General features: G+C 39.5%; 84 protein-coding genes, 1 tRNA gene, 1 pseudogene and 1 CRISPR repeat array (2 of these 87 cut by a window edge). Of the genes and pseudogenes, 47 read left to right on the forward strand and 39 right to left on the reverse strand.

Translation table 11 applies throughout. The annotated features are described in order from the left end of the window. On the reverse strand, positions 1-255 hold the beginning of the coding sequence (locus AACU25_RS25585) for an N-6 DNA methylase (RefSeq protein WP_096580477.1). 1,245 nt of this gene lie to the left of the window's left edge; the window shows 255 of its 1,500 coding nt (coding positions 1-255); the start codon lies at positions 253-255; the stop codon falls past the left edge of the window. Positions 256-653: 398 nt separating this feature from the next. On the opposite strand from AACU25_RS25585, the gene AACU25_RS25590 reads away from it, so the two are divergent. Further along, complete coding sequence (locus AACU25_RS25590) at positions 654-1,634, forward strand: hypothetical protein (RefSeq protein WP_096580479.1); 981 nt, start codon at positions 654-656, stop codon at positions 1,632-1,634. A gap of 256 nt (positions 1,635-1,890) precedes the next feature. Then, positions 1,891-3,465, forward strand: coding sequence for a fdxN element excision recombinase XisF (gene xisF / locus AACU25_RS25595; protein WP_096580481.1), 1,575 nt, complete (start codon positions 1,891-1,893; stop codon positions 3,463-3,465). Positions 3,466-3,728: 263 nt separating this feature from the next. Here xisF and AACU25_RS25600 read toward each other — a convergent pair whose 3' ends face one another. From AACU25_RS25600 to AACU25_RS25650, 11 genes are all read right to left on the reverse strand, one after another. Further along, positions 3,729-3,923 carry a hypothetical protein gene (locus AACU25_RS25600; RefSeq protein ID WP_339382069.1) on the reverse strand — a complete coding sequence of 65 codons (195 nt, stop codon included), beginning with the start codon at positions 3,921-3,923 and terminating at the stop codon, positions 3,729-3,731. A gap of 62 nt (positions 3,924-3,985) precedes the next feature. Next, positions 3,986-4,240, reverse strand: a complete 255-nt coding sequence (locus tag AACU25_RS25605; protein WP_096580485.1) for a hypothetical protein — start codon at positions 4,238-4,240, stop codon at positions 3,986-3,988. Positions 4,241-4,327: 87 nt separating this feature from the next. Next, a complete protein-coding gene (locus AACU25_RS25610; protein WP_199347391.1) occupies positions 4,328-4,657 on the reverse strand; it encodes a hypothetical protein in 330 nt (109 codons plus the stop codon). A gap of 253 nt (positions 4,658-4,910) precedes the next feature. After that, the gene (locus AACU25_RS25615; protein ID WP_096580487.1) at positions 4,911-5,756 is read right to left on the reverse strand and encodes a hypothetical protein; all 846 of its coding nucleotides are present in this window, start codon (positions 5,754-5,756) and stop codon (positions 4,911-4,913) included. A 13-nt stretch (positions 5,757-5,769) separates the two neighbouring features. Continuing rightward, on the reverse strand, positions 5,770-7,389 hold the full coding sequence (locus tag AACU25_RS25620; protein WP_096580489.1) for an AAA family ATPase: 1,620 nt from the start codon (positions 7,387-7,389) through the stop codon (positions 5,770-5,772). A gap of 303 nt (positions 7,390-7,692) precedes the next feature. Further along, positions 7,693-7,875: a hypothetical protein gene (locus AACU25_RS25625; RefSeq protein WP_190445853.1), complete on the reverse strand. Its 183-nt coding sequence runs from the start codon at positions 7,873-7,875 to the stop codon at positions 7,693-7,695. Positions 7,876-8,001: 126 nt separating this feature from the next. Further along, positions 8,002-9,156, reverse strand: coding sequence for a site-specific integrase (locus AACU25_RS25630; protein ID WP_096580491.1), 1,155 nt, complete (start codon positions 9,154-9,156; stop codon positions 8,002-8,004). A gap of 287 nt (positions 9,157-9,443) precedes the next feature. Continuing rightward, positions 9,444-9,516: transfer RNA gene (locus AACU25_RS25635), tRNA-Phe, on the reverse strand. 76 nt (positions 9,517-9,592) lie between these two features. Continuing rightward, positions 9,593-10,462, reverse strand: coding sequence for a metal ABC transporter permease (locus AACU25_RS25640; RefSeq protein WP_096580493.1), 870 nt, complete (start codon positions 10,460-10,462; stop codon positions 9,593-9,595). Between the two features lie 80 nt (positions 10,463-10,542). After that, the gene (locus tag AACU25_RS25645; protein ID WP_096584058.1) at positions 10,543-11,322 is read right to left on the reverse strand and encodes an ATP-binding cassette domain-containing protein; all 780 of its coding nucleotides are present in this window, start codon (positions 11,320-11,322) and stop codon (positions 10,543-10,545) included. A gap of 152 nt (positions 11,323-11,474) precedes the next feature. Beyond that, on the reverse strand, positions 11,475-12,389 hold the full coding sequence (locus AACU25_RS25650) for a metal ABC transporter substrate-binding protein (protein WP_096584061.1): 915 nt from the start codon (positions 12,387-12,389) through the stop codon (positions 11,475-11,477). Positions 12,390-12,875: 486 nt separating this feature from the next. On the opposite strand from AACU25_RS25650, the gene AACU25_RS25655 reads away from it, so the two are divergent. The 4 genes from AACU25_RS25655 (at position 12,876) to AACU25_RS25670 (ending at position 19,297) form a co-directional block, all read left to right on the forward strand. Continuing rightward, a complete protein-coding gene (locus AACU25_RS25655; RefSeq protein WP_096580495.1) occupies positions 12,876-14,504 on the forward strand; it encodes an iron uptake porin in 1,629 nt (542 codons plus the stop codon). A gap of 27 nt (positions 14,505-14,531) precedes the next feature. Beyond that, entirely contained in the window at positions 14,532-14,663 is a 132-nt protein-coding gene (locus AACU25_RS25660) for a hypothetical protein (RefSeq protein ID WP_321206772.1), read from the forward strand. A 518-nt stretch (positions 14,664-15,181) separates the two neighbouring features. Next, positions 15,182-17,935: an ATP-binding protein gene (locus tag AACU25_RS25665; RefSeq protein ID WP_096580497.1), complete on the forward strand. Its 2,754-nt coding sequence runs from the start codon at positions 15,182-15,184 to the stop codon at positions 17,933-17,935. A 75-nt stretch (positions 17,936-18,010) separates the two neighbouring features. Next, on the forward strand, positions 18,011-19,297 hold the full coding sequence (locus AACU25_RS25670; protein WP_096580499.1) for a sensor histidine kinase: 1,287 nt from the start codon (positions 18,011-18,013) through the stop codon (positions 19,295-19,297). A 53-nt stretch (positions 19,298-19,350) separates the two neighbouring features. Here the strand turns inward: AACU25_RS25670 and AACU25_RS25675 are convergent, their stop codons facing one another. Next, positions 19,351-19,734: a hypothetical protein gene (locus AACU25_RS25675; RefSeq protein WP_199347393.1), complete on the reverse strand. Its 384-nt coding sequence runs from the start codon at positions 19,732-19,734 to the stop codon at positions 19,351-19,353. Between the two features lie 259 nt (positions 19,735-19,993). Between AACU25_RS25675 and AACU25_RS25680 the strand changes: the two genes are divergently transcribed. Beyond that, complete coding sequence (locus AACU25_RS25680; RefSeq protein WP_096580501.1) at positions 19,994-21,502, forward strand: UbiD family decarboxylase; 1,509 nt, start codon at positions 19,994-19,996, stop codon at positions 21,500-21,502. 177 nt (positions 21,503-21,679) lie between these two features. On the opposite strand, the gene AACU25_RS25685 is transcribed toward AACU25_RS25680, so the two are convergent. Beyond that, on the reverse strand, positions 21,680-22,342 hold the full coding sequence (locus AACU25_RS25685; RefSeq protein ID WP_096580503.1) for a CAP domain-containing protein: 663 nt from the start codon (positions 22,340-22,342) through the stop codon (positions 21,680-21,682). Positions 22,343-22,555: 213 nt separating this feature from the next. On the opposite strand from AACU25_RS25685, the gene AACU25_RS25690 reads away from it, so the two are divergent. Beyond that, entirely contained in the window at positions 22,556-23,224 is a 669-nt protein-coding gene (locus tag AACU25_RS25690; protein WP_096580505.1) for a ribonuclease T2 family protein, read from the forward strand. Between the two features lie 322 nt (positions 23,225-23,546). Continuing rightward, a complete protein-coding gene (locus AACU25_RS25695; protein ID WP_096580507.1) occupies positions 23,547-25,157 on the forward strand; it encodes a long-chain-fatty-acid--CoA ligase in 1,611 nt (536 codons plus the stop codon). 12 nt (positions 25,158-25,169) lie between these two features. Here AACU25_RS25695 and AACU25_RS25700 read toward each other — a convergent pair whose 3' ends face one another. Continuing rightward, complete coding sequence (locus AACU25_RS25700; RefSeq protein ID WP_096580509.1) at positions 25,170-25,652, reverse strand: DUF2243 domain-containing protein; 483 nt, start codon at positions 25,650-25,652, stop codon at positions 25,170-25,172. Positions 25,653-25,833: 181 nt separating this feature from the next. Here AACU25_RS25700 and AACU25_RS25705 point away from each other — a divergent pair, with 181 nt between their 5' ends. From AACU25_RS25705 to AACU25_RS25715, 3 genes are all read left to right on the forward strand, one after another. After that, complete coding sequence (locus AACU25_RS25705) at positions 25,834-26,313, forward strand: NADAR family protein (protein WP_096580511.1); 480 nt, start codon at positions 25,834-25,836, stop codon at positions 26,311-26,313. 493 nt (positions 26,314-26,806) lie between these two features. Next, entirely contained in the window at positions 26,807-29,608 is a 2,802-nt protein-coding gene (locus AACU25_RS25710) for a GAF domain-containing protein (protein WP_096580513.1), read from the forward strand. Positions 29,609-30,427: 819 nt separating this feature from the next. Then, on the forward strand, positions 30,428-31,357 hold the full coding sequence (locus AACU25_RS25715; RefSeq protein WP_096580515.1) for a hypothetical protein: 930 nt from the start codon (positions 30,428-30,430) through the stop codon (positions 31,355-31,357). 286 nt (positions 31,358-31,643) lie between these two features. On the opposite strand, the gene AACU25_RS25720 is transcribed toward AACU25_RS25715, so the two are convergent. Beyond that, entirely contained in the window at positions 31,644-32,093 is a 450-nt protein-coding gene (locus AACU25_RS25720) for an orange carotenoid protein N-terminal domain-containing protein (protein ID WP_096580517.1), read from the reverse strand. A 338-nt stretch (positions 32,094-32,431) separates the two neighbouring features. On the opposite strand from AACU25_RS25720, the gene AACU25_RS25725 reads away from it, so the two are divergent. Continuing rightward, positions 32,432-33,157 carry an ABC transporter ATP-binding protein gene (locus AACU25_RS25725; protein WP_096580519.1) on the forward strand — a complete coding sequence of 242 codons (726 nt, stop codon included), beginning with the start codon at positions 32,432-32,434 and terminating at the stop codon, positions 33,155-33,157. 291 nt (positions 33,158-33,448) lie between these two features. Here AACU25_RS25725 and AACU25_RS25730 read toward each other — a convergent pair whose 3' ends face one another. Further along, positions 33,449-33,979 (reverse strand): orange carotenoid protein N-terminal domain-containing protein, encoded by a 531-nt coding sequence (locus AACU25_RS25730; protein ID WP_096580521.1) that lies wholly within the window; start codon positions 33,977-33,979, stop codon positions 33,449-33,451. 215 nt (positions 33,980-34,194) lie between these two features. Here AACU25_RS25730 and AACU25_RS25735 point away from each other — a divergent pair, with 215 nt between their 5' ends. Further along, positions 34,195-34,569 (forward strand): hypothetical protein, encoded by a 375-nt coding sequence (locus AACU25_RS25735; protein WP_096580524.1) that lies wholly within the window; start codon positions 34,195-34,197, stop codon positions 34,567-34,569. 364 nt (positions 34,570-34,933) lie between these two features. Here AACU25_RS25735 and AACU25_RS25740 read toward each other — a convergent pair whose 3' ends face one another. Continuing rightward, on the reverse strand, positions 34,934-35,575 hold the full coding sequence (locus AACU25_RS25740; RefSeq protein ID WP_096580526.1) for an HAD-IA family hydrolase: 642 nt from the start codon (positions 35,573-35,575) through the stop codon (positions 34,934-34,936). Continuing rightward, the gene (queG, locus tag AACU25_RS25745) at positions 35,550-36,524 is read right to left on the reverse strand and encodes a tRNA epoxyqueuosine(34) reductase QueG (RefSeq protein ID WP_096580528.1); all 975 of its coding nucleotides are present in this window, start codon (positions 36,522-36,524) and stop codon (positions 35,550-35,552) included. The genes AACU25_RS25740 and queG overlap by 26 nt, the downstream gene beginning before the upstream one ends. 134 nt (positions 36,525-36,658) lie before the next feature. Here queG and AACU25_RS25750 point away from each other — a divergent pair, with 134 nt between their 5' ends. Beyond that, the gene (locus tag AACU25_RS25750; protein ID WP_096580530.1) at positions 36,659-37,084 is read left to right on the forward strand and encodes a nuclear transport factor 2 family protein; all 426 of its coding nucleotides are present in this window, start codon (positions 36,659-36,661) and stop codon (positions 37,082-37,084) included. A 434-nt stretch (positions 37,085-37,518) separates the two neighbouring features. On the opposite strand, the gene AACU25_RS25755 is transcribed toward AACU25_RS25750, so the two are convergent. Further along, positions 37,519-37,941, reverse strand: a complete 423-nt coding sequence (locus AACU25_RS25755) for a hypothetical protein (RefSeq protein ID WP_096580532.1) — start codon at positions 37,939-37,941, stop codon at positions 37,519-37,521. A 251-nt stretch (positions 37,942-38,192) separates the two neighbouring features. On the opposite strand from AACU25_RS25755, the gene AACU25_RS25760 reads away from it, so the two are divergent. The 7 genes from AACU25_RS25760 (at position 38,193) to AACU25_RS25790 (ending at position 42,945) form a co-directional block, all read left to right on the forward strand. Continuing rightward, a complete protein-coding gene (locus tag AACU25_RS25760) occupies positions 38,193-38,405 on the forward strand; it encodes a hypothetical protein (RefSeq protein WP_339382071.1) in 213 nt (70 codons plus the stop codon). A 368-nt stretch (positions 38,406-38,773) separates the two neighbouring features. After that, positions 38,774-39,529: direct repeats of the CRISPR family, unit length 36 nt; unit sequence GTTTTCAATCAATTACCCCTCCCGGGGATGGAAACA. A gap of 485 nt (positions 39,530-40,014) precedes the next feature. After that, complete coding sequence (locus tag AACU25_RS25765) at positions 40,015-40,212, forward strand: hypothetical protein (RefSeq protein WP_096580534.1); 198 nt, start codon at positions 40,015-40,017, stop codon at positions 40,210-40,212. Positions 40,213-40,517: 305 nt separating this feature from the next. Next, complete coding sequence (locus AACU25_RS25770) at positions 40,518-40,772, forward strand: RNA recognition motif domain-containing protein (RefSeq protein WP_096580536.1); 255 nt, start codon at positions 40,518-40,520, stop codon at positions 40,770-40,772. Between the two features lie 147 nt (positions 40,773-40,919). Further along, entirely contained in the window at positions 40,920-41,129 is a 210-nt protein-coding gene (locus AACU25_RS25775) for a hypothetical protein (protein ID WP_096580538.1), read from the forward strand. 174 nt (positions 41,130-41,303) lie between these two features. Beyond that, entirely contained in the window at positions 41,304-41,615 is a 312-nt protein-coding gene (locus tag AACU25_RS25780) for an RNA recognition motif domain-containing protein (protein ID WP_045868444.1), read from the forward strand. A 363-nt stretch (positions 41,616-41,978) separates the two neighbouring features. Then, a complete protein-coding gene (gene trxA / locus AACU25_RS25785; protein ID WP_096580540.1) occupies positions 41,979-42,311 on the forward strand; it encodes a thioredoxin in 333 nt (110 codons plus the stop codon). Between the two features lie 199 nt (positions 42,312-42,510). Then, positions 42,511-42,945, forward strand: coding sequence for a hypothetical protein (locus AACU25_RS25790; protein ID WP_321206773.1), 435 nt, complete (start codon positions 42,511-42,513; stop codon positions 42,943-42,945). 33 nt (positions 42,946-42,978) lie between these two features. On the opposite strand, the gene AACU25_RS25795 is transcribed toward AACU25_RS25790, so the two are convergent. Beyond that, the gene (locus AACU25_RS25795) at positions 42,979-43,389 is read right to left on the reverse strand and encodes a hypothetical protein (protein ID WP_096580544.1); all 411 of its coding nucleotides are present in this window, start codon (positions 43,387-43,389) and stop codon (positions 42,979-42,981) included. Positions 43,390-44,920: 1,531 nt separating this feature from the next. Between AACU25_RS25795 and nifH the strand changes: the two genes are divergently transcribed. The 3 genes from nifH to ychF all read left to right on the forward strand — a co-directional run bounded on the left by nifH (position 44,921) and on the right by ychF (position 47,597). Then, on the forward strand, positions 44,921-45,814 hold the full coding sequence (gene nifH / locus AACU25_RS25800) for a nitrogenase iron protein (RefSeq protein ID WP_096580546.1): 894 nt from the start codon (positions 44,921-44,923) through the stop codon (positions 45,812-45,814). Between the two features lie 430 nt (positions 45,815-46,244). Next, positions 46,245-46,466 (forward strand): hypothetical protein, encoded by a 222-nt coding sequence (locus AACU25_RS25805; protein WP_096580548.1) that lies wholly within the window; start codon positions 46,245-46,247, stop codon positions 46,464-46,466. Between the two features lie 39 nt (positions 46,467-46,505). Further along, entirely contained in the window at positions 46,506-47,597 is a 1,092-nt protein-coding gene (gene ychF / locus AACU25_RS25810; RefSeq protein WP_096580550.1) for a redox-regulated ATPase YchF, read from the forward strand. A 243-nt stretch (positions 47,598-47,840) separates the two neighbouring features. Here the strand turns inward: ychF and AACU25_RS25815 are convergent, their stop codons facing one another. After that, positions 47,841-48,770, reverse strand: a complete 930-nt coding sequence (locus AACU25_RS25815) for a hypothetical protein (protein ID WP_096580552.1) — start codon at positions 48,768-48,770, stop codon at positions 47,841-47,843. Positions 48,771-49,057: 287 nt separating this feature from the next. Here AACU25_RS25815 and AACU25_RS25820 point away from each other — a divergent pair, with 287 nt between their 5' ends. Then, complete coding sequence (locus AACU25_RS25820) at positions 49,058-50,245, forward strand: AAA family ATPase (RefSeq protein ID WP_096580554.1); 1,188 nt, start codon at positions 49,058-49,060, stop codon at positions 50,243-50,245. A gap of 1 nt (position 50,246) precedes the next feature. Beyond that, positions 50,247-50,975, forward strand: coding sequence for a hypothetical protein (locus AACU25_RS25825; RefSeq protein WP_096580556.1), 729 nt, complete (start codon positions 50,247-50,249; stop codon positions 50,973-50,975). Positions 50,976-51,053: 78 nt separating this feature from the next. Here AACU25_RS25825 and AACU25_RS25830 read toward each other — a convergent pair whose 3' ends face one another. After that, positions 51,054-53,801: a cation-translocating P-type ATPase gene (locus AACU25_RS25830; RefSeq protein ID WP_096580558.1), complete on the reverse strand. Its 2,748-nt coding sequence runs from the start codon at positions 53,799-53,801 to the stop codon at positions 51,054-51,056. Positions 53,802-54,073: 272 nt separating this feature from the next. Between AACU25_RS25830 and AACU25_RS25835 the strand changes: the two genes are divergently transcribed. Both AACU25_RS25835 and AACU25_RS25840 read left to right on the forward strand, forming a co-directional pair. Next, positions 54,074-55,192, forward strand: coding sequence for an ATP-binding protein (locus AACU25_RS25835; protein ID WP_096580560.1), 1,119 nt, complete (start codon positions 54,074-54,076; stop codon positions 55,190-55,192). 207 nt (positions 55,193-55,399) lie between these two features. Continuing rightward, complete coding sequence (locus AACU25_RS25840) at positions 55,400-58,000, forward strand: hybrid sensor histidine kinase/response regulator (RefSeq protein WP_321206775.1); 2,601 nt, start codon at positions 55,400-55,402, stop codon at positions 57,998-58,000. A 145-nt stretch (positions 58,001-58,145) separates the two neighbouring features. Here the strand turns inward: AACU25_RS25840 and AACU25_RS25845 are convergent, their stop codons facing one another. Next, positions 58,146-60,449, reverse strand: a complete 2,304-nt coding sequence (locus tag AACU25_RS25845) for a hypothetical protein (RefSeq protein WP_096580565.1) — start codon at positions 60,447-60,449, stop codon at positions 58,146-58,148. Between the two features lie 84 nt (positions 60,450-60,533). Between AACU25_RS25845 and AACU25_RS25850 the strand changes: the two genes are divergently transcribed. The 3 genes from AACU25_RS25850 to AACU25_RS25860 all read left to right on the forward strand — a co-directional run bounded on the left by AACU25_RS25850 (position 60,534) and on the right by AACU25_RS25860 (position 63,781). Continuing rightward, positions 60,534-61,547, forward strand: a complete 1,014-nt coding sequence (locus AACU25_RS25850) for a zinc-dependent alcohol dehydrogenase family protein (protein ID WP_096580567.1) — start codon at positions 60,534-60,536, stop codon at positions 61,545-61,547. A 911-nt stretch (positions 61,548-62,458) separates the two neighbouring features. Next, the gene (locus tag AACU25_RS25855; protein WP_096580569.1) at positions 62,459-63,184 is read left to right on the forward strand and encodes a Crp/Fnr family transcriptional regulator; all 726 of its coding nucleotides are present in this window, start codon (positions 62,459-62,461) and stop codon (positions 63,182-63,184) included. A 186-nt stretch (positions 63,185-63,370) separates the two neighbouring features. Continuing rightward, positions 63,371-63,781: a response regulator gene (locus tag AACU25_RS25860; RefSeq protein WP_096580571.1), complete on the forward strand. Its 411-nt coding sequence runs from the start codon at positions 63,371-63,373 to the stop codon at positions 63,779-63,781. A gap of 139 nt (positions 63,782-63,920) precedes the next feature. Here AACU25_RS25860 and AACU25_RS25865 read toward each other — a convergent pair whose 3' ends face one another. The 4 genes from AACU25_RS25865 to AACU25_RS25880 all read right to left on the reverse strand — a co-directional run bounded on the left by AACU25_RS25865 (position 63,921) and on the right by AACU25_RS25880 (position 67,650). After that, positions 63,921-65,069: an ARPP-2 domain-containing protein gene (locus tag AACU25_RS25865; protein WP_321206778.1), complete on the reverse strand. Its 1,149-nt coding sequence runs from the start codon at positions 65,067-65,069 to the stop codon at positions 63,921-63,923. After that, positions 64,960-65,547 carry a hypothetical protein gene (locus AACU25_RS25870; protein WP_321206776.1) on the reverse strand — a complete coding sequence of 196 codons (588 nt, stop codon included), beginning with the start codon at positions 65,545-65,547 and terminating at the stop codon, positions 64,960-64,962. Before AACU25_RS25870 ends, AACU25_RS25865 begins: the two co-directional genes overlap by 110 nt. Positions 65,548-65,564: 17 nt before the next feature. After that, a complete protein-coding gene (locus AACU25_RS25875) occupies positions 65,565-66,992 on the reverse strand; it encodes a hypothetical protein (protein WP_190445854.1) in 1,428 nt (475 codons plus the stop codon). Between the two features lie 289 nt (positions 66,993-67,281). Further along, on the reverse strand, positions 67,282-67,650 hold the full coding sequence (locus AACU25_RS25880; protein WP_096580575.1) for an alr0857 family protein: 369 nt from the start codon (positions 67,648-67,650) through the stop codon (positions 67,282-67,284). A gap of 470 nt (positions 67,651-68,120) precedes the next feature. On the opposite strand from AACU25_RS25880, the gene AACU25_RS25885 reads away from it, so the two are divergent. Beyond that, a complete protein-coding gene (locus tag AACU25_RS25885; protein WP_096580577.1) occupies positions 68,121-69,722 on the forward strand; it encodes an alkaline phosphatase D family protein in 1,602 nt (533 codons plus the stop codon). A 169-nt stretch (positions 69,723-69,891) separates the two neighbouring features. After that, the gene (locus AACU25_RS25890; protein WP_096580579.1) at positions 69,892-72,909 is read left to right on the forward strand and encodes an NACHT domain-containing protein; all 3,018 of its coding nucleotides are present in this window, start codon (positions 69,892-69,894) and stop codon (positions 72,907-72,909) included. Positions 72,910-74,681: 1,772 nt separating this feature from the next. Here the strand turns inward: AACU25_RS25890 and AACU25_RS25895 are convergent. Further along, a complete protein-coding gene (locus AACU25_RS25895) occupies positions 74,682-75,440 on the reverse strand; it encodes a circadian clock KaiB family protein (RefSeq protein WP_096584070.1) in 759 nt (252 codons plus the stop codon). Positions 75,441-75,536: 96 nt separating this feature from the next. Then, positions 75,537-76,850, reverse strand: coding sequence for a type IV pilus twitching motility protein PilT (locus tag AACU25_RS25900; protein ID WP_096580583.1), 1,314 nt, complete (start codon positions 76,848-76,850; stop codon positions 75,537-75,539). Positions 76,851-77,568: 718 nt separating this feature from the next. On the opposite strand from AACU25_RS25900, the gene AACU25_RS25905 reads away from it, so the two are divergent. Beyond that, the gene (locus AACU25_RS25905; protein ID WP_045868419.1) at positions 77,569-77,940 is read left to right on the forward strand and encodes a hypothetical protein; all 372 of its coding nucleotides are present in this window, start codon (positions 77,569-77,571) and stop codon (positions 77,938-77,940) included. A gap of 429 nt (positions 77,941-78,369) precedes the next feature. Next, positions 78,370-79,485, forward strand: coding sequence for a non-hydrolyzing UDP-N-acetylglucosamine 2-epimerase (wecB, locus tag AACU25_RS25910; RefSeq protein WP_096580585.1), 1,116 nt, complete (start codon positions 78,370-78,372; stop codon positions 79,483-79,485). Between the two features lie 248 nt (positions 79,486-79,733). On the opposite strand, the gene AACU25_RS25915 is transcribed toward wecB, so the two are convergent. Continuing rightward, a complete protein-coding gene (locus AACU25_RS25915; protein ID WP_096580587.1) occupies positions 79,734-80,915 on the reverse strand; it encodes a response regulator in 1,182 nt (393 codons plus the stop codon). Between the two features lie 1,416 nt (positions 80,916-82,331). On the opposite strand from AACU25_RS25915, the gene AACU25_RS25920 reads away from it, so the two are divergent. From AACU25_RS25920 to AACU25_RS25930, 3 genes are all read left to right on the forward strand, one after another. Further along, positions 82,332-86,372 carry a non-ribosomal peptide synthetase gene (locus AACU25_RS25920; protein WP_096580589.1) on the forward strand — a complete coding sequence of 1,347 codons (4,041 nt, stop codon included), beginning with the start codon at positions 82,332-82,334 and terminating at the stop codon, positions 86,370-86,372. Between the two features lie 287 nt (positions 86,373-86,659). Next, positions 86,660-92,683, forward strand: coding sequence for a hybrid sensor histidine kinase/response regulator (locus tag AACU25_RS25925; protein ID WP_096580591.1), 6,024 nt, complete (start codon positions 86,660-86,662; stop codon positions 92,681-92,683). A gap of 73 nt (positions 92,684-92,756) precedes the next feature. Beyond that, positions 92,757-94,760, forward strand: coding sequence for an ATP-binding response regulator (locus AACU25_RS25930; RefSeq protein WP_096580593.1), 2,004 nt, complete (start codon positions 92,757-92,759; stop codon positions 94,758-94,760). A gap of 722 nt (positions 94,761-95,482) precedes the next feature. Here the strand turns inward: AACU25_RS25930 and glgA are convergent. From glgA to AACU25_RS25945, 3 genes are all read right to left on the reverse strand, one after another. Next, positions 95,483-96,907 carry a glycogen synthase GlgA gene (glgA, locus tag AACU25_RS25935; RefSeq protein ID WP_096580595.1) on the reverse strand — a complete coding sequence of 475 codons (1,425 nt, stop codon included), beginning with the start codon at positions 96,905-96,907 and terminating at the stop codon, positions 95,483-95,485. Positions 96,908-97,022: 115 nt separating this feature from the next. Further along, positions 97,023-97,994 carry a hydroxymethylbilane synthase gene (gene hemC, locus AACU25_RS25940; RefSeq protein ID WP_096580597.1) on the reverse strand — a complete coding sequence of 324 codons (972 nt, stop codon included), beginning with the start codon at positions 97,992-97,994 and terminating at the stop codon, positions 97,023-97,025. Positions 97,995-98,487: 493 nt separating this feature from the next. After that, positions 98,488-98,910 carry a lysozyme inhibitor LprI family protein gene (locus tag AACU25_RS25945; protein ID WP_096580599.1) on the reverse strand — a complete coding sequence of 141 codons (423 nt, stop codon included), beginning with the start codon at positions 98,908-98,910 and terminating at the stop codon, positions 98,488-98,490. An 85-nt stretch (positions 98,911-98,995) separates the two neighbouring features. On the opposite strand from AACU25_RS25945, the gene AACU25_RS25950 reads away from it, so the two are divergent. Together AACU25_RS25950 and AACU25_RS25955 are read left to right on the forward strand one after the other, a co-directional pair. After that, on the forward strand, positions 98,996-99,232 hold the full coding sequence (locus tag AACU25_RS25950) for a type II toxin-antitoxin system Phd/YefM family antitoxin (protein ID WP_096580601.1): 237 nt from the start codon (positions 98,996-98,998) through the stop codon (positions 99,230-99,232). Positions 99,233-99,329: 97 nt separating this feature from the next. Then, positions 99,330-99,554 carry a DUF2281 domain-containing protein gene (locus AACU25_RS25955; protein WP_096580603.1) on the forward strand — a complete coding sequence of 75 codons (225 nt, stop codon included), beginning with the start codon at positions 99,330-99,332 and terminating at the stop codon, positions 99,552-99,554. Here AACU25_RS25955 and AACU25_RS25960 read toward each other — a convergent pair. Then, positions 99,538-99,750: a type II toxin-antitoxin system HicB family antitoxin gene (locus AACU25_RS25960; protein ID WP_096580605.1), complete on the reverse strand. Its 213-nt coding sequence runs from the start codon at positions 99,748-99,750 to the stop codon at positions 99,538-99,540. The genes AACU25_RS25955 and AACU25_RS25960 overlap by 17 nt on opposite strands. Positions 99,751-99,940: 190 nt before the next feature. Between AACU25_RS25960 and AACU25_RS25965 the strand changes: the two genes are divergently transcribed. Together AACU25_RS25965 and AACU25_RS25970 are read left to right on the forward strand one after the other, a co-directional pair. After that, positions 99,941-100,177, forward strand: a complete 237-nt coding sequence (locus AACU25_RS25965; RefSeq protein ID WP_339382072.1) for a hypothetical protein — start codon at positions 99,941-99,943, stop codon at positions 100,175-100,177. 329 nt (positions 100,178-100,506) lie between these two features. Beyond that, positions 100,507-100,746, forward strand: a complete 240-nt coding sequence (locus AACU25_RS25970) for a hypothetical protein (RefSeq protein ID WP_321206704.1) — start codon at positions 100,507-100,509, stop codon at positions 100,744-100,746. 88 nt (positions 100,747-100,834) lie between these two features. On the opposite strand, the gene AACU25_RS25975 is transcribed toward AACU25_RS25970, so the two are convergent. Then, positions 100,835-103,321, reverse strand: coding sequence for an AAA-like domain-containing protein (locus AACU25_RS25975; RefSeq protein WP_096580609.1), 2,487 nt, complete (start codon positions 103,319-103,321; stop codon positions 100,835-100,837). Positions 103,322-103,684: 363 nt separating this feature from the next. Beyond that, positions 103,685-105,286: an AAA-like domain-containing protein gene (locus tag AACU25_RS25980; protein WP_190445776.1), complete on the reverse strand. Its 1,602-nt coding sequence runs from the start codon at positions 105,284-105,286 to the stop codon at positions 103,685-103,687. 352 nt (positions 105,287-105,638) lie between these two features. On the opposite strand from AACU25_RS25980, the gene AACU25_RS25985 reads away from it, so the two are divergent. Together AACU25_RS25985 and AACU25_RS25990 are read left to right on the forward strand one after the other, a co-directional pair. Then, positions 105,639-106,607: a YegS/Rv2252/BmrU family lipid kinase gene (locus tag AACU25_RS25985; protein WP_096580613.1), complete on the forward strand. Its 969-nt coding sequence runs from the start codon at positions 105,639-105,641 to the stop codon at positions 106,605-106,607. A 218-nt stretch (positions 106,608-106,825) separates the two neighbouring features. Further along, positions 106,826-108,388, forward strand: coding sequence for a metallophosphoesterase (locus tag AACU25_RS25990; RefSeq protein WP_096580615.1), 1,563 nt, complete (start codon positions 106,826-106,828; stop codon positions 108,386-108,388). A 14-nt stretch (positions 108,389-108,402) separates the two neighbouring features. On the opposite strand, the gene AACU25_RS25995 is transcribed toward AACU25_RS25990, so the two are convergent. Next, positions 108,403-109,212, reverse strand: coding sequence for a metallophosphoesterase family protein (locus AACU25_RS25995; RefSeq protein ID WP_096580617.1), 810 nt, complete (start codon positions 109,210-109,212; stop codon positions 108,403-108,405). Positions 109,213-109,238: 26 nt separating this feature from the next. Between AACU25_RS25995 and AACU25_RS26000 the strand changes: the two are divergent. After that, a pseudogene (locus AACU25_RS26000) lies at positions 109,239-109,415 on the forward strand (metallophosphoesterase); the annotation flags it as partial. On the opposite strand, the gene AACU25_RS26005 reads toward AACU25_RS26000, so the two are convergent. Next, complete coding sequence (locus AACU25_RS26005; protein ID WP_190445777.1) at positions 109,412-110,254, reverse strand: SGNH/GDSL hydrolase family protein; 843 nt, start codon at positions 110,252-110,254, stop codon at positions 109,412-109,414. The pseudogene AACU25_RS26000 and the gene AACU25_RS26005 overlap by 4 nt on opposite strands. A gap of 371 nt (positions 110,255-110,625) precedes the next feature. Here AACU25_RS26005 and AACU25_RS26010 point away from each other — a divergent pair, with 371 nt between their 5' ends. Continuing rightward, positions 110,626-115,343, forward strand: partial view of a trifunctional serine/threonine-protein kinase/ATP-binding protein/sensor histidine kinase gene (locus tag AACU25_RS26010; protein WP_321206705.1) — the 5' portion only. Its footprint extends 673 nt past the window's final position; 4,718 of the gene's 5,391 nt are visible here — the first part of the coding sequence; the start codon lies at positions 110,626-110,628; the stop codon falls past the right edge of the window.

Raw genomic sequence — 115,343 nt, forward strand, 5'->3', positions numbered from 1 at the left:
GTCTTGCCAGTGGCTACCTTCAGGAATTTGAAAGCGATGTTCGTCGGGGAAGTGTTCTCCATAGTCGTCAATCATTGTTTGACGTTCTTCGTCCCAGACATCGCAAATGCGCTTGAAGAACAGCAATGGCAGAATGTAACTCTTCCAATCGGTGCGATCCACGGGACTTCCACGCAGAATATTCGCTGCTTCCCATAAATGGGATGACAACTCAGGCAAGGTGATGGAAGTTTCAAATAATGTTCCCTGGATCATGTTGCTCTGTACTAAAATGGGCAGGAGTTTCCTGGGCTTGGTTTTATCAGCACAAACTCTTACCAAGATTTTTCCTGGCGATAACAACTTTAACTTGTTTTTACCTCCAATAATCTGCTGTTTACTCTTACCACAACCATGCAGATTTGTTGATTTTGGTGATATTCAATAATTAAATAAATACTAAAAAAACGTTGCCACCTTGAAAGGTGTAGTATTTTAAATCCTATTTTGCCTTAAATTTTATTTAATTACTTAAGCTCATAGGTCAAATAATACGTGTCTGTGGTCTAGAAAATGAAATCATTGCTAGAGTGTATCTACCCAAAGAATATGGTTTATGCGATCGCCACACCCAAAAGCAGCAATGATGTTTATTCAATAAAATTAGGTGAAATATGAAACAGCTATATGATGTAATTCTAGACGAAACTATCTATGAAATATTTGATAATAATGGTTTATCTAGAGAAGTGCCATTGAGAGAATTTATAGCCCTATCATCAGCGAAAGCATTTGCTGATGATAAATTATTGGGTATCAAACGTCAACACATACCTTTTAAATTAATTAATTTACCTGATAAACCTCAAACTGCTGATTTTTGTAATTTAGCTAACGCTATTAGCAATATTGCTGCCTTTGATTTTGCTCCTGAAAATCGTAACCAGGGAATTTGGATGCGATGTGTTCAACTATATTGGCAAGCTAAAGCCATATTGTTATCAAATAAAATATTTCCTCTCATCCCAGATCCAACTCATCCTGGCGGTTCAATTGAACAAATATTACCACCAGATGCACTCAAAAACCTAAAATCAGAGACTGACGCTGAAAAAGCTATGTATGACCTGTTTAAGGCAGGAGAATCTGAAATTATTTCTTGGGCAGAAAGCAAAAACATTAAATATCCCTTTGCAAATTTTCAAGAACTATTCATTCATATACTTAAAGCTAGATTTACAAGAGATGTACAAGAAGAGGCATTCAGACTAAAACCATCTTGGACTAACCAGAGAGACAAAAAACAACACTATCGTAAGTGGCTAAAATACCTTAGCAATCACGATATAGCTCAAAATCTTGAACAAAAATATTACCAGATACTCATGGATATGAATTGGGAAGGTTACCCACTGATAGCATTGAGATCTCAACAATCAAACATACAATTTAAAAAGCTTTGGCAAGTTTATCTCAAAACACACAGAGCGTTAATAGGGATAATTGACACTAATCTCTACTGGAAAAATAGTATTCCTTACCAAGCCAAAAATACCAATCAAAGAGTTACAATTCATGGAATTGTCAACTCATCAGGCTATTTTGAATGGAAGTGTGAGCAAAAGGAAATATTCTCTTTTAAAGACTTTGCTTAATATTACTTAAACAAATTAGACACAAACTCAATTTCTATTATTACCCTGATATAAAAATATTAGGGTATTTTTTTGCAAAATAATTTCTTGAATAAATAAAGGATTAATTTGAATAATTTCACCATTCAATAATCTTTAAGTTTATTGTTAGGAAATAAGGAGCTTTGTGCATAATCAACTCAAGTGGATTACGCACAAAAAAGCTGGTAGAATTAGCTATTAAACCCCTAATCTTAGAATTAACAATGAAAAAGATATGGAACTATTAGACATTGGATATGCTCGTGTTTCTTCTCGTGAACAAGCTGAAGATACAAATGCTTTAGAACAACAAATAGCTAGATTGAAAGATGCTGGAGCAAAGCACATTCTTACTGATGTTGAGAAAGGCAAGAAGGATGACCGTACCCAGTATCAAGAATTGATGCGACTTGTTGAAGCAGGTAAAATCAGGACAGTTATTATTACTAGAATTGATCGCATTACTCGTTCTTTACCTACTCTGAGAAAAATTGTTGACATCCTTCAAAAGCATGATGTTAACCTAGTGATTCTTGATCAAAAAATGGATTTAAGTACCCCACAAGGGAAACTCATGCTTAATATGTTAGGGGTACTAGCTGAATGGGAAGTCGATTTACTGTCAGAAAGAATTAAGCGAGGTAAAGAACACCAGCGAAAACAAATCTGGGCTAATGGCTCTTGTCCTTTCGGTTTAGTTGTCATTGATCACCAATATTTTTTGGATCTCACCCCTTTTCTGTGTCTATTGACAGATCGACCAGAAAACTATCGAGATTTTTACAGTGATACGATCAACGAAAAAGAAATCCAACATTTGCCGCACCGAACAATAGCTGAAGTTGCCAGAGATTGTATTGAGATTTTTCTTGAGGTAAGAGGTATCACCTCTGCGATCAAGAAAATTTTTGATAAGTATGGTGTTTGTAAAACTAAAGCTAAGTCTAATGGAACAGACAAAGTTCTTCATTGGACTAAACGAGGTTTGTCACTCTGGCTTCAGAATCCAGTTTTGGATGGGCATACTTGCTATGGTAGGGATGAACGAACTGCTGATGGTAAAAGAAAGAGCAAGCCTCGTGAAGAGTGGCAAATAACATACAATACTCATCCTGAACAGCGACTTCTCAGAGATGGGGAAGCTGAAGAAATTCAGCGAATCATTGCAGCAAACATTAAAATGTGCGGTGGGGCATTTGGAACTAAGCACCGTAAAGAAGAATATCGTCCTTATGCTTATCAAATTGGTTTAGTTTACTGCGGGGAGTGTGGTTCTCGCTGTATTCACAAAGGAGTTTACACTGCATCTAAGCAGTATAGGTACTATGCTTGTCGGCATTCTGGGGTAGGTTGTAATAATTCCAAAAATGTTAAACAAACTGACATTGAAGAAGCTATGATTACAGCATTACTGGAGAAATCTCATCATCTGAGTCAGGATCATCACAAGACAACTGATGTAGTTCCCTTTAAAACTGAGCGTTTGCAGAAGCTAGAAGCACAACTCGCTTTCTTAGAGCAGTTTCCTGGATTTAACCCTAGTGCAGAGGATCTTAAAGCAGAACTACAACGCCAGATTGAAGAAGAAACTAATTTCTTTCAGTCCAAGCAGCTTGAGGACAAGACTGTTGAGGAAATTATTCAAGTAGGCAATAACTTAGGAATTTGGCGATCGCTGTCTAACAATGAGAAGGTTCAGATATATCGTCGCATAGTACATAGAATTTTCATTCGTGATGGTCAAATCGAATCCATTATTTTTCAAAACACCTCTTCTGGCAAAGTGGAGAACCATGATGAATGTGCTTGAACTTCTGCGACTAAAACAGTTAAGGTTTGAAGTTGCGAAGCAACTAGTTTTGCAGGAGTGGCAACCTGAAGATTTGAGTATACCTAAATGCCCTAAATGCGATCGCAAAGGTTCTGCCACTTCTTACCAGAGTCAGGGAAACAGCGTTTGCTATTGTATCCGGTGTAATTACTACTTCAAAGAAATTTCTCCTTCTCGCACTTGCCAATGTACTGTTCCTGGTCATGATAAAGGATGTCATGGTTGTCCAAACTTCGAGCAATTTATGGAACATATTGGCAAGCAACTTCTAGAACTTGAGCATTTGAGTCTTGCACAGCTACAGGGTTTGTTACCTCACAAGCACTAACTATAAAAGAACTGATGGGAGTGAGCAATACAAACAGCGATCGCACATTGTAGCGATACTCTAAAATTCCTCTATCCTGCGATCGCACAACGCACACAAAATAATTCACAAACTAAAAAAATGACCCTTTGGTAGGGTCATCAATTCTTAAGTTGCACGAAGTAACGATGCCTATTGCACCACAATCGGTCTGTTCAAAATGCTCATGACTTCACCAGGATTAGGACTGGGTAGTAAAGGACTCCAATCCCCAACATCCGCATAACCAATAACCTGCAAGTAGTGAATTGTGCTAATTACAGCTTTAGAAGAACCAATCAACAAATGTTTGAGTGGTTCTTTACCTTGCACAGTCTGAATCTCACTTGGGCTATTGGTTGCTGCATTTGATTCTTCGACGCTGGACAAAAAGCTTTGGGTAATCATAATTCACCTATGTGAGGTGGGAATAGCTATGACACACAATAAAACTCATGTTGTCACCATGACAACTAAATAATGCACTGGTGACAACTAATCATTACAGTTTGTGTTGTGTTTGCGCCGTCGTTTTCTTGCCCATATCTCTCGGAGGTGGGCAGGTTCATTTTCAAATTGAATCCATAGAGCATGAATTTCCGCTAATCGCCGTTTGTCGGATTCCGAGGGTTCCCTACGATGCTCTCCTTGGGAAAACCAATGAGCCACCGTGCTTTTAGAACGACCACATAATTCGGCAAGTTCTTCGTAGTTGACTGCCCAATGCTTTAGGAACTCTTCAGGCTCCATTTTGATAGCAACCTTAGCTTTGTAAACCTCAAACAGTTCCCAGTGTCTTCTAGTAGGCGTTTTGGCTGCAATCATAGCAACGTTTTTAATAATGCACGGGTGACAACATATTCAGTTATCATAGCGGAAATAAGCGATCGCAAATCCATCCCCTAAAAACTGGACAATGTATTGAACCTGTGGTGAAAACTGGCAATATTTCCTAGAAATACTGGACATTTAGTTCCTAACAGGGAAACGGCGATCGTCCATGAGGTGTGATCGCCTACCAGCACAAATGGAAATCTATTTCTAAGTCAGTATACGTATCTTAGTTCAACCCCAACAATTACTGACTTAACATTTTTAATTTTAAGCATTTTTGAGGAAGAGAACCGCTTGTAAGAGCAGTTTTAATTACTTCTACAGGATAAGATGTTATGTCAACTAATTCCCTTATATAACTTTCTGGGACTGGATTATCATTAATACTAAAACTCCAAGATCTTTTTCCTTGAAACTTGACTTTAAAATGGCTATCGCGATTTGGTTTTTCTAAGGACATCCCACCTATTACTCTATAATTCTTCTTTATGTTTTCAATAGTTATTGACTTTTGGTGTATGTCTGTAGGAATAACCCATTCGTAGGCATCAGCTAAGTTTTCTACATTATCCGGACTTACAAGTGGAAAAGCTCGATGATTGTTAGGGTTATTATATTCATCAACACATTCGCCAGCAAAACCATATGCACAAGCTACTCCTATAAAAAAATTATTACTGTTGCAGCTTTTGTCATGTACATATAAAATTTTTCCTAATTCATCTGACCAAAACTCTATGTATCCTTGACTTTGACATTTTTTTGGTACGGGATGTGCATAGTAATCTTTTATACTATAATCATCAATATACTTAATATACTTGTCAATATCAATTAAACTACCGTCTTGTCTCAGAAATAGTTGGCTAAGAAAACGATAAACTTCCCATAATAAACTTTGATTAATGGCAGTACCGTCGATATTCTCAAGAAATTCACGAAGTATATTAGTTGAAACTAGATGTGCTTTATCTATATGAATAAAATTTTCAAGCTCACCCAGAGCCTCTGCTACAATCCGTAACTCCTCTTCATTTCGCGGAAAGGTTTGATCTAAGATGATTGGGGATAGACATAATAAATAAGGCATGTAAATTATTATACTATATATCTACCTTAGTTCTAAATCTTTTTTGCGCTCTGAGCAATCTGCCACTCAAAGATATTGCCTCTCCAAAGAAATGTCTTGGCAAATCAGGAATTGTACCATCCGATTTTATAGATAATTCGTGTACAATAGGTTGCTCCGACTGTGTATCAATGAATGAAATACTACACTTACCTGCTAATTCTCCAGATTCATCTTCAGCAGTTAAGACTCGTATCGCATTAACGATATGTTCACTATGAGTCTCTATAAGTATTTGTTTACCAGCAATAATCATTGCAATAAAGAAATCTGCAAGTCTTACTTGGAGAGCAGGGTTTAAGTGTAATTCTGGTTGTTCAATAATTAGCACACTTCCTCTATCTGCTAATAGTCCTTTTACCACTATAGGCAATACTTGAGAGTAACCAAAACCTGAATCTGCTAGTGAGTATGACTTTCCGCTAGTTGCTGACCTTATTTTAAGTTCTACAACTAAATCACCCGTAGTATGTATTTCAATTTCTGTATCTTCAATGTTCTTTGGCGGTTTTTCACCTACTCTAAGGTAGTATAACCATGAATTTAAAGCTTTAGACAAGGGTTCTTTTTTTGCAGGTGATTTCTGACATGGAGCAACATTCCACACAGAAGATTTATATATTTCTTTCTCTCTCAATATGTAAGGAAGAGAGGCTCCTGTTGGATCTATATTTGAGGCAGATTCAAGATAAGATAAATAATATCGTTGCGGAGATGAACGTAAAGGTCCAATATAATGAATATCTGATAATGCCTTATTTAAATCATATATAGCTTCTCTTATAATTGGTGGCATACTAACAAATAACCATCGGCTTTTCTCTTCAATATTTGATTCTCCTTCTTTTTTTTGTTGTCGTTCTTTTGCAATCATAGTAGATGGTAAAATGCCTGGATGAGCAGTTTCAAATATGACATTACTCTTATTACGTCTTTTAGGATGTAATCTTTGCGCTCCTATAGTATCTTTGAAAAATTTTTGAGGTATTATAATTTCGTAGCTTGGGTTATCACTTTCCTTATTGACATACTCTACATACCAAGAAAGCAAATTTTCTTCTTGTACAATTATTTCAAAACAAGCTTTTTTTAGTATGGCTTGTGGAGTAAAAGAAGCTGAAACATCATTATTCTCTATCACTTGTAACGTAGAAATTTTCGATTTCTTTCTCCTCCTATTAACAATACCAAAAGTAAAATGAGACTTTAATTGATAATCTATTTCTTTTGATTCTTCCAAGGAATTACCATCAATATCTTTTGCATTAATTTTTAAAAGCCGTTGATAATAATCTATCGGCATTTCATCTTTTATAGTTAATGCAATTCCTACATCATTTCTAGTTTCATTATTAGAAACAAAAGAAGAATAACTTCCCAAATCTACTTGATTGCCAACTAATCTTAATTTACCTTCTATAACTCCATAGCTTTCACGAACACTTTGGCTTTGTCGTAATAGAAGAATCGTCTTGAGAATTGTAGATTTACCTGCACTATTTGTTCCACAAATTACACTCAGAGGAAGCAAAGGAAATTTCCACCCTGAACCTTCAAAAATTCTAACATTTTGTAACTCAATTTCTGTGATCATTAATTTTTTACCTGCAAAAGTTCTAGTAAACTTAATTATAGTGATGTTGTTTCTCAGAAGTCAGCAGTTATTGGGGTTAAGCCGAGATATGTGGAATTTTAGGCAAGATAGTCTGAAAAATACTGCCCTGTATAGCTTTCATCTTTAGTGGCACGATTAAGAGAAGCGATCGCAGAAACCACAACATACAGAGACGGAAAAACTCAAAACAGCGAGCACGCAAAAACTCCAGCAGATGATTGCAGACTAAAATGCTGACTCACACAACGTGCAGATGTTCTTTAATGATTTGATTAACTTTGCTCAGGAATTCGGTGTTGAAGATAAAAGAGCGATCGCAAAATCTATTCCCTGAAAACTGGACGATCTATTGACATTGTGGTAGAGACGAGCAATATCCCCTGGAAATGCTTGACATTTACTTATTAACAGGAAAACTGCGATCGCATTAATACTCTGGCATTTCTCGTTAGTGCGATCGCACACAACCTAATTCTGCTTGAAATCAAAAAAGGCGATCAATGATGCCATGCGTGCCATTAAAGTCGAGAATGAAGAACTAAAGGATATTTTCCCCAAAAATTACAATCGCCTCGAAAATGATCTGTTACTTTAGGAAAGTTCAGGTGGTCTGAGATTTGTAAAGTTGGTTGCACCATAGTGGTTGTCGATCATTTTGGCTGAAGTTCCAGTCCATCTACCAATCGCAGTGCTATTAATATGTGCTTCCACACATAAACTAATAAAGGTATGTCGTGTCTGGTAACTTTTACGATAAGGGACATTACACTTATCTAAGATAGACTTCCATGCACGGTTAGCAAAGTTGTGATGGTCAATAAATTTTCCTTTCGGACTTATAAACACTAGAGATTCAGAGTTATCTCCCTCAGGTCTAATTTCATCTAAAATTGCTTTTACCTCTGCATTGATTGGAAAATCCCGTTTTCTTTGGGTTTTCAGTCCTTCTTTGAGCACTAAGCCATCTTCGGAGACAACAACAGATTCCCGAAACTGAATCACACTATTAGTAATGTTCCTCCATTTCAAGGCAACTGCTTCCGATGGTCTGCACCCCGTGAAGAAAAGGAAGCGCACATAGTTCGTGTAATGGCTATAGTAGCGATCGCTAGCGAAAGTACGAATAATTAAATCTCTCTCTTCCTTAGTAAAAGGATTAACGTCCTGTTCCTCTGAAGTACCCTTAGGGACTTTGATTTTCATAGAGGCAAAAGGATTAGTGTCGATTAATCCCTCATCCATTGCCCAATTACAACAAGCTTTCAGTTGGGTTAAGCAGCGCTTTGCTGCATCTGGAGTGAGATTCGATAACAGATGATCTCGAATAGCAGATGCCTCATCTAGCGATCGCGTAGGTAACTTAGCAATGTGGTTTCGATGTTTAGCAAAGTCTTTTGCATAAGTACTAGGGCTGATTTGAGGTTTTTTGAATTCGCTATATTTGTCCCAAAGTTCATCTAAATGTGGTTTTGGTTTTTGAATTGGTGTAACTGGTGTAACCGTACTTAGAGATGATGCAGGTTTGTACTTCGCTAAAGTCTCGTCCAACTGCTCATATAAGATATCCTTCTCAATCTCCGCTGCTTTAAGTTTTGCCAGTTTCCGACTAGCAGGAGTATCTAGCCATCCTGTGGACAAGTAATGGCGCTTACCAGCATAGTGAAATCTCAACTGTATTCGACCATTAGAGTTAATGATTGATACAGATCCTTTATATCCTCGTTCCCTAGAAGAATCTTGGTACATAAGTATTAATGGTGTAATTGTCCTCTACTCTACACCATTTACACCATCTGTACACCACTTTTGTAGCTAGAGATATCCAAAAACCCACAAAAATAGTACATGAGCATTAATGGTGTAATTGTCCTCCACTCTACACCATTTACACCACTTTTACACCACTTTTGTATCTAAAGGTATCCAAAAACGTCCAAAAATGGCATAAAGACTAGAACGATTGTCCTCTATATTTTCATGAGTAGAAACCAAAAAACCCTTGAAATCCAATGATTTCAAGGGTTTTTTGAATATGCCAGGAACCAGACTTGAACTGGTGACACGAGGATTTTCAGTCCTCTGCTCTACCGACTGAGCTATCCCGGCGGGCGCGTTTGTTAGCCACGATTAATAAATGTAGCAAACTTATAACGATTGTGCAAGGGCAAAACGGAAAAAAGTTTTATGCTGCTTTCATCGTCAACTTGATCCAGGCGAAAACAGCTACAAATACGAGAAACTGAACTAGAACGATACTGGGGCCAGAGGCTAGGTTAAATAGTCCTGAAACTATCATGCCTGCAACGCTGCTACTAGAACCGATAATCACTGATAAGATGAGGAAGCGGCTAAAATGGTGACTCATTAATTTAGCAGTAGCAGCAGGAATTACCAAAAAGGCGTTTACTAGCAATACACCAACAGCTTTGATGGCTACAGCCACAGCTAATGACAGCAATATCACAAATCCATAGCGATACAACTGGACGGGAACACCTTGTACTTGAGCTACATCTGCGTTGAGAGTCAATAAAATTTGCTGTTGCAGGGTTGATAGTAAGAAAACACTGCTGCCTAGGAGCAAAAGCAGGGTTAACATTAAATCTGTGGCATCAATTGCCAGAATATCGCCAAATAACACGCTCATCAAATTACCGCGATAGCCTTTGATGAGGCTGGTGAGAATGACACCGATCGCTAATGCTCCTGAGAGAACTATACTGAGTACGCTATCGCTAGCTAAATCGGTTTTGTCGATTAAGTAAAGGACAATCACGCCAAAAACTAAGGTAAATGGCAGCAACATCCATGTAGGATTTAACTGTAGCAATACTCCCAAAGCTACACCAACTAATGCTGCATGACCAACCGCATGGCTAAAAAAGGAAAGCTGACGTAAGGTAACAAAACAGCCTAATAAACCGCCAAGTATCCCCATCATCACAGCACCTGCGATCGCACGCTGCATAAAGGGAAACTGTAACAGTTTCACCAAGTCCTGAGCATCGCTGACAGCTAGCCAAGTTATCTGGCAATCTGTGAATAAATTCATTTGTAAGCTTTTTAACTGATTAGCCTTTTATTTATCACAGATTGCTCAGTAATTTTATTATTTTTGAATTTTGAATTAATTTAGTGGTGATGTTGATAACGACTAAAACCAGGCCCATAGGTTGCTAATAGGTTTTGCGGTGAAAGGGCAATTTCTGGTTTACCAGTACAAACTACAGTTTGGTTCAGACAAAGAATGCGATCGCAATGGCGGCTAACCATATCAATATCATGAGAAACCTGCAATATTGTCCAACCTTCCTGTTGCTTTAACTCATTTAGCAAAATATAAAAATCTGCAGCACCTTGTATATCAACTCCAGCGAAGGCTTCATCTAGTACCAACAGTTTACGAGGTGTGACTAAACAATAAGCTAATAATACTCGCTTGAGTTGACCACCGCTCAAAGTTCCAATAGCTTGATTGCGTAGGTGATAAGCATCTGTTCGCTTTAAAGCCTGCGCGATCGCTGCTGATTTATCTGGTTCTTTTCTCCATAATTTTTTGAATAATGAACCTTGCTTTTGTTTTTGTTTAAAAGTTTTCATCCACCCCAGCCCTACCAATTCGCTAACGGAAATGGGAAAGCTACGATCAAAAATAAAATTTTGCGGCATATAGCCTAATAACTGACGTAAATTCCCTAAATTTTTGATTGGTTGACCAAATATTTCTACATAGCCATTACTGTGAGGAATTAAATCTAAAATAGCTTTTACTAAAGTACTTTTACCTGCACCATTTGGGCCTACTATGGCTGTATCTGTGCCAGGAAATAATTCAAAATAAACGTCTCTTAAGGCTAAGTAACTGCCTTGATATACAGTTAATCCTTCTACTTTTAAAATTGGAGATGTTATTGCTTGTTGGTCATTTAGCATAGATGAGTGGGGGCTGGGGACTGGGGATTAGGGATTGGGGACTGGGGACTAGGGATTGGGGACTGAGGTAAATTGTTAATTCCAATTACCAATTACCAATTACCAATTACCCAATAACAAATGACAAACCACTATTTACAGGCTGTTGCTAAGTTTTGCAAGTTAGCTTTCATAGCTTGGAAATAATGCTGCGGATCTGTTTCGCCATTTTCTAAAGAATCTAGGGTTTGCAAATTTAATTTCAAGTCTTGAGATAGACTTTTCAATAATTTGTTATCGATTCCTGGCTCGCTGAATAAAGCTTTAACTTTATATTTTTTTACTGCATTAACTGCATTTTGTACATCGCTTGGCGAAAGTTGGTCTTCGGGGATTTCTACTACTGCAAGTTGCTTAAGATTATAGCGTTGGGCTAAATATGGAAAGGCATCATGAAAGGTAACAAAGGTGCAGTTAGGATTTTTCTGCAAAGTTTGTTGAAATTCGCTATTTAAGCTGTCTAATTTTTGGATATAAGCTGTGGCGTTCGCTTCATAGATAGCTTTATTTTGTGGATCGGCTGCAATCAATCCATCCCGAATATTTGTTACTTGCTGTTTTGCCAAAACTGGATCTAGCCAAACGTGAGGATTACCCTCAGTATGTTCGTGATCGTGGTCTTTTTCCTCTTTCGCAGTGCTGACGATGGGAGAAATCTCTGCTAGAGGTTTAATCCCTTTACTGGCATCAATTTCAGTTAATTTGGGATTTTGGGCATTTTTGACAGTTTCTTCCAGAAATTCTTCTAAACCCAAACCATTTTTGACTAGTACATTAGCAGTGGCGATCGCTCTCACATTTTCTGGTTTGGCTTGATACTCATGTACCTCTGTACCTGGTGGTACTAAAATCTCTACTTCTGCTGCATCCCCAGCAACAGCTTTTGTAAACCAATATATAGGTAAAAATGTCGTTACTACTTTAGTTTTTTTAGCAGGTGGCGATACATTAGATGCTGCTTGCTGATTTGCAGGTGATTGGTTACAACCAGAAGCAATGGATAGCATTAGCAGAGCAATTAAAGGCAGAATACCATTTCTTTTTCTGCCTGTTTTAGGTTCTATATGATTGCGAACCACAGTGTTTTCCCCTCCGGAAAGTAGCTGATGCTGCTTTCGTGAAAATTTTTATCGACAAAGTTCAGTAATGAGTACTGAAAAATACTTTTTCAGTACTCATGTACTTAATGCCAGACACCCTTGCTAGACACAGCATGGGCTAAACACCCCGCTACCAGGGCTTTTAATTCACTACTCTTGCTAATGAGTTGAATCTAAATCAATATTATAATAATTCTCATTCTCAAGCAATTAAGGTGTCAGCAATTACTTGCACGTCAATTTAAACCGCAAATGATTCATGATGATTCTCTGACGCAATCTTATATAAAAAAAATGTCGGCTCCTGGTAAGATACTGACAATAGTTTTTAATAAACCTGGTGAAACAGCAGGGTAGTAAAGCTATTTACTATCAATAGGTGTGAGGAAAAAAATGCGGAAAGTATGGAAGTCTCTGCTGGCTGGTTCAGCAGTTGGCGGTGCAATGCTATTTTTAGGTGCAGCAGCCGTTGCGGGTGAAATTAGTGAGCCGCTTGTTGCAGCTGACCAAAAACAAGAGATTGAGAATTCCCCGCAACAACAGGTAATGTCCCAAGTTACCTCAGTATCTCAACTATCAGATGTGCAGCCTACCGATTGGGCATTTCAAGCATTGCAATCGTTGGTAGAACGTTATGGTTGTATTGCAGGATATCCCAACGGCACATTTCGGGGTAATCGCGCACTCACAAGATATGAGTTTGCTGCTGGTTTAAATGCTTGTCTCAATCGTGTGAATGAACTGATTGCGACTAGCACTGCGGAGTTAGTCACAAAAGAAGATTTAGCCACACTGCAAAGATTGCAAGAAAATTTCTCCGCAGAACTAGCGACATTACGGGGAAGAGTAGATGCTTTAGAGACGAAAACTGCAGAGTTAGAAGCGAACCAATTTTCCACTACTTCCAAACTCCAAGGTGAAGTTGTGGCTGTAGTTAGCGATGTTTTCTCTGGTAGCCAAGTCAACGGCGCAGAAATTACAGATCAGAATACAACTTTAGGGGCGCGAGCAAGAATCGAATTTGTCACTAGCTTCACAGGAAAAGATACACTCTTCACAAGAATTCAAGTAAATAATATTCTCAGCCCTAATATTGGCACACCAGAGGGTAGCTTGTTCTTTGCTGGGGAAGATGGTAATACGAATGCATTTATCGATGCGCTATATTACCAATTTCCTATTGGTGAAAAATTACAAGTAATTGCCTTGGCTAATGCTGGGGCAGCAGATGACATTACTGATACAATTAACCTCTTTGATGGGGATGGTAGCTTTGGAGCCTTGTCTACTTTTGGTACTCGTAACCCCATTTATTATCAAATGGATGGTGCTGGCTTAGGTATCAACTACGATTTTAGCGAGCAATTAGCACTGAGTTTGGGGTATTTGAGCAGTGCAGCAAATGACCCAACTCCAGGAAATGGTTTATTTAATGGTGCATATGGTGCTTTAGCCCAACTAACATTTAAACCAAGCGATCGCTTAAAAGTTGGCTTCACCTACATCAATGCTTACAATCAACAACTGGGAACAGGTAGCAACCGCGCCAATGTTACTTCTTTCCTGAATGATATTGTCCTCAATTTAGGCGGAGCTGAACCGGTATCAACGATTAGTAATTCTTACGGGTTAGAAGCCTCTTTTGCTCTTAGTGAAAAATTTGTACTTGGTGGTTGGGTTGGATATACCAACACGCGGAACTTATCGACAGGTGGAGACTTAATCAACCGTGGAAGTGTTGATATCTGGAACTGGGCTGTGACTTTAGGCTTACCAGACCTGGGTAAAAAAGGCAACTTAGCAGGTTTCATCTTCGGTATGGAACCAAAAGTTACGAGTTCCACCATTGATGGATTGCCGGAAGACCCGAATACTTCTTATCATATTGAAGCTTTCTACCAGTACAAGGTCAGCGACAATATCACCATTACCCCTGGAGTAATTTGGCTGACGGCACCAGATCATAACGAGCAAAACGATAATGTTGTGATTGGTGCGCTCAGAACTACATTCAGTTTCTAGCTGTTCACAAAAGACGCAGAAATTAATATGAAAAACTCCACCCACAAGGGGATGGAGTTTTTGGGCATGGGGCATGGAGCATGGGGCATGGGCATGGGCATGGGCATGGGCATGGAAATTCACCCACAAGGGGATGGAGTTTCCCTCCGCTTTCAATAGATAAACCCGGTAGGGGCTAAGATAATCAGACCACCTACCGGGGTTTTTAGTATTTTCTGGCCATGTTTGATCAGGTTAGCGCTTATTTGTCATAAATAATGCTTTATCCTTATTTACGTTAACTAAATTGTGGATCATTAGTCTTTAAGAAGAGTAAAGAAATAGGTTAAGTTGTCGTTAACAGAAAATTATCGCCTATCAACAACTGCGTGAGTTGTGTAGATAAAAACTCATACAGAAACCAACTTGCAGATAGTTAAGGATGAATTTTGTTCAAATTAGATATTTTTGGGGAATCCTCATTAATGAGGGCAAAACTTTTTGCTTGTGCCAGCCAGTGAAGTTCAAGCCGTGCCAATAAGCCCTCACCATCAAAAACTCCATCGACAAGGGGATAGAGTTTTGGGCATGGCAGAGAGTCCAATGCCCAAAACCCCAAGTCGGTAGTGAGCAACCTCAATTAGTAATCAGGGTAGAGAATTTGGCACCGACTGTTGATGAACTAAAATTTCTAACTTATGAAAACCCATCCATTATCCAGTAAATTCCGGGTATTGCCACTACAACTTGTACTCATTGTTCCTTTTGTGATGCAAGTATTTGCTGCAGTCGGATTGGTGGGATATTTGTCATTTAAAAACGGTGAAAAAGCGGTTCAGGAGCTAGCAGAACAGTTAATGAAGCGAACTACCAGTGAGGTAGATAACCATTTAGATGCTTACCTATCGATTCCGCATAAAGTAAATCAGATCAATGCTAATGCAATTCGGATGGGATTGCTGGATGTACGCGATCGCAAAACTATTGGTAAGTTCTTCTGGCACGAAATGCAAGCTTATGACTTAACCTATATCAGCTTAAATCTTCCTAGCGGAGAAGGGGCTGGAGCAGGCCGTTACGATGGCAAGACGGTGACTATTGACGATAACGTCGCCAAAACACCTAGCCAACCACAAAATATGACAACTTACTTGGCAGATAATGATGGTAACCGGACTCAAATCTTGGCGACGGCTACCTGGGATACCCTTAACGAGATTAATTACACTGAACCCGCCAAAGCCGGAAAACCTATTTGGACTCGCATCTATACTTACTACGATCCTGCTTTTCCTCCTTATATTGCAGCATCAGCAGGTAGACCAATTTATGATGCCAACAAAAACTTGATTGCTGTAGTCGGGGTTGACATCCATTTATTGAAACTCAGCGAATTTTTACGCAAATTAGATATCAGTCGTGCTGGGCAAGTGTTAATTATAGAGCGCGATGGTATGTTGGTTGCCAATTCTGCACCAGAGCAACCTTTTAAGGTAGTCAATAACGAAATTCAGCGCCTCAAAGCAACAGAGAGTCCTAATCCTGTAGTGCAAGGTCTTGCTAAGGAACTGCAAAAAAGCATTCCTAACTTACAATCCATCACCAATACACAAAAACTGAATGTCAATTTTCAGGGAGAACATTACCATGTGCATATTGATCCCTGGCGCGATGAATATGGCTTGAATTGGTTGGTTGTGACTAGCGTGCCAGAAAGTAGTTTTATGGCACAGATAAACGCTAACACCCAGACGACTATCTTACTTTGTATTGGCGCGCTGGGGGTGGCAACGGTGCTTGGATTTTTGACTTCTCGCTGGATTGCACGTCCCATCCTGCGCCTGAATCAAGCTAGCCAGGCAATGGCACTGGGCGATTTAGATCAGACTGTAAAAGATGGCAACATCCAAGAATTCAATATTCTCGCCCATTCTTTTAACCACATGGCAGGGCAATTGCATGACTCATTCACTGCTTTAGAAAAAAGTAATGCAGAGTTAGAAGCACGGGTAGAAGAACGCACTGCCCAACTGCAACAGGCAAAGCAAGCCGCTGAAGCCGCTAACCACAGCAAGAGTAAATTTCTTGCTAATATGAACCACGAACTACGAACCCCCCTCAACGGTATCCTTGGCTATGCCCAGATTCTTCAACGCGATCCAGCGACTACCGAAAAGCAACAAAAGGGATTAGGCGTAATTCATCAGTGCGGTTCCCATCTGTTGACGCTGATCAATGACATTCTGGATCTATCTAAATTGGAAGTGCAGAAGATGGATCTCTATCCTCAAGATTTCCATTTAGCTAACTTCCTCATCTCTACAGTAGAAATTTGCCGCATCAAAGCCGAGCAAAAAGGGGTAGCTTTTAATTACCACCCCGCTGCTAATCTACCAATCGCTGTTTATGCCGATGATAAACGCCTACGGCAAGTTTTGCTTAACCTCCTCAGCAATGCGGTGAAATTTACCGATTTTGGCAGCGTGAATTTTAGCGTTGAGGCTTTAGAGAAGAAGGAAGATCACCTCTCCACTAGAATCCGCTTCCAGGTATCTGATACTGGTATTGGCATAGCAGCAGAAAAACTAGCAGCTATCTTTTTACCCTTTGAACAAGCCGGGAAACGCGATCGCAATAGTGAAGGTACTGGCTTAGGGTTGGCGATCAGTCAGCAAATTGTGGAGATGATGGGTGGCACAATTCAGGTAAAAAGCATTCTCGGTAAAGGTAGCAGCTTCTGGTTTGAAATAGATTTACCCACGGCTACCGATTGGCTGTCTCAAAATGGGAATAACCAGCAAAAGGTAATTGGCTATCAAGGTGAACGGCGCAAAATTTTAGTGATTGACGATCACCGAGAGAATCGTGCTGTGGTAATTGGAATGCTGGAACCCCTGGGTTTCAAGATGATGGAGGCAGACAATGGTCAGACGGGATTGGATAAAGCAATCCAGATGCATCCCGATTTGATTATTACCGATGTCATGATGTCAAAGATGAATGGGCTGGAAATGACTCGCCGCCTGCGCCAACTGTCAGATTTTACCAAACTACCAATTATCGCTTCTCCTGCTAGTCTGTCTCAGGTGGATATGCAAGAAACGATGGACGCAGGTTGTAATAGCTTTTTCCCCAAGCCAATTGAATTCACTGGATTATTACGTGAGTTACAGCAGCACTTGGATTTGCATTGGATTTATGAAACTCCACCGCAGACAGATGAAGCCTGTGCTGCAGAAGACAATCCCACAGATTGGCTTGTACCAGCACCAGCCGAATTGGCAGCCCTGTATCAAGCGGCACAGGATGGATTTATGGCTGACATTCAATTGGAAGCCAACCGATTGAAGCAACTCAATCCCCAATATGCACCTTTTGCGAACAAGCTACTAGATTTGAGTCAGAAGTTTGATGACGAAGGCATAATAAATTTACTACAAGCAAATATGTAGTTATACGTAGTAAAATTGGCTGTTAAAAATGTCCGTTTTTATTTTCTATTTTTAATTATTCTAAGGAGTTCATCCATGATTGTTGAAACCACTGCCCGCACCGGAACAATTTTAGTAGTGGATGATAACCCTACCAATATTCAAGTTTTGTTTGATATTTTAAGTGAAATTGGCTACCGAGTAGCGATCGCAAAAAGTGGGGAAGCAGCTTTACAACGTCTCCAGTCTTACCATCCCGATCTGATTTTGCTAGATGTGATGATGCCGGGAATTGATGGGTTTGAAACTTGCCAACGGCTCAAATCTCAAGCAGAATTCAGCGATATTCCGGTAATTTTTATGACTGCCCTTTCGGATACAGTGGATAAGGTCAAAGGGTTAAGTTTAGGTGCAGTGGATTATATTACCAAACCCATTCAACACGAAGAAGCACTGGCTAGAATTCGAGTACATTTGCAACTGCACAATTCCCAACAAGTTCTTGAACAACGCACCACCGAACTTTCGCAAGCGCTGGAAGACTTAAAACAGGCACAGGTGCATTTAGTGCAAAGTGAGAAGATGTCTTCCCTTGGGCAATTAGTTGCAGGTTTAGCTCACGAAATTAACAACCCCGTCAACTTCATTTATGGCAATCTCAAACCTGCTGAAGAACATATCCGAGATTTAATTACTTTTGTTTCCTTATACCGAGAATGTCATCCCGAACCCCATCCGGAAATTCAAGCTTGGATGGAAGAAGTAGATGTGGATTATCTCACAGAAGACTTGCCCAAGTTGCTCAATTCTCTCAAATTGGGGAGCGATCGCATCCGTCAACTTGTTGTTTCTCTACGCAACTTCTCGCGTTTAGATGAAAGCGAACTCAAACCCGCCGATATTCACACAGGTATTGATAGTACTTTGCTGATTTTGCAACATCGCCTCAAAGGTAGCCCCGATCATCCCACAATTCAAGTCATCAAAGACTACGGACAAGTGCCAATGGTGGAATGTTACCCCAGCCAACTCAATCAAGTAGTAATGAATCTGCTGAGTAATGCTATTGATGCGCTGGAAGAGTCCAAAGTTAACACCACACCGCAAATTACCATTCGTACCTTCGTTAACAATGATCACTGGATGACGATTGCGATCGCCGATAACGGTATCGGTATCAGAGAGGAAATTCGTTCTCAACTTTTCGACCCCTTCTTCACTACCAAACCTATAGGCAAAGGTACTGGATTAGGATTGTCTATCAGCTATCAAATTATCACTCAAAAACATAACGGCAAAATTTACTGTAATTCTACTCCTGGGCAAGGAACAGAATTTATCGTGCAAATTCCACTGCAGAAAGTAATATGTTCAATTGCTTAATTTAGTGTTTAGTGTTTGGTGGTGTCTTCTATTACCAATTAAACGTTTATATTTTATCTGCCAATAACTTCTTCTAAATTGTATTTATCTCCTCTATAAGCCTGTTCTTCAGATAAATTTCTGCCTACATTCTTATTTCGATTTTGAAATTCATCTAACAACTTGTAAAAAGTGTTAAAACATTCTTGCTCATTGGCACAGTGGAGCATAATTATTTTTGCCCAAGAATTTGATGTTGATACATGATATTTCTTTTGTACCCAAGGCTGAAACTCTCGATAAAAATCCATTTCTTCTTTAGTAGCAGCAATTCCTAATTCTCTCAAAGCTGTTTTGAAGCCTACTAAAAAATGAAACAAATCGCTAACTGAAGTACTGCCAATATACATACCAGGTTTATTTCTAATTTTTTGCAAAATTTCAAATAACTTGCTCATCGCATCACAGCATCAGCACATTCATGACATTGATATAAGCCAAAATTTGCTATTATTTTACCGATTGCCTGGTATATTTCCTCATCAGATAACGCACTCACCCACGCACCCGACCTTACATAATCAATTCTTTTACCTTAATTCAGCGTAAAGTGCTTAGGCATCTTTTGCGATCGCCTGCGGTGTGAAAGGGCGAAGAATTAGCTAATAATATAAGAGAGCGCTTCACAGTTCTTAATTATTCAGCTTTACTAAAACAATGGCGAGAGATTTGCGGGGATTTATCAAACTTCTGGAAGAAAGGGGACAATTACAGCGAATTTCTGCTTTAGTTGACCCAGAGTTAGAGATTGCGGAGATTTCTAACCGAATGCTGCAAAAAGGCGGGCCGGGGTTACTGTTTGAAAATGTTAAAGGTGCATCCTTCCCGGTGGCGGTGAATTTGATGGGAACTGTGGAAAGGATCTGCTGGGCGATGAATATGCAGCATCCAGAAGAGTTGGAAACTCTGGGTAAAAAGCTGAGTATGCTGCAACAACCCAAGCCGCCAAAGAAGATTTCCCAAGCAATAGATTTTGGTAAGGTGCTGTTTGATGTCCTGAAAGCTAAACCAGGACGCGACTTCTTCCCCGCCTGTCAGCAAGTGGTAATTCAAGGCGAGGACTTGGATTTAAATAAGTTGCCTTTGATACGTCCTTATGTGGGTGATGCTGGCAAGATTATTACTCTAGGATTAGTAATTACCAAGGATTGTGAGACAGGTACACCAAATGTAGGTGTGTATCGCTTGCAACTACAGTCTAAAAATACGATGACCGTGCATTGGTTATCGGTGCGGGGTGGGGCGAGACATTTACGCAAAGCCGCAGAACAAGGTAAAAAATTAGAAATTGCGATCGCATTGGGTGTAGACCCTTTGATTATCATGGCTGCGGCGACACCCATTCCTGTAGATTTATCAGAATGGCTGTTTGCTGGGCTGTATGGTGGTTCTGGGGTGCAGTTAGCTAAGTGCAAAACTGTAGATTTGGAAGTTCCCGCAGATTCAGAGTTTGTGTTAGAAGGAACGATTACGCCAGGGGAAGTATTACCAGATGGGCCTTTTGGCGATCACATGGGTTATTACGGCGGTGTTGAAGATTCGCCATTAATCCGCTTTCAGTGTATGACACACCGCAAAGATCCGATTTACTTAACAACATTTAGCGGTCGTCCGCCCAAAGAAGAAGCGATGATGGCGATCGCACTCAATCGGATTTACACCCCAATTTTACGACAACAAGTCTCGGAAATTGTCGATTTCTTCTTACCAATGGAAGCTTTGAGTTACAAAGCGGCGATTATTTCCATTGATAAAGCATATCCCGGACAAGCAAGGCGGGCAGCTTTGGCGTTTTGGAGTGCTTTACCACAATTTACTTACACCAAATTTGTGATTGTGGTGGATAAAGATATCAATATTCGCGATCCGCGCCAAGTTGTCTGGGCGATTAGTTCTAAAGTTGACCCCACCAGGGACGTGTTTATTTTACCGAATACACCCTTTGATACTTTAGATTTCGCCAGCGAGAAAATTGGTTTAGGTGGACGCATGGGAATTGATGCTACCACCAAAATTCCCCCAGAAACCGAACATGAATGGGGCGCGCCACTAGAATCAGATCCCGATGTAGCAGCAATGGTTGATCGACGCTGGGCTGAGTATGGTTTAGCAGATTTGCAATTAGGCGAAGTTGACCCCAATCTCTTTGGCTACGATATGAGATGAGTCAATTTTAGCCTTAATATCAAATCCGGCTAATTACTAACGATATGGTTGGTCTTGTTGGTAATTGGTAATTGGTAATTGTTAAACTCTATTTTTCTTACCTATGACCCATTACCCATTACCCATTACCGACCTTCACAGATATGATAAGTCCTTAAACGGACATGATATAACCAATTATTCTGCAAACATTTGCACTGCATAAATCCGCCCGTCTACACCAGTTGCAATTCCATAGCCAAATTTGGTGTATTGAACCGCGAGAAGATTTTCTCGATGTCCATTGCTGTACATCCAACCGCGTTGAAATTTTTCGGCTTCGCCGTAGGTGAAGCCGAAACCCTGTGTATTGCTTTGCAGAATGTTTTCAGCCACCCCTTTACCGGGAGTACCGCCCAATGAAAGATAGCGATCGCGCGGACTTTTACCTTCAAGAGAAATATGACTAAAATAATTGCGCGCCAGCATATCTTCTGCATGACGTTGGGCTGCTAGGGAAAGTATGGTATCTTGCCGCAAATTAGGTAGATAATTCAAACTGCGATCGCGATTGACTAGTTCCAGGGCGAATTCTCTGATTTCTGGTAGAGAACGCAACTGTTCAGCATTCCAGATTGTAGCTTTTGGCTTACCGATGTTCCAGTCTGCGCCACCATCACCATTGTAAAGACCAGCAGCCAAAATTTTTTCTAATGAAAGTTCACTCCAGAAATAGTTAAAATCTAGCGGGTGTCCTCGTAAAGCCTGGTTAACAAAATGGAAAGTTGGTCTAGAAATGATTAGCGCTGTAAATAAGAAAAAATATCGCCACCAAATATCAACTTTGCTTTTTGTCCTCATTTTTACTTTTCCACGCTTTAGGGATGCACAAATTACTGCATAACTATATCTACATACTGACTAACTTCACCGCAGCATAGTCAGCAGTATTACTGATATTTTGCCAGAAAAGCTTGTCATAGGGAATGCCTGCGATCGCTATTGACTATTTTTTACTGCTCTGAGTTAAGGTATAGGCTGTCACTTTCATTACTGAAAAATCTCGCTCTGAATATGCAGTTCAAGAACATTCTGGTAGCATCTTCCCTGTTGATCACTAGCTTTGCTATCCCTAACGCCGTTAGCGCCCAAAATCGCGGAAATCCCGGCCAGTTTGATTTTTACGTACTGACCTTATCATGGTCACCAGATTACTGCGCCAACAATGGCGATCGCGATCCACAGCAGTGCAAAGCAGGTAAAAAACTTGGTTTTGTATTACATGGTTTGTGGCCCCAATACCAAAAGGGTTATCCAGCTAATTGTTCCTCTGAAAAATTACCGAAAAAATTAAAGCAAGAGTTTGCAGGTTTGTTTCCTAGCCCGAAACTTTATGACCATGAATGGGAAAAACATGGTACTTGTTCGGGTAAAACTCCTAAAGAATATTTAAAATTATCCAAGCAGTTAAAAGATTCTGTAGCGATTCCCACAGCTTATAATCGTCCAAGTAAACCTTTCCGCACTACTATTAATGGATTACAAAATGCATTTACTAGCGCTAATTCAGAATTAAATCCTAATGCTATAGCGCCTTATTGTTCCGGTTCTGGAAGGTTTTTGCAAGAAGTATTCTTTTGCTACTCTAAAGACGGTCAACCTGGTGTTTGTAGTGAAGAAATTATCAAACGGTCTCGCACAAGTTGCGGACAAGCAGATTTTTTGGTGAGAAATGTTAGGTAGTCAAGGGTTGGAGAGACGTGATTAATCCCATCTGTACTGCAGGGTCAAATGTAAACTAATTTTACATGAGGCTCGACTATCAGGATAGAAGTTATCTTGATTGAAAATCCTTATGCATAGATGTTTCAAGTAAATAATTTATATGGGTGGGGACACAACATATTGTGCCCCTACAATTATTGGTAACTCCTGTGTGATATGCTCCTGAGTGGGGATCTTAAATTTTTTACACTCCATTCGCATTTCTGAATTCTTAGTTATAAAAAACGACAATTCCTAATAAATTTTTGACTCTTGACCTTTGACCCTTGACTCTTTAGCCATGAACCCTGAAGCAGTTTACCGCAGCATTCTCACTCCTTTAACATTTATTAAACGAAATGCTAAAGTATATAGTCATAAAGTTGCGATTATATATAAACAAAAACGCTTCACTTACGCTGAATTTGCAGAACGGATAAATTGTCTAGCTTCAGCTTTGCGTCATGCGGGACTAGAAAAAGGCGATCGCGTCGCCTTTTTTTGTTTCAATACTCCCCCCATGCTAGAAGCCCATTTTGCTGTACCTTTAGCTGGCGGTATTTTGGTATCTATTAATACGCGTTTAGCACCACAAGAAGTTGCCTATATATTAAATGATTGTGGTGCTAAGTTTTTATTTGTTGATACAGAATTAGCAAATATTATTCGACCGATTCAAGATAGTTTAGAAACTGTCAAACAGATTATCAATATCCGTGAGATAGAAGAATTTGAGCCTTTAGCAGGTGAAGATTATGAAGCTTTTATCCAAACGGGTAGTGATGCGGAATTACCTTGGCTAATTGCTGATGAAATGGAGACAATTTCTATTAATTACACAAGTGGAACTTCTGGCAAACCCAAAGGTGTAATGTACTCCCACCGAGGCGCGTATCTGAATTCTTTAGGCGAAATTATTGAAACCACATTAACGCCTAGCTCAGTTTACCTCTGGACTTTGCCCATGTTTCACTGCAATGGTTGGTGTTTTACTTGGGCGGTAACTGCTATAGCTGGTACTCATATTTGTTTGCGTAAATTTCACCCTGGTACTGTCTGGAATTTAATTGCACAAGAGAAAGTCACACACTTCAATGCTGCGCCTGTAGTTCTAATTTCACTCCTAAATCATCCTAACTGTCCGCAAGTTTTAGCAGCACCACTCACAATCACAACAGCCGGCGCACCACCGTCACCAACTTTGATTGCCAAAATTAGCGAAATAGGCGCGAAAATTATTCACGTTTATGGTTTGACGGAAGTATATGGCCCTTATACAGCTTGTGAATATCAATCAGATTGGGAAGATTTAGATATTGCAGAAAAAGCTAAACTCATGGCGCGTCAAGGCGTACCTTATATAGGTGCAGATGGTTTGCGGGTTGTAGATAAAAATATGCATGATGTCCCTGCAGATGGTCGAACAATGGGCGAAGTGGTGATGCAAGGAAATATGGTGATGACAGGTTATTATAACGACACCAAAGCTACAGAACGTGCATTTCATGGGGGATGGTTTCACAGTGGCGATTTAGCAGTAATGCACCCAGATGGTTATATTGAAGTGCGCGATCGCATGAAAGATATCATCATTACTAGTGGTGAAAATGTCTCTAGTATTGAAGTTGAACAATGTCTTTACCGTCATGAAGCAGTATTAGAATGTGCTGTGATTTCCATCCCTCATGCTAAACGCGGTGAAGTTCCTAAAGCCTTCGTTACCCTCAAAGAAGGAATGCAAGTTACAGAACAAGAATTAATGCAATTTTGTCGCAGTCAAATTGCGGCTTTTAAATGTCCTAGTACGATTGAATTTACTTCCCTACCAAAAACTAGTACTGGCAAAATTCAAAAATATCTTTTACGGGAAAAAGAATGGGTAGGTCACGATAAAAAGATTTTTGGGGCTTAGGTTGACCTTTGATTATTCTGCTACTTTTCTAGTTTTAATCATCAACCACCCAACAACAATAAGTAGCGCTCCAAATATTAAAAATCCTATATCCCAAGCTAACTGATTTGTCCCTGGTTTCACATGATGAATGCCGAGAATTTGATGGTCAATTAGCCCTTCTACTACATTAAATAATCCAAAACCAAAAAGTATAGATCCCAGAAAAGTTTGGGATGACCAAGGAACATCTTTACGCCCACCTGCACGCCATAACAAAGCTACCCCAACTACTGTGAGTAACCAATCCAAGGCATGAAATAATCCATCCCAGACCATGTTCAAATCTATATTTGAGTCATTAGTCAGTGGTCTCACATTACTTAACATATGATGCCATTGGAGGATTTGATGCAGTACGATACCATCCACAAATCCACCTAAACCTAAACCCAGGAAAATACCAGCAGCAATTAGCGGTGTCGGTTGCTTGAGTTTCTCACTATTCGCCTCCATGCTCAACCTCGCAGATTAGCATTTTTACTACCTTAGAACTTTCACCAAAGGAATATCTTCTATCTAGAGGCAAATGCTAGCGTTGATTTGAAAGTAGAAAATTTCCTGTTAGGGAGTTTTTGCAGACTCTAATTACCATCTCCAGGCATGATATAAATTGATATTCAAGAGCAATTTTCAAATGACTATTTACTTTTACAAGGTTTGGCAGCCTTATGGCTGTTTTTCTAACTTTTCTCCGCATGGAATTCAAATCCAGGGTACTTACTGGGCAACTGTTGAGCATTATTATCAAGCACAAAAATTTGTTGGCAGTATTGATGCGGTAATTATACCCGCGATCCATAATGCCCCAACTCCAGAAGAAGCTGCTGCTTTAGGGCGATGTAGTAGTCGCCAACTCCGTTGTGATTGGGATATTGTGAAAACTCAGGTAATGCGAGAAGCTGTATTGAAAAAGTTCCTCACTCATACTGAGATTCGAGACATACTTTTAAACACGGGGAATGAAATCATAGTAGAGGATTCACCTAACGATTACTTTTGGGGTTGTGGAAAAAATAAAACTGGTCAAAACCAACTTGGTAAAGTTCTTATGAGTGTACGTGAAGAAATCCGCAAGTTAGTCTCTGTGACTGCACTTACTGAAAAATACCTGTAATATTAATTACCAAAACACACGAAAAAAATAATTTAAGGGGAATTTAGTAAATTCCCCTTAAATTGTCTTTAAACAAATATTTTTAGTGATAAGAAATTCTTTTTTATTGCAAAATCAATTTAAATATCTGTATTTTTTTATACGATATATAGATAAAAAATTAACATTTTCTAATTTGCATAGTATTACCGTATGCATCTATAAGAGCAAAGAGATAAAATAAATTACTTAATAATTAACTTTTTCTTAATCTTTCACCCTCGAGACTTCAGATTTCTCTAGAGAAATCAAAGTAAGCGTGAGTTAGCTAGACTTTTTTGATGCTGCTTTCCCTGCTTCTCGCAAGAGTGTTAAGCCGTCTCCAATCTGGTCTAAAAATTTCTTCTTTGACATGGAAGCAATTCCATAAAAGTTCCACTCACCTGCCGCTAACCAAATTTAATTAATATCAGGGTTTAAGAGTTTTATACAATTCTTTGAGTGTATATAACTAATGGTATTTACTAAGAACACTGGTGGGGTGCAGCAAACTTTTGATCCAGAAAGTTTACTACACCGAATGACTAATCAGATTAGGCGATCGCTTGAACTTCCAGACATATTAACAGCTACCGTTGCCGAGGTGCGGTCATTTTTAGGTACAGACCGGGTAATGGTCTATCGCTTTGATGCAGATGAGAGTGGCGAAGTGATTGCGGAAGCGATCCACGAACAGCGTTTACCATCTCTTTTAGGACTACACTTCCCTGCTAATGATATCCCACGGTACGCCAGAGAGATGTTTATAGCCGTGCGACAACGGGCTATTGTGGATGTATCTACAGGACAAGTCGGCTTATCGCCCTTATATTTATCAACCAGCGACCCATACCAACAAACAGAGGATATCTACTATCGACAGGTAGACCCATGTCATATTCAATACTTAACCGCTATGGGTGTACAGGCTTCGTTGGTAGTGCCAATATTACATCGCAATCTTACAGAGAAATCAGCAAAGCCAGAACTATGGGGATTGTTGGTATCACACCACAGCCAACCACGAACTATTTCCGAGTGGGAACTGAAAGTCATACAACAGGTTAGCGATCAAGTAGAAATTGCGATCGCTCAAAGCAATCTACTTAGCGAAACCCGTTTTCAGCGACAACAAGAAGGGATTATTAACCAAATCAGTATCCTGTTACATCAACTACCGACAATTCAATTGCAACAGGCTCTCAAGGCAACTATTAATGCTTTTGGTGGTATCGGTGGTAGGCTTTACATCGAACAGAGTGGAGAACTTTACACCTGGGGCGAACAACCGAAATTACCTTACGAGTTAGAAAATAGTGTCATTGAGCAGCATCCCGTATGGCAAAACTGGATAGCTCAATCCAAACCCAGTCAGGTGTGGGCAATTTCCGACCTTTATAAAGAACCCAATTTCCGAGTTTTAGCCTTAGCCTTCAAAGCTACTCCAATTCGCGGATTATTGGTAATTCCTCTACATTACCGGCTAAATTTTATTGGTGTGTTAACCATTTTTCGCCCAGAATTTGATACTGAAATCTTGTGGGCGGGACGCTGCGAGCAAAATCAGCGTCAACAACTACCCCAACTGTCCTTTGAGGTTTGGCGAGAAGAAAGGAAAGGACAAGCGCCAGAATGGAAACCAGGAGATATATTTCTCGGACAAGCCTTGTCTTATCACTTCTCAATGGCTATTCACCAGCAGCAAATGTATCAAGAAGTGCAAGGCCTCAATAGTAACTTAGAACAGCGGGTAAAAGAACAAACTGCTGAAATCAAGAAATCCCTGCATTTTACCAAAATCATCAAGCAAATCACCGAGCAAATACGCAGTTCATTAGATTTAAATATTACCCTGCAAACCATTGTCAGGGAAGTGCGATCGCTACTCAATTCCGATCGGGCGTTAATTTACAAAATATTCAGTGAGTCTGATGGTTATGTGATTGTAGAAGAGATTCATGGTAACTACGCATCAGCTTTGGGAACCACAGCCCCTCAAGAATGTTTTCCTGATGAGTATGCTCGTCTTTACAATCAGGGAAGAGTACGGGCAATTAATGATGTTGCAACCGCAGGTTTGAGTGATTGTCATCGGGAGTTCTTGGAGAATCTGCAAGTACAAGCCAACTTAATTATTCCCATCAAAATGGGTACGCAACTATGGGGTTTACTAATTGCTCATCAATGTAATGCACCCCGAAATTGGCAAGATGCAGAAATTCAGTTAATCCTACAACTAGCAGATCAGGCTGCGATCGCAATTCAGCAAGCACAACTCTACGAACAAAGTCATGCTGCTGAAAACCAGGCTAAGGCTAAAGCAGAACAGTTAGAGCGGACTCTACAACAACTGCAACATACACAAACACAATTGATTCAAACCGAAAAAATGTCTAGTTTGGGACAGTTAGTTGCAGGGGTAGCCCATGAAATTAACAACCCTGTTAACTTTATTTACGGTAACCTCACTTACGCCAATGACTACACCCAACAATTACTACAGCTTTTATATCTCTATCAATCACATTATCCCCAACCAGATAGTGAAATTCGTTTAGCAGAAAAAACGATTGATGTCGGGTTTGTGGCAGAGGATTTGCCCAAAATTATCTCCTCTATGCAAGTAGGAGCTGAGAGAATCTACTCTATAGTGCTGTCTTTACGCAATTTCTCTCGTTTAGATGAAGCAGAATTTAAGCCTGTTGATTTACACGAAGGAATTGACAACACTTTATTGATACTCCAACATCGGCTCAAATCCAATATCAATTTCCCAGGCGTGAAGTTGATGAAAGACTATGGCGAATTACCATTAGTGAAATGTTATGCCGGACAAATGAACCAGGTATTCATGAATTTGTTCACTAATGCTATTGATGCTTTAGAAACACAAGTTAAACACGATCAATCTCTCATCCCCTCAATTTGTATTTCCACTAGAGTTTCCGCCGATCAATCCTTTATCTTGATTCGGATTGCCGATAATGGTACAGGTATGACAGAAGAGGTTAAAAAGCGGATTTATGACCCATTTTTCACAACTAAGCCTGTAGGCAAAGGTACAGGTTTAGGACTCGCTATCAGTTACCAAATTATTGTAGAAAAACATGGTGGCATTATAGAGTGTGTATCAGAAGAAGGTAAAGGTACAGAGTTGTGGATAGAGTTACCTCTTAATCCCTTATGCAAAGTTAACAATCATAGCGCCAATTCTATAAAACTCAACTGTGAAAGATGGCAAATTAAACCTATTTTTTATAACTTAAACAATTCATGAGTTATTACTCATTCAGCTAAAACAATGAAGACTTTACTATTAGAGGTTTCCCCAAAACACTTAATATTTCGTTAATATCTATGAGTGTTACAAGTAAACTTTAATGACCAAAAATTATCTAGCACTTTCCAGGTGGTAATCTAATAAATGAAGCTACTAAGCTTCCCTGGCAGATATAACAGCTGCATTTGAAGTTAAATTAAGAGGTAAAAACGCTGTTTAATTTACATCTGTCTCGTCAAAAAAATAGCAACACCCAACAAAAAACCTGATATTTCCTCAAATATTTGAATTCAGGGGGCGCTGTCACTGGTTATCATAACTTTTTCACTAAAGTGATGAAATCGTAGTACATCCCTGGCTATGTTACATAATTAGAGGAAAGTGTTCAGTTAGTAGGAGTTTGGGTGTTGTTGTTTTTAAAGGGATATTTCCAGCTAGCTAATCACGATTAAATTTCAATACGCTTGGGTTAAGCTCATTAGTGATTGATTTGTCACTTAATTAAAAAAGCCAGATCAATTGGGGGATTCTCCCCCAAACCCCCGATTGGGTGACGGTTGCGTCCCCCAAACCCCCTCCAAAATTATTGTTCGGTTTTTTTGTTGAGTAAGTAGTTTTTTGGTTTTGTGATCAATTAATTTTCTTAACTGAACTGTATTGGATGAAATCTCTCTTATCTATGCACTAGCGGAAACACCCCTATTTTCAAGCCAGTGGATTGCGTCTTTTCAAGTTTTGTGATCGTTTGCGATCGCATCCGAATTATTGCGTTTACACTTTGGATTTGAGATATGAAGTCATTGAGAGGCCACTAAGATGCCTACAGATTATGTTCTCTTCGTCCACGGTGTCAAAACTCATGAAAGACCAACATTTGAGAAATTATGCAATATCTTGCTGAATCGCATTCAAAATTCTATCAACGATAAGTCTAGAGTTGTGAAGCCGATTTATTTTTTCTGGGGAGATCTGAATTTGGCTGCACAAAGGGAATTAGTCACTAATATCAAAGATTCTCCCAAATGGAACGACTTTTGGTTTAGAGATTTTCGCACAGAACAGATTCTTGAATTTGTTGGTGATGCTGCACTTTACTTAAGCCGCCATGTTGGTACCCAGGTAGTACAAAGATTCAAGTCAGAGGCTTTTAGTGTACTACAAGGTGCTAATACTAGCGATCGCCTCCATGTCATCACTCATAGTTGGGGAACAGTAATTTTATTTGACATCCTCTTTGCTCGTCGGTGGGAATCTCACGACCTAGAAGATGAGACAATCAAACTGGTTAAGGATCTGCGTAATGTCCTGTTTGGTTTAGATCCCAATCCTCAAACTGGAATCCCCCTAGCTAGTATCCATACAATGGGTTCACCATTAGCACTGTTCAGTCTGTTGAATATTAGTGGTAATGTTAACGGAGTCAGCACCCACGATTTAACACCCGATCTGCGAAGATTTTTACAAAATCTCTATAATTTGCGAAAAAAGCCGCTAAATTGGCGTAATTTTTCTCATCCTGGCGATCCCATTGCTTACCCATTAGAAGGCGTGATGTCAATGCTTTTAGACGGTAGCACTGATTATGTGAATACTCAGGATGTAATTACAGACAAGGGTAATATTTTTAACCGTCCTTTTAGCCAAAGATTAATCCCACTCATTTGGGGTGGTGAAGCTCATGGAAGCTACTGGGATAATGCATTAGTTGGTAAAACTATTAGCGAAGTTATTCAAGCAGCAATTTAAGTCAAGTAAACGGAGTGAGGGAACCGGAAAGAAAGGTCGGTTAAGGGAAAAAAGGGGAATGGGAAAAGGGAAAGAAACTTTTAACCCTTAACATTTTCCTAAAACTGTAAGGGCATGACAGTAGCGTGCCCTTAAGAATAATATACTGTCGCCAAGATGATTTAAATTGCGATCGCAATGCCAACTTCTTAGTGTTGTTTTAATCCCGTTGCCAGGTTTCATTAATTCAGAATTTAGGTACGTTCTCTTCGTAATAACGCACCTAAATTCCTAATTAAGAAATAGATTAACCCATTGCTTGCACAGCAGTAAGCATAAAATTCAATCTTTGATCAAACTCTAGCTTTTTAACTTGTGCTGTAAATTCCTCTGTGCCATTAGGAAGCTGATAATCAGAAGGCATTGGGATGATGGTTCCATTTTCCATTCCTTGTGCTAACAGCAACCAAACCTCTAGTTTGGCATTAGGACTGAGCGCGTTGTAACCACGGTTAATTTCACCACTACCACCCTTAATTAGGTCGCGTTGTGCTTGCAATTGCTCTTGTTGAGACAAGTCTTGTATGTGATCGAAAACAGCTCTTGCAGGAGTATCAACGCTGTTAGGAGGCGCTGGGTTGAGCTGAGGTTTCAAATCTAGGTAACCGTACCAAAGTAAAGCGAGTTGAGTATCTACATCAAAGCGTTGAAATCTTTCTAAAGCTGGTCTTGTGGTTTCGTCAACTGTGTAGGTCATAAAAACTCCAAATTAGGCGAATTTTCTTAGCTTTTGCAATTACTAAGAAAAATTTCTTGCAGTTACTCCACATAACTTAACGAATGATTCTAGAGGCATAATCCTACAAAAGATAGAAACAATACTTACACTGTCAGACAGATGTAGATACATTAATCACCGTTTAAGTTGTCTCATCTGGGCGGGCAAGATTCTCACCCCACAAAAGATTGAGAAAGTTTAATATGTAATTAGATGTGTTTGGTATTACCCTCTGAATAACAACAGAGCAAGTTACTCAACTTGCTGAATAAAGAGGTTATAAAAAATCAAAATTAGAGAAAAATAACAAATAAGAAATGACAAATAACAAATTCCCAATTATTAGATTAGAAAATATCTTTAAAGTTTACGGTAGCGGTGAAACAGAAGTCAAAGCACTTAATAATGTGAATTTGGCTATCGATGAAGGTGAATATTGTTCAATTATGGGGCCTTCTGGTTCCGGTAAATCTACAGCTATGAATATCATCGGCTGTCTGGATTGCCCTACTTCTGGGAGCTACTATTTAGATAACGTCGATGTGGCGCAAATGAATGATAAAGCATTGGCGCATATTCGCAATATTAAACTAGGGTTTGTCTTCCAACAATTTCATTTATTACCCCAACTAACAGCCTTAGAAAATGTGATGTTACCAATGGCTTATGCGGGAGTTGATGCGAAAGAAAGACGCGATCGCGCTACGGAAGCTTTGATTAGAGTTGGCTTAGAAAAGCGTCTTTCTAACAAGCCCACGCAACTATCAGGCGGACAACAACAAAGAGTAGCGATCGCCCGTGCTATTGTCAACCGTCCTGTGGTGCTGTTAGCGGATGAACCCACTGGCGCACTCGATTCTCGCACTACCCAAGAAGTTATGGATATCTTTAGCGAGTTAAACGCCAGTGGAATTACAGTTGTTATGGTTACCCACGAACCAGAGGTAGCGCGTCAAACTGCGCGCATAGTTTGGTTTCGTGATGGTGAGGTTATTCACTCTCACCTCACCCCAGCAGATTTAAACCAGATGGCGGTGTCTTAGAGGTTGTTTGAAAAGTTTTTCCCTGTGATTTTAATTGCACTGTTACCCCCCTTAATCCCCCCTTGTCAAGGGGGGAGACCGGAAAATCCAGTTCCCTCCCCTTTCTAAGGGGAGGGCTAGGGTGGGGTAAAAAATATTTGATACACTACTACAGACTTTTCAAACATCCTCTTAGCAACTCAATACTTGTCGGTTAAGGGGAAAAGGGAAAGCAAAAAAGGGGAAGGGGAAAAGGGGTAAGAAAAACCTTTAACCCTTACCCTTTCACCTTTTCCCCAAATTAAATGAAGCTTATAAACTTGGGGTTTTTCCAGTTTGTGCTTGGGTTTCTACAGGTTTGACATCACTGTAGCCCATGTTTCCTACAATGGTTCGCATCACAGACATTTGTTGCTCAAACTCTAATCCTTCGATTTGAGAAAGTAAATTGTCCATTGTATCTGTAGTTTCGTAATTATCTGGTAGATCAACTACTTTATCTCCCATTGCTACAGCCCAAGCATACCAAACTAATAGCTGATTATTTTCTTTTAAAGCACCATAGGCACGAGAATAATCGCTATCTTCGCAATTAACAATTTGGCGCATAATTGTTAATTGTTCTTCATCAGATAAATCTAAATAATCTCCTAATAAAATTGGTGCTAAATTGGGTTCTGCAGCAGCAGGTGCGGCTGGAGTAATTGAATCTCCCATCTTTTCATAAACAAAATAAAACCATGCTAATTTTGCATCGGTATCCAATTTATTAAAAGCTTCTACAACTTTTTGAGTTTCATTAGTTAAAGCTTGAGGAACGCTGTGATTTTGGCTAGCAGTCATTATTTATCTCCAAGGCAATTTAACATATCAAATTAAGGGTTAACAGAATTTAATAATCAGAATCGACTTCCACAAGAAAGAGATTTATTTATAGCAATTTGCAGTTTTTATCTATCTTCTAATAGAGGTAAAAATATCTCCTAAGGTGCCAATGATTTTATAGATTGCTTTGATAGGATGACCACAGCAAGCGAAAAAATACCTAGGAGTCAATTATGCCTGATGAAATCAAGCCCAATGTCAGCGAAGCACCTACCCATGACGCACAGTTAGCAGCAGAAAACATAGCGGCTGGTGAAGAAAAAGCGCCTCAAGTAGATTTTGAAGCTGATTACGCTGCTGCACAAAAACTGAGTGTCAGTGAGATTGATCGCACAGGTGAAGGTGCGAAAGCCGCTGAAGCAGCAACAGCGCCTAAATATGAAGTTTCCAAACCAGAAGAAACTAGACTCGAAACCCAAGCAACTGGTAATCCTGATGATTTTGCAGACATGGCTAAGGATGTTGCAGGTTCTAGAAATGAAGGTGTAGCTAGTATTGATGATGATTTAGTAAAAAAAGCTTTGGAAAAGGGTGAAGCAAAAAGTTGATAATTCGTAATTCGTAATTCGTAGTTAGTAATTCGTAATTACAAATATTAGAACACTCGATCTATGAGGGCAATACTTGTCGGTTAAGGGGGAAAAGGTTAAGGGGAAAGGGACAAGAAAAGACCTTTAACCCTTACCCTTTCACCTTTTCCCCCAACCAAATTAAGAGTTGACAATCCTTAACCGAGCAGTATTGTCTATGAGGGTGGCACTATGATGGTTAGTGTAATTTACAGAATGTAATTACGAATATACAGTGTATTTCGTTAGGGTACAGCCATGTTACCTAAAATTACATGAACATCACACTTTGCAATCTGCTGTGTGATGTTTTCAATGAGGTGGTAACAGCTGTAACTACGAATTACGAATTTTTCCTATTTACTACCGTCAACAATTCACTAGGATGGTGAATTAAAAAATCTGGTTTTTGTTTTGCTAATATTTCTGGGGAATTAAAACCCCAAGTTACGGCAATTACTTGAATATTTGCTTTCTTTGAAGCTTCTATATCTCTAGTTTCGTCACCAACATAAATCACTTGTTGCGGTTTTAGTTGCCTTTGCTTTAAGACATTATTGATAATCGTCTTTTTGCCAAAAATTGTGACCCCTGAGTAGATAAAATCGAATAAATTATCTAACTCATTAATTTTGAGAAATTCATTGACATTATCTTTAGAGTTAGAAGTAATAATTCCCAAACTATAACCTTCAGCCTTGAGTTCTATTAAGGCTTCTTTGATTCCGGGAATTGGTTGAAACTCGTGAATTTTGTCTTTTAACTCTCCTTTAACTTTCTTTACTAAAAAAGGGATTTTAAATACAGAGATACCTGAGTATTTAATAATTTCCCTTGATGTTAAATTTTTCAGGAGTGCTAGCTCCTGCTGGGTAATTGGGACATAGCCAAATTCTACAGCCAAACGATTAGCAATGCTGACAAGAGCGTCTACTGTATCTGCAATCGTGCCATCAAAATCAAAAATAATCACTGTCTGCGTCATTCTGTTGCCTAGATGCGTCTAGATTAGCACGGGCATTACGTCTCAACATTTCTGGTTTAATCCGTCGCAAGGCTGAGGCTGTAAATTGTCGCTCCCACTCCTCTTCTGAGATTTCTGCTAATTCTAGCAGCTTCGGTGCCAGATTCCCAGGATAAGGATTAAATTGTTCCACATCTGTGCTTTTTGCAAAACGTTGATTCCACGGACATACATCTTGGCAGATATCACACCCTGCAACCCAGCCTTGTAAGTGGGGTTTAACGTTTGGGGGTAATTGTTCTGCCCGATTTTCAATTGTATGATACGCAATGCAGCGATTAGCATCTACTACATAGGGTTGTGTGATTGCACTAGTAGGGCAAGCTTCTAAACAGCGCGTACAGGTACCACAATGTTCTGTAGCTGGGCGATCGCACTCTAGTTCCAAATTGGTGATAATCTCTCCTAAAAAGACCCAAGAACCATATTCCCTGGTAATTACATTGCCGTTTTTGGCAATCCAGCCAATACCAGATTTTTGCGCCCATAATTTGTCTTGTACGGGGCCTGTATCTGCATAATAACGCGCCTGGATATTTTCACTCAGTGATTGTACCCAATTATTTAGTGCTTTAAGTTTCTTATGCATCACCTTGTGATAATCTCGTCCCCAGCCGTAACGAGAAATATTACCGTATTCCTTACCTTCGGGACGTTGATGTGGTGTGTAGTAATTGAGCGCTACACAAATTAGCGATCGCGCTTCTGGCATTATCAAGTGGATATCCTGACGCTTGGGGTTAGCCATCCATGCCATTTCGGCGTTATAACCCAGTGCTAGCCATGCTTGCAAACGCTGTGCTGCTGTTTCATCTACCCCATCCACAGCCGCAATTCCGACTTTGTGAAATCCCAACTCCTGCGCTTTTTTCTTTACTACATCACTGGTGGTTATGCTAGAGCTATTCATTTCTCTTATTTAAATTTTGCCTCTATCCAGAGAACGACTTAATCATAACAAAGCAATATATACCGATAGCAGCTTTTATTTGACTGTGTTTGCCATGAATATTGATGTTTAGCTAGCCTCAAAAAAGTAATTTTATGACTACTGCTGAATTTAACAGGAAAACAGACACAAGAGAATTATCGATTGAGGGAATTACAGAACCGACTATTCTACGTTACTTTGAAGCTTTGAATGCTGGAGATTTTGCGGCAACATCTGCCTTATTTGCTGAGGATGGTATTATGTATCCACCCTTTGAATCTGGTTTTGTGGGGACAGATGCGATCGCAACTTATTTAAAACAAGAAGCTCAAGGTATTAAAGCCCAACCGCACCAAGGAATTATTGAGAGTTTGCCAAACGAGCAAATTCAAGTTCAGGTAGCAGGAAAAGCCTTTACATCCTGGTGTGGTGTTAACGTTACTTGGTTATTTATTCTCAACCAACAACGCCAAATTATTGAAGCCAAAATTAAACTCTTAGCTTCTCCCCAAGAATTACTCGCTATGCGTCGTGATTAAGTATTTTGTATTCGGTTAAAGGGGAAGGGGGAAAGGGAAAGGGTAAGGGAAAGAAAAAACCTTTAATCCTTCACCTTTTCCCCAAAAAACTTATACCAATTCAAATAATGTTGGCGACAGATAAATTCTTTATAAGGGCACGGCATCCTCAATCTTTTGGCATATCAAATATCTTACTGGTGCCCATTGGTGTCAACTTAAGCTAAAAGCTATATACGGCGAGTGTTGTACAAATACCTCGCGCCCTCATCCCCTAACCCCTTCTCCCGCAGGAGAAGGGGAACTAAATCTCTTGCTCCCCTCTCCTGGTGGGAGAGGGGCTGGGGGTGAGGGCGAAACCTTGCAACTAAGCGGATTTCACGTTAAGTTGACACCAATGCCTTGCTATTGCCCAGATCCCCGACTTTTTGAAAAATTCGGGGATCTAAATCTCGCTAAACTGAGTGACTTTTAACCTTGCCATTGCCATTCACACTGGCTATGATTGCTTCTTCCCCAGTAGGCTCAATTGAAGATTCGCCTCGCAGTCCCTTGCGGCGTTGGTTTTTCGGAACTCCTCCCGCCATACCATACTCTACACTGCTTTTGCCATATTTAGTTGCAACACCCATCAGCATATGTTCTGTCATATCTGCTAGCTGACGCTCGGTTGCCAGCATTTCAGTATACAACCTATCCAAATTAGCAAGCGCACTGTTGTAGGCATTTTCTTGATCTCGCATTGTCTCAATGTGGTTGGAATAGGCAAATAAAGTCAATCCATTACCTGCATCTAAATGTGGATCAATTGATTTAATGCCAGCCGCACGACGCACTGCTTTAATTAACACATCGGAAGTTCTTTGTCTTCTAGCCATATTTAAGATGCACCTTCTAATTTTGTTCTCAGTTAACAATTAAGTAAAAATACAGGCTTGATTGCAGAATTACTTCATCGGGTTTTTGACCGTTTACCGTGGAATTATTAACTGATTTAATCTTATTTACCTTAAAAAATTTCCTATCGATCAGCCTGAGAGAATTTTGGCAAATCTCAAATAAATTTAGCTACATAGTAATACTACGATTTTTCAAAGAAATTACCCAAATTAATCAACCAAAGTAACTTTTGAGAAAACAATATTTGCTTTGGCTTGCTAAATACACCGAAATGAGAAAGCAAAAGCAGCTTTTGAGAAAGCAATATCTGCTTTGGCTTGCTAAATACACTGAAATGAGAAAGCAAAAGCAGCTTTTGAGAAAGCAATATCTGCTTTGGCTTGCTAAATACACTGAAATGAGAAAACCAAAGCAGCTTTTGAGAAAGCAAAAGGAGATTTGAAGAAAGCAATACTTGCTTTTGCTGATTAAATTGCTGTGAGGCAGAGATTGCCTTGCAGAATTGGCTATGCTACTATTTATACCAATCGCTGCACCTTGAAAATTCAATAAATATATATCTTTGGCTTGTAACCTCATGGTTAGTTTCCTTCAGCCATTGTGTTAAAAAATGTAACCTGAGGGGGTCGTGCAAAAGCTCAAATGCTGATTCTTGCGTAGACCCCCTCAGATGACTTACTCTATAAGGGTTTGAGTTACTTGAAGGCTGTCCATATTGTCAATAAATGTGGCTTGTTGACAGGTGAAACATACCCCTCTCAGTTTTACGGTTCTGTAAGCCTTATTCAGTAAGCTCTCTACAAGGTTAGGGTTTTCAATCAATTACCCCTCCCGGGGATGGAAACATTTCCTTACCAGTTTGCAGATTGGCTGAATTAACTGTTTTCAATCAATTACCCCTCCCGGGGATGGAAACTAGTTCCTACGGAACCTATAAGAGTGTAAAGGATTTTTGTTTTCAATCAATTACCCCTCCCGGGGATGGAAACAATCCGAAAAGCAAAAATAGAATTAGCCATATAAGGTTTTCAATCAATTACCCCTCCCGGGGATGGAAACATTATTGCTTTTGCAGTAAACAATACTCTACTTAAATGTTTTCAATCAATTACCCCTCCCGGGGATGGAAACATAAACGTAAACTCCTCTGCAAATTTTTCAAAGAGTTTTCAATCAATTACCCCTCCCGGGGATGGAAACAATTCTACACTGCTTAGGAAAGCGAAATAGAATATTCCGTTTTCAATCAATTACCCCTCACGGGGATGGAAACAAAGTTGAATTGCTGCTCCACGCTTGTGCATATGCAGTTTTCAATCAATTACCCCTCACGGGGATGGAAACTGTTGTTCGATAGCAGCTTTCTGGGCCTCAAGGTCTTTTTGTTTTCAATCAATTACCCCTCACGGGGATGGAAACTCAAAGCTTGCAAAGGCGTTAAAGCCTTTAACACTCACAGTTTTCAATCAATTACCCCTCACGGGGATGGAAACAGTTTCAACTGCGTATACCACCGCTCCGAAAATTTGTGTTTTCAATCAATTACCCCTCACGGGGATGAAAAAGCAGAGAGTTTTAGGGGAAGTAGTGCGATCGCATTTTGCAGCATGACTTGAACTAAGGGGAAGAGAAAATGTGAGAGTGTGGGGATGCGATCGCATTCTTTATAGATGTAAATAAACTGTCAAATCTCAAGAAATATATAAAGAAATACAAAGATATATCAAGAAGAAACTTTTTAGTATTATCTGTAGTACACCCTCAAACCAAATAATACCGTTAAATTTGTATTACCTTCTATGGCTATGATTGAAACTACTCCAGATAATAATTAAATTTTTTAGGTTAAATCAAAAGCCATAATCACTTAGCTGTATAGCTTACAAAGATATTTACTTGTGGTGATCAGCACTTGTAAAGTTTCATCAATCTCATCACAGATGCAAGTGTTATGTTTAGAGCAACGAGAAATATTTTCGGCTATGTGAATCAGCCCATAACACCTTTCCGGAACTAACTCTCTACACAGTATTTAATTCGGAAAGATAACAATGAATGTACAAATACCTACATTTATCTCACCCAGCTTTGCTCGGTTTGTAGCTTCAGAACTAGACCCAAACTCATTAAGCAAAAAAGATATCACTAATTGCTTAAAAGCCTTGGGCATTAACGACCCAGAAATTTTAACTTTGAAGTGGAAACAAGAATTGTGGTTTCAACTACAAATTGCTGCTGTTTATAGTTAAACTTCCACCTCAAAAATACATAATTACGCAACAATTGCATAAGTTGTACATTTCACTCACTAATTGCCTTATCAGTTGCATTTTCTTACAAAAAATATTTATTATTTTGGTCAATTACCCTAGTTTAGGCTCTTGATGAAATTTTAAGCTAAAAATCAAGCTGCTCAAGCTTGTACTGATTTGAATGTGTTTAAAATTTAAAACCATGTTACTATTAAATTATTGAGAAATATTTTTGGTCAAGTGACTATAGAGATACCTCTCCAAATCTAAATCTCTACATTCTGTTAGTTCGGAGATATTCTATGTCAGTTTATATTGGTAATCTATCCCATGAAATTGAAGATGAGGATATCAGACAAGTCTTTTTAATGTATGGGTCTGTAAAAAGAATACTAGTATCTACCAAGCAAAAATCAGGCGAGAAGCGAGGTTTTGCCATTGTTCAAATGGACAAAGACAGCGACGAAGTAGCAGCGATTAATGGATTACAAGGTACTGAATGGATGGGTTATAGCCTGAAAGTTAATAGAGCTAAGACTGTCGTAGACGCAGCTTAAGCTTGTCTGAGTGTATATATTACGCTGAAATATTTTAATTATTGTTGTGCTTACATAGAAACCAAAAGAAAGTCCCACCAAAATCGGGTCAAAAACATCCCCATAAATACTATGGTTGAGATGAAAATTTGTATAAGCGAGTAGAAATTGAAAATTAAAGCATTGGATGTCAAAGCAGGCGATCGCATATTTGCATACTGTAAAAACAAACGGCAAATGTGTAAGGTGAAAGAAATATTAGATCAAGGTCAGACTAATGTCACACTCTCAGTATTTACCAGTGGACATTATCGCGGCTGCTTAGTCTCATGCGTAGTCAGGTTTCAGCGAGAAGCTTTAGTGGAATTAGTTAGCTAATATTATTTTTTCCATCTTTCACCTAAAAGGAAATTTCTATGCCATAATAGGAGATGAGAATTAATTCGGTTAACAGCTTTTGTTTTTAGTATTGACAGGCTTTTTGTTTTTGGTATTTACAAACTTTTCTCCGAAATTTAAATCTCTACATATTTACAATTTCGGAGACAATCTATGTCAGTTTATGTAGGCAATCTTTCTTACGAAGTTACTGAAGCTACCCTAAATGCAGTGTTTGCAGAATATGGTTCTGTAAAGCGCGTTCAGCTACCTACAGATAGAGAAACAGGCCGTTTACGCGGCTTTGGCTTTGTTGAAATGGGTACAGATGCAGAAGAAAATGCTGCTATTGAAGCTCTTGATGGCGCTGAGTGGATGGGAAGAGACTTAAAAGTCAATAAGGCTAAACCCAGAGAAGAAAGAGGCGGCTCATTTGGTGGTGGCGGTGGTAACCGTGGTAATTACGGTGGACGTAACCGTTACTAAGCCTCACTAATTTAGCTACTTGACCTAACTCGTTAGATCAATTAATTCACTTGATGTATTAGTGGCTCAAGCAGAAATGCCTGAGCCTTTTTTTATACAATTTTGACTTTGAAATCAAACAAGAAGTCATTAAACTTCTTGCAAAAGTCAGGAAAAGGAGGAAGAAGGACAGATTTTGTATCTACCCTTTCCCCTTTCCCCTTTAACCTTTTCCCAGCAGTCTATTACCTTGTGCAATAAATTATTAGCCTTTTATAAAGAAAATTTTTGTATCGCTTTGTAGGTAAAATATTAAATATTCATTGACATAATGTCGCTAAAAACTGTTTTTGAACTTTTAGTTTAATATTGAGGAATTCCAAAATGTCTACAGATACTGATTTAGTTGCTTATATCCAAGAAAGTGAATTTGAAACTCTTTTAAGTGAAGAAAACATTCTTGTAGTTGACTTTACTGCTACTTGGTGTGGCCCTTGTCGTCTGGTTGCCCCCTTAATGGAGCAACTTGCCCAAGAATACAAAGATAGTGCAAAAGTCGTTAAGGTAGATGTGGATAACAACAAACCATTGTTAAAAAAATTTGGTCTTCGCAGTATTCCAGCAGTTTTAATTTTCAAAAACGGTGAATTATTAGAAACTATTGTTGGAGTTTCTCCTTACGAGAAATTTAGCAGTGCTGTCTCTCAGCTTCTCTAGCTTGTTTTGCAGGTAATTTTTAGTTCTCCCATCCTTTTGGGAGTTACTAAGCATAATTTTCTTACCCCTAAAAATTCTTCTAGATATCCCATCTACACAATAATTAAGTGTAGTAACTATGAACCCAGAAGCCAAACACATTGTTAGCGAACTTAGGAGTGAATTCTACTCTCTTTTCGCTGCTGCTATGAAAACTCCAGTGAAAATAAGTAGTACATCTTATAGTAGTAACTCTCCCATCGCATCTTGGATAGATAACAGAGAACAACTAAATTATGTAAACATCTACGCTTATACAGCACCAGATGAAATTAACCCATTACGCCCATTCATTCTGCGGTTGGCTATTAATAAAAGCGCTCTTCAATTTATGATGGCTAAAAAATGGCAAAAATCTCGAGGGCTAAATCTCCTATGGGAATTTGAGTTAACTATCTTACCCACAGAAATTTTAGATTTTCTTCCTTGGATAGTTAGCTTAGTTGAAGCCCAGAATCAAGTTGCACCTTCGCTATTACAACCGCCACCCCATCCATTTGAATTAAAAGTGCCAAATTTTGCGTTATGTAATAACTTATGGACTTTAGAAGCTTGTCTTCTCACAAAAGGAAAGGTGATGGAGCCAGCATTTTAGTGGCTACCTTCCAACACAACCATAATTGATTAACTACTGCAAGTTTTCTGCACTTGCATCTCTATTAATATCTACTGAGCTATTAGTATCAATACCTGTAGATTCCTTGGTAAAAGACTTTAGCGTTGAAGCTAAAGCAAGTTGAGAAGCTACTTGATAAGCTACCTCTTTCGATATTTCTTGTTGGTTGAGCAATTCCACAAAACTTTCAAAATCACGCATTACACAATATCTGTGCAATGCAGCTTTATTTTCTATAAGATGAAATTTTTCGTCAATCTTTGCTTTTGCTTCCTTTTCAGCCTCAGCAATGGAATTGACGAATCCGCCATTATGACATAATTCTCCAAAAATTTTATAGTAATAAGCTTTTCTGCTTAATGATTCCTCTTCAATGTGAATGGAATGAAACTTGTATTCAATTTTGTATTTTTTAGATTCCATAAATATATGACACTAAAGGATGCAGGAAGAATAATCTTGAATTTCTTTCTCTTCCAGATTGGAGGGATAGCAAATTTATGACTATGGCAATCTAATCTAATTATTGAAATCGCTGGCGCAGTGAACTAACAGACAAACCTGTCAATAACCAAGAGTAAAAGCTTGCGATTAATAAAAACAAAATTTTTGTACCATTTTATTCTCATCTTCAAGATTAACACGATATTCCATTAATCTATAGAATATATCTCTAAAGTCTGAGTTATATATTTTACAAATGTCAGTTTTTGTCTTCTAGCTTGATTTTAAATGAAATATCGCGAAACAGCACTATATAGGCTCTGTATAGATGATGTATTTTATATAACTCATCTCTCATCTAACTCTCAATTTAAGCGCGCGCGATACTAAACCCTTTCCCTAATAAAAATTGCTAGAATTAATACCTTATATCTAGAAATAAAGTTAATAAACTATAAATTAGTTAGACATGAGCAATAATTGAAAAATTGGAAAATAATTTGACTTATGAAAAATAAATTAGTAAATCTATGCTAATGTAAAAACAGGAATCAAAAAGTAAGAATGCAAAAAGACTTCAAGACAATATTGAGGTAACTCGATAAAGTCCTTTTGCTCTGGTAAGTCCGCTTCAATATCGTTATGTTTTTTAGTAACGATTATAAAAGCCAGAACATCAAGATAATCACCTTAGTAATGGCTTGAAGTCAATCATAGCTTGCTTAGGTAATAGCCAAGTAATCTTTGGCTATGCTAGTTAGTTAAATAGCCAGAACCAATTCCTCTTAGAGTCTAGGGAGAAAGACTCTTTGTACATCCTGGCAATCCCAAAGAATTTAGAATGGTTACTTAACTTGAGAAACTATGTTCTCAGATTTGCTTACTAGGAAAATTAAAATTCCCAGCAGAGTAGATACCGTTCCAAGAAATTTAGGAATTTAACTAAATTGTCAAAATTCACCAATATACTGCCTAAACCATAGTGTTAAAGGTTGTGAATGCAGAAACTTACCTTGTAATTGGGGAGTTATTTTCCTGCATTAATAGCAATAGCATGAAGTGATTTTTTAGGAATAATTGCAAGAAATACTAAAAAGCGATCGCTCGTTATTTTAGGATATAAAATCAGGCAATTATGGCATAAGCAAAATAGATAACTTGTAACAAACATTAAAAGTAAACTGCAATTTTGGTGGGTTGGGTATAGGACAAAAATCCTGCAAAGGTTGAAATTGCTAAACTCAAAACTCTTAATGTCTGAACCAGTGATGACGGTTTAGTTACAACAATCTAGAATGCTCATGCCCAGATTTTTCTGATAGAAACTCCTCACACGCAAGAGCCATCTTTGCAATAGTCCTTAAACACACATCAAATCTTCGTCTATGCAACCTTTTACTATTATTTGCCTGGTGTGTTGCTTGGCAAAAACTATATGCAACTACCAAGAGTTTAGTCTCAGTTAGCCTTTCACTCCCATCGACCCATTAATTCTAGGAAAACACCAACCATGTCTATCGATAGCAAAATCAGACAAATAGCTTTCTACGGTAAAGGCGGTATTGGTAAGTCTACTACCTCTCAAAACACTCTGGCAGCAATGGCAGAAATGGGTCAACGCATCCTGATTGTAGGTTGCGACCCTAAAGCAGACTCGACTCGTTTGATGTTGCACTCTAAAGCACAAACCACCGTTCTTCACTTGGCTGCTGAACGTGGTGCAGTTGAAGACTTGGAACTTGAAGAAGTCATGCTGACTGGCTTTCGTGGTGTAAAATGCGTAGAGTCAGGCGGCCCAGAACCTGGTGTAGGTTGTGCTGGTCGTGGTATCATCACCGCTATTAACTTCTTGGAAGAAAACGGTGCTTACCAAGATGTTGACTTTGTATCTTACGACGTATTAGGCGACGTTGTTTGCGGTGGTTTTGCTATGCCTATCCGTGAAAACAAAGCACAAGAAATCTACATCGTTACCTCCGGTGAAATGATGGCGATGTATGCGGCTAACAACATCGCTCGTGGTATTTTGAAATATGCACACACTGGTGGTGTGCGTTTGGGTGGTTTGATTTGTAACAGCCGGAACGTTGACAGAGAAATCGAATTGATTGAAACTCTGGCAAAACGTTTGAATACCCAAATGATTCACTACGTACCTCGCGACAATATTGTTCAACACGCTGAGTTGCGTCGGATGACTGTTAACGAGTACGCTCCAGACAGCAACCAGTCTAACGAATACCGCACATTAGCTAACAAAATCATCAACAACCAGAATCTTCAAATTCCTACACCAATTGAAATGGAAGAACTAGAAGAATTGTTGATTGAATTCGGTATTCTCGAAAGCGAAGAAAATGCTGCAAAATTAATTGGTGCGCCAGCTGAAAGCACTGCAAAGTAAATAATCTTTAGGGTGGGTTATTTCTCACCCTTATACTGCTTGCATACATAGACTATTAAACAACGGTGACTATCTGTAAAACGATACAGTTACCGTTTTTACGTTTTTTACACCTTTTGACTTCCGCATAGTTCACGTAGGATGCGTTAGCGATAGCGTAACGCATCAGCGTCAAACTTTTCGTACGTTACAGCTTACTGAAATTTTTCAGAAATCAAATCGGATTCCTATATTTAACAACGGTGACTATCTGTAAAACGATACAGTTGCCATTTTTACGTTTTTTACACAATCTTTCTGCTTGAATTTTTAATTCCGCGCAGTAGTACTAGTTACTTTTGATGACGCTGAGTTAGCTATTTAGAGAGATGTCAGTGCCTGATATTGTCATTTAGCTTGGGAAAGTCGGATAAATTAATTGAGACTTTTCATGATTAAACCTCAAGCTATTTCTATACCCGAACCCGGAATTCCCAATCCAGTCCCCAATCCCTTACCCAGTCCTGAACCTTCACCAGGGCCAACCATTCCTCAGCCTGTACCAGGGCCAGTACCTGAACCTGTACCTGCGCCAATTCCTCAGCCTGTACCAGCACCCATTCCGCAAACAGTTCCCGAACCAATTCCCCAAACAATTCCTGAACCGGTTTAAATTATCCTTGGTAATGTAAGCCAAAATCTAAAATCTAAAATGCTACGAGCCGGAATTGTCGGACTACCCAACGTCGGAAAATCTACTTTATTTAATGCTGTAGTTGCTAACGCCAAAGCCGAAGCCGCTAACTTCCCCTTTTGCACCATTGAACCCAATGTCGGCGTTGTCGCAGTACCGGATGAGCGCTTAAATGTTCTCTCTAACATATCCGGTTCAGCACAAATTATCCCAGCGCGTATTGAGTTTGTGGATATTGCCGGTTTGGTAAAAGGTGCAAGCCAGGGTGAGGGACTAGGTAATCAATTTCTCTCCCACATCCGGGAAGTAGATGCAATTGTCCATGTAGTGCGTTGTTTTGAAAATGATGATATCATTCACGTCGCGGGTTCTGTTGACCCAGCACGGGATATTGAAATCATTAATTTAGAGCTTGGTTTATCAGATTTAGCACAAATTGAGCGTCGCATTGACCGCACCCGCAAGCAAGCAAGGACTAGCAAAGATGCACAATTTGAAATCACAGTTCTAGAAAAATTAGCTGCGGCTTTAAATGAAGGTAAATCAGTCAGACAAGTTAGTTTAACTGAAGAAGAAGCGGAAATTATTAAAGGACTAGGATTGCTGACGAATAAACCAATTATTTACGCGGCTAATGTCTCTGAAGATGACTTAGCAACGGGGAATGAATTTGTAGAAAAAGTACGGCAAATAGCAGCCCAAGAAAATGCCCAAGTCGTCATAGTTTCTGCTCAAGTAGAAGCTGAACTAGTTGAATTACCAGAAGAAGATAAAGCCGATTTCTTGGCATCTTTAGGAGTAGAAGAAGGCGGTTTAAAATCTTTAATTCGCGCTACTTACACTTTGTTAGGCTTGCGGACATATTTCACCAGTGGCCCTAAAGAAACTCGTGCTTGGACAATTCACGCCGGAATGTCTGCACCCCAAGCGGCTGGTGTTATTCACTCCGATTTTGAACGGGGATTTATTCGCGCTGAAACAGTTGCTTATGATGATTTAGTAACAACTGGTTCGATGAATGGTGCGAAAGAAAAAGGTTTAGTGAGAAGTGAAGGCAAAGAATATATCGTTAAAGAAGGCGATGTGATGTTGTTCCGATTTAACGTTTAGATAATTCGTAATTCGTAATTCGTAATTCGTAATTCGTAATTACAAGATGGATTATTTTAACCGCCGATGCACGCAGAGGAAAAGAGATAAATTATCTGCTGCATCGGCAGTTTTTATTCCAATGCAATTCAGTTAAAAAAATAAATTGACAACAAAAACAATAATTTTGGAGGGGGTTTGGGGGAGAATCCCCCAATTGAGCTAACTGTTTCCACAAGTATCTTATCTGAACTGTATTGGTTTTTATTCTCCACCAACAACATACACAGCAGAACCGAAATTTTCATCATCAGTACCAACAACTACACCACCATTCCCACCAGAAACAAGTTCTATCCCTTCAATTTTGTGGTAATTAGTACGATAAAGCGGTACAAGTTGTGAGTTTTGTCTAAATATCAATTTGTTATTACGATATCCCAACGAACCTGCAACATATACAGCCGATTGAAATGGCCCATCATCTCCAGCATCACTAGCTGCGCTAATGAAGACAACTCCCGCCGAATCAACTTTGATATCAGAAACATGGCGAACATTTCCAGATGGAAATGGAACTGTAAAATTGCTATAACCTGCGGGAATCATTTGATATTTAGTTAAATCCAGCAATCCCCAATAAATAGTTGCTGCTTGTTCAGCTTCTCCCCGATGCGCCCAAACCGCAACTAATTTACCATCTATATCTTGTAGAGAAAAAGCCTCAAAATTACTGCCTTTTGGGAATGCTGGCAAATTAAATTCTTTAATAACAGAGATAGTTTTTTTATCAGCATCTAATTTAATATAATAAGCTTTACCAGCACTGGCTAAAGCGATAAATGAAGTATTATTAGTACCCGGAATAGATGTTAAAGCTTCTAAATCTTCTGGTAATACTTTACTTGGCCAATTCAACGCTAAATATTCCGGTTGATTTTTACCTTTAATATTAATAATTGCTAGACGACCTTGGTTAGGCTTTTTGTTGTCATGGACAATCAGAAAATCTAGGGAATTGCTTTGTTGCTGAATGAGCGCGATTCCACTGATACCAAAAGGGATACCACCCCGAACAGGTCGCCACTCTTGCGCCCAAACTCGCTGACAGATGAATAACAGCGTGGCTAAGACTACTAAATTAATGATTAATTTCAGAAATCGATGGAGATTAAGTACTGCTGATAGACGCATAGATGAGCATTGCTAAGACAGAGTGCGTTAACGGATGACCCATCATATCAAATCCAAGCGATCGCGCCATATAATTAGGTAACTTTTAGTAATTGGATAAATTCTCAATGTTTCTGATCAAGCTTTGGTCAGTTCAAGAAATGATACAAATATAAAAGTATATTATGCAAAATCCAAATATAGTATTATTTTGATTTAATCTTATAGAAGAGATTACACATTAACCTTGATAAGCTATATGTTAAATAATTTACATTTTAATAACTAAATTAAGGATTGATACAGTTATGAATATGCAACTTAGAACTGCCAAAATAAATAATTTCAAAAGTTTAGGAAATGTTGAGCTTGATTTTAGAGATTTAACAATTCTAGTTGGGGCTAACTCTAGTGGAAAATCAAATTCTTTGGAAGCATTACGTTTTCTAAGGAGTCTTCTACTCGCCCAATCACCACCACCTATAGATTTTATGGATAAAATATTAAGATTAGATACCGAACAGATTAGTTATGAAATTGTAGTAGAAGATGATACAAATAATAAAGTTAAATATAACATAGCTATTAAATTAGAGGAAAATCATCCTTTAATTAGTAGAGAATATCTTATAGTTAATGGAATTGAAGTTATAGATATTATCAATGGAGAAGGAACAGTTAATGATGAAGATGGTGAAAATAGCCAAAAATATATATCAGATTCTGATGGTGATGGTTTAGCTTTAAGAACTGCGGGTAATTATGGTAATAAACCACTCACGAAAAAATTGGCAAGCTATATTAAAGATTGGAAATTTTATGATATTGATCCTGATAGTGTAAGAGCATACCCTGATCTCATCGTATCATTATCTAAAAATATTTCTAAACCCAGACAAGTCAAGAATATTACCCCAAGTCTTAATCCTAGTGCAAGCAAAGCTCAGGAGATTCTTGAATATTGGGCTATTAATGAAAAAGATAAGTTTCATGAAATCAGTCAGGAACTTCAAAACTGTCTGAAAATTAGTCTAAACTTAGTTGAAGAAAGAGAACCTATGATTACAGTTCTCGAAGAAGATGGCAAAGAAATACCTTTATCAAATATGTCAGATGGTACTCTAAGAACAATAGCATATTTTATACTATTATACCAATCTGATATTCCTACACTTATTGGTATTGAAGAACCAGAAAGAAATTTTCATCCTGGTCTTTTGAAAGATGTTGCTACTATTATAAAAAGACTTTCTAAGAAAACACAAGTAATTTTTACAACTCATAGTTCTCAGCTACTTGATTGCTTTTCACCTGAAGAAATATCTTCAGAGATATCAGTGATACTTTTAAGCAAGAAAGGGCAATTAGGAACTAAGGCTTGTTTACTAGATAAATTAGTTGAAAGTCGAGATGATCTTTTAGATTGGATGACTGATTTTGGACTAGGTAGCGCAATTTATCATAGTCACTTAATAGAAGAAATTTTAGCTGCTTAATATGCCTAGTGTTCGGATTTGGACTCCAGAGTCTGACTATGATAGAGATGCAGTCTGCTGTATTGCTAAAAAAATAGTCGAATATTATGAATGTGATGTAAAAGTTGAATATGCAACTAAGCAAGCCTACAATGATGCTGCACGTCAACCAAATGGATTGAAAAAAGCAGTTGATATTTATCTTAAAAAAGATGATTTAATAATTTTCCTGCTCGATGCTGATGGTATACAATCTCAAGCTCAAAGACGGAAGGAAAGCAATTCTCTATTTAATAGAATTCAAGAAGTAGTTAATTCATCTGGAGGTAAAGTCAAATTAATTCTCATATTGCAAGAAGTTGAAGCCTGGCTTTTAGTTGATTGTCTGGGTATATGCTGCTACTTTACCAAAAACCCTGAAAATAGATCTAACCGACAATGGGTAGATTTTGCTAATCGCAAACAAATGGGTAAAACTAATTTAATAGCAGAAGCTACACCAGGCGGTAAAAATGCCAAAGAGTACCTTGAAGAACTTTCTAAGGAAATATTAATTAAGAAAAATCCTAACCTCAAAGATAAACCTCGAAATTTAAAAGAACTGCAATATAATGAAACACAATCACCAGAAATCGCTAAAATAATAGAAGTTACTAATCAAACAATTAAAAGAAACGATTCTTTAGCAGAATTTGCCGATTGTTTAAGGAAATTAGCTATAGATAAATCTCTCAATACAGATAGTAGCTAATAAATTGACAATTGAAGCTTTTTCTCTGCGCCTCTGTGGTTCAATTAAAAAACTAGGTGGGCATTGCCCACCCTACTATTAATTGGGCGGATCGATACGATTGACAACTGCTGCCCAAAGAATCATCGGTGAACCTACACCCAAGCAGAATAACCACTGCTGCCAACTTAAGGGCGCTGTTTCAAATACATAATTAATCAATGGCACATGGGCAAAGATAATCTGCAAAATAATCGCCCCTAAAATCCCGAAGGCAATAGCAGGAATATCAACATTCTCTTGAATTGTGCCGTCCATTTTGGCAATCAAATTCGGGATTAATTGGCTAATGCTCAATAGGTAAAACATCCGCCCTGCAATCAAAGCGTTAATCGCCATTGTACGCGCTAAATTTAAATCACCTGTGGTTTGGCGGATATATTCAAATACGCCAAATATCACAATCCAGTTAAACAGAGAAATTGCCAAAATTCGCTTTAAGCGACTAGCTGATAATAATGGTTCGTTGGGATGGCGCGGTGATTGTTGCATGACATTTTGCGCTTTGGGTTCAAAGGCTAAGGGTACTGTCATGGTGATGGAGTTGAGCATATTTAGCCAGAGAACTTGTAAGGATAAAATCGGTAAATCTCTAGCTAATAATGTACTAATCAAAATTGTCATTGATTCCCCACCGTTGACAGGCAAAATAAAGCAAATCGCCTTGATCAGGTTTTTATAAACTGCACGCCCTTCTTCTACAGCCGCTTCTATGGAAGCAAAGTTATCATCGGTAAGCAGCATATCTGCGGCTTCTTTAGCCACTTCTGTACCTGCGCCTCCCATTGCAATCCCAATATCTGCTTGTTTTAAGGCGGGTGCATCGTTGACACCATCTCCTGTCATGGCGACGATTTCGCCTTTGGATTGCAAGGCTTCGACTAAACGCAGCTTTTGTTCAGGGGCGACACGGGCAAAGACTACCCCTTCTTCGGCTACTTGGGCGAGTTCTGCTGGTTCCATCTGTGCGAGTTCTGCACCTGTGAAGGCGAGAACTGAACCATTGTTGTTAATTCCCATGCGACGAGCGATCGCCCCAGCTGTGATAGCATGATCTCCGGTAATCATCTTCACTTGAATTCCGGCTGATTGGCAGGCTTGCACCGCTTTAATTGCACTCTCACGGGGTGGATCGATCATTCCCTGTAAGCCTAAGAATATCAAGCCATCGGCAATATCTGGATGATCTAGGGTATTTTGCTTATCGCTAACGGGCTTTTTCGCTAACGCCAACACCCGCAAGCCTTGGCGTGCCATAATATTCACTTCCCGTTCAATGGAAGTTTGTTTTAATGTTTCTACACAATCAATAGGGCGGGGTTGTCCATTGGTATTTAACATCAAAGTGCAGCGTTGCAGAATCGCCTCCACTGAACCCTTGACATATATAGTTTTTCCCTGGGATGTGGCGTGCAAAGTCGCCATGTATTGAAAGTCTGATTCAAAGGGTATGCCATCCAGCTTAGGCATTTGCTGGGCTAAGGTAGATTGATGAAAACCAGCTTTATTTGCAGCTGCAATTAATGCGCCTTCGGTGGGATCTCCCATCACTACCCACCGATCATTTTTATATTTAATGTGCGAATCGTTGCACAATAAGCCAGCAATTAAGCATTCTTGCAAACCCTTATCGCGGTTCAAATTTACTGGTTGTTCGTCGTTGAGAATTTCTCCATCGGGTGCGTAACCTACACCAGTGACAGTATATTGATGTCCTCCTGCATAGATGGCTTGTACTGTCATTTGGTTTTCTGTTAAAGTCCCGGTTTTATCGGAACAAATGACAGTTGCACTACCTAATGTTTCAACTGCGGGTAATTTGCGGATAATTGCATTGCGTCGCGCCATGCGGGAAACACCAATAGCAAGTGTAACTGTAACTACTGCTGGTAAGCCTTCAGGAATGGCGCTGACTGTTAACGCTACCGCCGCTTCCAAAGCATCTTGAAAGCTGCGAGAACCTAATCCCACAACAAAGCAGAGGGTAGCTAGCCCTAGCACCATATACAACCAATTTTGGCTGAATTTGTCGAATTTTCTAGTTAAAGGTGTAGAAAGATTGGTATGCTGCTCCATTAGTTGGGAAATACGCCCAGTTTCCGTAGCATTCCCTGTAGCTACAACAATTCCCGTACCTTGCCCAAAGGTCACAAAACCACCCGCATAAGCCATGTTTTTCCGTTCGGCTAAGGCGGTATCTGGCTTGAGAATTGCAGTATCTTTTTCTACTGCAACTGATTCCCCTGTTAAAGCAGATTCATCAATTTGGAGATTTTTTACTTGAATTAACCGTAAATCTGCTGGTACTTTATCGCCGGAAGTAAGTAAGACAATATCCCCAGGTACTAACTCACTGGATGGTATGCGAATTTTTTGACCATCACGGATAACTATCGCCTCCGTAGTAATAGCTTTGGCTAAAGCTGCGATCGCACTCTCAGCTTTTGACTCTTGGATAAACCCAATGATGGCGTTAGTAGTCGTCACACCCCAAATCACCCCAGCGTTGACAAAACTACCAGTTACCGCCTTCACCAAACCCGCACACAACAAAATAATCAGTAACGGTTGGTTAAATTGCAGCAAAAATTTTAACCACCAAGGTTTACCAGGCTTCGCCGCCAGTTCATTTGCACCCACTTCAAGTAACAAACGTTGTGCTGTAGCCTTACTCAACCCATACTCAGCATCACTTTGCAAACGCGCGATCGCCTCCGAAATATCCAAGCCATGCCAAATAGTCAGCTGCTTATCTTCTGGAGCGATGGTAGATACAGCTGGAGCCATAACTATTTCCTTTTTTAAAGTGTTATATATTTTATAGCACGATATTTTAGTGTTAAATTTAGATAAACACTAGAAAAATTCGATAATAATCATAGTTAGCTTCAATTTATTGTTTGTCATTTGTCATTTGTCATTTGTCATTTGTCATTTGGTAATGGGTAATTGGAATCAACTATTTCCTTTCTGTTTCCTCTGCGCCCTAATCCCCAGTCCCCAATCCCCACGCCCCAATCCCCACGCTCTACGCTTGCCCACTACCAACACAACTTAGTATGCTGGGCGTTACAGGTGGGAACTTAGAAGGCGGGTACATTTTGGATTTGTCTACTCCTTTGCAATTAATTGGACGTTCGGCGGAATTTCAGCACATAGTAGAAGTGCTGGCGCGGGATGGTGATTTGCTGATTACAGGCGTACCGGGGAGTGGAAGACGAACCTTGGTGCGAGGTGCAGCGCAAGAAGTGGGTGCGATCGTGCTGGAAATAGATTGTATCCGCGCTATAGATGGGCAGCGATTTATACAATTGTTAGCTGAGGCGATTAGCCAAGCTTGGCAAGCAGAAAAAGTCCAAGCTTGGGTTGCTGAGAATGCTAGTGAGTTTTTTGTCTGGAATCCTGAAGGTAAACTCAAATTATTGCCTTCTCTGGGACAAAAGCAGCTATGGCAAGCATTTGAAATTTTACTAGCATTGCCACAAATCATTGCTTTGGATGTAAAGCAACGGGTAATGCTAATTTTGCACAGTTTTCCCCATATCCGTTCTTGGGATAGAAATAATTTATGGGAAACTACTTTCCGTGGCGAAATTAGGGCGCAATCTGAAGTTAGTTACGTTCTCATCGCGACGATCGCAGAGACAAGCCAACAAACAGATGAGGCTGATTACCCTATAGAAACTGTACAGTTACCGCCCTTAGCTAAAGATGTTTTGGCAGTGTGGGCGAGGGAAATTTTACATACTCAAGGACTCAAATTTGATTCGCGTTCTCAAGCATTACAACTTTTCCTAGATGCGGTGCAAGGGCATATAGGCGATGCAATGGCGTTAATTCGCCGCCTACAAACTTTGTGCAGTTCTGATGGATTAATTACTGAAGAAGAGGTACAGCAAGCTATTGAAGCATTGCTCAAAGATTTATCGATCATTTTTGAATCTTTACTGATGCTACTGCCAGCAAATCAGGTACACTTACTGGAATGTTTAGCTTTAGATCCCACAGAAAAACCGCAAAGTAAAGAATATATACAAAAACATGGACTTTCCAGAGGTGGTAGCCTTCAAGGTGCTTTAACTGGTCTACAGCACAAGGGTTTGATCTACAATGCAGAACAGGGTTATAGGCTGGCTTTACCGTTACTGGCTTTATGGTTGCAGCGACGGTTGAGATAAGAGGTAAAAAATTCAAGATAAAGGAGGAAAGGAAAATTCCTAATGTTCGCTATGGGTTTTCAAACAAGCACCATAGATTTAAATTTTTCTTTCTTTTCCATATATTTTATAGATATAAAACTTCTTATCTAAAGATTCTAGATTATCCCGCTTTTTTCATAAAAATCAGGAAATTTGTGGCTTAAGCCTATGTTTAGAAGGCTTGTAATGACATTTGTAGGGTTATTAGCCTTAGTGTTGGCTCATAAAATGGCCCTCATCTACCAAATTCAGCCAGGGATATCCTTGTGGTTTCCGCCATCAGGTGTGGCGATCGCGCTCACTTTTTGGTTCGGCCCCTATGGTATCTTGCTCACAGGGGTGGCATCTTTATTGATGTCAAGATTTTGGGGCTTGCATGGTTGGGAACAGCTAATTAGTTTGGTTGATGTGATCGAACCTTTGGTTGCTTGGTTACTTTATCGGCGTTTCAATCAAGGTTCGCTGAAATTTAATAGTCTCAAAGATGCAGCAATTTTTACATTTAGCGTACCAATAGCCGCCTCTGCTGCCTTAGCTGTGGTTGGTAATTTCGCTTGGGTAGCTGTAGGAAAACTGTCGGTGACTACCCTAGCTCAAAATATTCCTCATTGGTGGTTGGGTAATGCTATTGGAATCATGGCTATTACACCGACTGCTTTATTAGTGCTAACTCCATACCTGCAATCTCGGGGGTGGCTACCCCATGCTGAACCCTCAGATCCGATGTTGAATGCGCTTAACTCCCAGCAATCCCGGCGCTACATCCTAGAAATTGGCATCATTATTTTATTGTGTGTGGCGATCGCCATTCTCACTGTTACCCAAACTCATCAAACTAGCTTTAAGTTCCAACAACTCTCATTTTTGAGCTTTGTTCCTGTTTTATGGGCAGCAAGTCGCTTTGGCGTTACCAGTGGGATGCTAATTTCTACTTTCTGCGTACTGGTAACTTTATTTTGTTATCTCATTGTCTACCCAAATGCTATCTTAATGCCCCAGTTTCCGGTGCCACCAGAAGTTTTACACGTTCACAAACTAAGTTTATTCGTGCAGTGTGCTGTTAGCTTACTGGTAGGAACTGCAATTACAGAAAGGGCAAAAAGTCAAATAGCATTAGCTGTGGAAAGAGTCAGACTAGGTGAATATCAAGCACGTGCGGCACTCACAGAAAAACTCCTTCAACTAAATGATTCACTGGTAGAAACTAATGTGCGCCTGGAAGAATCGAATCGAGACAAAGATGCATTACTCAAGCGCGAACATTCCCTGCGTCAACGTTTAGCTAATATTCTCGAAAGCATGACTGATGCATTTATTGCTGTCAACCATGAGTGGGAAATTACTTATGTTAATCAACAAGCAGTCAAAATTACTGGTTTAGGCTCAGAGAAACTCTTGGGTAAAAATTTTTGGCGACAATGGCCTGGCGCTGAGAATACAACTTTTGAGTGGGAATATCGTCGAGCTTTAAATGATGGTATACCTGTGCATTTTGAGGCTTTTTGCGAAGCTGATAATAAGTGGTTTGAAGCCCATGCTTATCCATCGGAAGATGGTTTGGGTATATTTTTTAGAAACATCTCCAGGCGCAAACAAGCAGAAGTTGAACGCGAACATTTACTGACAAGAGAACAAGCCGCACGCGCTGAAGCGGAAAAAGCAAACCGACTCAAAGATGAATTTTTAGCTGTACTTTCTCACGAATTACGTACTCCCCTCAACCCGATTTTGGGTTGGGCAACATTAATTAGAATGTACAAATATCAAGGAGAAAAGCTGCTGCAAGGGCTAGAAATTATTGAGCGCAATGCTAAGTTACAAATTCAATTAATTGAAGACTTGTTAGATGTTTCTCGGATTCAACAAGGGAAAATGGTGTTAAATATCCAGCCCGTAAATTTAGTGAATACTATTACAGCGGCTTTGGAGACAATGCATTTAGCATTAGAAGCTAAAAATATTCAAATTAAAACATTTTTTCAGCAAAACATTGGGATGGTGGCTGGTGATAGTGCTCGTCTACAACAAATTGTCTGGAACCTACTTTCTAATGCCGTAAAATTTACGCCATCTAGGGGAGAAATAGAAGTACGGCTAGAACAAATCAATACGAATGCTGTAATTCAAGTTAAAGATAATGGTAAAGGCATTAGCCGAGAGTTTTTACCCCATGTATTTGAATATTTCCGCCAAGGTGATGGCACAATTACCCGAGAATTTGGAGGTTTGGGTTTGGGGTTAGCCATTGTGAAAAATCTCACAGAACTGCATGGTGGAATGGTTGACGTAGAGAGCTTAGGAGAAGGTGAGGGGGCAACATTTACTATTAATTTACCATTAATGTCTGAGCAACCCAAAATAGCTAAGAAATGCGAAAAATCACATAATTATAGTAATTTATCAGGACTACGCATTTTAGTAGTAGATGATGACCAAGATACAGGTGAATTTCTCACAATTATGCTGGCAAATTTGGGAGCATCAGTAACAGCAGTAAATTCAGCCGGAGAAGCTTTAGAAATAATTGCCCAATCACCTCCAGATTTACTGTTAAGTGATATTGGAATGCCAGGAATAGATGGCTATATGCTAATACGTTTAATTCGCGCTATGCCACCAGAAAAAGGAGGAAAAATCCCTGCGATCGCACTGACTGCTTTTGCTGGAGAAATGAACCAAAAACAAGCACTGGCTGCTGGTTTTCAAATGCATTTAGCGAAGCCAGTGGAATTAGGAAAATTATTATCAGCAACCACGGAACTTTTAGAGTTAGGAGTTAGGAGTTAGGGATTGGGGATTAGGGACTGGGGATTGGGGATTGGGGATTAGGGAAATGAGGAAGCAGAGGAAGCAGAGGAGAAATTTTCAATTACCAATTACCAATTACCAATTACCAATTACCAATTACCAATTACCAATTACCAATTACCAATTACCTTTTATATTCAGCCAGTTTTTTAATCAACTGATCACGAGTTGTTTTATTTTCCAGAATTTGAGCAATTTTTAAAGCTTGTTGATAGTATCCAATTAAGGCTTTGAGCAGGGCTATTTTTTCTAAAGAACTACCTCTATCTTGCTCATCTTCAATAATGGTACTTGGTGAACCATCTGGAAGCGAGCCGAATTCTAAAACACGAGATTCGGGGCCGGGAATTGTTTTGGCTGCTGCAAAGGCGAAGTCAAGTATTTCGGAGGCTAAACGAATTTTTTGGGCGTGGATGTAGGTTTCTGCGATGTTGATTAACCCTGTGGTTTTAATCTCTGGAGTTTTGATTTGTTGGTAAATTTTATTGACTACATCAATTTGTTCATAGCCAGTCTCAACCAACGATAAAGCCAATCCATTTAATTTATTATCTTGTGTTTCTGTGGGGTGCGCTTGCATAACTTGCAAAGCAGCAAGATATTGTTTCGCTGTCATCAACAATTCTTCTATTTTTAGCAAGTTAGACTCGCGCACAGATGCATCTTGTTCTGTTTTAGCTAACTGTATTGCTTCAGCTAACAGTGCATCTGCTAGCTGTTGATTGCCAATGTGCAAATATTCTCGTGCAATGATAGCTAAAGCTAAAACTTGGGATTGTGGTGCTAATTTTCTCGCATCTGCGATCGCCTGTGTAAATAGTTGCTCGGTTGACTCAGTTTTACCGTTAGCAGTTGCAATTAATACTAAAGTTTCAATTTGATAGGGTAAGCTCCCAGAATTATCAATTTGTGGGACTAAAGCGAGGGCATTTTCTATTTTTTGATTTTGGGCATAGATTAATGCTATTTTCTGCAATAAATGATTGCGTTGCTCAATATTGCTAGGCTCTAAACTCTGAGCAAACTTTAATGTTATTTCTATTTCTCCTGCCTGAATTGCTGCATTACCAATTTGTAAAATCCAAATTGCCTTATTTAAGAAATTGGAATGGTTCGCATTTAGAATTATCTCGAACGCCAGCTTATATTGTTGTGTCTCCAGGACGTTGGATAAGATGCTAGGCACACTTCCCATTGGCTCAACAGCTTCTACAGTTTGAATCAAGGGAATAATCTGAGGAATAATTTCCTCAGCCATTTCTATCTTGCCAAATTTCAGGTATTCAATAGCGATGATGCCTAAAGTTAGGGCTAATACTTCTGAATTTTTTAGCTGTGAAACTGCTAAATAAGCTGCATCCAACTGCCCAGCTTTGGCATAGGATTGAATAAAAATTCCTTTGGCATCTTCTTCTGCAGTAGTAAATGCTGTCAGTGCTGTAGCAAATACCTGATTTGCTAATTCTTGTTCTCCTTGATCAACATATATCAGGGCAATTTCTCGCAGTCTCGCGCTTTTCATCTCTGATATTTCTAGCTTTTGGGCTAGTTTTAGCGCTGCTTCTAATTGATTTGTTTTGACGAAATACCGCACTACCTCAGAAATTACATGAGAACGATAGTAAAGGTAAGAGATTGATGCAGCAATTTCTAAGGCAATATCAATTTTACCTAGTTTAATATAGGTAAGAGCAATAGCCTCTAGGGGAATACTTTGAGCCGTTGGATCTTCAGACTCAATTTGCCGAGCAATTTGCAGCGCAGTTGATAAAATTTCTTCTGCTTGCGTAGTTTGTTGGAAACCCAGATATGCTTGCGCTATGGGTAATAATGCCTTAGCTTGAAATTCTGCAACTGGAATTAGCTGGCTAGTTTTTAATGCTGTTGTCAACAATTGCAAAGCTAGTTTTTGTTCGCCAATTCTTTGGCTATAATTAGCAATCTTGGTTAAAATTATGGTTTTTTCAAAATTGTAACCCTGGTTGACGCTCTGTGTGAGCCGCACCACTAACATCAATAACTTTGTTGCTTGCTGTTTCTGGTTGGGTTTCACTCTGTTAATTAATCTTCCTAACAGCCAATCTTGAATGTCGTAAGTATTGATAATTCTATTGAGTAAGGATAAAGTAAATTCCGGATTAGCCAATTTCTGGGTAGTTTGTAAAATTTGGTGAAGTTCTGAAATTACTTCTTCAGTCTGCTCCCCAGTAATATCTTCTTCTATCAAATATTCCAGAGCACTAATTCGTGCTTCTAATTTTTGCTGCTGCTGTTCACGACGCTGTTTCATTTGAGCTAATATTTGTGATGCAAAGGGAAGGCTGACAGCGCTTAATAACACTGCAAATGAAAATTTATGAAGCGCAAATTTAGCATAGGAAATATTCATAGTGAGAATTTTCTTTTTACCTTTTACTAAATCATTCATATTGATATACAGGTATTTTTACAGTAGTTACGCAAAATTTTCTCAGTTTGAATTTTTTTATAATTTTTTTCTAGGAGGAATTTTATGAAAGCTTACGTACTTCAAAGTAATGCGGGGATTGATGCACTGACGTTAACCGATCGCCCAGAACCGCAACCAGGCGCGGGACAAGTTCTAATTAAAATCAAAGCCACAGCCTTAAATTACCGTGACTTGCTAGTCGCTGAGGGCGCTTATGGTGCGGGGGTGAAATATCCTCTGGTTCCCATGTCTGACGGTGCGGGGGAAGTGGTAGCCATCGGAGAAGGAGTAACAAGAGTCAAAATAGGCGATCGCGTCGCGGGTATCTTCTTTCAAGACTGGATTTCTGGCGCTTTAACTAGAGAAAAAATGAAATCTGACTTAGGCGGTGGTATCGATGGAATGCTGGCTGAATATGTGGTTCTACACCAAGATGGCTTAGTAATATTACCTAATCATATATCTTATGCTCAAGGTGCAACTTTACCCTGTGCCGCAGTTACAGCTTGGCACGCTCTGGTTACTAAAGGCAATATTACAGAAGGCAATACTGTATTATTACTGGGTACAGGTGGAGTATCGATTTTTGCGCTGCAGTTTGCCAAAATATTTGGTGCGAAAGTTATCCTCAGTTCCAGCAGCGATCATAAGTTAGCACAGGCTTTAGTTTTAGGTGCAGATCAAACCATCAACTATAAAACAACGCCAGATTGGGAAAAGCAAGTCTTTGCAATGACCGATCGCATAGGTGTAGATCATGTAGTAGAAGTAGGTGGTGCGGGTACATTACCTAAATCTTTACAAGCTGTTAGGGTGGGGGGACGTGTCAGCTTAATTGGCGTACTCTCAGGAAGAGGAAATGAGATTGACCCCATGCCCATACTTTTCAAGAGCATAACACTGCAAGGTATTTATGTTGGTAGTCGCAAAATGTTTGAGGCGATGAATCAGGTAATACAAGATTCGCAATTACAGCCAGTGATTGATCGAATTTTCCCTTTTACCCAAGCTAAGGAAGCTTACAGTTATGTTAAAAGTGCTTCACACTTTGGCAAAGTTGTAATTGAGCTTGATTAACCAAGTCTTCGCCAAGCGAATTTAAAATACATGATTGAGTACACAAAGCCTGTACTCAGTTATTTAATATCATATTGATTATTGATAAGGACACAAAATTTTTGTGTCCTTAGTACTTGCTCCAAGTTCTCCAATCTGGGAAGCTTATAGCAATTGGAAAAAAGAACAGATTGTAGGGGCATGGCACGCCGTGCCCTCTAGAATATATTGATGTGTTGTAAACATTATTTGATTTGGTATCACTGATTAAAGAAGCCAGAAGAATTGGGGGATTCTCCCCCAAACCCCCGATTGGGTGACGGTTGTGTCCCCCAAACCCCCTCCAAAATTATTGTTCGGTTTTTCGGTTTTTTTGTTGAGTAATACCAATTGGAAAAAGAATGCAACAGATTGTAGGGGCACGGCACGCTGTGCCCTGTAGAATATATTGATGTGTCGTAAACATGATTTGAATTGGTATTATCTATAGTCATTAGGGTATACAACACTTTTTAGTAAAGCGCAGTTTAGTCCTGTATAGGCAGGACAATCATGATTGTGATTTACACAACATATCTCCGTTAAAAATATAAATATTTTTTAGATAAGTTCTATCATGAGTATGATTGATTATTTGCAGATAATATGTTTTATCTATATAAAATGAGCTAATTTCTATAATTAAAGCAAATGAATCATTAAAGTATTTTAGAAAATAAAAATAAATAAACTTTTGATAATTAATAGCGTTTTTTATGTTAAAAAATTTTTAGTTATGTCATAATCATCTCAACAAATTCAGACCGACATACCGTAATATTTGGTATGGTTTCTGTTGTCAAATAAATTTCGTGACATTAGAAAAAAGTTCTTAATTTTTCTATTACTTATCGGTTGATTTTCTATAGGCAATAGAATTGAGGAGATAACTAATGTTAATAACAAATAAACCTCTAATGCAGCCGGAAAATCAGCTACTTGGGGCTTTACCAGCCGATATATATGAACGCCTTGCTTCTCACTTTAAGTTAGTTTCTCTCCCAACTCAGGAAGTTATTTGCGAAGTAGCAGAACCAATCGATTATGTCTATTTTCCTCATCATGCAGTAATTTCTCTACTCGCCACTATGGATGATGGTGCAACAGTCGAAGTAGCCTTAGTAAGTCAAGAAGGTATGGTAGGTCTACCTGTAATTTTGGGAGACAATATTTCATCAATACGAGGAATAGTCCAAGTTCCCGGCGAGGCTATGCGAATTGACGCAGATATAATCAAAGCAGAGTTTGCTAGAGGTGGCTTTTTGCAAAATCTGCTACTACGCTATGTACAAGCTGTATTAACAGAATTCGCCCAAGGTGCTGCTTGTAACCGTCTCCATAGTTTAGACAAGCGCCTAGCCAGGTGGCTGCTAAAAATTGCCGATCGCAGACAATCGCAAGAGTTTCCTTTAACGCAAGAATTTATCGCCCAAATGCTAGGTGTACGGCGTTCTGGTGTCAGTGTTGCGGCTGGTATTCTCAGCCAATCAGGGATCATCAGCTACAATCGCGGACATATTAGCATTTTAGATAGAAAGGCTTTAGAAGCAACTTCTTGTGAGTGTTATCGCGTAGTAAAAGACGAATTTACGCGATTATTAGGAAAATCGTCATATTAAGAAAATAGTTAAATCTACATAAATATACAAATAAATATATTTACATTCTTATGTGCGAAACCGGACAGACGACATGATGTAACTTTATCTACTCTTTATATGAGTGGCAGAGAAATCATATATAGTTCAGCACGGATTATTCAGACAGTTGCTAATCCCAGTTTTTCAATTTAACTAGGTCGAATCATGTATAAGAAACCTATTTCATTTCAGGGTCTCAGATTAGTGATTGTTGATGACGATCCTGACACTATTAAACTTTTGGGCATTTTGTTTGAATTAGAAGGGGCAGAAGTCAAGACAGCCAAATCAGTGAAACAGGCTATAGAAATCATTTCATCCTTCCCACCAGATATTCTGATTAGTGATATTTGCTTACCAGATGAAGACGGCTATTCTCTGCTCAAAAAAGTCAGAAAACTTGACGCACAGAAAGGGAGAAGAACCCCTGCGATCGCACTTAGCGCCTATGTCACAGATGGCGATCGCAAAAATGCATATTTAGCAGGTTATCAAAGGTATCTCCACAAGCCCATTAACTTAGATTTATTAGCAGTAGCGGTTGCTGATTTAGCGGGAATTTCGCAATGTGCGTGAGGGGGATTGGGGATTGGGGACTGGGGACTGGGGAAAAGGAAACAGGAAGCAGGGGGGAAATTGCTGATTCCAATTACCAATTACCAATTACCCATTACCAAATGACAAATGACAAATGACAAATGACAAATGACAAACTTCATTTCTTCCGCTTTTTCCTAGCTGCGTCTCGCACTTGTTGATTGAGTAAGTAGCCAAAGCCGGCGGTTTCTAAACGGGTGACGAATTCTTCGCGGGTGTTACCTAGGGCTGTGGCGGTTGCGTCTATGTTCCAGTTGTAGAAGTGTAGCTGGCTGAGTAAATAGACACGGCGGGTTTGGGCGGCGGAAAGACGGTAAGTTTTGAGATATTCTAGTTCACCATCTTCGCGAATAATGGCTTCGCCAATATGGTTTTCTTCCTTGGGATGCAGACTAGTGATAAAGCGTTGCAGTACAAACGGCCCCATTGTATATACTCGCTGGGAATTTAGGGGACTTTGCAGCAATCCTTCCGCCATAAAGCCTTGAAAAGCAGCCCAATCGGTTCGCATTTTGGCGATCGCATTTCTTAAATCTGCCAAGCTGTGAATTTTAGCATCATCTACAGACAAATCCATCGGAAATGGCTTGTCAAACATCATGCTGTATTCATAAATTAACTCGCCGTAGAAGTCTTCTAGTAAACTAGTGTGCAAAGCCCGGTAATCCTCTGGGGTAGGAACGACAAAAGCCGATGCTAAAGTCTCCGCGACAAATACCAACACCCCAACCTGACGCGGATGAATCTCAAACACCCGCAAAGCATCTTCCAATCCCGCGATATAACGTCCACTAAAGGACATTTCATAGCGTGAACCCAGCCCATGAGCTAGAGCATACTTGGAATATTCACTCCAAGCAATATCCGGCCCAGAAAAGAACAGCGACAGAAAACCTTCCATAGCCAAATGCAGAGGTAACAATCGCAGTTGATTCTTAGCTTCCCGCTTCGCCATGCGATGCATTAACCGCACACTTGCACAACCACAGTCTAAACGCTTCCCATCCGGCTTGAACATCTGTCCACCAAAAGCCGCGATGGGGCTACCGTCATCACTCCAAGAAAGCACCAAGCCGTGAGGTATATAGGAGTAATATTGCATCTCTGGTACTGTGATTCTACCTGCTAAGGAAACCACCGCTATGTCTTCGTGATAATCACGCCGCACTAAACGAAAGTCTCCGCGCACCTGACGACGTAATAAAGGGACAATCCGCACTGCACCGCGTATCTGGGATGGTGCAATTTCCAATCCTTTTAAAGATATATCTGTTAATAATTTCTGTTTGGTAGCCATAAGATTCAAGGGAATGGGGAAAACTGGTGTGATGGTGTAGTGTAAAGTACTTGAGATGGTGGGTGGTGCGTTGCGCTGCGCGACAACACACCCTACGAGAGACAAAATAGCTCTCTTTATCTTCTTCTTTGCGCCTCTGCGCCTCTGCGTGAGACAAAAAAGCCGCAACTTTCAAGTTCAAAGCCTCAACATTCAAGCTTAAAGCCGCAAATTCCGACAAAAAAGCCTCAACATTCAAGCTCAAAGGTGCAACGTTCAAGCTAAAAACCGCAAATTCCGACATCAAAACCGCAACCTTCAGCCTCAAAGCCTCAACTTCCACCTTCAAAGCCTCAACATTCAAGTTAAAAACCGCAAATTCCGACATCAAAACTGCAACCTTCAGCCTCAAAGCCTCAACTTCATTGAAAGCGACGGGAAACTCCATCCCCCATGCCCAATTCCCCATGCCCAATGCCCCATCCCCTATGCCCATTTCAACATTTGTTGCACTCGTTCAGCCAAATATGCTTCTAATTCTGACAAAGGTGCAGAACCATCAGCGAAGCGTGCAAATCCTAGCATGGTTGGTAAGTCTTCAGCATCGCGCAATCCCACTGTGGGGGTACTAGGGCTGAGATTTCGCAAGGAAAAATCCTCAGAATTAAACACCGGATTGCAATGAATAATGGAAGTTCTTCTTTGAGGATCTAACTTAGCTCGAAATATCCGCAACACTTCCGCCGCACCTTTGGGGGGATAGTTTTCGCAACCATCGGAGACAATCACAACTAAATCTGCACCAGAACCCAAGGCGGCTAATAAGGGTGTAGCTAAGTCGGTTTGTCCATGTGGGCGGACTTGCAAAGCATCTTCTGTGGGTATCGTCCAAAAAGCCCGATATTCCTGTGATGCGGCTTGCAATAAATAGTGAGTAGCAACAGCTACACCCAAAGGACGGCGACGCTTTTCGCTAGAACCTGAGCTAGAGTAGCTACAATCTAAAACTGCTGCCACTTTTCCCAGCTTCAATGGTGCTTTTTTTAGCACTGAACGCGCCGATCGCTCTAAGGCTTGGTGAAAAATCTCCCTTTGCTCTTTTCTCCTTTCCAAAGGCAAAGATAAAATATACAACGCCAACTTAGTTAAGGGTAACTTTCCCAAATCTAAGTCAATTTCCACCTTTTCAGTCCGTTCCGCCGCACCTTGGAAGCGCAACTTTTCACCCACAGTCATTTGCTGTTGAATTCTGGTTAAAAACACATCCCGTTTAACTTTGTGCTTTGCTGCTAATCCCTCAGCCACAGTGAAGGGTAAGTCATAAATAGCCTGTTCGCTAAAATGTGCTTGCCGAAACTTCTCGAATAATTCAGTTTCGTACACCTTTTGTTTCCAATTACGGAACAGAAAAGTACCCAATTCACCCTGAAGTTTCAAATGTGCGTGAGCTGCGATCGCTCTTACCTTAGGACGATACTTCACAGCATGAAAGCTTAAATCGCCTCGCTGTTGTAAATAATCCCGTGCGATCGCGCGACTCCGACGGTTGTTAATTCGTCGTTGACGCAACTGCTGCAACACCCCCCAAGCCCGTTGCGGTGGTAAAGCATTGAGCGCATGAGCAATTAACGCACCCTCCTCTTCCTTATGTTTTGGTAACGTATCCTTTCCCGTCGCCAGCAATTTCAAAATAATCTGCGCCTGATTAAAATGATTAATCCCCGCCGCCAAAGAACGAGCATAAAGTAAGCGATAATTCCCCAAAATATAATCATGTAAAAAGTCAATTGATACTCTTTGTCCATAAGCATCATCATAAAATTCCCGCTGTCCTGTACAAGCCAGGCAAGCATTAATAAACATCACCAAATCTTCCCGCGCCACCTGCTCAACGCGGTTATTATTACTAATCATAATAATTTTGAATTTTGAATTTTGAATTTTGAATTTTTATGGTGCTGTTCGGGGAAAGATTAGCATGACTAGGTCAATCAACTTAACAGGTTGGAACGGAAGTCATACTCAAGTCCCGCAAACAGCAAGACTGAAAACTTTTATAAATTTTTTTAATTACGAATTACAAATTACGAATTAGAGGATGCTGTCCGGGGAAAGGCGGCGCGACTGGCTAGGACGAATTCAAAGTTCGGGTTCGGAAGTCGCACCAAAGTCCCGCGAACAGCAAGACTGAAAAACTTGAAAATTAAGCGTAACAAAATTGTTTAGTTTGCGCTAGTTTTTCAAGTAATAATTCTGCAGATTTGTCCAGTGAAGTTACAAAAATACCTACTTCACTCTCTTGATTTGATGCTATCCAAGTACCTTTGAGAACAACTTCTACTGCATCAGCATCACAAGGACAAATTTCTAAAATATTTGCTTGATTTAATTTCTCTAACTCTTCCAAATTAGATAAATCACAAGGAAGTAAAAATGCTGCTTGACTAGATTCAATGTAAATATTATTTGCAGAATGCAAAGATAGTGTAACTCTTTGATTTACCCAATTTTCCAGCGAGGTTTCTAGATGTTCTAAGCAAAAGCTGTTTTCGGTGTAGGTAAGTTTTAACATATTGGCTGATTGATATTTAAACTTTTAGGTGCTTCATCTATGTCTTAAGAATATGCCAGGGAATTTCCCCTAAGCCAATATAGCCTCAAAAGCTGGAAATGCTGATAACACAAGGCTGAGAACGCTAGGGGAAGTTGAGAAGCTAGGGGAATCCCCCAACTTTGGGGATGAGAATTTATATTTCTTCATACATATAGAATTTTGCTTGCCAACTTACTTAGGGTATGACATCAAAATTGCAATGCTAGCTTTTCTTAACTTTTTTATAACTGAATATTTACTAATAAATTCCATTAATTGTGGTAAGTTCCAACTTGGTAATTGGTAATATTTCCAACATTTCTGCTATTAGCAAGTTTTGCAGATTTGCTATCGAAAAGCTTTATGTATTTATTGCACAAAGCTAATAAAACTGTAACTATCTCTCAGCACTCAGCAATTTTTCTTCTGAAATACCACTGCTAAAAATTATGGAATTCAAACCGCCAGCGAAGCTAAACCGTCGCCAATTCTTGCTAACTTCAGCGCTGACAGGTGGCGGAATTGTCGCTCAAAATCTGTTGTCTCAATCAACAGTTTTTGGAAAAGCACCAGCAATTATTACATCCGAAAAAATGCGTCCAAGCATACCTTATGGTGTAGCTTGCGGAGACATTAGCGATGATAGCATTATCATTTGGAGTAAGAGCGATCGCCCCGCCCGGATGATTGTAGAATACTCGACTCACGAATCTTTTCGCCGTGTTCAGCGTGTTTTCGGCCCAGAGGCTTTGGAAGATAGCGACTTTACAGCCAGGTTAAATCTTAATAACTTACCCCCAGGTCAACAGATATTTTATCGGGTAACTTTCCAAAATTTAGCTGAGAGAAATATCTATAGCGCTCCTTTTACAGGTACTTTCCGTACTCCATCTAAATATAAAAAAGATATCTTTTTTGCTTGGGGTGGAGATACAGCCGGTCAAGGATGGGGAATTAATCCTGATTTTGGTGGGATGAAAATTTACGAAACTATGCGGAAAATGAATCCCGATTTTTTCATCCATTCCGGCGATAATATTTACGCTGATGGGCCAATTCCATCACAAGTAACTCTGGATGACGGCAAAATTTGGAACAACATTACCACACCAGAAAAATCAAAAGTTGCAGAAACTCTCGCGGAATTTCGTGGTAATTATAAATATAATTTAATGGATGAAAACATTAAACGATTTAATGCTGAAGTTCCCATCCTATCGCAGTGGGATGACCACGAAACTAGGAATAATTGGTATCCTGGGCAGATAATTATCAACGACGATCGCTATACAGTTAAAGATGTTTCTTTGTTAGCTCAAAGAGCAAGACAAGCATTTTTAGAATATATGCCCATTCAGTTAAAAGGCGATCAAACAGACAATACGAAAATTTATCGTTCTTTCTGCTATGGGCCATTACTAGAAATTTTCATGCTAGATGAGCGTACTTATCGCGGGCCAAACACAACTAATCGTCAAACAGAACAAAGTAAAGATACAGACTTTTTAGGCAGCAAACAACTACGATGGTTAAAAAGACAATTACAGCAATCAAAAGCAACTTGGAAAGTCATTGCTAGTGATATGCCTTTAGGTTTGTTAGTTCCAGATGGTAGCACTAACTTTGAAGCTTGGGCGAATGGAGATGGCCCCGCTTTAGGAAGAGAACTAGAACTAGCTGACTTACTACGTTTTATTAAACGCAACTTTATTAAGAATGTTGTGTGGTTAACTGCGGATGTGCATTATGCAGCCGCCCACTATTACGATCCAGCTAAAGCACAGTTTACCGACTTCAAGCCTTTTTGGGAATTTGTCGCCGGGCCTCTCAACGCCGGGACATTTGGGCCAAACAAACTGGATAATACCTTCGGCCCGCAAGTGAAATTTCTCAGTATTCCCCCAGATATGAAAGCAAATCGTCCTCCCAGTGAAGGTTTGCAATTCTTCGGGACAGTCAAAATTAACAGTTATACAACCGTAATGACAGTAGCGTTGCATAACTTGAATGGAGACACTCTTTACAGTATCGATTTACCGCCGGAGAAATAGGGATTGGGGACTGGGGACTGGGGATTGGGTAGGAAATTTACTTTTCTTTTCCCCTTTCTCCCTTTACCGTTTCCCCCTTCCCCTTCCCGTTACTAACTAAATACCCAGCGCGGAAGTTGTTAAACTTGGATAATTCCCGGTAACGTTGTCCAGTTCTACAACTACAGCGATGGCAAGAGCGAGTTATGGCCCCGAAGCAAAAAAGCGATCGCGCCGCTTGTTAGAGGTATTATTAGCTTATGCTAATGATGCCCTAGACTGTAGTGATGAAGCGAGTTTGGATGCTTTGCGTCCCCAAATCCAAACTCGCTGGCTGTCGGAAAATCGTCTGGTTGTCAGAACAAAAGTAAGATTTTTACAAACATTAACAAGTTTGGCAGTCGGTGAAGGACAATTAAACGCTGAACAAATTAAAGAAGCCTTAAAACGGTTTGCAGACTTTTTAGAAATCTTAGAAGATAATCGCCCATCTCGTAGCGGTTCAGAAACTTGGCACTTTACTCTCAATTTATGGTGCGATCGCCAAGACATAACAGCCAATTTACAAAAATTTGATATCCACTGGGAAACCAACCGCCCAGAGAAGTCGAAGCAAGTAGCAAGAGAAGAGAGAAAAGGAGAAAGCCTTTCCCCTCTGCTCCCTGCTCCCTACTCCCCTGCTTTTTCTCCCGACTGGAAGCAACTTTGTCGTGATGCTTTAACGGCGCAAAATCACCAAAGGCTGACTACCAATCCTCTGACGAGTGCTGATGGTGTGAGTTTTGAATTAAATCAGGTTTATGTTCCCCTGGGTTTGGTGGAACGCAAACAACGTCTGCGTCAAGGTGGCGATGTCACGCCGCAAGATGGTTCGCGGTTATATGAACCGGAAGATTCGGAAATGACTCAGACTTTTAACCCTGATGAATTTATTCAACAATTATTAGGGGCGCAAGATAGCCAACGCATCGCCATTTTAGGCGAACCAGGGGCGGGAAAAACTACATTGTTGCAAAAAATTGCCGCATGGATTGTAGATAATACTGAAGATTTACCTGTCTGGGTTTCTTTGGCAGATTTGCAAGGTAAAACTTTAGAGCAATACTTAATTCAAGATTGGCTACCTACTGCACTTCGCAAGCTGCGCGTCTCGGAGGAAGTTGAGGAAGCATTCTGCGAACAGTTTAACCAAGGGCGAGTTTGGTTACTCTTAGATGCAGTGGATGAAATGGCTTTGGAATCTAGCCAAGCTTTAACGAAAATTGCGAGTTTTTTGACAGGCTGGGTTGCAGATGCCAGGATAATTTTGACTTGTCGGCTGAATGTTTGGGATGGCGGTAAAAATGCACTGCAAGCTTTTAAAGTCTATCGCAACTTAAATTTTAGCTATGGCACAGAATTTTCCTTCGGTTCTAAATCTGCATCCAACCAAGTAGGAGAATTTATTCAGCATTGGTTTCAAGATCATCCCGCTTGTGGTGAGAGTTTACAAGCAGAGTTAAATCAACCAGAACGGCGACGGTTAAAGGATGCGGTAAAAAATCCGCTCAGGTTAGCTTTATTATGTCGTACCTGGGGATTAGCCCAGGGAAGATTACCGACAACTAAAGCGATGTTGTATGAACAGTTTGTAGAGTCAATCTACGAATGGAAACAGGATCGCTTTCCCACAACTTCCTCCCAGCGACAGCAGTTAAATCGGGCGTTAGGAGAATTAGCATTATTAGCTATTTCCCAAGAAAAAACCAAGTTTCGCCTCAGACATCGCTTTGTTTCTCAGGTTCTCGGCGCGTCTGATGATGGCTTATTTCAATTAGCATTACAGTTAGGCTGGCTAAATCAAGTAGGTATCTCCGAAACTCAGGGCGAAAAAGTTTATGCTTTTTACCATCCCACCTTTCAAGAATATTTTGCCGCCCAAGCCGTTACAGATTGGCATTTTTTCCTAAATCACACATTCCATCTCAACCCATCCCCCTCATCCCCCCCATCCCCCTCATCCCCCTCACCTCCCAGGTACCGCATCTTTGCACCCCAATGGCGCGAAGTTATTTTGCTATGGCTGGGTAGAGATGACATTCCGCAAACACACAAGGAAGAATTTATCCAAGCATTAATTGAGTTCAATGATAACTGTGGTGGCTACTACGGCTATCAAGCTTATTTTGTCGCCGCCCAAGGAATTGCTGAATTTGCAGATTGTCAAAAAGCTGATGAAATTGTGCAGCAGTTGGTAACGTGGCGTTTTGGTTATGGCGACTTCCAAGACGAAAAGCCGTGGAGATACCCAGCCCCAATTGTAGAATGTGCGCGGGTGGCTTTATTAAAAACCGATCGCCCAAAAGCGATCGCAGCTTTAGAAAACTACATCTCTTCCAGCCAAAATGACTTTGTAATCTGGAATGCGGCTTACAGCTTGGGTAAAATCTTCGATCCAGGTAACAAAATTGCGATCGCTAAATTAGAAGCACTCGTCAAAACTCTACATTATGATTCAGTTCGCTGGCAAGTTGCCTATAGTTTAGCTAGAGTCGATGCTGGTAATCAAATTGCGATCGCAGCTTTAGTAGAAATTATTGCATCTAGCAAAAATGAATCTACCCGTCGCAAAGCTGCCTATAGTTTAGGTAAAATCGACCCTCAAAATTTCATTGCCATTTCTACACTCAAGGAAATCGCTACATCTGCAATTGATTCCTCTCAAAGCCGACAAGCTTTAGAAAATTTAGCCACACTTCAAGGTGATGAGTTACCTAAATCCGCTACAGTTTCTCCCACCTCAACATTTCATCAGCACAGAAGAAACAAGAGAAAACAAAAATCAGGCGCATCAAATTATTTCTCTATCAACTCCAAAATTTCTGAATTAATCCGCGGTATCGCCGCCTCTGAGGATGAAGATACTCAAAGAAGACGGGCTTATAAATTAGCGCAACTCAATCCAGGTAATTCAGTTGCACTGACAACTTTATTACAATTAATGGCATCAACCCAAAGTGTATCACTGCATAAACGCGCAGCCGATAACTTAAAAGAAACCATTCTCAATGAACAGTTACCCCAAGTAATAGCAGCTTTAAAAAATTCCAACTGCTATCAAGTTTTAGATGATGAATGGGAAAAATATCGCAACTCTTTTAAACTTCTGTGGCACTGTGCAGAAAATATGGATTATTTAGAATTTTATCGAGTTTGGCATAAGCCGTAACGCACGAAAAGCGTTACTAAAGCACCCTACGCACTTCAAAAGCGTTCGCGTAGCGTCGCGCAGGGATGGGATATTTATTTAATTGGAAGTCTCTAACTCTTGTGGGCTGGGTATCTTTGCCGATATTTTAGCTGTGAAAACTCCACAAAAAATACAATCAAAACTCTAAAGCAATTTTAAAAATATATGACAGATGTGTAGCCAGCACAAGCCTTTACCAATAATTTATCTATGGTAAACATTATTTAAATTAATATAATAAGTTAAATTTTTGTCAATTTAAAGCCGAAGTATAAAGTACTAATAAAGCTGGAAAGCAATCCTGCTCATAGCATCTCCATCACAGGTGAAAAATAGTATCAATTACCGCATTCATCAGGCGCAAATTTAAACTCGCCAGAAGTCAGCAATTAACAGTTTTTCAGACATTCATCTATGGCTAACCCCCTAAACTAATACGAAAATTTCTCTTCTCTAGCTCATAGTACAGCACGGCGTAAATCAACAGAGTACACTTACAGCTTTGCCGTTACCGCTTGCCATTATCTTGTTGAGTCAACATTTATGGAGCCTTTACCCAATCTCACTTCATCATTTTTTGGTTAATTATACTTAGGTAATAGAATATAATTACTTACAAACTAACCATATTGATGACACAGTGTTGTCATAGCATTGTCAACGCCAAGTGCTATCTTGAATGAAGATAGATTTTTAGACTCATTCTACAGGCAGGTTATCCTGCCTTTTTTTTAAGGATTAAACATAAGATTCTTGCGAATAAAAATCATCAATCACTTTGGCAAGCCAGGGGAATAGAGAAAGCAGTCCCAATACTGCTCTGTTAAGGATTTTCAACTCAGAATTTGGTTTGGGGAAAAGGTTAAAGGGTAAGGGTTGAAGGTGTTTTCTTGCCCCTTTTCCCCTTCCCCTTTTGCCCTTAACCGGCAAGTATTGGAAGCAGTCCCAATGAAAAAAATGCACTACCATCCATGAAAGTCGAGGCGGGGATTTTTACTCAGAACTTATAACTCAGCACTTTCAAGCTAGAGGCGGAAGAATGCAATTACGGACTTCGCTGTGAAAACTAGAAAAGCTTGCTTAGTTATGTTTTTATCTATTTAAACGTATTTCAACATCTAATGATCGTTTAACTGCGCGCGGACTGATTTACTGATATTAACTTATGTAAATACTATGCGATCGCATATATATCTTTGTCTAGATATATAGCTAAATCGTTAAATATTAATTACAAATAATAGATATAAAACATCCTACTCAAAATTAAATGAGTAGGATTGGAAGCAAAATATTTCTTTAAACCCAAGTCTTATTTTACACTTATATTTTACAAACAAGGAGAGGGGTATTACCCCTCAATTTATTTGAAGTGGACATTATCATTTTTCATCCTTAAGATAGATTGACGACTACATAAATTTCCTATTTACAAACAAATAATACAGTCAAAAACACCTTTTAGTAGTGCTATATGTAAGTGTAACTAGATGGTTATTTATAGTTAAGGCTTACACATAATATCAAGAGTAGATTTACTGCTTGAAACGATATGAATCACATCACTTCATCTGAATTTTGAGTTTAAAAGAGCTTAAGTTGTTTTGTATTTTGTGTTGAGGATTTGATGTTTGGTGTTTGTGAGAAGGAACAAGGGATAGGTAAGAGGGCATTATTTTGAATTTTGAATTTTGGATTATTTTTCTCCTTTATCTCTCTCATCTCCCTCATCTAATTACTAGTACCTATACTTACAATTTCTCTTGCGCGCCTAACATTTGTAATATTTTTTCAGCTTGATCTAAATCGCCAACAAGTCGGCGAATGGGATGGGGCCAAACTTTAACTAAAGTGGGAGTAGCGCTTACCTGATCGATTTCAGCTTGTTCGGGATTAGTTAGCACATCAACTACTTTTAAAGTGTATGGTTGTCCCAGCGATCGCTCTAGTAGTTCATGTAAATTATGTAGAATGCGTTCCGTATTTGCACTATGCCCAGCTACAAACAGCCGCAAGACATAGGCTTGGGTTTTTAGTTGGAAACTCTGTGTTTTTGTGACAACTTGATGGTATTTCTGTGTTGATTCCGCATCTAAGCGCACAATTAAGTCATGGTCTTCCCAAAGCTGCGGAAATGAGGAACGATAAGTAGTTAATACCATGCGATCGCACAAACCATCGACCCAAGGAGCAGCTTGCCATGCTAAATCCCCCGTGCCAAAAATCGCGTTGAGCACAGCTTGATGTCGCAAAACTGCTGGATAAGCTTCCGCAAAGGTTCGTACTTGTTTAGTGCGCGGATCTAACCAGTGATCCACAGTTGCTGTATAGCAAGGTACTAAAAAATGTGGGGGTTCTGATAGATCCAGTATTTCCTGCAAAGCAGCACATAACTGTAAATGCCATCTCCCTTGTTTACTAGGGTCGATGCAGTAAATTAAATCGCCTCCAGGTGTAAACAGGGCAATACCTTTAAACAGCTGGGTTTTAGATAGTTTATCTGTATTCAAGTCAGTTTTGGGAACTACATAACTCCACAACAAAAAGTAAAAAGTAAAAAATTTTGTTTTTTACCTTTTACTTTTTACTTTACTTATTTACTTTACCTAAACTCTTCCTCGGAGGAATTGAGCCATTTCATTAGGAGTTGGTGACATCTCTAAGGCTGTTTCCTCAGTAATGCGTCCATCTTGGTAGAGGTTATACAACGACTGATTCATGGTGATCATGCCATCAAAGCTGGCTTGTTTCATGAGTTCAGTAATTTCGTCATATTTCCCATCTTTAATCCATTCTTTAATGGCCTCAGTATTAATCAGGATATCGTGGAACGCCGCCCGTTTACCATCTGTCGTTCGGCACAGGCCTTGGGCAATTACTGCTACTAAAGACTCGGAAATTGCCACCCGCATAGCATCTTGTTCTTCCCCAGAGTAGAGGTTAAGTATCCGTTCAATGGTTTTTACAGCACTATTAGTGTGCAAAGTTCCCATTACTAAGTGACCTGTCTGAGCAGCTTTTAGCGCGGTGTTGACTGTTTCTTTATCCCGCATTTCACCCACGAGGATTAAATCTGGATCTTCCCGCAAGGCTGCTTTTAAAGCGTTATCAAACTTGCGGGTATGCATTCCCACTTCCCGTTGTTTAATCAACGATTTTTGGCTTTTGTGGACAAATTCAATCGGGTCTTCGATGGTAATGATATGCTTAGGCATCTCTTTATTGATGTAGTCAATCATTGCTGCCATCGTTGTGGATTTACCAGAACCCGTAGGCCCAGTTACCAGAATTAAACCTTTGTGAGCATGACAAATTTCCTGAAAAATAGGCGGTAATCTTAACTGCTCCATTGTTAAGATTTTTAACGGAATTAACCGCAGTACCATTGCATAGCCTTTGAGCGAGCCAAAGACATTAATCCGCACCCGGGCAAATTCATACTGAGTTGCACCGTCAAATTCTAAATATTCTTCAAAGCGCTGAATTTCAGCTTCCGTTAAAACTTCCCGCATCCAACTGATAAAAGTGTCTTTATCTGTTTCTGGATGATTGGTTTTCTCAATTTCGCCCCGGTTGCGAAAACGCGGACATTCACCTACACCCAAGTGAATGTCAGAAAATCCTTTTTCGTAAGCTTCTTCAATTAGCTTCTCTAATGTCAGAGTCGGAGTAGTGCTTTTGGGACTCGGAACAGTAGGCATTGGTGGTGGCGTACCAGGACGATGGGTTGCAGCAGGTGGTGGCGGTGCAACTGGTGGTGGCGCAGCCGGAACTCCTGGGTAGTTTGACATATCCAAGGTTTGTGTCGCCTGGCGTTGGGTACTCAGCGTTGGTGGCGGTGGTGCTGGCATTGGCGGCGGCATTGGCGGCACATTACGTGGAGCGGGATTAGAAGTAGATGGACGCTGTAGGTCTGTCATAAATCTTTACAATGAAGCAAAAAATTAAATTAGCGGAAAACTTACTGATGGATAGTCTCGAGGTGCTTGTAGTGCAGGGTGCTTGGTGTTTATTTGCTTGATATTTGAAAACCGATGTCAGTTCTTTTTTTACAACTGACATGAGTATGTTTTTTTACTAGCTTTATGGCATTTATTAGTTATGTAAAATTTATTAACTAGATATCAACTTGTTTAACATACTCAAACCCTGGGAAAGCATCAGTGATATTCCGGCTAATAATAAGTTTTTATTAAGACATATTACTTAAGAGAAAATACTTTATCCTCTCTAAATGAGAAATTTATTTCCAGCCTGGACAAAACTAGTTATCAATTAACAGCAAAAACACTAGCAGATAATTTCTTCAGCGCTATCTGAGAATTATGAGAAGACCTAGGCATTTTTATAAGAAATGTTAAGCAGGAGTGATGTAGATCATTTAAAAGGCATTAGTGAAGTACCTGCTTAAGTTCTTATATTCCTTTTGATAGATGTTGATAGTAGGCTTTCTACCTATATATGACTTACGCTTTACATTCATATTTACAAAAAATTAACTGTAAACTTTAGTAACTAAATGCTCATCTTAGCAGTAGGTTTTTATATACTGAACTTCTAATTGAATAGTTCAGTGTTCTCGCGAAAGTGAGATAAAGCTGAAGTAAAAATCTTGCTGTGTATTTGGGAGGAAAAGTCATGGTTTCGGCAGATAGCTCTAATCTAGGTAAGACCTACTCCTTGTTAATGATCAAAAGTTTTTTGATCTGGACTTTCACGTTGGCAGTATGTTTGTTGGTTGTCGGGTTCCCATTAGTTGTTTTAATGGCTACGGTCGGGTGTCTGTTGTCGATTGTGTTGCAATCTGTGATGCCTGTAAGTGCAGTTTTATTAGTAGCAGGCGGTTTGATTTTGTTTAATGTCATGGCAGTTGTTTTAGCTGCTGGGGTGTTAACTGCTAAAGGTGTACATCCAAAACAAATCAAATGGCTGAACTGGCTGCATGGAGAAGCAGAACAATTGCATACTTCCGTCTACGCATCTTGTCCATTAACTTGCGAAATCAAATAATTGCTAACTTCGACAAACAGTACATCTGCCCGGTTCAGCCGGGTTTTTTCATGTTTATTTGGTGTTTGTTATTTGGTGTTTGGTGTTAGTAATATATGAATAAATATGAAGTAAGGTGTGTTATGCCAAAGGCTAATGCACCTTAAATTTTGCTCGCAGCTTAAATTTGCTGCTACCCTACTTGATAGCGATAATACCAATTCAAAATTCAAAATTCAAAATTCAAAATTAAGAATCTAGACAGGACAAGGCTTTAGGTCTGTGTATCTGTCACATTCTTTTTTCAAATTGGTATAACATACTCTACAATTTAATTTTCTTAATAGTCGTTTGTCATCATTGCCTTTGTCCCTTAACCCTTGACCCTTAACCCTTAACCCTTAACCCTTAACCCTTAACCCTTGACCCTTGACCCTTGACCAATAACTAATGACTAATCAAAAACGAGTTTATATAATCTTAGGTACTCGTCCAGAAGCAATTAAACTAGCTCCTGTAATTCAAGTATTTCAAAGGTCACAAGATTTTGAGTCACAAGTAATTTTGACTGGACAACATCGGGAAATGGTTGAGCAAGTAATGCAGCTATTCAACCTCAAAGCCGATGGAAACTTAGAGATTATGCAGCCTCAGCAATCTTTAAGTGATATTACCTGTCGCAGTTTGCGCGGTTTGGAAAAGTTATTTAAAGAAAGCAAGCCAGACTTAGTCATAGTACAGGGAGATACTACAACAGCTTTTGCCGCAGCGTTGGCGGCCTTTTATCAAAAAATTCCTGTAGGTCATGTAGAAGCAGGATTAAGAACTGATGACATCTTGAATCCTTATCCAGAAGAAGCGAACCGTCGCCTAATTTCGCAGATTACGCAATTGCACTTTGCACCCACACCATTGGCTGTGGAAAATTTACAGCGTTCTGGTGTGTTGGGTGAGATTCACTTAACGGGTAACACGGTAATTGATGCGCTGTTAAATGTGGCTGCAATTGAGCCAGCTTGCAATATTCCCGGTTTAGACTGGTCATCATATCGCACATTGCTGGCTACGGTGCATCGCCGGGAGAATTGGGGAGAACCACTACAAGGAATTGCTCAGGGGTTTTTACAGATATTAGAGAAATTTCCTGATACGGCGCTACTTTTACCATTACACCGCAATCCTACAGTCAGGGAACCATTGCAGGCGCTGTTAGGGAATCATCCCCGGATATTTTTAACAGAACCTTTAGATTATCAGGAATTAGTCGGCGCGATCGCGCGATCGCATTTCTTGCTGACTGATTCTGGGGGTTTGCAAGAAGAAGCACCCAGCCTCGGTAAGCCTGTACTAGTTCTGCGAGAAACCACAGAAAGGCCAGAAGCAGTAACGGCGGGTACAGCTAAACTTGTAGGCACTGAAACTGAGAATATTGTGGCAGCTGCGGCGGAGTTACTCAGAAACCCCTTAGCTTACGACACAATGGCAAACGCTATCAATCCTTTTGGAGATGGTAAAGCAAGCGATCGCATTTTACAAATCGTCAAAAATTACTTTCAATCTCATTGAAACTTGAAAATGCGACATCGGGCAAGAAATAACTCTTGCCCCTTTAGCCTTATATTTCTGTATCTCCTGCTTGAGGGAGTGATTGATTATTTTTGCAGTTGCAAATCCCTAGTACAATGCGGCAAAAGTTTCTCAGCAGTCGTGATGGTAGTGCTGAGGAGCCAGTGCGTTCGGTCGCCAGACTTGTTCGCTTAACGTCTCTCCTTGGGAGAAGCAACTGGCGTTACTGAGCTGAATTTTATTACTGATTAGTTATTTCTGCCAGTTTGCACTAGTGCATTAGGTAGATATTCACGCACTTTATTCAAAACTTGATCAACCTCTATAGGTTTAGTCACAAAATCTGTTGCACCAAAAACCTTAGACCGAACTTTATCAAACAGACCATCACTGCCCGTTAAAATAATTACTGGCGTGTTTGACAATACAGAAGTTCTGCGTAACTGGGCACAGAGTTCATATCCATTTATGCCTGGCATAATTAAATCTAAGAAGATTAAGTCTGGCTTATGTTGAATCAAAATAGGTAGAGCTTGCACAGGTTGCTGAACATTAATCAACCTCATCCCAAATGGGATGAGAATTTCTTGGAGCAATTGACCAACTTGGGGGCTATCATCTACACAAGCAATAAGTGGAGCAGTTAGCTGTTTTAGTGGTGTAAAGTTATAGCTATTTTTGAGTTCTGTAGTTGGTAAAGTCAAGTCAGGTACTGCAATTAGTTCCATAATTCCTTGACGAATATAAGGAAGTAGGGAACGAGTGACTGATAATAAACTCTGATTCATTTTTACGGCTAAATCCCATAAGGTGTATTTGCCGTTCATTAAATTTGCAAAGTTTTTGTAGACAGTTGGGCTTACCATCTGTCGAAGTTCTTCTGGTTTACGGATGATTGGTGCTAAGTGAGGAGAGAAAGTTGCTAACCCAGGTTTTGACCAAATATTCCAAGATTCTTGTACTTGTTGAATAACTATATTGGAATTTGTGAAATCAGTGGGTGCTTTTAAAATTATTTCTTGATGGCGCTCATAGGATAAAGGATGACGATTGAGATTTTGAGCTACATCAAATATAACTTCTGATATTGTTCCCCTCACAATGCCGTTAATTTGTGGGATAGTTACCTGATATTTTTTATATAGAATTTCTAGTAAACGATAATCCCAATGATCGCTTACAGTATCTTCAACATCTAAGAGTAACTTGCTAATCGCAATCTGTGGACAATTCTGTGTGATGTATCTATATAGACGACGACGAGGATGATTTCCTCCTGTTGCCCACACTATTTGCCCTAGATGATAATAGAAATTCCATTGCTCGTTATGATGGTTTTTAACATTTAGCTGGCCACTATACTGAATTTTGATGGAGTGTTGAAATTCATACAATAATTTATCTAATTTTGTTTGTTCGAGAGAGAGCATAAGTTTAATCAGGAATTCAGCAAATAAATATCGTGTGATTTAATCAACCTGAGAGTGACCAATTTCTTGTAATAAAGCACTGGACTCTATACAATCATTACCAAACAGAAACCATAGAAATATCAGTAGATTTACCCTATATTGCTAATCTTGTCTCCATCAGTAAAGCTTAGAGATTCAAAATTGCTTTGGGGAAAATCATATCAGTGAAAATGATTTTCTGTGGTATATAGCAATCCATGCAGTAGTTGCGATATTACGCTTTCATTGAGGGAATAAAAAGAACAAATTACCTATGCAATAGGAATGCTATAGCTAATTAATGTCACACTGCGCGGATATTATTAATAATAATATTAAAATATGTAAACTAAATAGATAACCGTAATAATACGGTTATAAAAATTAAGATTTTCAAGCTAAAACCATGATTTTTAAGTGAAGAATGGCAACCGATTTCGGAAATTCCCAATAAAAAATAAACAATTGCTTTAGTAAACAGGGAAAATAGAAATTTTATAGCTATATTCGATGTGGGTATTGAGTAATTTGATAAATAATTGTTTGGATGAAGTCAACTTTAACACTCGGTTAAGTAAACCACTGATAATCAACTGAAATATTTTTTACTCCAAAACGATTACATTTTCATATCTCCTTTTATTCAATCCCTTGATTTCTCCTTACCGATTTAATATGTAACTTATATAATAAGTACGCTGCAAATAGTCTTGAATGTATTGATTTTTCTAAGAATTAGCTGGTCAAATATAGTAAATTTATTAGTTGAAATCACGGATGAAATATTATTGCTTTACATTTTCTTTGCAAAACTTAGAGGACTCTTTATAGTTTTTATACAAAAAAAGAATTATTACTTGCTAAAGTCTATTGATAACTATTAAAGCGGCACTACCATATTTTTTTTATCCTCTGCTTATTCTATAAAATTATTTAGTAATTGGTGGATAGAGTTGATGTATTGTAACCAATCTACTAATTTCTATAGTTCGCAGAGAATCTATCTTAGAGGTTGTTTGAAAAGTTTTTCCCTGTGATTTTAATTGCACTGTTACCCCCCTTAATCCCCCCTTGGCAAGGGGGGAGACCGGAAAATCCAGTTCCCTCCCCTTTCTAAGGGGAGGGCTAGGGTGGGGTAAAAAATATTTGATACACTACTACAGACTTTTCAAACATCCTCTTATAAGCCTGATGTGAATTAGCAAAGCTTACGATTCCATAATGGTTACAAGATTAGTCAAAAATCATGATTTTGAGACTACCTTCACAAGGAAAATAGTTTCATCCCTTAATTCATATCAAAAGTCTTATTTAATTTTGTAATCATCTAATTTTTATCCAGATGATTACATTTCCCATAATCATCAAACCATCTATTATTTGTACCAGCATCAAATGCCCGTAGTAAGTCTAAAAAATTTATATCAACTTTCATCTGTACAGCAAGGAATGCTATTTAACAATCTAGTTGCTCAAAAGCCAGGAGTTGATATTGAGCAGATGATTTGTTTAGTAGATGAAGAAATTGATGTTTTGGCATTTCAACAAGCATGGCAGAAAGTTCTAGAAAGACACGCAGTTTTGAGAACTAGCTTTGATTGGGAAAGTGAACCAGAACCTTTGCAATGCGTGCATCAAAAAGTGATCATTCCCCTAGAACAGCAAGATTGGCGTGGCTTATCTAATATAGAACAATCAACTAAATTACAAGCTTATCTGCAAAGCGATCGCAGGCGTGGTTTTCAGCTGAATGTTGCACCCTTGATGCGCCTAGCATTATTTCGCTTGCAAACATCTGTCTACCAATTTGTTTGGACTTTTCACCATGCTGTTTTAGATGGTCGCTCTTTGACTATCGTCATCAAAGAATTATTCACCTTTTATGACGCTTTGCGTGAAGGTAAAGCAGTACAACTCCCCGCACCCCGTCCTTATCAAGACCACATTGCATGGTTACAGCAACAAAATTGGTCTCGGGCTGAAAGTTTTTGGCGGAACTTGCTTAAAGGCTTTACTGCACCCACACCTTTATTAGTAGACTCAAACCCCCATGAGCAAAGCGGTTTTGGCGAGCAAGCAATCCAACTTTCACCAAAAACGACGGCGATGTTGCAGTCTTTAGCTAAACAACATCAACTTACACTCAATACTTTAATACAGGGTGCTTGGGCAATACTTTTAAGCCGTTACAGTGGCGAAACAGATGTTGTCTTTGGTGCTACAAGAGCCTGTCGCCATTCCTCTGTAGCGGGAGCTGAATCGATGGTAGGGCTGTTGATCAATACCTTACCAGTCCGAGTTAGGGTTTCTGGGGAAAAACCACTGCTAACTTGGCTCAAGGAATTGCGATCGCAGTGGGTAGCTTTGCGAGAATATGAACATACTCCCTTAACCCAGGTGCAAAGATGGAGCGATATTCCAGCAGGAACGCCTTTGTTCGATAGTATTTTGGTATTTGAAAATTATGAATTAGATTCAGCTTTGCGTTCTCAGGGTGGTAGATGGCAAAACCTGGAATTCCGCCTAGAAGAACAGACGAACTTTCCCCTAACATTGGTTGGCTATGCAGGGTCAGAATTGTTATTGAAACTCAAATATGACCAACAGCTCTTCGACGATGCCAAAATTACGCGGATGCTGGGACATCTTGAGACTTTATTGTCCAGCATGGCCACTCATCCTTGGCAGTGTTTAGGAGAATTGCAACTATTAACAGCAGATGAAAGACAGCAAATGTTAATCGAGTGGAATCATACACAAGCTGATTTTGCCGAGCAACTTTGTATTCATCAACTATTTGAAGCGCAAGTAAAGCAGACACCCAATGCTGTAGCTGTTGTCTGTGGCGAGCAACAACTAACTTATCATCAGTTGAATTGTAGAGCTAATCAATTAGCCCATCACCTGCAACAACTGGGTGTAAAACCTGGGGTGTTAGTTGCTGTTTATCTAGAACGTTCCATAGAAATGATTCCCGCAGTGCTAGGGATTTTAAAAGCTGGAGGTGCCTATGTGCCATTAGAACCCAGTTTCCCTAAAGCACGCATTCAATTACTGCTGTCTTCTCTGCAAATTAATTGTTTAGTTACCCAAACTGGCCTGTTACCTAGTATCCATGAGCTAGAACTGAGTGCACTGCAACACTTAATCTGTTTAGATAAATCTGCACATACTCAATCTGTATGGGAAGTAGGACATCAGCAAGTGTGGAATCGTCCCAATCTAGATTTACTATCCACAGAAAATTTGCCAGCATCTGCCAATTCTGATGATATTGCCTATGTGATTTTTACTTCTGGTTCTACAGGTACACCCAAAGGGGTTGTAGTTCGTCATCAACCAGTCATCAATCTCATTGAATGGGTAAACAAAACATTTAATGTCAATTCTGACGACAGAGTTTTATTTATCACATCCTTATGTTTTGACCTATCGGTTTATGACATCTTTGGACTTTTAGCTGCTGGTGGTTCAATTCGAGTTGTTCCTAGCCATGATGTCCGAGATCCAGAAGCCTTGTTGCACATTCTCTGTCATGAGCCGATTACATTCTGGGATTCTGCGCCGCCAGCACTGCAACAACTGGCTAGTTTTTTCCCCAAGGTTCAAGAAAATAATTGCCATCCCCAATTACGCCTCGTATTTATGAGTGGTGATTGGATACCAGTTACACTGCCAGATTTACTGAAAGCTACCTTCCCAGGGGTTGAGGTAGTTAGTTTGGGTGGAGCAACAGAAGCAACTGTTTGGTCTAATTATTACCCCATTGGCAAAGTAGAAGCCCATTGGAAGAGTATTCCCTATGGCAAACCCATCCAAAATGCTCAATATTATATTTTGGATGATTACCTCAATCCTTGCCCCGTAGGGGTAACTGGGGAATTGTATATAGGTGGAGAATGTTTAGCCTCTGGCTATTTAAATCAACCAGAACTCACAGCCCAAAAATTCATTCCCAATCCCTTTGGCAATTCAAAATTATATAAAACTGGGGACTTAGCCCGCTATTTTAGTGATGGTAATATTGAATTTCTCGGGCGGATTGACCATCAGGTAAAGATTCGCGGTTTCCGCATTGAGTTGGGAGAGATTGAAAGCGTACTCACACAACACCACTCTGTACAGGAAGCTGTAGTTATCGCCAGAGAGGATGAGCCAGGAAATAAGCGATTAGTGGCGTATGTTGTGGTAGATGCTGAAAATGCGTCTTCCATGAATGAATTACGGCGTTTTCTGCAAGAAAAAATGCCAGAGTATATGATACCCTCTGCCTTTGTTGCGATCGCCAAAATTCCACTAACTCCAAATGGTAAAGTAGACCGTCGCGCTTTACCCATTCCCAACCAAAGACCGGAATTAGAGAAAGCCTTTGTTGCCCCTAGTCAAGCTGTAGAAATTGAGTTAGCGCAAATTTGGTCAGAGGTATTAAATATTCAGTTAATTGGCATCAAGGATAATTTCTTTGACTTGGGTGGAAACTCGATACTAGCAGTCAAATTATTTACCCAAATCGAAAAGAAATTTGGTCAAAAACTGCCTTTAGCGACCTTACTGCAATCACCTACCATAGAACAATTAGCTAGCATTCTCAGCCAACCAAATATATCGGCTTCTTGGTCTTCTTTGGTAACTATTCAGCTAGGTAGCAGTGCAAAACGGCCTTTATTCTTAATCCATGCCCTCGGAGGTAATGTAATTGGCTATCAAACTCTAGTACGTCACTTAGGTACAGAACAACCTGTATATGGGCTACAAGCACAAGGACTAGATGGTAAACAAGCTCCCCACACCAAAGTTGAGGACATGGCATCTCATTACATCCAAGAGATTCGCACTGTGCAACCACATGGCCCCTATCTGTTGGGTGGTTTTTCGAGTGGGGGAATTATCGCTTTTGAAATGGCGCGTCAGTTAGATGCTCAAGGCGATCGCGTGGCTTTATTAGCTATGTTTGATACATATAACCCCAGCTTGTATATCCGTAATCCTTCGTTTTGGCGGACAATTTATGTATATTTGCTGACTCTATTGCAACTGCGATCGGCGGATAGATGGAACTATTTTCTCGCTAAAGTCGATTGGTTTGCTTCCCTGTTGACTGGGAAACCAAGCAGCAAATTTGACTTGTGGAATGAACACTCGTTTACCGAAGATGCCAATCCTTACAACATGGCATTGATAGAAACTTTCAAGCAAGCCACAATGGGAGATTATATACCACAACCTTACTCTGGACAGGTCACTTTATTTACTACCAAAGAAATTTTGAGATGGTGTCAGTTCAAATCCTGTAGAGGCTGGTATGGAATGGCTCACAAAGGTGTGGAAATTCACCAAGTACCAGGTACACATTTAGGTATGTTGGGAGAACCAAGCGTACAAATTTTAGCCGAAAAATTAATTATTTGCTTAGACCACGCACAAGCAAATAATTAGATTGATACCAAGTTGCAATCTAATATAGTATTTGTCATTGCGATCGCAACGCAGTCAAGGGAAGCAATCTCATTAATTTCCAGGTACTACGGCTGACCGTAAATTATACCAATTCAAATAATGTTTGCACCAGATAAATATACTCATTTTCCCCTCGGAGGTGTTCTCCGCAGGGGATTTTGTTGCCTTTCCTTGTGCTTTTTTACCTAACTGACAACTTTGGCTAATCAGATTTTTCCTCCCCCACCTTCAAAAGCGATAGGATATTTATTTATTTGGCAGTTCCTATGAGTATTCTTATTGCAGGTTACAACCTCATCGAAGTCCTGTATGACGGTACTACTACCTGCGTTTACCGTGCTTTGCGGGAACCAGAGCAAACATCGGTAATTATTAAAACTCTCAAAGCTGAGTATCCCACTAGGCAACAACTAACTCAATTAAGGCATGAATATCAAATACTGCAAAGTCTAAATATTGCAGGTATTGTTAAACCTTTGGCAATAGAGAATTATCACAATGGTTTAGCATTAATTCTGACAGATTTTGCTGGAGAAACTCTCAATAATTTTATTAATATCCAAACTTTTGATTTAAGTCAATTTTTAAACATTGCTATTCAGTTAGCTACTATTCTTGCCGATTTACATCAAAATAATATTATTCATAAAGATATTAAGCCACAAAATATTTTAATTAATCCGCAAACAAACCAAGTAGAAATTATCGACTTTAGTATCTCATCATATTTATTCAGCGAAACTCAAAATCCTAGCGATCCTAATTTTTTAGAAGGTACCCTCGCCTATATGTCGCCAGAACAAACAGGCAGGATGAACCGTGCAATTGATTATCGTACTGACTTTTACTCTTTAGGTGTCACTTTTTATGAAATGTTAACGAGTCAGTTACCTTTCCAAGTTAATGACTCTTTAGAATTAGTTCATTGCCATATTGCCAAAACTCCCGTATCACCTCAAGAAATTAACTCTAATATTCCTCCAGTAGTTGCGGATATTGTAATGAAGTTATTAGCGAAAACTGCTGAGGATAGATATCAAAATGCTTTGGGACTCAAAGCAGATTTAGAAGAATGCCTACGACAACTACAAGCAACAAAACAAATTGCCCATTTCCAGATTGGTCAACTTGATTTATCTAGCCAATTTCTCATTCCCCAAAAACTTTATGGGCGCGAGGCAGAAGTTGCGATGCTGATAAATGCATTTGAGCGCGTCAGCCTTGGGGCAACAGAGATGATGTTAGTAAGTGGGTATTCTGGTATAGGAAAATCCTGCTTGGTCAATGAAGTTCATAAACCTATAGTTCGCCAACATGGATATTTTATTTCGGGTAAATTTGACCAATTTAAACGGAATATTCCCTACGCTTCTTTGATACAAGCTTTTCAAGAATTAATTCGGCAACTATTAACAGAAAGTAGCGAGCAAATTGCCAATTGGCAAGCAAAGCTTTTAGCTGCTTTGGGTAATAATGGCCAAATTATTATTGATGTAATTCCTGATGTTGAAAGAATTATTGGTACACAACCAGAGGTGCCGCAATTAGGCCCTACTGAATCGCAAAACCGATTTAATCGCCTGTTTCAGCAATTTATTCATGTATTTTGTCAACCTGAACATCCGTTGGTGGTGTTCTTGGATGATTTACAGTGGGCAGATTCAGCTTCATTAAAGTTAATTCAACTGCTGACGCATAATCCAGATAGTCAATATTTATTACTGATTGGTGCCTATCGAAATAATGAAGTTAATGAAGCTCATCCGTTGATTTCATTTTTAGAAGCAATGCAAAAATCTGGTGTAGTTATTAATAATATTTTGTTGCAGCCATTGGCGATTTCTCATGTTACTCAATTACTCAGTGATACTTTGCACAATAACTCAGAGAACTTAGCAATATTAGCTGATTTACTGTTCAATAAAACTCAAGGTAATCCTTTTTTCTTAACCCAGCTACTCAAATCACTTTATCAAGATAACTTATTGTCATTTAATTTTAGTGATAGGTATTGGCAGTGGGATATCCAGCTTTTACAAAATATTGATATCACTGATAATGTGATTGAATTAATGGTCAGCCAGATTCAAAAGCTGTTACCGAATACAAAGAATGCTTTAAAGTTAGCTGCTTGTATTGGGGATAAATTTTCTTTAGAAGTTCTGGCAACTGTTAATAAAACAGATCAGTTAGCAACAGCCACAGATTTATGGGAAGCTCTGCAAGCAGGTTTAATATTACCCTTAAACAATTCCTCAATAATCCCCCTCCAATTTGAGCAAAAAGAAATCAATAATAGCGAACCAACAATTACATATAGATTCTTACATGACCGAGTACAGCAAGCAGCATATTCTCTGATTCCCGATGAGCAGAAGAAAGCAACACACCTCAAAATTGGTCAATTAATGCTGCAAAATGCAACTCCAGAAGAACGCAAAGAAAATATATTTGCGCTAGTAAATCAACTCAATTATGGTATTGAACTACTGACATCTGAGTCAGAAAAATATGAACTAGCTCAACTTAACCTCTTAGCAGGGCAAAAAGCGAAAGCAGCGACAGCCTATGATGCAGCCGTGCGTTATTTCAATGTCGGTTTGAAATTGTTGCCTGTTAATAGCTGGTATCAGCAATATGAATTAACATTAGCTCTGCATCAAGAAACAGCAGAAGCAGTATTTCTGACTGGTGATTTTGAGCAAATGGAGCAACTGATTCAGGTAGTTCTGCAACGAGCAAAATCGCAATTGCATAAAGTGAATGTCTATGAGTTGCGAATTAAAAGTTGTGAAGTCCAAAGAAAACTTTTGGAAGCCGTAAAACTAGGTTTAGAAGCTATAGAAATATTAGGAGTAAAACTGCCTGAATCACCAACTCCTTTAGATGTTCAGCAAGCTATTAAGGAAACAACAGCTAATTTAGCCGTTCAAGGCATAGAAAATTTAGTTAATCTACCTATAATGACAGATGCAGAGAAGCTAGCAGCATTTCGGTTAATAGTAAGTTTAGTGCCTGCGGCTTATCAGTCTGCACCGACATTATTTATTTTGATGGCTTGTCAGCAAGTAAATTTATCAATTCAACATGGAATTACTTCCTTATCTGTTAGCGGCTTTGCTGATTATGGAATTCTGTTTGGCGGTATTTTACAAGATATAGAAGCTGCTGATAAATTTGGACAAGTGGCTTTAAATCTATTAGATAGGTTAGATACTCATGAGGTGAGAAGTAAAACCTTATTTAAAGTTGCAACCTTCATTTTGCCTTGGAAACATCATGTTAGAGAAACATTACCACTTTTAGAAAATGCTTATCATAGCGGTTTAGAATATGGAGATTTAATCCATGCGGGATATGCAGCTAGTAATAAGTGTCAATATGCTTATTGGAGCGGTTCTGAGCTAAAAAGCTTAGAACAGGAAATGGCCAAATGTAGTCAGGCGATCGCTCAAATTAATCAAGAAACAGCGCTCAATTGGCATCAGATATTTCATCAAGCAGTTTTAAATTTAATTGGAGAGTCGGAACATCCTTGTCGTTTAGTGGGCGACGCTTATGATGAAGAGGAATTTTTGCCAGTTCATATTCAATTCAATGAGCGAACAGTCATTCATTATGTATTCTTGAATAAATTAATTCTGTGCTACCTATTTGGGGAATTTTCTCCAGCTGTGGCATATGCTAGCCAAGCCCAACAGTATTTAGATGGGGTAATTGGCTGGTTAATGGTACCGTTGTTTCATTTTTATGATTCTTTAGCACAATTAGCAATATATTCATCACTCCCACAACCACAACAACAAGAGTTATTAACTAGAGTCATTAATAATCAAGCAAAAATGCAGAAATGGGCGCATTCTGCCCCGATGAATCATTTACACAAATTTTATTTAGTAGAAGCCGAACGTCATCGTGTTTTAGACGAAAAAGTAGAGGCGGCTGAGATGTACGATCGCGCGATCGCACTTGCCAAAGACAACGATTATGTCAACGAAGAAGCACTAGCCTGGGAACTGGCTGCTAAATTTTATCTATCATGGGGTAGGCAAACCATTGCCCGCACGTACATGACTAATGCTTACCACGCCTATAGCCGTTGGGGAGCGATCGCTAAAATCAAAGATTTAGAAATCCGCTATCCACAATTAATTACAATATCGCCAAATACACAAAATCTAGAACTTAATTATCAAGAACTTAATCAGGCATATTTCCCAATCATAGGCAGAACTCAAAGTCTCGATTTGATGACTGTGATGAAAGCTTCTCAAGCTCTTTCCTGCGAAATTGTTTTAAGCAAGTTGCTGGCTAATTTGATGCGGATTTTAATTGAAAATGCAGGTGCAGAAAAGGGATTTTTAATTTTAGAAAAAGCTGGTAAGTTACAGATAGAAGCTTCAGGCAGTATCGAGCAAGATGACATAAATGTTGAGCAATCGCTACCTATAGAAAGCAGTCAGCAGTTGCCAATATCGATTATTAACTATGTGCAAAGAACTCAGAAAGATGTAGTTTTGAATAATGCCACGAGCGAAGCTGTATTTCATCTCGATAGTTATATTGTTAACCAAAAGCCAAAATCTATTTTATGTACGCCAATTGTGAATCAAGGAAAGCTGATTGGCATTCTGTATTTAGAAAATAACTTAACCACTGGGGCATTTACACCAGAAGGTTTGGAAGTGTTACAGCTTTTATCATCACAAGCAGCCATTTCCATTGAAAATGCGCGTCTTTATCAAGATTTAGCAGAATATAACCGTACCCTAGAAATGAGGGTAGAAGAGCGAACTCTAGAATTACAAGGGAAAAATTTACAACTACAACAAGAAATCCGCGATCGCCAACGCGCTGAAGAAGTAGCAGAAACCGCTAACCGCGCTAAAAGTCAGTTCCTCGCTAGCATGAGTCATGAACTGCGTACACCCCTAAATGGGATTTTAGGTTACACACAAATTCTCAATAAAAATCCCACCTTAACTGCTGAACAAAAGAATGGTATCAAAATCATTCATCAATGTGGGGAACATTTACTGACGCTGATTAACGATATTTTAGATTTATCGAAAATTGAAGCTGGAAAATTAGAACTTTATCCTACAGAATTTTCTTTGCCAGAATTTCTAGAAAGTATTGTCCAAATTTGCCGTATCCGTAGCGAACAAAAAGGCATCGCCTTAGTTGATCATCAACTATCAGTTTTACCGAAAGTTGTACGAGCCGATGAGAAAAGGTTAAGGCAAGTTTTAATTAATTTACTCAGTAATGCTGTCAAATTTACCGAAAAAGGCACTGTCAGATTTCAAGTAGGCTATCATGCAGAAAAATTAAGGTTTCAAGTAGCAGACACAGGTATAGGTATAGCTGAGGAGCAATTAGAAGAAATATTTTTACCTTTTAAGCAGGTAGGAGAAGATAGCCGCAAGACAGAAGGTACAGGTTTAGGATTAGCAATTAGCCGTCAATTAGTGGAGATGATGGGTGGTGAACTTAAGGTGAAAAGTACCTTAGGTAAAGGTAGTATTTTCTGGGTAGACTTAGATTTGGCTGAGGTCGCTTATCCGACGAATGTTAAGAAAATTGTTGAACGTCAGATTACTGGTTTTGTTAGTGATAAAAAGAAAGTTTTAGTAGTAGATGATAAATCCTCAAATCGTTCTGTTTTAGTCAATTTACTCCAGCCTTTAGGTTTTGAAGTTTTAGAAGCAACAGATGGCTTAGACTGTCTGAATAAAGCATTAGAATTTCAGCCAGCTTTGATTTTTATGGACTTGGTAATGACTGTAATGGATGGTTTTGAAGCCACCCGTCGCCTGAGAATGTTACCAAACTTTAAAGAAGTAGTAGTAATTGCTATATCAGCAAGTGTGTTTGAGTTTGAACAAAAGCAAAGTCTAGAAGTAGGCTGTAATGATTTTCTGCCTAAACCATTCCGAGTGGCAGAACTGTTAGAAAAGTTAAGGATTCACTTAGGTTTGTCATGGATTTATGAAGATGTAGAAACAGATCAAACTCAACAAAAAAATGTTAATGTAAAAACAAAAAACCAAAACTTACAACTAATTCCTCCGTCAGCAGAGGAAATAGCAATTTTGCTAGATTTGGCAATGAAGGGGGATTTGAGAAGTATTGCCCAAAGAGCAGCAAAATTAGAAGGGTTGGACGAGCAACTATTACCGTTTACCAATCATTTGCACCAACTCGCTAAAGAGTTTAAAGGAAAACAAATCGTAGATTTTATTAAACAATATTCTCCGGTAACAGATAGTAATTTGCTTGACGATTGATTGTAATGAAGTGGGATTACGGATGTGGAATCACAGAATTGCTGACCTCTGCCAGGTTTAAAAATGAGGTTTTATGAACGCGGATATGAATCATCAAGGTGTCATCTTAATTGTTGATGACAACCCAACTAATTTAGAAATGTTATTTGATTTTTTAGCCAATGCAGGATTTACTGTTTTGGTGGCAGAAGATGGTGAAAGCGCGATCGCACGTGCTGAATATGCTCCACCAGACCTGATTCTGTTAGATATACTCATGCCAGGAATGGATGGTTTTGAAACCTGTTGTCATTTAAAAGCCAATCCCTTAACACAGGATATTCCCATCATTTTCATGACTGCACTTACAGAAACAGTAGATAAGGTTAAAGGCTTGAGTTTGGGAGCAGTCGATTACATTACTAAACCGCTACAGCATGAAGAAGTTTTAGCGCGGATTGAATTGCATCTCCAGCTGCGTAACTTAACCAAGACACTGCAAGAGCAAAATCAGCGTTTGGAGAGAGAAATTTCTGAGCGCCAGCAAGCAGAACAAAAAGTTCATCAACAAGCTGCTTTGCTCGATATCGCTACAGATGCAATTATTGTTCAAAATTGGGACAATCATATTAGCTTTTGGAACCAAGGCGCAGAAAATTTATACGGTTGGTCAGCTACAGAAGTAATTGGCGAAAATATTAATCAGCTGATTTATCAAGCGCAAATCTTACCCCAACTAGAAAATATCCGCGAAAGCCTAGCAGCAGGTGGTTGCTGGTACGGGGAATTACAGCAAATTACCAAACAAAATCACACAATTATTGTTGCCAGTCGTTGGACTTTAATGCGCGATCGCAATGGACAACCGCAATCGATTTTGGCAGTTAATACTGATATTACAGAAAAAAAACAATTAGAAAGTCAATTTCTCCGCGCTCAACGCTTAGAGAGTTTGGGTACCCTTGCTGGTGGCATTGCCCATGACCTTAACAATATCCTGACACCGATTTTATCAGCAGCACAACTGCTACAACTAAAACGCTCTCCCAGTGAAGAGTGGAGTCAGCAAATGTATAGAACCATCGAAAGCAACTGTAAACGCGGAGCCGCTTTAGTCAAGCAAGTGCTACATTTTGCACGGGGGGTTGAAGGTAAGCGTTCAATTGTGGTTATTAACCATTTGTTCTTAGAAATTGAGCAAATTATTAATAGTACATTTCCCAAATCCATTGAATTTTCTTCAGATATTAACCCCAATTTATGGGCGGTAATTGGAGATGCCACACACTTGCATCAAGTGCTGATGAATCTCACCGTTAATGCTCGTGATGCCATGCCGAATGGTGGTAGCCTCACTATTTCTGCGAAAAATTTCTTAGTTGATGAACAATACGCCCGGATGAATCTCGAGGCTAGTATTGGCCCCTATATTGTAATTACTGTTGCGGATACAGGAATTGGGATGTCGCCAGAGATTTTAGATAGAATATTTGAGCCATTTTTTACTACTAAAGAGGTTGGTAAAGGTACAGGCTTAGGGCTTTCAACCGTCAGAGGTATTATCAAAAGTCACGGTGGTTTTATTAACGTCCATAGCGAAATTGGTAAAGGCACAGAATTTAAATTATTTGTACCAGCCGTAGAGACTATGGCAACATCATTAGCTGAAAATGTTGAACTGCCAAATGGTAACAGAGAATTAATTTTAGTAGTAGATGACGAAGATGAAATTCTTGAAACCACCAAGATTTCTTTAGAAACTTATAACTACAGAGTGCTAACTGCCAGCAATGGGATTGAAGCGATCGCACTCTATGCCCGCTACCAAGATAATATTAGTGTGGTTTTGGTAGATATGATGATGCCATTAATGGATGGCGAAACCACAATTCGCACATTGCAAAAAATGAATTCACAAGTGAAGATTATTGCTGTTAGTGGTTTGGTAGGCAGCAATAAAATAGCCAAAGATGCAACTATCAACAAATTTATTTCTAAGCCCTACACCACTCAAGAGTTATTGCAAACTTTGCATGAGGTTCTTTACCAAGGGCTATATTTTGCAGATGCACCGACAATACCTAATTTTGGATTTTAGATTTTAGATTGAGAATTGAATTATACAAATTCATCATTCTATAAATTTACCAAATTGGAGAATTTCAGGTTTTGATTAATCAATCCTTGGATGGCATACAATACCGTTCGGATAAGACAATTGATTGACATTTAAATCCTGTAGAGACGCGATAAATCGCGTCTCTACAACCCCAAAATTATGACGAAAAATTCTTAACCGAACCGTATCGGATGGCATATAGATCCGCACGAATAAGGGTTTAGCAGTGCTCACTGGTGTCAACTTAACGTGAAACCCGCTTGTTTGCAAGGTTTCGCCCTCACCCCCAGCCCCTCTCCCTCAGGGCTATCCATTACCCGGATCTTTCTCAACATTTACGAGAGTATTCACTCACGCTTTTTATAACCCTGATTCCTTCGTCATCAATTCTCAATAAAAACCTAATTTTAGCGAGAAGACTAAGAGTTAATCTGTCAAGTATGTTTGACACCTCAGTGTTCAAGATGCCCACAAAATAAGCATTTCAAGATTGTAAAGAAAGATGTGACTAATGGATAGCCCAGGGAGAGGGGAGCAAGAGATTCAATTCCCCTTCTCCCTGAGGGAGAAGGGGTTAGGGGATGAGGGCGCGAGAGATTTGCACAACACTCGCCGTATATAGCTTTTAGCTTAAGTTGACACCAATGAGCACTGCTAAACCCCTACAGTAGGATACTCAGAACTCAGAACTCAGCACTTTCCTATACCGCCTCATTTAGCACCAACTCTGGTTGAGGTGCTTCCTCTTCCTCCGGTAAGCCGTAAATGGATCTATACAGCTTCACGTATTGCTTGGCGGATTGATACCAGCTGAAATCCTGAGTCATGCCACGTTTTTGCAATTCCTGCCATTGAGGTTTGAAACGGAAACCTTCCCAGGCGCGGATCATGCAGGTGAACAAATCCAGGGGTTCATATCGGTCAAAACAATAACCAGTACCTGCATCGTTCATGGGGTCGAAATGGGATACAGTGTCAACTAATCCCCCTGTACGGCGCACAATGGGCACAGAACCGTAACGCAAAGCCATCATTTGGCTGATACCGCAGGGTTCAAAGCGGCTAGGCATTAAAAAGGCATCTGTACCAGCATAGATGCGGCGAGACAAAGCATCGTTATACAGCAGGTAAGTTGCCATGCGTCCGGGGTAACGGGATGCTAATTGCCACATTTGGGTTTCGTAGTAGCGATCGCCTGTCCCTAACAACACAAATTGCGCGTCAGTATATGCAAGGAAGCGATCGAGGATTTGGATGACTAAATCCAAACCTTTTTGCTCTACTAACCTAGTTACCATGCCAATTAAAAAGGCGTTGGAATTAACTTCTAATCCTACTTCTTCTTGCAGCCCAATTTTATTAGCTTTACGTTTATCTAAAGTATCAGTAGTAAAGGTTTGGGCAATATACTTGTCGTTTGCTGGGTTATAAACTTCTGTATCGATGCCGTTAATAATCCCAGATAATTTACCGCTAATAAAAGACAGCAAACCTTCGATGGTTTCTCCGTAAGCGGGTGTTTTAATTTGCTCGGCGTAGGTGGGAGAAACTGTATTTACTCTATCGGCAAATTGCACCGCAGCTGCCATTGTGTTGTGTCCTTGCATATACCAAGGACACCAAGTAATTTTTTCTAAATACCAACGCCAAGGCCCTTGATAAGCCAAGTTATGAATAGTAAATACGCTGGTAATATCTGGATCTTGGTTCATCCACACCGGAATCATGCCAGTATGCCAGTCATGACAGTGGACAATTTCTGGCTTCCAGTAATTCCAGCAAAACTCAGCCGCACCATTGGCAAATAAAGTGAACCGCCAATCTTCATCTTCTCCTGAATAAATGCGGCGAGGCATAAAAGCAGGATGTCCAAACAAATACAAGGGAACATCAGTACCAGGGAGAATGCTTTCGTAAACAGCAAAGTCCTGAAACATGGCATATCCCCGCCAGATGGGTTCCTTGGGAATCTCCATTTTGTCTGGCAGGAAGCCATAGTAAGGCAAGAATATGCGTACATCATGCCCCATTTGTCTCAAGATTTTGGGCAATGCGCCGACAACATCACCCATTCCACCAACTTTTGCAACAGGAGCTGCCTCTGCTGCAACAAATAGAATCCGCATGGTATTATATGTTTCCCCGATTCTGCCTACACAGTGATCAGTTTTCAGTTACTCAGTTATCACTGTTTCACTGTTCACTGATTACTTATCTAACCATATCAGGTTGCGGAATAGCTTAAGAACCTCTTTGGATTTCAGTAAAGATGACATCCAAAATTTCTTGCGCGCCTTGTTGACGCAACAGATTTGCTAGTTCTGTACCTAACTGTTCGGCATTTTTGGCTTCTCCGCTGACGGTATCTTTAACCAGTTTTTGCCCGTCTACACTAGCAACGATTCCGGTTAATGTTAATTGGTCACCATTAATTTCAGTGTTAACACCGATGGGAACTTGGCAACCACCTTCCAAATCGCGTAAGAAAGCGCGTTCAGCTAAACAGCGATCGCGTGTTTGGGGATGTTCGATAGCTTTCAGGAGAGATATCAACTCGGTATCATCAGCACGGCATTCTATACCCAATGCACCTTGACCTACAGCATGAAGCGAAATTTCTTTTGGTAGAATTTGGTGAACGCGATCGCTCATTCCCAATCGCTCTAAACCTGCAACTGCCAAAATCAACGCGTCATACTCACCCGCATCTAATTTAGCCATGCGTGTATTCAAATTTCCCCGTACATCCTTAAATGTAAAGTGGGGGAACTGATTGCGTAACTGTGCCAAGCGCCGCAGAGAAGATGTACCGATTACCGCACCCTCTGGTAAGGTATCAATTGTCTGACCTTTATACTTTTCGTGCAACACCAAAGCATCTGCTGGGTTTTCCCGTTCGGTAATTGCTGCTAATGTTAACCCTTCTGGTAAATTAGTAGGCAGATCCTTAAGGGAATGAACCGCAAAGTCAATTTCCTGATTGAGCATTCCCACTTCTAATTCTTTGGTGAATAAACCTTTATCACCAATCTTGGCTAATGCTACATCCAGGATTTTGTCGCCTTGGGTAGACATGGTATGGACTTCAAAAGCAATCTCAGGATAGCTTTTTTGGAGTTGCTCTTTTACCCAGTGGGTTTGAACCAGAGCAAGTTGACTCTTACGAGAACCAATACGAATTGTGCGTGTAGGACTGGAAACAGCTGAAGTCATAAAACAAAATGTCAAACAAGGCGATAAATTCACTCTCATCTAGACTACCGCAGTGAGTGACTTACCGGATGCTAATTGCTTAATTTCGATTAAGTTTAATTGCGATTTTCTTTACATTTATTTACCAAATAAACGATGAAGTGAAAATGTGTACAAGTCAATTTTCAGTAGGGTGTGTTACGGCTATGAAAGGATATCGGACACAGAGACAATGATATTTAGTCGTAACGCACCATCTTTATAAATAACCTCTAAGGATAAACGATGAAGTGAAAATGTGTACAAGTCAATCTTAGTAGGGTGTGTTACGGCTATAAAAGGATATCGGACACAGAGACAATGATATTTAGCCGTAACGCACCATCAATGAGGTGGTGCGTTAGGCGCTAGGATATTTCTTTCGCGACAAATCATATTGAAAACAAGCGTCTAACACACCCTACATTAATCTTATTTAATTTCCCCTTTCCCCCTTCCCCCTCATCCTTCAGTATTAACGATCTGAATTAAGATATTCCTGTAATTGTTGAGTACGTTGCTGTGTAGTCTTCTCCAAGCAACCAAAATAAATACTAGGTGCAATAGTTCCGCCTTCATATTGGCTTCTTTCAAACTCACAACTAGCATCACGAAACTTAATCCATGCTTGCTGTGCAGTAATTAATTTCTTCTTGCTGGAACTAGATAAAGTCGGCACAAGTTTTTGATAAACCTGATTCAATTTTTTATCAGCATTCTGATAGGATATCTGCGCGCATTGATTAATCTCAACTTGAGTTTGGGCGTTATTACAGTTGAGCTTTTGCGCTAATTGTATCTTTGAAGTTTCCTGTGTTGGGCTTGCCATTGCCAAAGTGCCAATAGACAAGCTGCTGAGGGGAATAATACTGAAAAAATATGGTAAAAAACGATTCATAATATTTTGAAAGTTACGTGTATGTATCAAAATAGCATAAAATTAAGGTAAGCTTTAATAGAAGACTGCGGCTGGAGATTAACTCATGAAAACTATTGATATTACCCAAGCCCTGACGGAAATGTCAGATTTAATTGAAAAAGCAGTCGATGGTGAAGAAATTATTATTACCAAAAACAATCAGCCAATAGTCAAATTGGTTTCCTTACAACCTCTCCCTCAACGTCCTCCACTTTTTGGCAGCGATTATGGCTTAATTTCCATTACTGATGATTTTGATGAACCTTTAGAAGAATTTTTTAATTTGTTGCAATTAAAGTAATGTTGGCTACACATAAAATTATTCGTAGGGACACAACAGGTTGTGTAGGCAATATTGTGAGTTGATGCGATCGCACGCATAATCATGGGGAAATGTTATGAATCTTGAACAAGCTGTGTTATACAAATTGCGCCAGCTACCTATAGATAAGCAACAAGAATTATTGGATTTTGCAGAATTTCTGTACCAAAAAACTACTAAAAAACCTGCTTTACTAAGTGTTATAGGGTTATGTACTGATTTAAAGGTAGATATTAAAGAAGAGGATATTGCTCATGCACGCCAAGAAATGTGGGGGAATTTTCCTAAAGATATTGATTAAAGACAGTGAAATTGTGAATCGATGCGATCGCACTTTTACTACTATTTGCGACTTCTAACCAGCCTTCTATTGCATCTTTTAAATTACTTAATACCTCCTCCATTGTCTCACCTTCAGTAATACAACCGGGAAGTGCTGGAACTTCAGCCCAATAGCCACCTTCTTCTGCTGGATGAATAATTGCTTTTATTTTCATCGGCTTTGCTTTTCTTGGCTTATATTCAATTATCCAGTTTTTCGGATTCTAGGGCAAACAAAAAACGTAATCAATCACAGGGCGATGTCTACGACAAGCCGCTTTGCGTCTACGCATTTTCACCCATACAGCAAAATTGTAAATCAGTGCGATCGCATTCTCTCTCAATAAAATCGCGATCAAAGTCGTGTTGAGCGTCTTCAATGTCGATCTAATCGCCTTCAACATCGTGTTGAACGTCTTCAATATCGATCTGATCGCGCTCAATATCGTGTTGAGCGTCTTCAATGTCGATCTGATCGCGCTCAATATCGTGTTGAGCGTCTTCAATGTCGATCTGATCGCGATCAAAGTCGTGTTGAGCGTCTTCAATGTCGATCTGATCGCGATCAAAGTCTATCTGATCGCATTATCACTCAGAAAGTGAAATTATGAGTGGGTGCGATCGCTTAACGCAGGGATGCAAGAAAGTGGAGAAATAACAAATAACAAATGACAAATACAGCGTATTTTAGATAAATGAGGTAAGCGGGTAGGGGCATGGCACTACCCACACGTGTCAACTTAACTTGAAACCCGCTTGGTTGCAAGGTTTCGCCCTCACCCCCAGCCCCTCTCCCTCAGGGAGATGGGAGCAAGAGATTCAATTCCCCTTCTCCCTGAGGGAGAAGGGGTTAGGGGATGAGGGCGCGAGGTATTTGTACAACACGCGTCGTATATAGCTCTTAGCTTAAGTTGATACGTAAGGGCACTGCCATGCCCTTACAATTATCTGTACCTCACCAACTTGCAATCTGCTGTAACTATCGACCGCAAGCAAAGCCAGAGAAACGGAATTATTGGGGTAGCCGCTTTTTAACGTCGGTAATTAAGGGCGCTAAACCCAAAAAGTCTTCACCGGGACAGATGAGTTTACCTTGGGACAACCAGAGAGTAACAGAATCTACAGAGGTGCATGAGGTAGCAGAAAAATTTATTCACGCAAACTGCGATTAACCTCTAGTGCCAGATATCGGATTTATAAAATGCTGATGATTACGTAAAACAAGAGGAGGAAAGAAATATTTATACAATTCTGAAAGCCTTAAATGTTACACTTTTCAAGTCGCAACAAAAGAAGAGAATGAAACTCATAGAGGGTATGGGAAAAGTATCTGCCATGAGGTAAGCTCCCCCTATACTTATCTGGACTTTTTTTTATCAGCTTCAGTACTTCCCTAAGCCTCAGCAGTTCCAAGTTTTCTCCGCCGATTTTTTCATTATACCATCCTACTGCCTTGGCAAAGGAAATATAATTTTTTGAATTTTTATTCCATATTTCCTTTTGCACACTAAAGCCGAAACGTTTATCTGAATTAGCGACCCAAAGCTGGTCTATTTTTTTCAGGGCTGGACAAGAAAAATTATTAATATTGTCAATCTCTAAAAATCTTTGTTCTTCTCTTTTAGAGAGATATAGCATGAGTCGGTCTGTTTGCCAATCAGCTGCTTGCCAATTTTTAACTTTTAAATAATATTCAAGTTGAGCATATAAATATTGGGTAAGAGATTGTTCAACCTTTTCTCTCAATTTTTTGTCTCTCTTATTGAGTTGCTCATCCTTATTAAGGATATCAATTAAATGTTGATGAACAGATTCAATAACATTACTGTCAATAATTTTTGGTATTGTTGATTGTAAAGAAATGATATTAGGATTTTTTTCAAGAATATTGAACGCTTCTTTGTAAGCTTCTATTGCATTTTGAGTATTGTTTTGTTTACTGAGCAACTTGCCTTTAACATTCAAAGCAAATATTTGTATTTCCAAAAATTCACTGTTTGATTCTCTACTCTCCATTTCCTCCTGATTCTGTTTCCATCCCCTTAAGAAGTTCATACTTTGTTTGATAGATTCTTCTGCTGACTTCCAATCTTCGACTTCTTGATAAGCTAATGCTTTAGCAGCATGAAGATATACTTGTTCAATTTGAGCATCTTTGATTTTAATATCTATTTGTTCAGATATCAACTCAGCTGCTTCTGAGTTTGGGGGTAATTTGCTTACCAATTCTCTTAGCTGTTGGGGATAAGCTACATATGTATATGTTTCTTTAAGTTTTTCTTGCGCTTCTTTGACTTTCTTTTCTGCCAGTATTACTGACATTGCTGCTACTAATACAGTAAAAATTAAAATAATATATCCATTACGAATTTGTTGTTTAGCTTTGCGGTTAGCTTCACTAAGTAAACTATTTCTATATTCTGCTGCTTCTCTATCCTGTCTTTCTCTTTCCAAAGCAGCTTCTTGTTCCTTAGCAGCAATCTCTTCTTGGATTTCTTGCTCTTTACTCGCTGCTAAAAACTGCCTATCTTGATAACTTAAACTCTTATCCCGCGCCCATGCTTCCGCTTCTTCTAAAGCCTTTCCCCGCAATAATCGTGATGTATCCTTTCCCTCAGAAGCTACCCAAAAGCGGAAATTCTCTGAATATGGGCGTAGATTTCTTAATTGATTGTCTATCCAATTTTGATTAAAAACTTCTTGATATATGGGATTATAAACTCTTAAATTATTTTGCTGCCTAAAAACCAAACCTGAAAGCTGTAACTCACTTTGCTCTAAAGTATCATCGGCTGTAACCTCAGATTGCTCATCCCTCAATCTAATTTGCTGATACAGTTCTAGTAAATATCCAGCGCGTTGTTCATCGCGCAAAATTCGAGCTTGAATTGTGCGTAAATGTTCAGGCTCATCTTGCGATTCCCAATTTTCAATAATCCGCGATTTTACTACCTGCTCAACATTGCGAGGATTGTCTTGCAAAGATTCTTCAATCATCAACTGACAAAGTTTTTGCGTCAGAAATGGTTGTCCTCCTGTCCAATATAAAATTTCCTCCATGACTGCTTGAGGATGAGAAAATCTCCCTGACATCCCCCTAGCTAATGGCTCAATTTCATGCAATTGAAAACCAGTCAAAGAGATAGCTTGACCAATATTAAACGGAGTACGTTGTTTATCCTCAATTAAATTGCTAGGTGATGCAACTCCCAACAAACAAAAAGTCAGGCGATTATATTCAGGATTATCAACTCGCTTGTTATAACAGGCGCGAATCAGTGCAAAAAAATCATCAGTGGGAAATTTTAGGCTGAGTACACTATCAATCTCATCAATAAAAATAACGATATTTTCTTGAACTTCAACAAGTAATATTTCTTCTAAAAACTTACGAAATCTCGTTACCAGGGAATTTAACTGATTAGCTTCCCACCAATCACCAAAATCTACATCTAAGTCAAAAGTTTCAATTAAATTATCAATTAAATCTGCATACCATTGTTCCGGCGGTACATTTTGAATCCCCCCAGCCGAAAGGTCAATTGCTGCACATTGTACACCTTCTTCTCTAAGTCTTTGCATGGTTCGCACACGCAAGCTAGACTTTCCGCTTTGTCGGGAGTTCAAAACATAACAAAACTTTCCCGCTTTTAATCCTGCATACAAATCACTGTCAGCTTGGCGTGTAACGTAGGTGCTGGCATTTTCCGGTAAACTTCCAGAGAAGATATATTGGTCATTTGTCATTTGTCATTTGTTATTGGATTTAGCTTTTGTAGGGTGCGTTATGGACTTTAGTCCTAACGCACCGAAAATATCGAATGGTAAGCGTAAGAGTGGAGTACAATACATTTTACAAAATTATGAAAATCTCGGATGGTGCGTTAGCCTGCGGCGTAACACACCCTACAAAATAGAGTGGGATCAGCATTGAGTAGTAGGGTGTGTTATGGACTTTAGTCCTAACGCACCGAAAATCTCTAATGGTAAGAGTAAGAGTGCGTTACAATACATTTTACAAAATTAAGAAAATCTCGGATGGTGCGTTAGCCTGCGGCGTAACACACCCTACAAAATAGAGTTGGGATAAGCATTGAGTTTAAGTTGATATTACCCTAAACGCACTGCGAAATACTGACGATATAATTCATAACTGGGAACACAATCATTACCTGAAAGTTTTACCAATCCTAAACTATGTAACTTGAATGCAACCTCAGTATCTAACCTGACGGGTGCATTCGCCGTTACCACTTGTTTATACCCTAACTCAAGCTGAGAATTATGTTGTAAATGCCATAATTGCTGTCGCAAATGGGCGCTAAAAATTCCCTGTTCTGTTGGCGCAAGCTGCAAAATTTCTTCTATAGTAGCTTGGGGATTTTGCAGATAAGCGACTGCTTGCTGGATTAAATCAGGGTGTCCTTTTACTAACGCCATCAATTCGCTTAAAGCTTGCGTACCTAACTTATCTGCTAATTCATACTGCTGGGCAAGAAATTCTACTTGTTGGAGATTAAATTCAGATAATTCAATTGGTAATCCCACATTAAATGGTGAATGATTAGTATCTAAAGTAGGATATGATTCTGTGGAATGAACTACAACTAATCGCAGTTTCTTCCAGAGATTACCAATTTTATCTCCTTGTTTAGCAGCTTCATACCATCCCCGCAGTAATAAACAGAATGAGGGGAAAATATCTGGATATGCAAATAATCTCTCAAAATTATCGATCGCTAATATTAAAGGGCTATCGCTAGCAGCTAATAAATGTTTTTGTAAATAACGAGTACAGTTTTTATTTAATCCAAAAACATCTTGCCAATATTTATCTAATTGCGGTTCTAGTTCCAGACTATCGGCAACATCAACACATAACCATTGTAAAAATGTTTTTGCGTCAGCCAAAATATCACTATCAGCAAGTTTTAAATCTAACTTTGCTGTTCGATAACCTTGCTGTCTCCCATAATTAAGTACTTTCTCTAACAGCAATGTTTTCCCCATTCTCTGCGGCGACCTAATGCGAATTAATGCCCCAGGTTGCAAAATTGCCTCATAACATTTCGCCTCAATTGGCGGTCTTTCTACATATATTGTTGTTGTCTCTGTAGCAGCATTTAATAATGCTGTATCTGATTTGGTAATTAATTGAGGGGTAAGATTTTCTGCTATTCCAGCTACACGAATCAAGCTACAACCTAATTTATAAGCAAACTCATAACCTTTATCTGCGCCTAGCGCATCATAAAAACCTACGGCAAATTCAATAGCTGCTTTATCACCAATTCTCTGACTCATGCCTACAACATAATTAATATATTGTGCAATTTCCCCAGCTTGATATTGAGAAAAACAGGCATTGAGTACAACACATTCTACTTGGTCAGCAAATAATTGAAATAACCCAGCTAAAGCTTCCGCATCAACTAATTTAATTTGACCGGATTCATCTTCAAATACTAAACCTTCTTCTCCAGTTCCATGCCCAGAAAAGTGAATAATCTGCGGTTCGTATTCTAAAATAGCTCTGTGTATATCTCTGTAACGTACTGCTTCTGCTGTAGCTATGAAATATTGGTCACGATTCTTTGACCTTTTCAATCCTTCCTTAATTTCGCGCATCTCTTCACCCAACCGCAAGGGATTGGTATCTCTGGGATTTGCGGATAAAAGCAGGATTTTCCGAGTTTGATTATAATCGCTCATTATGCAATTTGCACGGGATAAGCCTAAAAATTAGGCTAAACTGGCAGATATCTACATTTTGAGTATGCGGTTTTTCGGAATCTATTACAAGAAGGCTAGAATATGAAAATATAGAGATATATGATGATGTGTATTTGATTTGTGAAAAGATACATAGATAGATGCGTTACGCTGTCGCTAACGCATCCTACAGCACTAAATATCTAATATAAATTCAATCCCTTTTCCCCTTTACCCTTTCCCCCAATTCTTTAAATCCGCAACCTGTCGTCAGGAGGAAGTGAGAATTTTATAGGTATGTTATGAATAATTTTGATATTTTAATGAGATTAGTTATTAAATTTTCATTTATATGAAGCGTTCCGCCTGTCTTATTTTTAATCCTGTTGCTGGTCAGGGAGACTCAGAACAAGAACTCAATCAAATTCGTGCATTACTAGAACCAGAAATAGATTTAGATGTTTACTTCACTACCGAAGAAATTGGTGCTGATAAACTGGCGCAGGAAGCAGTGGCGCGTGGTGTAGATGAAATTATTGCTTCGGGGGGTGATGGGACTCTCTCGGCGGCGGCGGCGGCTGTAGTCAATACGGGGATTCCCTTAGGGATTATTTCACGAGGGACAGCGAACGCCTTTGCCACAGCTTTAGGCATCGCTGACACTATTGAAGCCGCTTGTGAGAATATTTTGCAAGGCGCGACTCGGAATGTAGATATAGCCTACTGTAACGATTTGCCAATGGTGTTGCTGGTAGGTGTGGGTTTTGAAGCGGAAACCGTAGAAAAGGCAGATAGAGAAGCCAAAAATCGCTTTGGAATTATGGCCTATGTTCTCGCGGGACTTCAGCAATTGCGGGAGTTAGAAAGTTTTGATGTGGAAATTGAGACAGAAGACAAGATAATTAAAACGACTGCGGCGGCTGTCACAGTAGCCAATGCTGCACCGCCGACTTCCGTGTTAGCGCAAGGGCCAGCCGGGATTATTTATGATGATGGATTACTGGATTTAACGATTGTAGCGCCAGTGAATAAAGCAGGTGCGATCGCAGCTACATATCACCTCTTTCAAACTGCTTCAGCAGGTCATCCAGTGGAACGCGATGACATTGGCTACCTCCGCGCCAAACAATTTAAAATCACCACAGAACCACCACAAAAAGTAGTCTTAGATGGCGAAATCATCGGCACAACCCCCATTGAAGTCAAATGCGTCCCCGGCGGTTTGACGCTTTTTGTCCCCCAAGTAGAGGAAGAAGTACCAGTTGAGAAGTTAGATGGACTACCCAATTTGGTAATTGAGATGAAAGAATCGGGAGATTAGGGGATTGGGGACTGGGGACTGGGGACTGGGGACTGGGGATTGGGAAAAGCAAGGGGGCAGGGAGCAGGGAGCAGGGGAGAAATAATTAATGACAAACCCCAAACACCAATTACCCATTACCAATTACCCATTACCAATTACCCATTACCCATTACCCAATGCCCCATGCCCAATGCCCCATGCCCAATGCCCCATGCCCACTTGAGGAGTAAATTCTATTGAAACTAGTTTCTGATCCAGCGATCGCAAAAAAAATTAGTAAGATGCAGCAACGGGTAAAATGGCAAGACCCGTTGATTTTGGAACGCGGGATTGACCAAACTCGCTTGGTTCTGGATGATGGTCACGCAGATGATGGGGAATTTTCGTTTTTGGTTGTGGGTGATAGTGGTTCGGGAACGCATAAGGGACATGATCCCCAAAGGCGGGTGGCGGAATTGATGTTACCCCACCATGATCAATGTCGTTTCATGTTGCATACTGGCGATGTGATTTATTTGGTGGGGTCGAGGGAGTACTATCAACAAAACTTTATCCAGCCTTACCAGGAGTTTCTGGTCGGGGGAGAACAGCCGAAGAAGATTCCCTATGACAAAATGGTTTTTCAGTTGCCGATTTTACCTGTACCGGGAAATCATGATTACTATAATCTGCCAATTTTATTTGGTATAGCTTCGGTGACTACATTACCCATTCGGCGCTTGTTAAAATCGCGGCTGGATTTAGATGTAGGTTTGTATGGTTCAGGGACGGGTGAAGCCTACGCCCGAGCATTTTTAGATTATCTCTGCGGTATCCAATCTCCGGTAGATTTAGCTAATCATTTGGATAAATATTACACTGCAAATACAGATAGCGGGCGCTGTCTCTCTTACCAGCCGGGAAGCTTTACTCGCTTGCCAAATCGTTATTATACGTTTCGCTATGGTGGCATAGATTTCTTTGCACTGGATTCTAATACATTTAACGATCCGCCACCACTGCCTAATACTCAAGAAGGCAATAGCGATCGCAGAATTTTAGAGAAACGCCGCGCTAGCTTAGAACAAGAAAAGCAGCAAATTACAGCCACCTCAGCGCTACTAAGTCCCAGTAACCCCAAGGATGCAGAACAATTAGACGATTTACAGGTTAAACTTACCCAAATTGAGGAAATTATTGTTGATATTGAAAAGCAGTTAGACAGTAACAAAATAGTACTGACTGATATTGAACAGCTAGACTGGCTAAGGCAAAAGCTAATTGAATCTTGGCACAACAAAGAAGTGCGCGGCAGGATAATTTATTTTCATCATCCCTCCTACGTGACTGAGGCGACAAAATGGCAACAAGCGCAAACTTTAGCAGTGCGTACCCGGTTGCGTGGGGTGTTAGATGCAGTTGCTGAAAAATTAGGTTCCCTAACAGAAGGCCGTCCTTTAGTAGATTTAGTTATTAACGGTCACGCCCATTGTCTAGAATATCTGCAAACCGCAGACACCGGACACGCTGATTCCCATATTCCCTGGATTGTTTGCGGTGGTAGCGGTTTTAGTTTGCGTCGCCAACGGGAAGAAGGGCCGGAGGTGCGGGAAATAATGGCGGATGGCGAGAAATTAGTAGCGCGATCGCAACTTTTCATCGGACGTAGCGGCCAGGGTTTCAACAAACACAGACCTTATTCTTGTTTGCGAATTGATGTCAAAGGCGATGGCCAGCCTAAATTTATTGTCCGTCCTTTGGTGGCTGAATGGTATCAGAGGCAATGGTGCGATCGCGAAATTGAGCCGTTTGAAATCTAATTCAAACATTGAGATTATTTCTGCGCCTGAATTACGATTACACGCCCATCCACTTTGATAACTTGGATACCATTTTCTAACACAATCATGGGCACTTTCCAATAAGAATGACCGCAGATCGCTAATAAATGATTTGTGAGATTTATTGTTTCTAACTCACGGCGAATAGATTCTTGTCCAACCAAATTACCTTGTGGATCGTTTGGCCCTTCATGTAATATCAAAATATCTGGTGATCGCTTCAGCAATTCCCTAATTGTTCTCAGAAATTCTTTTTCTGTCCGCCTAAAAGGTTTGCCTTTTTTGCCAATAATCCCAGAAATTCCGGCTAGACTAAGCGCACCATTTATTTTCATTTCACCATCAAGATAGTAAATATTCCGAGTCTGCTGAAAAATTTGCATTTCTAATGGTGTACTACCGAAACTATCGTGATTTCCTGCAACACCAGCCACCCAACGAAATCTCCGATTAAAAGCTAACCAAATTTCTCGAACATCACCCACTACTCCACCGCGCCTATTGACTTCTGCATACAAATCACCTGCGAAGATCATCCCTGTATTTTTTAATGAAGGTATTTTGCCGATTTCTGCCAATATTTCTAATTCTTCTAAGAGTAGATAAGCAAGCAGTTGTTGATTTTTGGGGTCAACTCCTTGCAAATCGCTAGTAACAATAATTGCCTCTAAATTATTCGGTAGAGAATCAACTTTTGCTGATAAAATTGGTAAATTTCTTGCAATTACACCAACACCGCCAGGAGCAGCTGTGAGATACGGTATCTGATGAATTGGTGAGTGAGAAATTGAGATGATTTGCATCTTGGTAAACTAGATCTATGGAAACGCGATCGCAACTGTTCATTGGACGCAGCGGCCAGGGTTCCAACAAACACAGACCTTATTCTTGTTTGCGAATTGATGTTAAAGGCGAAGGCCAGCCTAAATTTATTGTCCGGCCTTTGGTCGCTGAATGGTATCAGCGGCGATGGTGCGATCGCGAAATTGAACCATTTGAAATTTAGCGCTTGGATAAGATAGCTAAAGCTGCATCCGCGATTAATTTATTGGTCTTGGTTGTGAAATGTACTTGATCCCAAAATACATATTCATCTGGATTGCTAGATTCTACAAGGGAGCTAGCTTGAGTTGTGTTTGTGAAACCAAATTTTTGCGGATGTGCGATCGCATCATCCACAATAGACTTGACATCGAACAACATTAAATTAATTTTGTCTTCAAAAGTATAGGCAATTTCTTGTAAAGATGCGTTATGTTTCTCTACTAATTGACTCACTAAATGGGAACTTGTAATCTGATTAACTTCTGGTGCTAGAGGTGTTTTACCAATATCAATAATATTAACTAATAAAATATTTCTGGCACCTGATGCAGTTAAATTGTGTATTGCAGTAGAAATATTGGCGATACTAGTAATAGTGTCACTATATTTGGGAATACCATTTACAAATGGCGCATAATCCGCAGCGCCAGCCCAGATAATATATAGTGCATTCGGCTGAATATGTGGCTTGCGGCTGATATATGAATCTATTTGTTGTTGCAATCCTGGTAAATCTGGTAAATCGGGAATCACAGCCGGAAATAAATTTTCCGTACCTGTGGTTGCGCCTCCAACAGCAAAATTGATCCCGTGATTGCTTGAGCTATTTTCTGTACTTGGTTGTATGCTTAATTTTAAACTTTCTGCGAGATAATCAATCCACAGCAGACCATTAGAAAATCGCCCATGATAGTTAGGTGGTGCGGCTAGAATCCCTCCAGTAATATTGAAAGCATTGCCAATATCTGAATAACTATCACCAAAAATGTAAAGATTGCTGAAGTTTTTTAGCTCTGTCATATCTATGCAATACTTCCTGATAATCAACATAATTTCGCTACAGGTATAGCATAGAAATTTTAAAAATAGGTTTATTGGCGGAGAAGGTTTATTGTTGAGCTATTAAACTTATTGGGTAATTGGCAGACTAATTCAGGATTTACGCAACTGGTACACACATCTTCTGATTTAAGAGTCAACAGTCAAGGGTCAAGGGTCAAAAATTCAGGTTTTTTTGACTTTTGACTCTTGACTCTTGACAGCCTAAAAGAAAAACAATGTGAAACTTGCGTAATTCCTATAATTTATATTTTTTACTTCTATCGTTATTTATCCCGCTTCCACGGGAAATCTAGAAATATAAAAATCATGATATCAGCAGGGAAAATATTGTGTCGCCATTGTTCGGGATTCTAGGGTATGAAATCACAGAAGTTGTCCATGAGGGGATAGACACCATTCTTTACAAGGGAACTTCCCAGAAGAACCAACAACCAGTAATTCTCAAAGTACTGAAAGCTGACAACCCTAGCCTCGAAGAGATTTTTCGACTCAAACAAGAATATAAAATTCGCGAAAATTTAAATTTAGAAGGTGTGGTTAAAGTTGATAGCATCGAAAACTACGAACATCGTTTAGTTCTGGTTTGCGAAGACTTTGGCGGTATTAGTCTTAAACAATGGCTTTCCACAGAAAAACCTTCTCTTCTCTGTTTCCTCAACATTGCAGTTGCATTAGCGAGAACATTAGACTCTCTACATCAACAGCACATCGTCCACAAAGATATTAAACCTGCGAACATCATCATCAATCCTCAATCCCAGCAGGTGAAACTCACCGACTTCGGTATCGCTTCCCGGTTGGATAAGGAAACTCCCCAAATCACCAATCCCAACCACATGGAAGGGACTCTGGCGTATATGTCGCCAGAACAAACAGGACGCATGAATCGTTCTGTCGATTACCGCAGCGATTTTTATTCATTGGGAGTGACATTTTACGAAATACTCACAGCACAACTACCATTTCAAAGCAACGATCCCTTAGAGTTAATTCACTACCATATTGCCAAGCAAGCAACGCCTATTCAGCAGTTGAACTCAGAAGTACCCCAAGCCTTAGCAGCAATTGTCGCCAAACTGATGGCGAAAAATGCTGAAGACCGCTATCAAACTGCGGCTGGGCTATTGGCAGATTTAGAATTATGTTTAGAGCAACTCAAGACTCAGGGGATAATATCCAACTTTATCCCTGGAGAACGCGATCGCACAGCCAATCTGCTCATTCCCCAAAAACTCTACGGACGGGAAACAGAAGTATCTATGCTACTATCTGCGTTTGAGCGGGTAGCAGCATCACAATCGCCAATTGAATTGGTGCTGGTGTCTGGTTACTCGGGGATTGGGAAATCATCTTTAGTTAACGAAGTTCACAAGCCAATTGTTCGCCAACGGGGTTATTTTATCCGTGGTAAGTTCGATCAGTTTCAGCGGAATATTCCTTATGCTTCTTTAATTCAGGCGTTACAAAGTCTAATACAACAGTTACTGACAGAAACTAATGCTCAATTAGAACTTTGGAAACAAAAGTTGCTGTCAGCTTTGAATAATAACGGACAAGTAATTATTGATGTTATTCCTGAAGTTGAACGGATTATTGGCAAACAGCCTTTAGTACCGCAGTTAGGTTTAAAAGAAGCGCAAAACCGATTCAATCAGGTATTTCAAGCTTTTATTCAAGTTTTTACCCAAAAAGAACATCCTCTAGTCATATTTTTGGATGATTTACAGTGGGCTGATTCTGCTTCTCTTGATTTCATTCAAGTGTTGATGACTAACTCAGATGCTCAATATCTGCTACTAATTGGCGCATATCGAGATAATGAAGTAACTGCTAGCCATCCTTTAAATAAAACCTTAGAGGAAATTTCCCAAGCCGGAACCATCATCAATAATATTGTGCTGTATCCCTTGGGTTTAAATCATGTACAGCAAATTTTATCAGATACTTTAAATGACGGAAAAAATAACCTAGCTTTAGTAGAATTACTCTTCAATAAAACCCAAGGAAATCCCTTCTTCTTCACCCAACTCTTAAAAACCTTACACCACGATCAACTACTCAAGTTTGATTTTACTCAAAATTGTTGGCAATGGGATTTACAACAAATTCAAGCTACGGGAATAGCAGATAAAAGTGTCGTGGAGTTGCTAGCGGGTAATATTGCCAAGTTACCAGCCGCTACTCAAAATACTCTAAAATTAGCCGCTTGTATTGGTGCGCGCTTCAGTTTAAATATTTTAGCCACAGTCAGCGAACAGCGATCGCTCCTGGTTGCTGCTGCTTTGGAACCCGCTTTACAGGCGGGATTAATTTTGCCTTTGAGTAATGAATACAGCATCCCCCTATTATTTGCCGATGAAGAGTTGGAGATGATGGGGTTTGATAATTCGCAAATTACCTACCGTTTTTTACACGATCGCGTACAACAAGCAGCATATTCACTAATTTTAGAATCGCAGAAGCAAGCCACTCACTTTAAAATTGGTCAATTACTGCTGCAAAGCAAATCAAAAGCCGAAATTGAATCTCAGATTTTTGATATTGTCAATCAATTTAATTATGCCATAGAACTTTTTACTACACAGTCACAAAAAGATGAATTAGCGCAATTAAATTTAACTGCTGGACATAAAGCTAAAGCTGCTGCAGCCCATGAACCTGCGGTAATTTATCTGCGAATAGCCAGAGGATTGTTAGCTGAAGATTGTTGGCAATCTCAATATAATTTGGCTTTGGATACTTATGTTGAAGGCGCAGAAGCCGAGTATTTAATTACTAACTTTGATATAGCTAAAAATTTATCAGATATTGTAATTCAACAAGCAGCTAATTTACTCGATTTAGTCAAAGTTTATGAACTGATAATAGACATGAATATTGCTCAGTCTCAACAATTTCAAGGCGTGAAAGTTGGGATACAAGCAGTAGAAATGTTAGGAATTGCTTTAGTTAAATATACAGGCGATCGCCACAGTTTACCGCAACTCCCAATGCTGTCAGATTTAGCGACTTTCCCAGAAATGACAGATCCATGTCATTTAGCCAGTATTCGCATTCTCAGCAAAATTTCTGCAGCTGCTTATCAATCTGCACCCGATATTTATCCCCAAATAGTTTTAACAATGGTGAATCTATGTCTAGAACATGGACATTCACCATTAGCATCTTATGTTTATGGTGCTTATAGCGCATTTTTACAATCGATTATTGGCGATCCGGCTGCTGCTTATCACTCAGGACAAATTGCCTTTAGTTTATTAGCACAATATCCTGCCAAAGAATTAGAAGTTAAAGTTTACATGGTAGTTAGTACCTATGCTTTACCTGGCAAGGAACATATAAAATCTACATTTAATCCCTTAATTAAAGGTATTCATAGCGGCTTAGAAGTTGGCAATATTGCTCATGCTGGTTTAACTGTAATTGCTTATTGTACGCAGCTATTTCTCTCAGGAGAAAACTTAGAATTAGTTAACCAGCGCCAAAAGGAATATATTGAGCTACTGCGAAAACTCAAGCAGCAGCCTTATATGAGATATGCCAAGATTTGGGGACAATTAGTTGTCAATCTTCAGGGTGCAGTTGAGAAACCTTATTATTTAAACGGAGAGATTTTTACTGAGGAAAATATTGTTCCTTGGTTTGAGCAACCTAAGTACTATCAAGGACTGTTTGCAGCTTATATTGCTAAGGTAATGATTCTGTATATTTTTGCAGAATATGAACAGGCGATTAATTATAGTGAAAAAGCTGCTCCTTATCAAAGAGCAACTTTAGGAATTATGTTGGCTTCTGTTTATTACTTCTACTATTCTTTGGCGCTATTAGCTAACTATAAAAATATAGAAGTAGAGCAACAACAGCAAATATTAGCACAAGTAGAGATAAATCAACAAAAGCTCAAGCATTGGGCAGAATATGCACCATGTAATTTTCAACATAAATATGATTTAGTAGCAGCAGAAATCGCGCGAGTTCAAGGACAAGTTTTAGCAGCAATGAACTTGTACGATATTGCTATTACTGGCGCTGCTGAAAATAATTATATTCAAGAAGAGTCTTTGGCAAATGAACGTGCTGCATTGTTTTACTTAGAACTAGGTAAAACTAAAATCGCCAAAACTTTTATGACAGAGGCTTATTATGGTTACATTCAATGGGGAGCGATCGCTAAGGTAACAGACTTAGAAAAACGCTATGCTGATTTGATTCCTCGAACTCAAGCTAGGGCTAAAAATCATCAAGGAATCATTGATGATTGCTTAACATCAATCACAACTCACCAGAACATAGTTAGAACTACAAATAATCTTCACAGCACTAACAATATCCTAGACTGGGCAACGGTGATGAAAGCAGCAGAAGCCATTTCCAGCGAAATTATTCTTGATCATCTCCTGAAAAAGCTGCTGCACATTTTATTAGAAAATGTCGCATCCCAAAAAGGTTGTTTAATTTTAGAACAAGAAGGTCAGTTACTGATAAAAGCTATTGATAAAGAACAAAAGGATTCTGTAATTATCACCCAATCTACGCCTGTAGAAAGTAGCGATGATGTCCCTATTTCTTTAATTAATTATGTTGCTAGAACCCAGCAAGCTTTAATTTTAGGTAATGCTAGCCAAGCAAGTATTGCTAGCGCCGATCCTTACATTCTTCAACATCAACCACAATCGGTGCTATGTACACCAATTTTGTATCAAGGTAAATTGATTGGCATCATTTACCTAGAGAATAACTTAACTACCGATGCCTTTACTAGCGATCGCCTAGAAATTCTCAAGCTGTTGTCAACCCAAGCTGCGATCGCCATTGAAAACGCTAGCCTCTACGCACGCGAACAAGAAAAATCCCAACAACTGCAACAATCCCTCGAAAAACTCCAACGTACCCAAGCGCAACTCGTACAGACTGAAAAAATATCTTCTTTAGGACAATTAGTAGCTGGTGTTGCTCACGAAGTCAACAATCCTGTGGGCTTCATCAGTGGTAGTCTCTCCTATGCGGAACAGTACATTGCAGATTTGATTACTCACTTAAATTTATA

The organism is Tolypothrix tenuis PCC 7101 (assembly GCF_963874875.1).
GTDB lineage: Bacteria > Cyanobacteriota > Cyanobacteriia > Cyanobacteriales > Nostocaceae > Aulosira > Aulosira tenue.

Bases quoted from the DNA above. Each gene is read 5' to 3' on its own strand.
- AACU25_RS25605 (WP_096580485.1), bottom strand. From the start codon at position 4,240: ATGATTACCCAAAGCTTTTTGTCCAGCGTCGAAGAATCAAATGCAGCA.
- xisF (WP_096580481.1), top strand. From the start codon at position 1,891: ATGGAACTATTAGACATTGGATATGCTCGTGTTTCTTCTCGTGAACAA.
- AACU25_RS25630 (WP_096580491.1), bottom strand. From the start codon at position 9,156: ATGTACCAAGATTCTTCTAGGGAACGAGGATATAAAGGATCTGTATCA.
- AACU25_RS26005 (WP_190445777.1), bottom strand. From the start codon at position 110,254: ATGACAGAGCTAAAAAACTTCAGCAATCTTTACATTTTTGGTGATAGT.
- AACU25_RS25970 (WP_321206704.1), top strand. From the start codon at position 100,507: ATGCCCTTACAATTATCTGTACCTCACCAACTTGCAATCTGCTGTAAC.
- AACU25_RS25780 (WP_045868444.1), top strand. From the start codon at position 41,304: ATGTCAGTTTATGTAGGCAATCTTTCTTACGAAGTTACTGAAGCTACC.
- AACU25_RS25845 (WP_096580565.1), bottom strand. From the start codon at position 60,449: ATGAATGATTTAGTAAAAGGTAAAAAGAAAATTCTCACTATGAATATT.
- AACU25_RS25740 (WP_096580526.1), bottom strand. From the start codon at position 35,575: ATGACGCAGACAGTGATTATTTTTGATTTTGATGGCACGATTGCAGAT.
- AACU25_RS25825 (WP_096580556.1), top strand. From the start codon at position 50,247: ATGCCTAGTGTTCGGATTTGGACTCCAGAGTCTGACTATGATAGAGAT.
- AACU25_RS25820 (WP_096580554.1), top strand. From the start codon at position 49,058: ATGAATATGCAACTTAGAACTGCCAAAATAAATAATTTCAAAAGTTTA.
- AACU25_RS25655 (WP_096580495.1), top strand. From the start codon at position 12,876: ATGCGGAAAGTATGGAAGTCTCTGCTGGCTGGTTCAGCAGTTGGCGGT.
- AACU25_RS25710 (WP_096580513.1), top strand. From the start codon at position 26,807: ATGGTATTTACTAAGAACACTGGTGGGGTGCAGCAAACTTTTGATCCA.
- AACU25_RS25685 (WP_096580503.1), bottom strand. From the start codon at position 22,342: ATGAGGACAAAAAGCAAAGTTGATATTTGGTGGCGATATTTTTTCTTA.
- glgA (WP_096580595.1), bottom strand. From the start codon at position 96,907: ATGCGGATTCTATTTGTTGCAGCAGAGGCAGCTCCTGTTGCAAAAGTT.
- AACU25_RS25715 (WP_096580515.1), top strand. From the start codon at position 30,428: ATGCCTACAGATTATGTTCTCTTCGTCCACGGTGTCAAAACTCATGAA.
- AACU25_RS25980 (WP_190445776.1), bottom strand. From the start codon at position 105,286: ATGAGCGATTATAATCAAACTCGGAAAATCCTGCTTTTATCCGCAAAT.
- AACU25_RS25835 (WP_096580560.1), top strand. From the start codon at position 54,074: ATGCTGGGCGTTACAGGTGGGAACTTAGAAGGCGGGTACATTTTGGAT.
- AACU25_RS25615 (WP_096580487.1), bottom strand. From the start codon at position 5,756: ATGCCTTATTTATTATGTCTATCCCCAATCATCTTAGATCAAACCTTT.
- AACU25_RS25915 (WP_096580587.1), bottom strand. From the start codon at position 80,915: ATGCTCTCTCTCGAACAAACAAAATTAGATAAATTATTGTATGAATTT.
- AACU25_RS25900 (WP_096580583.1), bottom strand. From the start codon at position 76,850: ATGACAGACCTACAGCGTCCATCTACTTCTAATCCCGCTCCACGTAAT.
- AACU25_RS25955 (WP_096580603.1), top strand. From the start codon at position 99,330: ATGAATCTTGAACAAGCTGTGTTATACAAATTGCGCCAGCTACCTATA.
- AACU25_RS25610 (WP_199347391.1), bottom strand. From the start codon at position 4,657: ATGATTGCAGCCAAAACGCCTACTAGAAGACACTGGGAACTGTTTGAG.
- AACU25_RS25930 (WP_096580593.1), top strand. From the start codon at position 92,757: ATGAACGCGGATATGAATCATCAAGGTGTCATCTTAATTGTTGATGAC.
- AACU25_RS25840 (WP_321206775.1), top strand. From the start codon at position 55,400: ATGACATTTGTAGGGTTATTAGCCTTAGTGTTGGCTCATAAAATGGCC.
- hemC (WP_096580597.1), bottom strand. From the start codon at position 97,994: ATGACTTCAGCTGTTTCCAGTCCTACACGCACAATTCGTATTGGTTCT.
- AACU25_RS25755 (WP_096580532.1), bottom strand. From the start codon at position 37,941: ATGGCTAGAAGACAAAGAACTTCCGATGTGTTAATTAAAGCAGTGCGT.
- AACU25_RS25995 (WP_096580617.1), bottom strand. From the start codon at position 109,212: ATGCAAATCATCTCAATTTCTCACTCACCAATTCATCAGATACCGTAT.
- AACU25_RS25805 (WP_096580548.1), top strand. From the start codon at position 46,245: ATGATTAAACCTCAAGCTATTTCTATACCCGAACCCGGAATTCCCAAT.
- AACU25_RS25945 (WP_096580599.1), bottom strand. From the start codon at position 98,910: ATGAATCGTTTTTTACCATATTTTTTCAGTATTATTCCCCTCAGCAGC.
- AACU25_RS25680 (WP_096580501.1), top strand. From the start codon at position 19,994: ATGGCGAGAGATTTGCGGGGATTTATCAAACTTCTGGAAGAAAGGGGA.
- AACU25_RS25590 (WP_096580479.1), top strand. From the start codon at position 654: ATGAAACAGCTATATGATGTAATTCTAGACGAAACTATCTATGAAATA.
- AACU25_RS25700 (WP_096580509.1), bottom strand. From the start codon at position 25,652: ATGGAGGCGAATAGTGAGAAACTCAAGCAACCGACACCGCTAATTGCT.
- AACU25_RS25925 (WP_096580591.1), top strand. From the start codon at position 86,660: ATGAGTATTCTTATTGCAGGTTACAACCTCATCGAAGTCCTGTATGAC.
- AACU25_RS25765 (WP_096580534.1), top strand. From the start codon at position 40,015: ATGAATGTACAAATACCTACATTTATCTCACCCAGCTTTGCTCGGTTT.
- AACU25_RS25670 (WP_096580499.1), top strand. From the start codon at position 18,011: ATGATTGTTGAAACCACTGCCCGCACCGGAACAATTTTAGTAGTGGAT.
- AACU25_RS25860 (WP_096580571.1), top strand. From the start codon at position 63,371: ATGTATAAGAAACCTATTTCATTTCAGGGTCTCAGATTAGTGATTGTT.
- AACU25_RS25620 (WP_096580489.1), bottom strand. From the start codon at position 7,389: ATGATCACAGAAATTGAGTTACAAAATGTTAGAATTTTTGAAGGTTCA.
- wecB (WP_096580585.1), top strand. From the start codon at position 78,370: ATGACTAATCAAAAACGAGTTTATATAATCTTAGGTACTCGTCCAGAA.
- AACU25_RS25920 (WP_096580589.1), top strand. From the start codon at position 82,332: ATGCCCGTAGTAAGTCTAAAAAATTTATATCAACTTTCATCTGTACAG.
- AACU25_RS25985 (WP_096580613.1), top strand. From the start codon at position 105,639: ATGAAGCGTTCCGCCTGTCTTATTTTTAATCCTGTTGCTGGTCAGGGA.
- AACU25_RS25650 (WP_096584061.1), bottom strand. From the start codon at position 12,389: ATGCTATCCATTGCTTCTGGTTGTAACCAATCACCTGCAAATCAGCAA.
- AACU25_RS25705 (WP_096580511.1), top strand. From the start codon at position 25,834: ATGACTATTTACTTTTACAAGGTTTGGCAGCCTTATGGCTGTTTTTCT.
- AACU25_RS25855 (WP_096580569.1), top strand. From the start codon at position 62,459: ATGTTAATAACAAATAAACCTCTAATGCAGCCGGAAAATCAGCTACTT.
- AACU25_RS25850 (WP_096580567.1), top strand. From the start codon at position 60,534: ATGAAAGCTTACGTACTTCAAAGTAATGCGGGGATTGATGCACTGACG.
- AACU25_RS25830 (WP_096580558.1), bottom strand. From the start codon at position 53,801: ATGGCTCCAGCTGTATCTACCATCGCTCCAGAAGATAAGCAGCTGACT.
- AACU25_RS25770 (WP_096580536.1), top strand. From the start codon at position 40,518: ATGTCAGTTTATATTGGTAATCTATCCCATGAAATTGAAGATGAGGAT.
- AACU25_RS25675 (WP_199347393.1), bottom strand. From the start codon at position 19,734: ATGAGCAAGTTATTTGAAATTTTGCAAAAAATTAGAAATAAACCTGGT.
- AACU25_RS25640 (WP_096580493.1), bottom strand. From the start codon at position 10,462: ATGAATTTATTCACAGATTGCCAGATAACTTGGCTAGCTGTCAGCGAT.
- AACU25_RS25875 (WP_190445854.1), bottom strand. From the start codon at position 66,992: ATGATTAGTAATAATAACCGCGTTGAGCAGGTGGCGCGGGAAGATTTG.
- ychF (WP_096580550.1), top strand. From the start codon at position 46,506: ATGCTACGAGCCGGAATTGTCGGACTACCCAACGTCGGAAAATCTACT.
- AACU25_RS25960 (WP_096580605.1), bottom strand. From the start codon at position 99,750: ATGAAAATAAAAGCAATTATTCATCCAGCAGAAGAAGGTGGCTATTGG.
- trxA (WP_096580540.1), top strand. From the start codon at position 41,979: ATGTCTACAGATACTGATTTAGTTGCTTATATCCAAGAAAGTGAATTT.
- AACU25_RS25950 (WP_096580601.1), top strand. From the start codon at position 98,996: ATGAAAACTATTGATATTACCCAAGCCCTGACGGAAATGTCAGATTTA.
- AACU25_RS25660 (WP_321206772.1), top strand. From the start codon at position 14,532: ATGAAAAACTCCACCCACAAGGGGATGGAGTTTTTGGGCATGGGGCAT.
- AACU25_RS25870 (WP_321206776.1), bottom strand. From the start codon at position 65,547: ATGGGGAATTGGGCATGGGGGATGGAGTTTCCCGTCGCTTTCAATGAA.
- AACU25_RS25720 (WP_096580517.1), bottom strand. From the start codon at position 32,093: ATGACCTACACAGTTGACGAAACCACAAGACCAGCTTTAGAAAGATTT.
- AACU25_RS25750 (WP_096580530.1), top strand. From the start codon at position 36,659: ATGACTACTGCTGAATTTAACAGGAAAACAGACACAAGAGAATTATCG.
- AACU25_RS25690 (WP_096580505.1), top strand. From the start codon at position 22,556: ATGCAGTTCAAGAACATTCTGGTAGCATCTTCCCTGTTGATCACTAGC.
- AACU25_RS25815 (WP_096580552.1), bottom strand. From the start codon at position 48,770: ATGCGTCTATCAGCAGTACTTAATCTCCATCGATTTCTGAAATTAATC.
- AACU25_RS25905 (WP_045868419.1), top strand. From the start codon at position 77,569: ATGGTTTCGGCAGATAGCTCTAATCTAGGTAAGACCTACTCCTTGTTA.
- AACU25_RS25885 (WP_096580577.1), top strand. From the start codon at position 68,121: ATGGAATTCAAACCGCCAGCGAAGCTAAACCGTCGCCAATTCTTGCTA.
- AACU25_RS25725 (WP_096580519.1), top strand. From the start codon at position 32,432: ATGACAAATAACAAATTCCCAATTATTAGATTAGAAAATATCTTTAAA.
- AACU25_RS25795 (WP_096580544.1), bottom strand. From the start codon at position 43,389: ATGGAATCTAAAAAATACAAAATTGAATACAAGTTTCATTCCATTCAC.
- AACU25_RS25730 (WP_096580521.1), bottom strand. From the start codon at position 33,979: ATGACTGCTAGCCAAAATCACAGCGTTCCTCAAGCTTTAACTAATGAA.
- queG (WP_096580528.1), bottom strand. From the start codon at position 36,524: ATGAATAGCTCTAGCATAACCACCAGTGATGTAGTAAAGAAAAAAGCG.
- AACU25_RS25880 (WP_096580575.1), bottom strand. From the start codon at position 67,650: ATGTTAAAACTTACCTACACCGAAAACAGCTTTTGCTTAGAACATCTA.
- AACU25_RS25695 (WP_096580507.1), top strand. From the start codon at position 23,547: ATGAACCCTGAAGCAGTTTACCGCAGCATTCTCACTCCTTTAACATTT.
- AACU25_RS25890 (WP_096580579.1), top strand. From the start codon at position 69,892: ATGGCAAGAGCGAGTTATGGCCCCGAAGCAAAAAAGCGATCGCGCCGC.
- nifH (WP_096580546.1), top strand. From the start codon at position 44,921: ATGTCTATCGATAGCAAAATCAGACAAATAGCTTTCTACGGTAAAGGC.
- AACU25_RS25665 (WP_096580497.1), top strand. From the start codon at position 15,182: ATGAAAACCCATCCATTATCCAGTAAATTCCGGGTATTGCCACTACAA.
- AACU25_RS25735 (WP_096580524.1), top strand. From the start codon at position 34,195: ATGCCTGATGAAATCAAGCCCAATGTCAGCGAAGCACCTACCCATGAC.
- AACU25_RS25975 (WP_096580609.1), bottom strand. From the start codon at position 103,321: ATGACAAATGACCAATATATCTTCTCTGGAAGTTTACCGGAAAATGCC.